This is a genomic window from Nonomuraea monospora, from assembly GCF_039531895.1.
Classification (GTDB): domain Bacteria; phylum Actinomycetota; class Actinomycetes; order Streptosporangiales; family Streptosporangiaceae; genus Nonomuraea; species Nonomuraea monospora.
Genome location: NZ_BAAAQX010000011.1, coordinates 229,752 through 311,142 on the forward strand (window position 1 = coordinate 229,752; position 81,391 = coordinate 311,142).

Sequence of the window (81,391 nt, forward strand, 5' to 3'; positions counted from 1 at the left end):
TCGTCGCGGACGAGCTGCCCGAGCTGCCGGGCGTGCTCGGCACGGAACGCGTGGACGGCCGGGTCAGCCTGATGACCGCCGACCCCGACCGGCTGGTCGTGGAGCTGGTCCGCAGCGGCACGCCGTTCTCCGGCCTGGAGATCAGGCCGACCACCCTGGAGGAGGCCTTCCTCACCCTCACCGCGAAGGAGTCCGCCCATGCCTGACCTGGTCGTCGCACACACCAGGCTCTTCCTGCTGGAGCAGCTCAGGGTGCCCGTCGGGCTGCTGGCGAGCGCGCTGTTCCCTGCCGTGTCGATGGTGGCGTTCGTGGTGCCGTTCGCGGGTGACATCCCGAAGGCGGCGACCATGGCGACGGGGTCCATGATGATCTTCGGCGCGATGGCCGGGTCGCTCATCAACCTGAGCATCACCGTGGCCCAGGACCGCGAGCTGCCGTGGAACCCGTACCTGCGCACGCTCCCGGCGGGCCCGCTCCCCCGCTTCGCCGGGCGGATCCTGGCGATGCTGGCGGGCACGCTGGTGTCGGTGGTGCCGGTGCTGCTGGTCGCGGCGTTCCTGACCGCGGCGACGATCACGCCGGTGGGGCTGCTGCTGGGGCTGGGCGTGCTGGTCGCGGGGGTCGTGCCGTTCATGCTGATGGGCCTGTTCATCGGTTCCGTGCTGTCGGCCAAGGCGGCGATCGCCGCGTCCCAGGTGGTGTTCTTCCCGATGGCGATCGTGGGCGGGCTGCTGCTGCCGCCGGCGATGCTGCCCGGCTTCGTGCAGGCCGTCTCCCCGTACGTGCCGACGCGCGGGGTGGCCGAGCTGCTGTGGGCGGTGACGGCGGGCACCACGCCGGACGTGGTGGCGCTGGTCTCGCTGGCCGCGTGGACCGTGGTGGCGGCCATCGCGGCGGCCTGGGCCTACCGGCGCGACGAGGGCCGGCGCTTCTCATGAGAACAGGCCCCCGCGTTCGGCCGGGGGCCTGAATGGGGGGGTGTGCCGCCGAGTCCGCAGCGATCTCAACGGCACACCCGTCCATGAGGGGGTCCTTGTTACTTGTTCTCCGCGAGAGTGACATCGACCTCGGCCGTCGCGCCATCCCTCATATATGTGATCTTGACCTCTTGGCCCGGTTTGAAACCTCTGACCTGCCCGACAACCGTATCGCCTGCGTCAACCGCCTTGTCGCCGATCTTGGTGATCAGGTCGCCTTCCCGCAGCCCCGCCTTCTCCGCCGGGCTGCCCGCGGTGACCTGCCTGATCAGGGCGCCGGGCACGTCGCCGGTGGCGTCGGTGACGCTCACGCCGAGGAAGGCGTGGGTGACCTTGCCGGTGCTGATGAGCTGGTCGGCCACCTGCTTGGCGGTGTTGACCGGGATGGCGAAGCCGACGCCGCCGCCCTGCGCCTGGGAGGCGATGGCGGTGTTGATGCCGATGAGCTGGCCGGCCGCGTTGACCAGCGCGCCGCCGGAGTTGCCCGGGTTGATCGAGGCGTCGGTCTGGATGGCGCCGCCGATCGTGGTGGGCGCGCTCTGCTGCTGCTGTTGCTGCTGCTGGCCCCAGCCCGGCGGGACCTGCGGCTGCTCGTCGCCGAGGTTGAGCGTGCGGTCCAGGGCGCTGACGATGCCGGCGGTGACGGACCCGTCGAGGCCGAGCGGGCTGCCGATGGCGAGCACCGGGTCGCCGACCTTGAGCTGGTCGCTGTCGCCGAGCGTGGCCTTGGTCAGCCCCGAGACGCCTTCCGCGCGGATGACGCCGAGGTCGGTGGCGGGGTCGGTGCCGACGACGGTGGCCTTGGCCGTCTTGCCGTCGCTGAACTTGACGGTCATCTGGCCGCCCTGCCCCGCGCCGACGACCACGTGGTTGTTGGTGAGGATGAGCCCGTCCTCGGACAGTACGACGCCGGAGCCCTCGCCGCTCTGCCCCTGGATCATCACGACGGAGGGCTGCACCTTGGCGGCGACCTCGGCCACGGTGAGCTGGTCGGCGGCGGACTTGAAGACGGGGCTGGGCGAGCTGGGGCTGCTGCTCGCCACCGGCTCAGGCTGGAACGAGTTGGCGACGACCGCGCCCACGACGCCGCCGCCGACCGCCATCGCGGCCAGGGCGAGCCCCGCCACCGCTTTCTGCGCGACGTTGAGACGGTGCTTGGGCGGCAGAGGAGGGGGCGGCGGAGGCGGGGGCACCTCCATGGCGATCGTGTCCCGCCGGGGGAAGCCCCCGGCGGCCGGCGGGGTGGCGCCGAACTGGCTCCACCCGCCGGTGCCCTGCTCGCGAGGCTCGTTCGCGTTCATCTTCCATCTCCCTCAAATCCCGTTGACCCAAGGGTGTCAACAGGCGCGTAAGCCCTGCTTAAGGGGGAGATTCGAGGGGGTGGCCCGGCCTGACGACGGCCTTATCGATCGAGGTCGGAGCCGGGCCGCTCAGTAAAAAATGTGTCCAAGATTTTACTTTTTCGCCGGCCAGTACTCGTCGCGCAGCAACCGCTTGTAGAGCTTGCCCGTGGGATGCCTGGGCAGCTCCTCACGGAAGTCGACCGATTTGGGGCACTTGTAGTGCGCGAGCTGCTCCCGGCAGTACGCGATCAGCTCCGCCTCCAGCGCGGGCCCCGCCTCGTCCATGGACACCGGCGCGACCACGGCCTTGACCTGCTCGCCCATCTCGTCGTCCGGCACCCCGAAGACGGCCACGTCGGCCACCTTCGGATGCACCGACAGCACGTTCTCGGCCTCCTGCGGGTAGATGTTCACACCGCCCGAGATGATCATGTAGGAGCGCCGGTCGGTGAGGTACAGGAAGCCTTCGTCGTCCAGGTAGCCGATGTCCCCCAGCGTGGTCCAGCCGCGCCCGCGCGGGTCCTGGGACGAGCGGGTCTTGTCGGGGTCGCCGTGGTACTCGAAGCGGCCGCCGTTCTCGAAGTAGATCGTGCCGTGCTCGCCGGGCGGCAGGTCCTCGCCGTCCTCGTCGCAGATGTGCACGACGCCGAGCAGGGAGCGGCCGACGGTGCCCTTGTGCCGCAGCCAGTCGTCGGGGCCGACGTAGAGGAAGCCGTTGCCCTCGGTGCCCGCGTAGTACTCGTGGATGACCGGGCCCCACCAGTCGATCATCTGTTCCTTGACGGGGACGGGGCAGGGGGCGGCGGCGTGGATGGCGTACTTGAGCGAGGAGATGTCGTACTTCGCCCGGGTCTCTTCCGGCAGTTTGAGCATCTTGATGAACATCGTCGGCACGAGCTGCGTGTGCGTCACCTTGTACCGCTCGACCAGCGCCAGGTACTGCTCGGGGTCGAAGCGTTCCATCACCACCACCGTGGCGCCGAGCCGCTGGAAGGTCAGGCAGTAGCGCAGCGGCGCGGCGTGGTAGAGCGGCGCGGGCGAGAGGTAGACGCTGTCGGGCGTGGGCGTGAACAGGCCCTGGATGAGCTTGAACAGCAGGCCGGGCTCGTCGAGGGGGCCGTGCGTGGCGGCCAGCTTGACGCCCTTGGGACGGCCCGTGGTGCCCGAGGAGTAGAGCATGTCGGCGCCGGTGCACTCGTCCTCGACGGGGGTGACCGGCTGCTTGGCCACCGCCTCCTCGTACGGTTCGAAGCCGTCGGCGACGCCGTCCAGCATGAGCCGCAGCTCGACGCCGGGCGTGGCGACGGTGATGGAGGTGGCGACGGCGGCCAGGTCGGCGCTGGAGATGAAGACGCGCGCGCCGCAGTTGTTGACGATGTAGGCCAGCTCGTCGGTCTGCAGCCGCGAGCTGATCGGCGTGTAGTACAGGCCCGAGCGGTGCGCCGCCCAGGCGACGGCCAGGAAGAGAGGGTGGTTGCCGAGCATGAACGCGATGTGGTCGCCCGGCCGCAGTCCCGCCGCGCGGAACAGATGGGCCAGCCGGTTCGACTCCTCGTCCAGTTCGCGGAAGGTGATGATCCGACCGGAGCCCGCCATGATCACAGCGGGCTTGTCGGGGGTGACTGCTGCGATGGCTCCCGGATGCATGAACAGAACAGTATTCGGTTACTTGCCCGCCACGCCAGAACCCGGACGGTGGAGCCGCGGCCCGGCGGGGGCCGCGGCTGCGCGGGTCACTCGGCCGGGATGACCGAGCCCTCGTACTTCTGCTTGATGAAGTCCTTGACCTTCTGGTCCTGCAGCAGCTTGCCGAGCGTGACGATGTTGGCGTCCTTCTCGTGGCCGGCCTGCACGACCAGGCCGTTCACGTACGGGTTGCCCTCGGTCTTCTCCAGCACCAGCGCCTGCGAGGCGGGCTTGAGACCGGCCTCGATGGCGTAGTTGCCGTTAATCACCGCGGCGTCCACGTCCTCCAGCGAACGCGGGAGCTGCGCCGCCTCCAGCGGCTTGAACTGCAGGTTCTTCGGGTTGCCCGTCACGTCGCGCTCGGTCGCGGCGGTGCCGACGCCGTCCTTGAGCGTGACGATGCCGTTGTCGGCGAGCAGCTTGAGCGCGCGGCCGAGGTTGGTGGCGTCGTTCGGCAGGGCCACGGTGGCGCCACTGGCCAGGGCGGAGACGTCCGTGATCTTCTTGGAGTAGAGGCCGAGCGGCTCCAGGTGCACCGGCGTGACGAAGCTCAGCTTGGTGCCCTTGGTGGTGTTGAAGTCGTCCAGGTACGGCTTGTGCTGGAAGAAGTTGGCCGTGAGCTGGCCCTCGTCGAGCTGCACGTTCGGCTGCACGTAGTCGGTGAACTCGACGACCTCCAGCTTGAGGCCGGCGGCCGGGGCCAGGTTGTCCTTGACGAAGTTGAGGATCTCGGCGTGCGGCACGGGGCTGGCGCCGACCTTCAGCACCGCGTCGGCGCCCTCGGCCGCCGCGGTGGCGGACGTGGTGCTCGTCGCGGTCTGCGACGTGCCGCATGCGGCGAGCGACAGAGCCAGCGCGACGGCACCCACAAGGCGGTGAATTTTCATGATTTTTCCTTACTTATGCGATAGGCGCCGAGCGACCCAGTCGCCCAGGCTCTGCAGGAGTTGCACGATCACGAGCAGCAGCACGACCGTCACGATCATGAGGAGCGTCTCGAACCGCTGGTACCCGTACCGGACGGCCAGGTCGCCCAGCCCGCCGCCGCCCAGCGTGCCGGCCATCGCGGAGTAGCCGATCAGCGCGACGACGGTCACGGTGAGGCCCGCCACCAGGCCGGGCAGCGCCTCGGGCAGCAGGACCTTGCGCACGATGGCGGTCCTGCTCGCGCCCATGGCCTGGGCGGCCTGCACCACGTCCGTGCCGACCTCCCTGAGCGCGGTCTCGACCAGCCGGGCGAAGAACGGCACCGCGCCGACCGTCAGCGGCACCACGAACGCGGCGGTCCCGATGGTGGTGCCGACGACGAGCCGGGTGAACGGGATGATCGCGATCATCAGCACGATGAACGGCAGCGACCGCCCGACGTTGACCACGAACCCGAGCCCCGTCTTGAACGCCGGCAGCGGACGCAGCCCGTCCCGGTCGAACACCACGAGCGCCACGCCCAGCGGCAGCCCGAGCAGCACGGTGAACAGCGTCGACCAGCCCACCATCTGCGCGGTCTCCACCGTCGCCGGCCACAGCAGCGGCAGCATCTCTTCCCAGGTCACGGCGCCTCCTCCACGATCAGGCCGGTCTCACGCAGATAGGCGAGCGCCGCGGGCGCCTCGGCGCCGTCCAGCGCCACCCGCAGGCGTCCGACGGACCCGGCCGCCAGGTCCTCGATGGAGCCGCCCAGGATGCTCAGGTCCACGTCGAACTTGCGCACCACCTCCGACACCACGGGCCTGCCCGGCTCGCCGGTGAACGTCAGCGTCACCGAGCCGGCGGGGGCGGGCTCGGGCAGCGGGAAGATCTCCCTGGTCAGGCGGGAACCGGGCGTCCTGATCAGGTCGGCGATGGCGCCGGACTCCTCGATGCGGCCCTGGGACATGATGGCCACCGAGTCGCAGACGCTCTTGACCACGTTCATCTCGTGGGTGATCAGCAGGATCGTCAGGCCCAGCTCCGCGTTCAGCCGCTTGAGCAGGGCGAGGATCGACTGCGTGGTGGCCGGGTCGAGCGCCGAGGTGGCCTCGTCCGACAGCAGCACCGACGGGTTGCCCGCCAGCGCCCTGGCGATGCCGACGCGCTGCTTCTGGCCGCCGGAGAGCTGGTGCGGGCGGTCCTTGCCGCGCCCTGCCAGGCCGACCAGCTCCAGCAGCTCGCCGACGCGGCGCTCGCGCTCGGCCCTGGGCACGCCCATGACCTCCAGCGGGAAGGCCACGTTCCCGGCGACCGTGCGCGAGGAGAGCAGCGCGAAGTGCTGGTGGATCATGCCGATGCGCTGCCTGGCGCGGTTCAGGTCGCGGTCGCCGAGCGCGGTCAGGTCCTGGCCCGCGACGGTGACGGTGCCCGCGGTGGGGCGTTCGAGCAGGTTGACGCAGCGCAGCAGCGTGCTCTTGCCGGCGCCGCTCTGGCCGAGCACGCCGTAGATCTCGCCTTCGCGCACGTGCAGGTCCACGCCGTCCAACGCGACGGTCGTGCCGTACTGCTTGCGCAGGCCTGAAGCCTGGATCACTGGGATTCCCCATGGCTGAGGGCGGCCGGGGCCGCGGGAACGTACATCACCGGTGGAGGAGGGACTGCGGCCCTCAGCGGGTGCCGGGGTGGAAGGGCAGGTGACTCAGCCTGCGCAGCACGAAAACGGGTGCGATCATGACGACCTTCGAGGAGAACGGGCGGACGGGTTGCTCTTAACGGGCCGGCATTCGCCCCATACGCATGCGTCGACACGCGGCCCCCGTCAGGGGAGTGCCGCGACCGGTCGCGTATGCCTCGTTCACGCCGTTGCTAACGACGAGGTGATATCCCGGTATTCCTGATCTGTTTCGTGATCTGCGTCACGACGTGCGAACACCCCGCCGCGCGCCCCTGGGAAGGCCGGGCGCGGCGGGGTGTGTCCTCGGGGATCAGGCCGCCACGGAGGAGGCGACCTTCGCCGGGGTGAGCGCGATGTCCAGGACCTCGCGCACGTCGCTGACGGTGTGGATGGTCAGCTCGTCGCGGACCTCCGCGGGCACGTCGTCCAGGTCCGGCTCGTTGCGGGCCGGGATGAGGACGGTGGTGATGCCCGCCCGGTGCGCCGCCAGCAGCTTCTGCTTGACGCCGCCGATCGGCAGCACCCGCCCGGTCAGCGAGATCTCGCCGGTCATGGCCACGTCGCCGCGCACCTGCCGTCCGGACAGGAGCGAGGCCAGCGCCGTCGTCAGCGTCACACCGGCCGACGGGCCGTCCTTGGGCACCGCGCCCGCCGGGAAGTGCACGTGCACCGAGCGGTCCTTCAGCGCGGTGACCGGCAGCTCCAGCTCCGCGCCGTGCGAGCGCAGGTAGGACAGCGCGATCCGCGCCGACTCCTTCATCACGTCGCCGAGCTGGCCGGTCAGCGTCAGGCCCGTCTCGCCGGTCTCCGGGTCGGCCAGGGACGCCTCGACGTACAGGACGTCGCCGCCGGCTCCGGTGACCGCCAGGCCGGTGGCCACGCCGGGCACCGAGGTGCGCTGCTTGGCCTCGGGCAGCGACGACTCCGGCACGAACCTCGGCCGCCCGATGTAGCCCACCAGGTCGTCCTCGCCCACGGTGACGGGCAGCTCGTCCTTGGCCGCCACCTTGCGCAGGATCCTGGCGACCGAGCGCTCCAGCGAGCGGACGCCGGCCTCGCGGGTGTACTCGGCGGCCAGCTTACGCAGCGCCGCGTCCTCGACCTTGACCTCGTCGGGGGTCAGCCCGGCCAGTTCGAGCTGCCTGGGCAGCAGGTGGTCGCGGGCGATCGCCACCTTCTCGTCCTCGGTGTAGCCGTCGAGCGTGACGATCTCCATGCGGTCCAGCAGCGGCCCCGGGATGGCCTCCAGGACGTTGGCCGTGGCCAGGAACAGCACGTCGGACAGGTCCAGCTCGACCTCGAGGTAGTGGTCGCGGAAGGTGTGGTTCTGCGCCGGGTCGAGCACCTCCAGCAGGGCGGCCGTGGGGTCGCCGCGGTAGTCGGCGCCGACCTTGTCGACCTCGTCGAGCAGGACGACCGGGTTCATCGAGCCGGCCTCGCGGATGGCGCGCACGACCCGGCCGGGCAGCGCGCCGACGTAGGTGCGCCGGTGGCCGCGGATCTCGGCCTCGTCGCGGACGCCGCCGAGCGCCACCCGGACGAACTTGCGGCCCATCGCGCGCGCCACGGACTCGCCCAGCGAGGTCTTGCCGACTCCGGGAGGACCCGCCAGGGCCAGCACGGCGCCGCTGCGCCGGCCGCCCACCACGCCGAGGCCCTTGTCCTGGCGGCGCTTGCGCACGGCCAGGTGCTCGATGATGCGGTCCTTCACGTCGTCGAGGCCGGTGTGGTCGGCGTCGAGCACCGCCCGGGCGCCGGTGATGTCGTAGTTGTCCTCGGTGCGCTCGTTCCACGGGATGTCGAGGACGGTGTCGAGCCAGGTGCGGATCCAGCCGCTCTCCGGCGACTGGTCGGAGGTCCGCTCCAGCTTGTCGACCTCCTTGAGGGCGGCCTCGCGCACCTTCTCCGGCAGGTCGGCGGCCTCCACGCGGGCCCGGTAGTCCTCCTCCTCGGTCTCGGCGGAGTCGCCGTTGAGCTCCTTCAGCTCCTTGCGGACGGCGGCGAGCTGCTGGCGCAGCAGGAACTCCCGCTGCTGCTTCTCCATGCCCTCCTGGACGTCCTTGCGGATCGTCTCGGCGACGTCGAGCTCGGCGAGGTGGTCGCGGGACCACTCGATCAGCTTGGCCAGCCGCCCGGCCGGGTCGGCCTCCTCCAGCAGCTCGACCTTCTGCGCCGTGGTCAGCCACGGGGTGTAGCCGGAGCTGTCGGCCAGCACGGACGGGTCGTCGATCGTGTTGACCTGGTCGACCACCTGCCAGGCGCCGCGCTTCTGCAGGATGGTGGTGGCCAGCGCCTTGTACTCCTTGGCCAGCTCCTGGGCGCGCTCACCGGCGGCGACGGTGTCGATCGTCTCGGCCTCGACCCAGAGTGCGGCGCCGGGGCCGGTCGTGCCGGTGCCCACGCGCACCCGGTTCACGCCGCGCACCACGGCGGCGGGCTCGCCGCCCGGCAGCCTCCCGACCTGCTCGACAACGGCCTGGACGCCGATCGCGCCGTAACGGCCGTCAACGCGGGGAACGAGAAGGACCCGTGGCTTGTTGCCACCGGATGCACGTGCCGCCTCTATGGCGGCGCGCACCTCGGAGTCGGACAGGTCCAGCGGAACCACCATGCCCGGCAGGACGACCTCGTCGTCCAGCGGCAGGACCGGGAGGATCAAGCTCTCACTCATGCGAACTCCAAAGGGTTGAGTTATACCGGCTCAACTCATCGGAGCCCTGCACTGTTCCCTTCCTTGACGATGTTCGCTCACGGCGATCGTAATCTTGTAAGCAGTACCTGAGGGTGACAGGAACGTCAAACCCTGGTGTGACGACCGCCCGCGCTTGCCCTCGTAAGCTTGACCAGGTGATCCGCGTCCCCCGTCTGCGCCCGTTCCGGCGGTCCGAAGCCCCCCGGCGCCCGAGGCCGGGGGTGCGGGAGACCGGCCGCAAGCTCGTGCGGCCGTTCGTGCTGGCGCTGTTCGAGGGCGACGCCGACCCGCCGTTCGCCGCCCGCCGCCTCACGTTCAGGACCCCCCGGTGGCTGGGGTCGCTGGTGCCCGGCAGGTCCTACGACCTCGTCCAGGCCGCCGACCTGCTGCTCGCCTTCGTCCTGTACGGCATCATGATCAGCACCGGCCTCGACTGGAACGACGCCGCGGCCCGCGCCCACATCGCCGACCCACGCGTCCCCGGGCCCGCCCCGCTGATCTTCATGTACCTGATCGCGATCGGCGTCTCGCTGCCCATCGCCCTGCGCGACCGATGGCCGCTGGCGGCCTGGCGGGTCGCCGCCGTGATGCTGCCCCTGATCGTCTACGTGACCATGACGGTCGGCGACGTCGTGCCGCCCTACCCCATCGCGGCCATCCTCATGTACCTGCTCGTGCTCTACTCGGTCGCGGTCAGGTGCGAGCGGCGGATCACGGTGGGCGTCTGGGCACTGACGGTCCTGACCGTCTGGATCGTGCACCCCGACTCCATGTTCCTGGCCACGATCATCGCCTCGGTCGCCGTCCTGTTCGGCTACAACGTGCGCGCCCGGCGCACCGCCACCGCCCGCCTCGTGCGGGAGGAGCAGCGCACGCGGGAGGCGGAGAGCGCGCAGTCGGTGCTGGAGGAGCGCGCCCGCATCGCGCGCGAGCTGCACGACGTGGTCGCGCACCACATGTCGGTGATCGCCATCCAGGCGGAGGCGGTGCCGCTCAAGGCGGCCGGCGACGTGGCGCAGCTCGAAGCCGGGCTGGCCGAGATCCGGGCGCTGTCCCTGGAGGCCATCGCGGACCTGCGCCAGGTGCTCGGCGTGCTGCGCGACCCGCAGGGCCGCACCGACACCGCGCCGCAGCCGGGGCTCGACCGGGTGGACGAGCTGGTCTCCAACGCGCGTGCCGCGGGGCTGACCGTGCTGGTCAAGCGGTCGGGGGCGCTCGACGGGCAGCCGCAGGCGGTGGAGCTGTCGGCGTACCGGATCGTGCAGGAGTCGCTGTCGAACGCGATGCGGCACGCGCCCGGCGCCACCGTCGCGGTGGACATCGCCCGGCTGGGCGACGAACTGCGGCTGCGCATCATCAACGGGCCAGGCGCCGTGACAGACGCCGGGGCGGGAGCTGGGTTTGGGGCTGGGTCCGGGCCTGGGTTCGGGGCTGGGTCCGGTGCCGGGCAGGAGGCCGCGTCCGGGGCCGCGGGCCCGCCGGGGCGTGGGGCCGGGCAGGGGCTCGTGGGAATGCGGGAGCGGGCGGCGCTGCTCGGGGGCACGCTCGACGCCGGGCCCGTCGACGGCGGAGGTTTCGAGGTGGTCGCGACGTTACCCGTCGCGGAAAGGGAGAGCGCTTGATCCGGGTACTGATCGCCGACGACCAGGGCATGGTGCGCACCGGGTTCACGGTGTTCCTGAGCGGCCAGCCGGACATCGAGGTGGTGGGCGAGGCCGCCGACGGGCTCCAGGCCGTCGAGCGGGCCGCCGAGCTGCGGCCCGACGTGGTGCTCATGGACGTGCGCATGCCCGTCATGAACGGCCTGGAGGCCACCAGGGAGCTGACGGCGCGCCAGGACACCGCGAAGGTGCTCGTCCTGACGACGTTCGACCTCGACGACTACGTCTACGAGGCGTTGCGGGCGGGGGCCAGCGGGTTCCTGCTCAAGGACGCCTCAGCCGCGCAGCTCGCCGAGGCCGTCCGGGTGGTGGCGGCCGGGGAGGCGCTCATCGCCCCGGCGATCACCAAGCGGCTGATCACCGAGTTCGCCCGGCTGGGCGGGCCGCGGGCGGTGACGGGGCGGCGGCTCGACGAGCTGACCGAGCGGGAGACCGAGGTGCTCGGGCTGGTGGCGCAGGCGCTGTCCAACCAGGAGATCGCCGAGAAGTTGTTCGTGGCGGAGCAGACGGTCAAGACGCATGTGGGGCGGGTGCTGATGAAGCTGGGGCTGCGTGACCGGGCGCAGGCGATCGTGTTCGCGTACGAGACGGGGCTGGTGCGGCCGGGCGAGTGACAGCGGGTGCGTTTCGCTGTCGCGGCGGGCGTCGTACAGTCGGCGGATGGACCCGGTTGAGCTCTTCCATCAGGTGGCGGCCACCGTGCCCGCCTACGGCAGGTTCCTCACCGAGCACGGCGTCGAACCAGCCGGGATCACCACCCTGGCGGACTTCGCGCGCCTGCCGATGACCACCAAGGAGAACTACACCGGCCGCCACCCCCTCCCCGACCTGTGCAGGAACGGCGTGATCGGCGACATGATCGCCGTCTCCTCGGGCTCCACGGGCGTGCCGTCGTTCTGGCCGCGCTCGGCGGCGGACGAACGGGTGATCGCCGACCGTTTCGAGGAGGTGTTCGCGGATTCCTTCGCCGCCCGCGAGCGCCGTACGCTGGCCGTGGTCTGTTTCGCCCTGGGCACCTGGGTGGGCGGCCTGTTCACCGTCGCCTGCTGCCGCCACCTGGCCGAACGCGGCTACCCGATCACGGTCGTCGCCCCCGGCACCGACCGGCGGGAGATCGCGCGGGTGATCCCCGAGCTGGCGCCGCACTTCGACCAGGTCGTGCTGCTGGGTTACCCGCCGTTCCTGAAGAACGTGATCGACACCGAGGACCTGCCCTGGGCCGGCTGGGACGTCAAGCTGGTGACGGCGGGCGAGGTGTTCAGCGAGGAGTGGCGCACGCTGGTCGCCGAGCGGGCCGGGATCGCCGACCCGGTGCGGGGCATCGCCTCCCTGTACGGCACCGCCGACGCCGGTGTGCTGGGCAACGAGACGCCGCTGTCGGTGGAGATCCGCCGTTTCCTGTCGGATCGTCCAGGCCTGGCCAGGGAGCTGTTCGGCGAGTCGCGGCTGCCGACGCTCGTGCAGTACGACCCCGGGGTGCGCTTCTTCGAGGAGCACGAGGGCACCCTGCTGTTCTCGGGCGACAACGGCGTGCCGCTCATCCGGTACCACATCGCCGACGAGGGCGGCGTCCTCCCGTACCGGAAGCTGATGGAGTTCGTGCGGCGGGACGGCTTCGAGCCGCGGGCGCCAGGCACTGAGCGCCCGTTCGTGTACGTCTTCGGCCGCAGCCACCACACCGTCTCCTACTACGGCGCGAACATCTACCCGGAGAACATCGCGATCGGCCTGGAGCAGCCCGGGGTCAGCGCGTGCGTGACGGGCAAGTTCGTGCTGGAGACGGTCGAGGACGAGGGCTACGACCGGCACCTGACCGTGACGGTGGAGCTGATGCCAGGGGAGAAGCCGTCCGACGAGGTCGCCCAGGCGGTCGGGGCGTCGATCCTGGCCCAGCTCCGGCGGCTGAACAGCGAGTTCGCCGCGTACGTGCCGGTGGCGCGGCAGACGCCGTTCGTCAGGCTGCGGGAGTCGGGCGATCCGGAGTACTTCCCGATGGGGGCCAAGCACCGCTACACCCGGTAGGCCACGGCCCAGAGTTTTCCCTAGCACGATCCCTGGGGCGGGCGCGGGCGGCGCGGCCTACCGTCGGTGGATCGGCGCGGGCTCCGGGCCCGCGAAGCTCAGGGGTCGGCGGGCTCAGGGGTCGGCGGGCTCAGGGGTCGGCGGGCTCAGGGGTCGGCGGGCTCAGGGGTCGGCGGGATGTTGGGGGCAGGTGGCGGCTCATGCTGGATGATCTCGGTCAGATGTTCGCCTGGCTGACGGCGGCGCTCGTCCGTCCCGCGTCCGGCCTGTACGGCGAGCTGGACCTGCGGCCCGGCGACCGGGACCCGGCCGCGGGGCTGCCCGCCCGCTACGCCGGCCAGGACCGGCCGGAGCTGACCGGCACGACACACGTCCGCGACCTGCACCGCGACCTGCGCGAGCTGGGCTTCCTGCTCGCGCCGCCGGACGCGACGACGTTCACGACGGCCACGTGGCTGTCGGTCATGGAGTTCCAGCGCTACGCCTCCCTGTCCGACGCCGCCACCGAACGCGAGCCGCGCTCGACGTCCCTGGTGGACGCGGTGACGCCCGAGGCAAGCCTGTTCCGCGTCGGTGCCGCCTCGGCGTTCCCGGCGCAGGGACCGTTCCGGGTGCTCGTGGACGACGAGATCGTGGAGGTCACGGCCACGTCGGCGGACGCCGGGCTGACCGTGACGCGCGGTGTGGAGGGCACGGCCGCCGCCGCCCACGAGCGAGGCGCCGGGGTAGAGCTGATCCGCTGGTCGGACCGGCTCGTCCCGGTGCACGCCCACTTCTACGAGCGCTACACCGACCCGGTGACCGGGGTCGTGAACGCCTGGACCAGGTTCGTGCTGCGCCGCTGGAAGGACCGGCGGCGGCGCTGCCCCGTCGTGGTGGAGGCGTGGGAGCTGCGGGAGGGCCGTCCGGACCGGCTGCACACGATCCCCGGCGGCGGCCGGGCCGGGAACGTCTGGGGCGCCCGCGAGATCACCTCCACCGCGCCGCGCGTGTTCGTGCGCGACCTGACGCGCACCTGGGAGCGCCCGTCCAGGGAGCCGGTGGCGCCGGCGCATCCCGAGCTGGACGTGAGCGGCGACTACCGGGTGCTCGGCGACTACGCGGGCCCGCGGGCCTGGCCGGAGTTCGGGCACACCTGGCGGCCGGAGGGCGAGATGCTGCCCGAGCACCTGCTGCCCTCCCCCGAGCCGGGCGGGCCCGGGCCCACGCTGGCGCAGCTCGTGCAGGCGGGCGACCGGGCCGTGCTCGGCACGTACCTGGTGGTGCGGGCGGTCAGCGAGGTGGAGGCGATCGGCTACTTCGACAGCCTGAACGCCTACGACCGCGGCTTCGTCTCGCTGGGCCCGTGCCACTGGACGGCCGGCCTGGCCACCGGGCCCGCGCCCGCGTCCGCCGTGGACGAGGGTGAGTTGTGGGGCTTCGTCGCGTATCTGAAGGCGACGGACCGGTACGCGTTCGCCCAGGCGTTCGGCCGTTTCGGCCTGGACGTCGCCACCGAGTGGGGCCAGAGCGGCGCGGAGCTGTTCAACCCGAGCCAGCGCAAGTACACCGGCCGCCCTGCCGTGCCGCGGGAGGGCGGCGGGGCGCAGGCGCTGGGCAGGGTCGAGGAGTACAACCTGTTCCGCGACTGGCACTGGTTCTACCGCCTGCAGATGGCCGGCCGCACCGTGGACGGGCTGCGCCGCGCGATGTGGGACATGGCGCGGATACGCGTCCGCGACGTCGGCGAGACGCCGTGGGACGGCCCGGCGGGGCCGCCCACCTGGACGGTCCCGGACGCCGGCGGCCCGCGTCCCGCCAGGATCAAGGACGTGATCACGTCCGAGCGGGGGATGGCGATCGTGCACCGCTGGCACATCAGGGCCCCTGCCAACATGGTGTCGGCCGGGCCCGCCACCGAGCCGCCCGAGACCAGGCGCGTCGGGCGCGCCGGCCCCGTGCTGCGGGCGGCCTACGACGCGGCCGTCAAGGAGGACCAGGGGTTGTTCGACGGCACGCCCGACACCTGGGGCGACGCCGCCGAGCAGGCGCTCGTGGGGCAGTTGCGGGCGCAGGGCGGGGCGTCGGTCGAGTACGTGCACGAGTGGCCGCGCCAGGTGTCGAAGAACCGGGGGTTCACGCTGGCGTACGAGCTGCTGCCGGATCGCGGGGAGGGGCGGGCGCTCGACCTGGCCAGGAACTCGTTCCAGCTCGACGCCTCAGGCCTCCCCCCTGAGCCCTGACCGCCGGTCAGGCCTCCCGCCGGCGCCCTCGCCGCCGGTCAGGCCTCCCGCTGATTACGCCTCGCGCCGCACGGCCACCAGCGCGACGTCGTCCTCGCGCGCCCCGAACGCGTCCAGCATGCGCTCGGCGAACTCCTCCAGATCCTCCTCCACGGTCTCGGCGAGCTTCCTGGCCTTCTCCAGGCTCTCGTCCAGCGAGATCGCGCGGTCCTCCACCAGCCCGTCGGTGAACAGCAGCAGCGTCCCGCCGGGCGGCAGCTTCAACCGGTCCACCGTGTACGTCTCCGGCAGCGCCCCCAGCAGCAGGTTGCCCAGATGGTGATAGGCGCACCCCGGCCCGGCGAACAGCGGCGGGATGTGGCCGGCGTTGGCCACCTCGACCTCCCCCGTGGCCGGGTCGATGAGCACGAGGCAGAGCGTCGCCGTCATGCGCGGGTGGTAGCGCCGCATCATCTGGTTGAGCAGGTCGAGGGACGCGCTGAGGTCCACCTGCGCGATGAACGAGGCCCGCATCGCGTGCCGCAGCTCCGCCATCACGGTCGCGGCGTGCAGCGAGTGCCCCTCGACGTCGCCGATGGCCACCAGCACCCGGTCGCCGATCGGCAGCACCTCGTAGAAGTCGCCGCCCACCTCGATGTTGTCGGCCGCCGGCTCGTAGCGCATCGCCACCCGCAGGCCCGGCACCTCGGGGATGCGCGTGGGCAGGAAGCTGCGCTGCAGGGTCAGCGCGATCGCGTGCTCCTCGGTGTAGGCGCGCAGCGCGGACACGGCCAGCGCCAGCTCCTGGCCGAGCTGACGCAGCAGGTTCACCTCGTCGGCGTCGAGCGGCGGCTCGTTCTCCACGCCCAGGTAGACGGGGGAGCGGGAGTTCTTCGTCCGGCAGAGCACGCCCGTGCTGCTGCCCGACACCTGCACGTCCGGCACCAGCCCGCGCCACTGCTCCGCTTGCAGGGTGAACACGTGGGCGCGCTGCGCCTCCCGCTGCACCATCCCGCTCAGGCGGTCCAGCAGCTCGGGCCCGGCCGGATGGGCGGTGGCCCGCTCCCCCGGCCGTGCCCGGTAGCGGCGCGTGCGCCCGTCGGGCAGCAGCGCCAGCGTGCCGCAGAAGCGGCCCAGCACGTTCGCCGAGCCCTCGACCGCGACCGACAGCAGCTCGTCGAACGTCTCCGCCTCGTTGATGCGCAGCGTCACGTCCGCCAGCCCCGCCAGGCGCTCGGCCATCAGCTCGGCCCGCCAGCGCGCCCGGTAGTAGCGCAGCATGGCCTCCACCGTCGCGGCGAACTCGGCCGGCTCGATCGGCTCCGCCAGGTACGCGTCGGCGCCCCGCTCCAGCCCCTCCGCCCGGTCGGCCACGGTGATGGCGTTGGCCGACACCTGGATGATGGGGATCGCGGCGGTCGCCGGGTTGGCCTTGATCCGCTCGCACACCTCGTGGCCGGGGATGTCGGGCAGCCGCACGTCCAGGATGACCAGGTCGACGCGCTGCTCGGTGAGCATGCCGAGCGCCTCCTCGCCGCCGTTCACCTCAAGCACGCTGTGCCCCGCGCGGCGCAGCCAGCTCGACAGGATGTACCGCTTGGTCGGCGTGTCGTCCACCACGAGCACGGTCGCCGTCTCGCTCACACCCGCCCCTCTCTCGCGCTGCGGATGGCCTGGAGCAGCTCCTCCCTGCGCAGCCCGTGTTTGTCCAGCACCACCATGTCACCGGGGGCGCGCTGTGGCGCGATGGTCACCACGACCACGGGAATCCGCTGCAGTCTGTCGTCCTCCGCCATGCGCTGCAGCAGCACGTGGCCGTCCACGCGGGGCATGAGCAGGTCCACCAGGATCACGTCCGGCGGGCCCGCCGTCATCAGGTCGAGCGCGGCAGCGCCGTCGGCGGCCTCGTCCACGTGCGCGGCGAAGCCGTGCAGCATGCGGCGGGCGGCGGCGCGGAACACCTCGTCGTCGTCGGCGATCATCACCCGCTGCAGCTCCGGCGGGCCGCTGTAGTGCGGCAGCCGCAGCGTGACGGTGGTGCCCTCGCCCTCCGTGCTGGCCAGCTCCAGGGTGCCGCCGAGCGCCTCGGTGAGCCTGCGCGCGTACGGCAGGCCCAGGCCGGTGCCTCTGGAGCGGACCTGGAGGGAGCCCGGGACCTGGTAGAAGTCCTCGAAGACGCGGGTCAGGTGCTCGGCCGGGATGCCGATGCCGGTGTCGGACACGACGATGACGGCCTCGTCCTTGGCGGTGTCGAGGTGGGCATCGAGGCGCACCTCACCGCGTACCGTGAACTTGACCGCGTTCGAGAGCAGGTTGCGCAGGATGCGCAGCAGCATGACCTCGTCCACGAACAGCTCGGCGACCTCGGGCGCCACCTCGTGGCGCAGCTCGACGCCGACGCTCGCGCTCGTCGGGCGCAGCATCACGTGGAGCTGTTCGGCCATCCGCGCCAGGTCCACCGACGACGGCTGCGGGTCGAGGCGGCCCGACTCGGCCTTGGCCATGTCGAGAAGCTCGCTGACCAGCTCCAGCAGGGTCTCCGTAGAGCTGCCGATCAGCCGCACCTGGTGGTCCTGCTCCTCGGTCATCGGGTCGCCGCCCGGCCCCGTCAGCAGCCTGACCAGGCCGATCACCGAGTTGAGCGGGGTGCGCAGCTCGTGGCTGACCGTGGCCCAGAAGCGGTTCCTCGCCTCGTTGGCCTCCCTGAGCTGGCTGGACTTCTCATCCAGCTCGGCGTACAGGGCCACCACTCCCCTGTTGGTCTCCTCCAGCTCTTCCGAGAGCTGGTTGTACATCGCCATCACGCCCGTGTTGGTCTCCTGCAGCTCGGCGTTGAGCCGCAGGACGTCCTCCAGCGTCTCGGCCAGCTCCCTGTTCTGCTCGCGCAGCTCGTCCATGGCGGACACCGGGGACAGGTCGGCCAGCTTGGCGCGGATCTCCGCCACCGGGGCGGGCGGGCGGCGGGTTTGCAGCCGCTTGGCGAGCGTGACGCCGCCGTCGTTCAGGGTGATCTCGTCGACCAGCCTGCCCGCCAGCTTCAGGCCCTCCAGGTTCTGCAGTTTCGACCGGTCGGCGTGCTTCGGCTCCTGCGAGTGCTCCAGCAGGATGAGCAGGTGGTGGTCGCTGATCGACAGGGTCGCGGTCGAGCCGGTGCCGAACAGCTCGCGGCCGGCCTCGCTGAGCGCCGTCGCGACGCGGATCTGGTCCTGCGGCTCCAGGCCGACCAGCTCGGCGGCGGCGCGGCCCAGGCGGCGCAGCACGAACACGTCCTGGTCGGCGTCCAGGCGGACGCGGATGAGCTCGGCCGCTTCAGCCGTCGCCATGCCGGGACCTCGTGTTCTCGTGCGGCATGCCCTGGTGCGGCGTGCCCTGGTCCGGTGTGCCCTCGTCTGGCGCGCTCACGTGCGGAGCGCTCTCGTGCGGCACGCTCTCATGCAGCGCGCTCTCGCGTGGCGCGCTCTCGCGCCGCGTGCTGTCGTGTAGGGGACTCTCGTGCAGCGCGCTCTTGCGCGGCCTGCTCACCTGCGGCGTGCTCTCGCGTGGCGTGCCGTCGTGCAGCGGGCTCTTCTGGGTCGTGGCGGACCGCTCCAGCCCCTGTGGCGCGGGCGGTGGGCTGTGCCTGGCGCTTCCGTTCGGCGGGCTGAGCCGCAGGCTTCCGTACGGGGAGCCGAGCCGCACCCCCTCACCTGGCTTCGCGTTCTCCTGCTGCTGCCCGAGCCGCGCGCCTTCCTGCCCCTGCCCCGACCGTCCGCCTTCGCCTTCGGCTTCTCTGCCGGGCCTGACCGTCACCACGCAGGCGTCGTCGCGCCGGCTGCCCGCCTCGCGCATCAGCCCGGCGGCGATCACGGCGGGCGTCCGGGAGAACAACCCCGGCAGAAGTGTGGGGTCCCACCGCTCGGTCAGCCCGTCCGAGTGCAGGACGACAGTCGCATACCGGGGCAGATCGTACGTGTACTGGCGCACCCGGCCGCCCTGATGCCCTGCGATCCCCGGCACCGACACCATGCCCTGCCTGCCCTCGGCGTGCGCCACCCAGCCGGACACGTTGCCGAGCCCGGCGAAGAGCACCTGATCCGGCTCCACGCGGGCCACCGCGACCGCGCCTCCCCGGGTGTCGTTCATGCCGGCGTGCAGGCGTTGCACGATGGCCACCGGCTCCTGGTCCCGTACGTCGAAGAACAGCTCGACCGCGCGCTGCGCGGCCTGCGCGGCGATGTGACCGTGACCGAGCCCGTCACAGACCAGCACAATCGTGGACGAGCCCAGCTCGGCGATGGCGAAGCCGTCGCCGCACACCGTCTCCTCGCCGATCGGCCTGGTCAGCCCGCTGGCCCGCAGCGCCGGCGCGGGGGTGCGGCCGGCGGTGAAGTGCATGGCCAGCACCGTGCCCTTGCCAGGCAGCGAGTGCACGTCGTAGCCGGAGGCGATGCGGGAGATCGCGCCCAGGCCGATGCCCAGTGTCCCGGACGTCGAGTAGCCGTCGCGCAGCGCGCGGGCCACGTCGGCCATGCCCGGCCCCCGGTCGACGGTGATCAGCTCCACCGTGGCGGGGGCCTCGGGGTGGGGGCGCACCATGACGGTGCCCTCCGTGGCGTGCTTGACGAGGTTGGAGACCGCTTCGCTCACCGCCACGGCCGTCTGCCCGATGAGCACCTGGTCGAAGCCCGCCGCCTCGGCCAGCTCGACGGCCTTCCTGCGTACCGCGCCGACCGCGCTGGGGTCCTCGGCACGGACCCAGCCGGTCATCGCCGCCACTTCGTCACCGTCACTGTCGTGCCCTTGCCGGGCGCGGAGACCAGGTCGAACTCGTCGACCAGCCGCCGCGAGCCGCCGAGGCCCAGCCCCATGCCGCCGCCCGTGGTCCAGCCGTCCGTGAGGGCCTGCTCGATGTCGGGGATGCCGGGGCCTTCGTCGGTGAAGACTAACTTCAGGCCGCGCCGGGGGCCGTTCTCGACCACCTCGACGCGGACGTCCCCGCCGCCGGCGTACACCAGGGCGTTGCGCGCCAGCTCACTGGCGGCGGTGACGATCTTCGTCTGGTCGACGAGGGACAGCCCCACCTCGACGGCCACGCTCCTGACGAGCTGGCGGACGCCGACGACGTCCGCACTGCCCGCGATGACGACCTCACGTTCGCCGCTCACGGGGTCGCGCTCCTGATGTGATCCAGCAGCGCCACCCCCTTCTCCAGATTGAGTGCCGTACGGACGCCGCCCAGCGAGAGCCCGAGCTCCACCAGCGTGATCGCCACGGCGGGCCGCATGCCGACCACCACGGTCTGGGCGTCGAGCATGCTGCACATGGACGCGATCGTGGCCAGCATCCTGCCGATGAAGGAGTCGACGATCTCCACGGCGGTGATGTCGATGATCACGCCCTTGGCGCCGTTCTTGACGACCGCGTCGGCGAGGTCCTCCTGAAGGGCGAGCACCCCCTGGTCCTCAAGGTCGACCTGGATGGAGACGATGAGGACGTCGCCGAGTTTGAGGATCGGTACGCGCTGCACTAGCGGTTCTCCGCCCGGATCGCGACGCGCATGTCTCGTCCGCCCTTCACCTCGATGCCGGCCCGCTTGAAGGCGTGGGCGAGCGCGTCGGCCAGCGACGCCTTCGTGACGATGTCGCCGAACTCGATGCCGAGCGTGACGATGGTGTGCGCGATCTGCGGCCGGATGCCCGAGATGACGCACTCCGCGCCCATCAGCCGGGCCGCGACGACCGTCTTCAGCAGGTGCTGAGCCACCTGCGTGTCCACGGCGGGCACGCCGGTGATGTCGATGACCGCGTGCTCGGCACCGGAGTCGACCAGCGTCTGCAGCAGCTTCTCCATCACCACCTGCGTCCTGGCCGAGTCGAGCGTGCCGACCAGCGGCACCGCCACGATGCCCTCCCACAGCTTGACCACCGGGGTGGACAGCTCAAGGAGCTGCTCGGCCTGGTCGAGGATGATCCTCTCGCGGGCCTCCGAGAACGTCTCGAACGTGTACAGGCCAAGGTCGTCGATGAGCCTGGAGAACCAGACGAAGCCGCGCGCCGCCTCGACACCTTCGGAGTCGGCCTCGACGAACTCGTACAGCGCCTCCTTCAGACCGAAGACGGCCCTGGCGGTGTCGGCGGGGGCCCACCCGGCGCGGGCGCGCGAGCGAGACAGCTCGGCCAGCAGGCCACGGACGTCGGCGAAGTCGTTCTTGCCCTCGTCCAGTGCGGTGAGCAGCGCCTGGAAAAGCTCGTTGAGCTCCTCGGACGGCGCGTTGGCGATCTGCGCCCAGCGGCGGACGATCTGCTCCTGGTTGTGGCGGAGCAGCTCTTCGATGCGTCGCCTGGCTACATCGGCATGAACGGACAAAGATCACTCCAGAGAGGGCGGCTGGCAGTTGCTCGTATGCTAGTGCGGTTTGGCGAGCACCAGGGACTTCGATCAGCTACGTGGTGCCGTTTCCGGGCGTACACCTGGGCTTCGCTGCGGCGTTTTTTCGCGTTGGGCGGACCGTTCCCGAGCCCGCCCCTCACTCCCCGCCACAACCGCACCCGCCTCCGCCACCCACCACCCGGCCCGACCACAGAGGGGCCGGGCGGGGTGAGGTGCGTCGGTGGAGCCAAGGGGCTGGGCAAGGCGTGCACGTACCGAAGCCGACGGCGCCGTCACTGGCGGGTGGTTGAAGGGGCTGAGCGGGGCGGGTGTGTGGTGAGCCGGAGGGCTTGGCGGGGCGGATGCGTGGTGGAGCCGAAGGGCTGAGCGCGGCGCGTGCGTGGCGGAACCGAAGAGCTGAACGCGACGCGTGCGTGGACGTGACCTGCGTGGCGGAACCGAAGAGCTGAACGCGACGCGTGCGTAGTGGGCCGGGCGGCGGCGGTGAAGTGGTGGACTTGAGGGGTTGGGTGCGGCGGTGGCATGGAGGGGCCCGGGCGGCGGATGGTGGCTGCGGCGCTTCTCCTCTTCCCGCCCGCCCCTACATCCGCCCCATCCAGCGTCCCGCCCTCCCCCACATCCGCCCCATCCAGCGTCCCGCCTTCTCCGCCCAGCGCCTTCGCTCCCCTAGCACCCTTAGTTCCACCTATCGCCCCGCTCCGCCACCACCCCGCTCCGCCACCGCTCACACACCACCCACCGCTCCACGCACCGCCCCGCAGACCACCCCACTCCGCCACCGCTCACACACCACCCACCGCCCCGCGGACCGCCCCACTCCCCGACCGCCCGCCGCCCCACGCACCACTCCACGTACCGCCCCACTCCACCCACCGCCCGCCGCCCCACCCACCGCTCCACGCACCGCCCCGCAGACCACCCCACTCCGCCCACCGCGCCGCGCCGGCCAGCATCCTCGCTCCCGCTCCGCCTCTCGCCGAACACCCTCGCTCCGCGCCCCAGCCCAGCCCCAGCACGCCCACTCAGCGCACTCTCCTTCCTACCGCCATCCACCTGCGGCGGAGATCTCACCCACCCTTCCCCTCGACCTCGCACCCCACCCCCTCGCCGCTTCCCATCCCGCTCGCTCCCCCGCCGCCTCCCCATACCGCTCACTCCCCCGCGCCACTTCCCCAACCCGCGCACCCCCGCGCCGCCTTCCCAACCCGCGCACCACCGCGCCACTTCCCCACCTCGCTCGCTCCCCCAGCCGCCGCCCCGCTCACCCCCCGCGCCACATTCCCCCACCACCCACGCCTACCAGCGCCTTCGCCCTGGTCGAGCCCACTCCATCAACCCTCCGCCATCTCACATCACCCCCTGGTATGACGCCCTTTTTCAAACCCAGCGGTGACGCGCACCACACCCCTTTCTCCATAACGTCGCACCATGCTCAGACCCCTCTCCATCGCAACCAGCCTCGCGGTGATCGGCACCCTCCTGCTGCAGTCCCCGCCCCACCCAGGCGAGCGACTGGTGAGGACCTACGGCGCCGACGTCACCACAGCCGACCGAGTGGCGATCATCGTCCCCGGCGCCGACACCAAGACGGAAACGTTCGACTCCAGCCCCCGACACCCCGGCGGCGCAGCACGCGCCCTGCTCGCGGAGGCCACCCGCCTGGCCCCCAGCCAACGACTGGCGGTGGTGGCATGGCTGGGCTACGACTCACCCCCCACCCTGAGCCTGGCCGCCCTCACCGACGAGGCAGCCATCACCGGCTCCCGCGAGCTCCGCCGCACGATCACGGCCCTGCGCCACCGCACCACGGCTCCGATCACCCTGCTCTGCCACAGCTACGGCTCCTTCACCTGCGCCCAAGCCGCAGCCCCAGGCTTACCGATCACCGACCTCGCCCACATCGGCAGCCCAGGCGTCGGCACGGGCAGCGCCCGGACAACCCCCGCCATCCGCGTCTGGGCCGGCCTCGGCGCCACCGACTGGATCAAACACGTCCCCAAAATGAAGCTGGGCCCCCTCGGCTTCGGCACCGACCCTATGAACCCCACCTACGGCGCCCGCCGCTTCGAAACAGGCACGGGCGGCCACAGCGACTACTACGCTCCAGGCACCCCGTCCCTGCGCAACCTGACCCTGATCGCCCTCGGCCGCCTCCAGGAGGTGACCCCCGAGAACGGCGGCTCTTGACTCCCTCATTCCTGGGTACGTGTCGGGGGAGGCAGGATTTGATGACATGGTGTCGTCATCAGCTTGACGTCGCACGCCGACGTTTGTGACACTTCGTCATGAAACGCCAGCACGAGCAGAGGTGGGCCGTGACCACGCCGTTCTCCGAAATCTTGCGCAACGCCACCTGGGCCGACCACCAGTCGGCCGAGTCAGAGGGCTACCTCTCAGCGCTGATGAGCGGCCAGTTGAGCGAACACGACTACGGCGAAATGGTCGCCCAGCACTACTTCGCCTACACCGCCCTCGACGGCGTCTCCCGCCAGCTCGCCGACCACCCGGTGGCCGGCCGCTTCGTCTTCCCCGAGCTGTACCGCGAACCGGCGCTGGAACGCGACCTCACCACGATCTACGGCCCGAACTGGCAAGACCGGATCACCCCGTCGAAATCCACCCGCACCCTCGTGGCCCGCATCCAGCAGGTCGCCGACTGGCCAGGCGGTTACGTGGCCCACCACTACACCCGCTACCTGGGCGACCTGTCGGGCGGGCAGTTCATCCGGATGGAGCTGCAGAAGATCTACGGCTACGCGAAGGGCGGAGGCGTCGACTTCTACTTCTTCGACGAGCTGGGCAGCCTGCCCCGGTTCAAGAACGAGTACCGCTCGCGGCTGGACGTTCTGGGGCTGGAGCTGGACGAGGGCGAGCAGCAGCGCATGATCGGTGAGGTGCGGCTGGCGTACCAGCTCAACACGGAAGTGCTGACCGAGCTCAGGCAGGTGGTCAAGGCCGCCGCCTAAGCTCCACAGGCGGCTGCCACCCACTTGTACCGGCGACCACCCCCACGTTCGTCGGAGAATCGGAGAAGACGGAAGGCTCTGAGGGCGCATGAAACCCTCCTCGGCGCCAATCTTGATGCCGGGGCTCGTCGCCTCGAATGCCTCGACGTTCTCCTCGAAGACGGCTCCGCTGTGTGTGTCGGTCGCCGTGACCGGGCCGTTGACCGTGACGGTCACGGGCGCCCGCGGTGTCCTGCTCCTCATCCGAGCCTGAACGCGGACAACCAGGATCGCCGGCGGTACGCGCCCCACCGTTCGATCTGAGCGAAGTTGTCCGAGCCCAAGGTGTTGCCCAGACGCCACCGCCTTCTGCGGAACTTGAGGCCCGGCCCGGCCTACCATGGGCATATGCCCCGCATCTCGGCCGCCACCATCGGCGAACACCGCGCCCAGACGCGTGACCGCATCCTTCAGGCCGTCTCGCGGCTGTCCCGGGTGCAGGGCATCGACGCCATCTCCATGACCGACGTCGCCAGCGAGGCCGGAATCACCCGTACGGTCCTGTACAACTACTTTCCCGACAAAGCGACGCTGCTGCTGGCCTTCACCGAGCGAGTGACCAGCTACTTCATCGACAGCTACGAGCGGGAGCTGCCCGCCGGGGCGTCGCCCGCCGACCGGTTGCGCGCGTTCGTCCGGCTGCAACTCACCGGGCTGCTCGCGCACCCGCATCCGGGGGCGGCCGACCTCAGCGCCGCGCTTGGGCCCGACGCCTACCAGCGACTGGCCGAGCATGTCGCGCCGATGCAGCACATCCTGGTGGAAATCCTCGAGAACGGCATCGAGGCCGGTGACTTCCGGGCGCTCGACGTGGACGCGACGGCGCGGATGATCCTCGCCGTCATCGGGGCCGAGCGGGTGCCGTTGATCAGCGGGGACGTGACGGTGGAGGCGGCCGGGGAGCTGGTGTCGGAGTTCGTGCTGCGAGCACTGGGCAACAGCGGCTGAGCCAGTCGCGCCAAGCGGCGGACGGTGAGTGGTCGGGCCCCGCTGGTGAAGGCGGCGGATGGCGAGTGAGCCGAAGGTTCCGCTGGTCAGCGGTAGCGGGTGAGCGGAGGATTCGCTGGTCGAGGTGGGTGAGCCGGAGGGCCGCTGGTTGAGGCGGGGGTGAGGGAGGACCCGCGGCGGGGTTGTCGGTGCCCGGTGACAGGATGGCCACATGACCGACAACCCGGCCCTCCTGCACGGCGAACACATCCAGCTCAAGTCCGCGCGCGGCCGCTGGATCCTGTTCGCGACCGTGCTCGGCTCCGGGCTGGCGATGCTCGACAGCACGGTGGTCAACGTGGCGCTGCCGTTCCTGGGGAGGGAGCTTGACGCGGGCATGGCCGGCCTGCAGTGGACGATCAACGCCTACACCCTGACCCTGGCCGGGCTGATCCTGCTGGGCGGCTCGCTCGGCGACCGTTACGGGCGCCGCACGCTCTTCCTGGTCGGGACGGTCTGGTTCGCGGTCGCGTCGGCGTTGTGCGGGCTGTCGCCGAACATCGAGTTCCTCATCGGCGCCCGCGCATTGCAGGGCATCGGCGGCGCGCTGCTGACGCCCGGCTCGCTGGCGATCATCCAGGCGTCCTTCGTGCGGCACGACCGGCCCAGGGCGGTGGGCGTGTGGTCCGGGCTGGGCGGTGTGGCCAGCGCCATCGGGCCGCTGCTGGGCGGCTGGCTGGTGCAGACGGCCGGATGGCGGTGGGCGTTCCTGATCAACCTGCCGTTCGCGGCGCTCGTCGTGTTCGTCGCACTGCGGCACGTACCGGAGAGCAAGGACGAGACGGCGGCGGGCCGGTTCGACGTGCTCGGCGCGGTGCTGGCCGCGCTCGCGCTGGCCGGCATCACGTACGGGCTGATCCAGAAGGGCGTCTCGGTGCCGCTGGTGGTCGGGCTGGCGCTGGCTGCGGCGTTCGTGGCGCTGGAGATCCGCAGGTCACCGGACGCGCTGGTGCCGGTCGGCATGTTCCGCGACCGCGTGTTCACGGCCGTGAACGTGGTGACGCTGATCATGTACGCGGCCATGGGCGTGGTGTTCTTCCTGCTGGTGGTGCAGCTCCAGGTGGTGTCCGGGTTCTCGCCCGTCGTGGCCGGGCTGGCGATGCTGCCGACCACGATCCTGATGCTGCTGCTGTCGGCGCGGGCCGGGGAGCTGGCCAAGCGGGTGGGGCCGCGCTGGCCCATGACGATCGGGATCCTGGTGGCGGGGTGCGGGTTCGTGCTGATGAGCACCATCGGGTTCGGCGCGTCGTACCCGCTGCAGGTGCTGCCCGCGGTGACCGTGTTCGGGCTGGGGCTGTCGGCGGCGGTCGCGCCGCTGACGGCGACCGTGCTGGCTTCGGCGCAGGAGCGGTACGCGGGGACGGCCAGCGGGGTGAACAACGCGGTGGCCCGCACCGGGAGCCTGCTGGCCGTGGCCGCTGTGCCGCCGTTGGTGGGGCTGGTGGGTGATGCGTTCGAGCAGCCTCGGGTGTTTGATGCGGGGTTCCGGGCGGCCATGTTGATCAGTGCGGGGATGATGGTGGTGGCGGCGCTGATCACGTTCTTCACGATCAGGACGAACGTGCTGGCCGTCGACGACGATTGACCCGCCGGGCTGGCCAGAGCCGGAACGGGTCGAACGTCCGGGCCGCTGACGACCACTGACTTGCCTGCTCGGGCGGGGGTTCGCGCGTGAAGGAACCGGCGGGGTTGACGGGACCAGCGGGACTGCCGGGGTAACACGACAGGCGGGTGGGGGTGTTGCGGAAGACCGGCGGGGCTTGCGGGGTGTGCGGGTCCCCTCACCTCGTCGGTCCGGTGAAATCCCGCCCGTCCTGCCTGTCTCGACGCTTCCGCCAACCCTGCTGTCCCGTCTATCCCGCGTCCGTCCGGCAAGCCCGTCCGTCCCGCGAGTCCGGTCCTTGTCCATCCCGCTCACCCCGCGAGTCACGTCACCCGCTCCGCAGGCCCACCATTCCCGCAGGCCCCACCCAGCCAATCCCGCGGGCCCCAGCGATCCCGCAGTCCCCGCCGCCTCCCGCAAGTCCCTGCGTCCCCCCACCGTGTAAGTCCCCTGGCCCCGTCACCCTCGCTGGTCCTCTGCACTCCGCGCGCGTCCCACTGGCGGGACTCGCGAGACAGGCAGGGTGGGCGGGGTGGGGTTAGAAGGTGAAGGGCTGGCTGCGGACGCTGTTGTCGAAGTTCGACAGCAACAATTCGGGCTCCCCCACCGACCGGATACCCGGCAGCCGTGTCAACAACTCCCGGAACATCGTCCGCATCTCCTGCCTGGCCAGGTTGGCGCCGAGGCAGAAGTGCGGGCCCGGGCCGCCGAAGCCGACGTGCGGTTTGGTGTCGCGGGTGATGTCGAAGGTGTCGGCGTTGGGGAAGACGGACTCGTCGCGGTTGGCGGAGCCGTAGAAGAGCACCACCTTGTCGCCCTGCTTCAGCTCCAGCCCGCGCAGCGAGTAGTCCTCGGTGACGGTGCGGCGGAACTGCATGATGGGCGAGACGTACCGGACCATCTCCTCGATGGCGCCGTTGACGTGCGTGTCGAAGTCGGAGGTCAGCAGCTCGCGCTGGGCCGGGTTCTCGGTGAGCAGCCGGATGCCGTGCGCCATCGTGTTGCGGGCCGTCTCGTTTCCGGCGACGAGCAGCAGGGCGAAGAACGAGCCGAGCTCCTTGTCGGTCAGCTTCTCGCCGTCGACGTTGGCGTTGACCAGGAGGGAGACGAGGTCGCCTCTGGGGTTGGCGACGCGTTCGTGGCCGAGTTTGATGACCATGCGCTGCAGGGCGAGCAGCGCCAGCATGTTCTGCCCGGCCATCTGGACGCTGCGGGCCAGGCTGGGCCGTACGCCGGTGTAGGCGGTGGAGATGTCGACGTGCTGGTGCACCTTCTCCCGCAGCTCCTGCGGGATGTCGAGCATGTCGCAGATGACGTGGATGGGCAGCCGGGCGGCCACCTGGGTGACGAAGTCGCGCGGCCCGTCCTTGACGACGTCGTCGACGATGCGGGCGCACGCGGCCTCGATGTCGTTCTGCAGCCCGGCCAGCATCTTGGGGCTGAACGAGCGCGTCACGATGCGGCGCAGGCGGGCGTGGCGCGGGTCGTCCATGTTGACCATCGACTCGCCGAACACCTGCTTCACCCAGCTCGGCGGCTCGGGGTTGGTGACGGCGGGCTCGCTGGAGAAGATCTTGGCGTTGCGGCTGGCCTCGACGACGTCGGCGTGGCGGACGAGGGCGTAGAAGCCCTTGCCGGAGCGGAGGAACGGCACTTTCTTCTCGGGGAAGAACACCGGGTGCTCCAATTGCCGGAGCCGGGCGAACGCCTCGTTTCGCTCTTTGAGGGGTTTGCGCCAGAAATCCAGATCAGCGAGGTCGATGTCCACCTGTCTATGGTGGCACGTTCCCGTGCTACTGGAGCCCTTCGAGCTCGGGGAGGGTCAGCGCGAAAAGGCGTGCGTAGCGGGCCAGGCGGTCGCGGACCTGGGCGGGGGTTTCTTCGAGCTGCCAGGCGGCCTTGGCCAGGTGGTCCTGGGTGACCGGTCCGGTGATGGCCGGGGGCTGGCCGTCGAGGTGGACGGTCAGGGCGAGGAGGTCCTGCCAGTGGACTATGTCGTCGGGGCAGGCGTCGTTGGGGTAGGCGAGGGTCAAACCCAGAGGGGCGAAGCGGAGAAGGCGGTGGTGGGTTTCGGTGACTTTGCGGCCGTATTTGCCTGCGGTTCGTACGAGGTGGAGGGCGTCCACCGTCGAGGTGTAGGTGTCTTCCTCGATGCCATGGACGCGTAGCAGCCCGGTGTCCTCCTCCGTGAGTCTTGTCTCATCAAGGTCGGCATCGCGAATCTCCCGCAGGGGCACGCCTGGCGGCAGGTACGGTCGCAGGCGCCGGACGTAGGCGCCAAGGGTCAGATTGGCATCGTGGGCCGCGGAGATGAGCGCCCCTGGAGAGAGATCCCACTGCAGCGGCTGGGACCGGTAATCATTCGAAAGCAGACTTCTGAGGTGGGATGACGGCGGCAGCGAGATCGTGTCACCGGAGATCGGCTCGGCACTGGCTCCGGGGAAGGTGCGCAGGAGATGCTCGCGTGCTTCCCGGATCCCGGACTCGAAGGTAGCGGCCAGGTAGACGAAGTCCGTCATGGTGAAGGGCTCGTCGGGCGTGGCGAAAGGGGCCAGCACGCCGGCGCACGCCTGCTCACGGCCGGACAACCGGCTGCCGCGGCCCAGCAAACCGGCGATCCGCCGGGCCGCGGCGCGAGGCGGCAAGACATATCTCATTCCGCAGTCATAGAACGATAGAAAAGTGTCGATGAATTCGTCCTCGTCCTGCCCGAGCGGATAGTCCTTGGGCAGGCCGGAGATGTCAGGCCGCTTCAGCAGACGACACCGCTCCAGTCCTCCTAATCTGTCGTACACCTGAAGAACGGACAGCGACCACTTGGCGGCGATCGATACCAGTTCCAGCGGAGTCAAGCACCTCCCCATCTCCTTGACGTGTCGGAGCGCCTCACGCTCCAAGTTGTCGATGGCGTCCGGGTAGCGCTCGCGCCCGACGACTCGCACGCCGAAAGGCGCGAGCCGGTCGCATCGCTCCAGCACCTCTTCGAGGCTGCGGTCAAGCCTTTGACTGGCTCTGGCCACCTGGGACGGGCCCAGCTCGTCCACGGTCCACGGCCAACGCCCGTCCAGGCGCCTGGACATCAGCACCACGTCCGCTGAGGTGCAGACCTCGCCGGCCAGTTCTCCGAGCTGAAGGTCCGGCGCGACCCACTCGCGCGGCGCGAGCTCGGCGGCGCGCCTGAGCACCTCGCCGACGGGAAGGTCGAGCTCCTGGGAGGCACGGACGAGAAATCCCGAGGATGCCTTTTCGCGAGGCGGGTTTCCCGAGCGGGACCACGCCAGGAGGGCCGCGAGCAGTGGCCCAAGCTCCTCCTTGACAGGCCCCGCCACTGGTGGAAGATCACGTGCGCACGAAACGTCGAGTCCCGTGATCGCGTATCGGCGCAGCCTTCTGAGCCGGTCGACCACGCCCTCCTCCTGATCGGTCAACCCGTCGATCAGGTCCTCGATGTGAACCACGGGACCTGTGTCGAGGATTCTGAGCCGGGTCAGCAGCGCGGCGTCCACCGGGCCGACAAGCGGATGCCCCGCACTGGTTCCCGGTCCCGTCTCGTCCCAGCCTCTGAAGAGCATTTCGCCTGTCGCTTCGTGCCACTGCATCGCTCTCCAAACGCGAACCCAGTGGACACGCGTGTAACCCTTCCATAGAAGGACCCTTTCATCTTCCGGCAGACAACCGAGGAGACCGACCCGGACCGGCTTGTTCGGATCCCAGGGCGTCCCGGCCGGAATCCGCTTGTCGACCCGTGCCAGATGCCGGAAGACCTGCTCAGCCACCTCTGGTGACTGATTTGCCATCTGCCAGAGCCAGGACAGGGTCAGTCCTTCCCATTCCTCCAGCTCAGGCAGATAGCGATCGATCTCCGCCGTAACCCACTTCTTGTCCCAGTTCCGCAGCTTCTTACGGTCGACCGTGAGTTGCGGGCGGCGTGTGTCTCGCAGATTGACGACCAGGCCGAACATGTCCTCGCTCGTACGGATCCCGTCCGCCAGCAAACCTCCCTTGCCGGACACCCACCACAGGTTCTCCCCGCACTTCTTCGCCTTGTCCTGGAACCGCAGGTCTCCCGCCCGCCACACATCGCCTTCCGGCGCATCCACGTCGTACTCGCTCACCCACAACACGTCTCGCAGGGCGCGCAGCACGGAACCGTCCACATCGCCCGACAGGTAGAGCCGGACACGGGTTCCGCCCTTCCGCATGCCTTCGACCGGGGTGATCCGCAGAACGCTGCCGCTGCTGGTGATGTGCGCCTCATAGGCCTGCGGGTCGACAACGCCCGTCCTGAGGAAGCGGCGGGTGACGACCGTCATCTCGTCAGCCAGCATGAAGTAGCTGAATACTCCGACGCCGAACTGGCTGTTGGGCACCATGCGGAGTGGTGGTGTCCGCGCCTCCCAGTCCGCCTGCTCTTTCCGGAATTCCTGTTGGTAGACGAACCGCTCCCCGGCGCTCGCGAAGACGTGCTCCAGTATGTCCGCGTCCATGCCGATGCCGTTGTCCACGCACTCGATGTATGCCCGCCCGCCCTGCTCACCCGTCCTGAAGATGATCTTCCCGGTCCACTCATCGGTGGTCCCGCTGTATGCATGTCGGACGCCACGCCATTTACAGGCGTCCAAGGCGTTCTGGTACAGCTCCCGGAGGGCCAGGGACGGTTCGTCGTAGAGCTGGCGGCCCATGAGAAGATCGCGCACCTTGTCCTCGGCCAGCCGGAACGTCACGACCGGAGCCTTGTACGCGAGCGTTTCCGCGTCCCGGTGCGCGGGGCGCAGCTCGTCGCTCGTCACTCTGCCGGGAAGCTTCTCGACCAGGGATCTCGCCAGGGTCCGATCCTCGATCGCAGCGGTGAGCAAGGCGTTGCCGCGCTGCGCGACGTGCTGCAGGGCAAGGTGCAGTGCCGGGTGTTCGCAGCGGCGGTCGAGGTCGTATGAGTTGTTCTCACGGTGCCACTGCACTCGCTCGGCCGTCAGGAGGACCGTGCTGAGCGGCAACTCCAGCTGGGTGCCGAGGTGATCGGCGATGACGGGAGGCAGCCGTCGGACGTCGATCGCGAGTGTCCCGGCCAGGGCCAGCACGTGTGTCAGCGTCCGCCACCGTTCGCCGAGGCCCGGCGGCAACCCGTCCAGCTCGGCGCCCACGCCGCCGACGAAGGTCCGTAACGGGAGGATCCGCTCGGCCAGCACGTCCCCGGGGCCGAACTTCAGCTTCGTGACGGCTTCCCAGTAGACAGGCCCGGTCTGGTTTCCCTGCCACAGGGAAAACCGGGTCGCCTGCCATTGATGCACCAGCCACATCGCGAGAGCATGCGCTGACGCCTCGTCCCCTCTGGCGGCCAGCCCTTCGGCCCGTTGCACCACGTGCCGGTACGACTCGTGCGTGATCTCCAGGTCGTTGCGGGGGCCCGCGTCGTACGTGCGCCTGAAGTCGTCGAGGTGGAGTCCGGCCGCCTGATGGATGCCCTCCGCGAGCAACCGCTCGCGCAGGAAGGGGGCCACGATGAGCAGTGTCACCTCCTCCGGGGAGAGATCCGTGAAGTCGCCGAGCAGGTCGTACACGCGGTCGAGGATCCGGTTCGGATAGTCCTGGTCGTGCCAGGGGTCCTCGATCCCGGACTTTCTCAGCTCCGCGAGGGCGCTGTTGCGATGCGCGGCGCAGGTTTCCACCACCTCGTGCACGGCTTCCCACGCCTTGTCCGGAACCTGCGGCGCCTTCTCCTTCGCTTTGTTCACCGACCTGCGCCAGGCCAGGGCCAGTTCGTTCCCCTCGCAGATCTCCACATCTCGCACCAGCGACCGCTCAGGGAAGAGGTGCGGAGGCCGAGCCCCGGGCATCTTCTTGGTGACCTCGTCGAACACCTGCAGCACCGTGCGGGCGGGGTTGCGCTGGCCGAGCACCTGAGCGAGCACCTGGGTGAACAGGCTGCCCTCCTCGCCGTACCGGTACTGCCGGCCGGGCCCGCATCCGGTGATCAGGACGAACGGCCCGTGGTCCAGCTCGATCCGCACCGGGTCCTCGTCTGGGCGGTCTCTGCAAGCGTCCACGAAGAAGACCACGAGCCGGGCCTTGCCGCGTCTGACGGAGTCGGGAATGAGCGGGATCAGGTGTCTGGCGGCGGACGTCCCGGCCCGGCTGGCGTCGCCGGGGACCAGATAGTCCTCGCCCTCGACGGTGACGCCGTGGCCGGAGAAGTACAGCAACAGGACGCCGCCTTCGGGCACCGTCTTGCAGTGCTCCTCGATGGTCTGGTCGATGCGGCCGACGCCCGGCTCCGGCCCATCCGGACCGCCGAGGGTAGCGACCTGGTAGCCCGACTGTTCGAGCGCCTGTTGCATGAGGCGCACGTTCTCACGCACGGCGCCCTCAATGTTCCGCAAGTCCTGGTTGTCGCATTTCGGGACGCCGATCAGCAGGGCATGGCGCGCGGTCATCAGTCCACCTCACCTCGGGCCAGGTGGCGAAATCCTCCCACGCCGGAGACCGGTACGGGGGTTGGATGTGCATCCCGTCCTTCAGGCCCGTTCTCGCGCCGTTAAGACCCGGTTCGACCTGTCTGGTCATTACTTCCGGTATGAATGCGCTGCTCGCCGCCTGCCTGATCCTCCCGCTGACCTCAGGAGCGACTCCGGCCGCCGCCCGCGCGTGCGGCGGTCACCCGCTCGACTTCGACGCCGACGGCCGCCCCGACCTGGCCGTGGCCGCCCCGTACGACGCCACCAGGGCCGGTTCCGTCACCGTCATGTATGGGACGGGCGAGAAGGTGAAGCTCACCCAGCGGGGCGCGGAGCCGGGCGACTCGTTCGGGTCGGCGCTGGCCGTGGGGGACTTCAACGGTGACCGGTGCGCCGATCTGGCCGTCGGGGTGTCGGAGGAGTTCGTGGGTGAGCGGGTGCCCGGCGGGGACGGGAACGGGGTGGTGCAGCTCTTCGACGGGTCACCGGAAGGGCTCGTGGCCGGGAGGGAGCTGAGGCTGGGCAAGCCGTCCAGCGACCGGTTCGGGGCGTCGCTGGCGGCCGGGGATCTCGACGGGGACGGCAGGGACGAGCTGGCCGTGGGGGCGCCGAGTCACCGGTCGGGCGGGGCGGTGACCGTGTACTGGATGAAGGGCCGCAAGCCGTACCAGATCACGCAGAAGACCCCGTGGGTGCGGCAGGCCGCGAACGTCACCGACCAGTGGGGGGCGTCGCTGGCGACCGGCGACTTCGACGGGGACGGGCGGGACGAGCTGGTCGTGGGGGCGCCCGCCGACAGCGTGAAGGTGGACGGGCAGGGCTCGGTCACCGTGATCGACGTGCGCGGGAAGCGGGCCCGGCTGCTCACCCAGAGCACGCCAGGGATCAAGGGCGCCGCCGAGAAGTGGGACAACTTCGGCGCCGCGCTGACGACCGGCGACTTCAACGGCGACGGCAAGGCCGACCTGGCGATCGGGGTGCCAGGCGAGGGGCTCAGCGCCAACCAGCGGGCCATGGACTACGGCGACGGGACGGTGGACGTCCTGTACGGCTCACGCGCCGGGCTGCGTACCGACAGGACAGAGGCGTGGTCGCAGAACACGCTCGACGGCAAGCCCCGCTACTACGACCGGTTCGGCACCTCGCTGGCCGCCGGGGACTTCAACGGCGACGGCAACGACGAGCTGGCCGTCGGGGTGCCCGGCGAGAAGGCCGTGCAGGTGCTGGCGGGGCGCTCGTCCGGCGGGCTGACGCGGGCGGGGAACCTGCTGGTCAAGGGCGAGGGACAGGATTTCGGGGCGTCGGTGACCGCGCTGCCCGGCTGGGAGCGGTACCGGGCGCTGGCCAAGCGGCCCCCGGTGTACGGGCTGGTGGTGGCCGCGCCGGACCAGGGGCTGATCATGTACGCGCCGGGGAAGCGGGAGGCGGGGCGGGTGGAGCTGGGCAAGGTGCGGCAGCTCGACAAGGGGACCGGGCTGTACGGCTACACCTTCGGGTGAAGGGCTGGGCCCCCCGCGAAGAGGCTAGTGCTCCGGGTCGGGCTGGTTCACCGGCAGGACGACGCGGAACAGGGCGCCCTTGCCCGGCTCGCTCTCCGCCATCACGACCCCGCCGTGCGCCTCCACCAGCGTCGCCGCGATCGACAGCCCCAGCCCCGACCCTCCGGCGCTGCGGGCGGGGTCGGCCCGGTAGAAGCGCTCGAACACCCGCTCCGCCACGTCCGCCGCGAACCCCGGCCCCTCGTCGGCCACCTCGACCACGGCCTGCTCGCCGTTCAGTCCGACGCGCACCTGGAACGGGGTGCCGGGCGGGGTGTGGGTGAGCGCGTTGGTGACCAAGTTGTTGATCACTTGGCCGAGGCGCGGCTCGTCGCCGATCACGGTCACGTCGCCCTCGCCGCCGAACAGCCGGACCAGCTCGATCTTCCTGTCGGGCGCCAGCGTCTGCGCGTCGATGACGGCGGTGGCGGCCAGGCTGAGCAGGTCCACGGGCCGCATGGCCAGCTCGCGCCGCTGGTCGAGGCGGGCCAGCAGGAGCATGTCCTCCACGAGCAGCCCCATGCGGGCGGCCTGCCCCTCGATGCGGCTCAGCAGCCGTACGGCCTCGGCCAGGTCCTTCTCCTCCCCCAGCCGGTACAGCTCGGCGAAGCCCCTGATCGAGGTCAGCGGCGTGCGCAGCTCGTGGGAGGCGTCGGCCATGAAGCGCCGCATCAGCTCCTCCGAGCGCCTGGCGGCGGTGGCGGACTCGCGGGCGGCGGTGGCGGACTCGCGGGCGGACTCGGCGGCCTCCTCGCGCTCGCGGACGGCCACCTCGATCTGGGCGAGCATGGTGTTGAGCGAGCGGCCCAGCTTGCCGACCTCGGTGCTGCCGGCCCAGAGGGGCACGCGGCGCGACAGGTCGCCGTCGGCGATGTCGTTGGCGGTGCTCGCGATCTGGCGCAGGGGCCGCAGGCTGCGGCGGACCAGCCCGTAGCAGACGAAGCCGAGCACGACGAGCGTGCTGCCGCCGCCGGCGGCCACGATGAGGATGAGCTGGGAGACGGTGGCGTCCACGTCGGCGGTGCTGATGGCCATCATGCGGCTCTGGCCGCCGCGCGTGGGCACGGCGACGACCCGCCAGCTCGGGCCGCCCGCGTCGAGGGACTCCACGGTGAAGGGCCGCCCCTTGAGCTCGATGACCTCGGCGAGGGTCAGCCGGGGCAGGTCGGGCGTGTGCTCCTCGGTGGACTCGCTGATGGTCCGCAGGATCGCGCCGTTCGGGTCCAGGACGACGCCGTGGAAGAGGCCGAAGTAGCGTTGCGGCCGTCCGTCGGGGCGGGGCTCCTCCGGCGGCGGGGGCGGGTCGCGCGGCGCGGTGGCGACGCGGAGCTGCCCGTCCACCCGCTCGACGAGGTAGCTGCGCAGCAGCCGCACGGCGAACAGGCCGGTCGCCGTGATGGCGACCGTGACGAGCAGGAGGGTGGCCGAGACCAGGCGCAGCCAGAGCGGCGCCCTGGCGAGCTGCTTCCTGAGCCCGCTCGCGGCCGTGGACAGGCGCCCGCTCATACTCTCGGCGGGCGCAGGATGTAGCCGACTCCGCGCAGGGTGTGCAGGTACTTGCGTTCGCCGGTGTCGACCTTGCGGCGCAGGTAGGAGACGTACGACTCGACGAGGCCGACGTCGGTGCGCCAGTCGCCGTTCCAGACGTGGTCGAGGATCTGCGTCTTGGACAGGACGCGGCCCACGTTCAGCATGAAGTACTGCAGCAGCCGGAACTCGGTCGGCGACAGCCGCACGGGCACGCCGTCGCGCCAGACCTCGTGGCTCTCCTCGTCCAGCTCCAGGTCGGCGACGCGCAGGCGGTTCGGCGGCGGGGCGCCGCGCCTGGTCCTGCGCAGCACCGCCCTGATGCGGGCGATGACCTCCTCCAGGCTGAACGGCTTCGTCACGTAGTCCTCGCCGAGGCCGAGCCCGGCGATGCGGTCCTCCGGCGTGTCCTTGGCGGTCACGAACAGCACGGGGACCCGGCGGCCGCGGGACCGCAGCCTGCCCGCGACCGCCAGGCCGTCCAGATCGGGCAGCATCACGTCGAGCATCACCAGGTCGGGCGTGCTCTCCTCGGCCACCCGCAGGGCCTCCATGCCGTCGGCCGCCGTCAGCACCTCGAACCCGGCCATGCGCAGGCTGGCGGAGAACAGCTCCCTGATGTTGGGCTCGTCATCGACGACCAGCAGCTTGGCCTCGGGCTCGCTCATCGTGGGCCTCCTCCCTGGAATCCCTGGCTCCCCTGGCTGATCGAGGTGGCCGCGACCGCGCCGTCGGCGCCCTGCTGGCCGCGCACCACGATGGTGGTGCCGGCCTCCAGGTCGGAGACCTTACCCGGCTTGGAGATCTGCACGGTGGTCTGGTCGGTGGTGGTGACCGTGACGGTGGAGCCGTCCATGGTCTTGACGTACACCTTGCCGTCCTCGATCTTCTCGACCGTGCCGACGGTGCCGCCGCCGCCCATCCGCTGCCCGCCGCCCGGCTGCTGCCCCTGGCCTGGCTGCTGGCCCCCGCCGGGCTGCTGCTGACCGCCGCCGGGGAACTGGCCGCGCTGGCCGCCGAAGCCGCCCTGCTGCTGGCCGTACCCGCCGCCGGGGCGCTGCGCGCCCGCGGCCTGCGCGGGCGTGTCGGCGGAGCCGAACCAGGTCTCCGCCTGGATGCCGATCAGGATCCCGGCCACCAGGACGACGCCGGCGGCCAGCGCCAGCGTGACCTTCGAGGCGCCCTTGGCGGGCTGGACGGCGAGCTCCTCCCGCAGGTCGTCGGGGAACGGCGAGGAGCCCAGCTTGTCCATGCTGTCGGCGCTGTCGGCCATGTCCTTGTCTCCTTACTCGTGGCGCAAGGCCTGGATCGGCCTGAGCTTGGCCGCCCTGTTGGCGGGATAACTGCCGAAGAACAGCCCGATCCCCAGCGACACGCCCAGCGCAAGCACCACCGATGACGGCACGAGGACCGGTTCGATGCCGGCGATGGTGAACCTGGTCCCCACAAACGCCACCAGCACCCCCGACAGCCCACCGATCAGGCTCAGCAGCGTCGCCTCCATCAGGAACTGGCCGAGGATGGCGCTCCTGGGCGCGCCGATGGCCTTGCGGATGCCGATCTCGCGCGTGCGCTCGGTGACCGTCACCAGCATGATGTTGGTGATGCCGATACCGCCCACCAGCAGCGAGATCGCGGCGACGGCGCCCAGCAGCACGGTGAAGGTGCCGGTCGCCTCACTGACGGTCTCCTGCAGAGTGGCCTGGTTGAGAATGCGGTAGTCGGGATTGTTGTCGGTGATGCCGTGTCGTTGGTTGAGGATAGCCGTGACCTCGGCCTGCGCTGACGTGGTGGTCTGCGCCGAGGTGGCCTGCACCACGATCTGGCCGAGCGAGCCGAACCCGCTCAGGCTCTGCTGCACGGCCGGCAGCGGCGCGATGGCCACGTCGTCGGCGTCCTGCATGCCGGTCGACCCGGCCTCCTTCAGCACGCCCACCACCGTGAACGGCACCCCTGACACGCTGATCTGCTTGCCGATCGGGTCCACGGCGCCGAACAGCTCCTCCACCACGGTCTGGCCCAGCACCACGACCTTCCTGGCGGCCAGCACGTCGTCGTTGAAGAAGTAGGTGCCCTTGGCGACGGGCTTGTTGACGGCCTCGAAATAGCTGGGGTAGGTGCCGACGAACTGCGAGACGGCGTGGCTGGCGGCGCCGTACGTGGCGGTGGCGGAGGAGGCGTTGACCACCGGCGAGACGCTCTGCACCGACGGGGCGAGCGTCCTGTCGGTCAGCGCCTTGGCGTCGGCCAGGCTGAGCTGCCTGGCCTGGGTGCGCGGGCCGGTGTTCCCGCCACCGCCGCCGGGACCGCGCATCGCGCCGCCCCCGCCGCCGCCCCCGCCTCCGGAGAAGGACGGGGAGATGGTCAGCGTGTTCGCGCCGAGGCGCTGGATGTTCTGCGTGATGCTCTGCGAGGAGCCCTCGCCGACCGCGACCAGCATGATGACCGCGGCCACGCCGATGAGGATGCCGAGCGTGGTCAGCGCGCTGCGCATCTTGTTGGCCAGCAGGCCGCGCAGCGCGAAGCGGAGGATCTCGATCTGGTTCACTGGACGACCGCTCCGTCGTTCTCCCGCAGGCGCGGCGGCGGCCCGTCCACCGGCGCCTGGCGGCGGTCCTCCACGATCTGGCCGTCCACCAGCCTGATCACCCGCTTGGCGTGCGCGGCCACGTCGTCCTCGTGCGTGATGATCACGATCGTCCGGCCGGACGCGCTGAGCCTGTCCATGATCTCCAGGACGTCGTTGGTGGAGGCGGTGTCGAGGTTGCCGGTCGGCTCGTCGGCCAGCAGCAGGGCGGGCTCGTTGGCCAGCGCCCTGGCCACGGCCACCCGCTGCTGCTGGCCGCCGGAGAGCTGGTTCGGCTCGTGGTGCACGCGGTCGGTCAGGCCGACCTGCTCCAGCGCGGCCAGCGCCCGCTCGCGCCGCTCCGCCTGGCCGACGCCGCCGTACACGAGCGGCAGCTCCACGTTGGCCAGCGCGCTCATGCGCGGGATGAGGTTGAACGACTGGAAGACGAACCCGACCCGGCGGTTGCGCAGGATGGCGAGCTGGTGCTCGTTCAGCAGGCCGACGTCGGCGCCGTCGATGAGGTACGAGCCGGACGTCGGGACGTCGAGGCAGCCGAGGATGTTCATGAGCGTCGACTTGCCGGAGCCGGAGGCCCCCATGATGGCCACGTAGTCGCCCCGCTGGACGTCCAGGCTGATGCCGCGCAGGGCGCGCACCCTGGCGTCGCCCTCGCCGTACTCCTTGACCAGGCTCTGCACGCGCAGGACCGGGACGGGCTCCACGACGCGCAGGCCCGCGGCCGTCATCGCCCGCCGCCCGGCATGCCGCCGCCTCCGGGGAAGCCACCGGTGCCGCCGACGCCGCGCATCCCGCCGCCGCCGTTGCCCCCGTTGCCGCTCGTGCCGGTGGTCGTGGCCGGGGGCACGAGCTGGTCGCCCTCCGACACACCCGACTTGACCTCGGTCAGCGTGGCGCCCTGCACGCCCACCTCGATGGGCGTCCTGGTCTGCCGGCCGTCCTTCAGGACGGTGACCGTGGTCTGGCCGCCGCTGGTGGAGATCGCGGTGGACGGGACGGTGACGACGTTCTCCGCCTGGCCCACCACCACCTCGACGGTCGCGGTCTGGCCCAGCCTGACCTGGCTCGGCACCTTGGTGAAGGTGATCGTGACCGGGTACTGCACCACGTTGTTGCTGGTGGCGGCGACCGGCTCGATCTGCGTGACCTCACCGGTGGCCGTGACGCCCGGCAGCGCGTCGAACGTGATCGTGGCCTCCTGGCCCTGCTTCAGCTTGCCGACGTCCGACTCGGTGAAGGTGCCCACGAGCTGGAGTTTGGCGGTGTCGGCCAGCTCGACGAAGCCGGACGACGCCGAGGACGACCCCGTTCCGCCCGTCGCGGCCGTGGAGCTCTGGCCGCTGCCGGACCCGGAGCCTCCCGAGGCCGAGCCGCCCGCGGAGCCACCCGCCGATCCGCCCACGGAGCCGTTCACCGCCGTGACCGTGCCCTTGAACGGCGCCTTCAGCACGGTGCCCGCGACCGTGCGCTGGGCCTCCCTGTAGGCGTTGCGCGCCTTGATGTAGGCGGCGTAGAGCTGCGCCGTGTCCGTCCCGTCGTCCAGGGCGCTCTGGTACGTGGCCTTCGCGGCCGACAGGCTCTCCTGGGAGGCGGCGTCGTCCAGCCTGGCCAGGATGTCGCCCTTGGCCACCTTGTCCCCGGCCTTGACGTAGATCTTCTCCACGGTCCCGCTCGTCCCGAACGAGAGCGCCCTGGCCTGCGAGCTCTCGACCGCTCCCGACGCGGACACCGAGGCGGTCACGGACCCCCGGCCCGCGGTCACCGTCCGCACGGCGGTCTCACCCGCGGCCTGTCCCGTGCCGAGCTGAGCGTAGGCGAGCCCGGCACCGCCCAGCAGGAGCAGCGCGAGCGCTCCGTTGGTAATCAGCGCTCTGCGCCTGATCGACACCTTCACGAGCGAGGACCCTTGCACACGATGCTGCGCCGTAGCCGTGGGCAAGCTGAACGTCCGCTGGGAACGCAGGGCTCCGCGCGGGCCTCCAGGTAACTCTGAGGGTGCTCGCAGGCTGGCGCGATCCTGCTCGGACATGATGTGCCGTCATGAGACCGACTTTCGCGCTGGGCGGCCTCGCCCTCGCCGTGCTCGTGGCCGGCTCCGGCCTCGTGCTGGCGCTGCGCGACGACACCCCGCCCACCGTCCAGGTACGGCTGGCCTCCGCCCAGCGCGGCCTGGTCACGGCCTCGGTGAGCGCGGCGGGGAGCACCGTGGACGGCTCGCGCAGGGACCTGGCGTTCGGCTCCTCGGGGACGCTGACCAAGGTGTACGTCAAGGTCGGGACCAAGGTGAAGAAGGGCCAGGTCCTGGCCAGGATCGACGGGCGGGCGGCGCGCGAGGCGTACGCGGCGGCCAAGGCCGATCTGGCGGCTGCGGAGGAGGCGCTGGAGCAGGCGTCCTCCGGGACGGCGGCGTCCTCCGGGACGGCCGCGGGCAGCTCGACGGGCGCCGGCGGGACCTCCTCGGCCTCCGGAACCTCCGCCACCACCGGCGCTACCGGGACCTCCGCGACCGGCACCGGCGGTGGGGCTTCCGCCGCGTCCTCGGCCGGTACCGGCGGGCGGGCCTCCACGCCTGGTGGCGGCGGCCGTACCGGCACGACCTGCGCGCCCGCCGCGACCACGCCCGCGAAGGGCGCCACCCCGGCCCCCTCCGGCAAGGCGACCGGCACTCCCGCCCCGACCGGCGGCGCCGCCCCCTCGGGCCCGGCCGCCACCGGCGGCGTCGTGAGCGGCGTACCCGCGCCCCAGGCGACCGGCGGTGGCAACCCAGGCGCGCAAGGCAGCGGCACCCCGACGACGCAGGGCGCCAACCCGACGGCGAGCAGCGGCGACCAGGCAGCGCAGGGCGGCGGCCAGGCAGCGCAGGCCAGTAGCGCGGCAACGCGAAGCGGCGGCCAGGCAGCGCAGGGCGGTGGCTCGGCCGCGCGGGGCGGCGGTGTGTTCGGGCCGTCCGCACCGTCCGGCGACGGCACGAGCACCAGCCCCACGCCCGACCCTTCACCGCACCCCACGACCACCCCCACCCCCGGCCCTTCGGACCCCGAGCCCCAGCCCACGGTGACGGTCACCGTGACGGCCACGGCCACCGTCACCACGACGGTCACCGCCACCCCGACGTCCGGCGGCGGCGGAACGGGCACCGGCCACCCGGAGGGCCAGCCGACCTCCACCGGCTCCCCCACCACGTCCGCCCGCCCGTCCACCACCGCCAAGCCCCCGACCACCGCCAAGCCATCGACCACCGCCAAGCCCTCCACCAGCCGGAAGCCGACCGTCAAGCCCACGACGAGCGGAAAGGCCAGAACCAGCCCGCAACCGTCACAGGGCTCCTGCGCCACCCCGGGCGGCACCGGGAACACCGGCAACCCGGCGGGCACCCCGGGCACGGGCCAGGCCGCCAGGGGCGGGGCGAGCGAGGAGCAGGCCACCGCGAACGTGGACCGCGCCGAGGCCGCCCTGGAGCAGGCCGCCGACGTGGTGCACGGCACCCGCATCGTGGCTCCGGCGTCCGGCACGATCCTGTCGATCGGCGGCAAGACGGGCGACACGGCGGGCACCGGCACGTTCATCAGCCTCGGCGACCTGAACGAGCTGCAGATCTCGGCCATGGTCACCGAGTCCGACGTGAACCGCCTCAAACTCGGCCAGAAGGCGCAGATCACGCTGGCCACCAGGAACGGCGAGAAGTACCAGGGAACGGTCACGGCTATCGCGCCGACCGCGACCGTGGACGGCCAGCTCGTCCGCTACTCGGTCACCCTCGCCTTCGACGAGCCGCCCGCCGGGCTGATGCTCGGCCAGACCGCCTCGGTGACGATCACCACGGACGAGTCAGCGGACGCCGTCTACGTGCCTGCCGCGGCGGTGCGTACCAGGTCGGACGGGACCCAGGTGGTCACCGTGCGCTCCGGCGGCCGGGACTCGGCGAAGGTGGTGCGCACCGGGGTGCGCGGGGACCAGTACGTGGAGGTCGTGTCCGGGCTGACCGAGGCCGACCAGGTGGTCATGTCGGGCACCACGTCGGGCGAGTTCCCTGACGGAAGCTGGCCGGACGCATGACCCGCCGCACGCCCCTTCGCCGCGCCGGACGCGTCCCGCCGCCGTGCGGGACCGGCCCCGGCCCCTGAACGACCGGTCCGGACGGAAACCACCCGCCCGCCCGGCCCGGTCCACCCGGCCGGACTCCACACCTGCCACTCGGAGTCCGGCCGGGTCCCATCATGCGGACAAAATGGTTGAGCGGATCCTCAGCGGGCTCCCAGCGGACGTTCAGCAAACGCGCGCCCCTGAAAGCGCACCCCTCAGCCCGCGTTCCCCAGGCTCTGAGCCGGCCTCCAGCGACTCGGCCCGCGCCTCACCCGACGCGCGGCGCCGCGGCCTGACCGGCTGCGGCGGCCCCGGTGACGGCCGGGATGGTGAGCCGGTGGGCGGTCTTGGCCCGCGCACCCCTGCGGGAGATGTAATCCAACGTCCGGAAATCCACCGACAACTCATCCCGGGTCAGCCGCGCCATCAAGTACCCCCGCCGCTGATCGATGTAGGAGATGTGCGGATTCTCCTGCAACGCCTCCGAGATCCACGTCCGGTCCCGGTACCCGTCCCCATCGCTGGCGATCGACGACGCCACCAGCTCCCTGGCCACCACCGGCGAGTCGGGATCGTCGAAGTCGGTCTTCAGCTCGGCCAGGTGGTGCATGTGCGCGTCACCGGTCAGCACCACGGGGTTGGCCGTCCGCGCCAGGGACCCGAGCAGCCGCGTCCGCTCGGCCGCGTACCCGTCCCACGAGTCGAGGTTCACCTCGCGTCCCGGCCCGATCTTGTAGTCGCGGTGGGCCACCATGATCTGCTGGCCGAGCAGGTTCCAGCGGGTGGCGGAGTCGTTCAGGCCGCTCTCCAGCCAGCGCCACTGGTCGTCGCCGAGCAGCGTGCGCCGGTCCGCGAGCCGCTCGTCGCAGCCCGCCCGCACCCCGTCCAGGCAGGCCTGGTCGTCGCGGAACTGCCGGGTGTCGAGCAGGTGGAAGCGCGCCAGCGTGCCCCAGGAGACGCGGCGGTTGACCCGGAGCACGGCGCCCTGGAGGCTGGCGCGGCGCAGCGGCATGTTCTCGTAGTAGGCCCTGAACGCCTGCGCGCGCCGCTGCTCGAAGCCCGGCGCGCCGGTGCTGGAGACGTGGCCGGCCCAGTTGTTCTCCACCTCGTGGTCGTCGAACGACATCAGCCACGGCGCGACGGCGTGCGCGGCCTGGAGGTCGGGGTCGCTCTTGTACTGGGCGTGCCTGAGCCGGTAGTCGGCGAGCGTCTGGCACTTGCCCGGCGTGTGGGTGCGTACGCGGCCGGCGAGGGCGGTGTAGCCGCTGGGGCCGTACTCGTACATGTAGTCGCCGAGGAAGACGACCAGGTCGGGCTCCTGCTCGGCGAGGCGGCGGTAGGCGGTGTAGTAGCCGTGCTCGTAGTGGGCGCAGGCGGCCACCGCGAAGTTGAGGGGGGTCTCCCCGGCGGGCGACGTCCTGGTGCGGCCGGCCGGGGAGAGGCGGCCCTGGCTCTTGAACCGGTAGAAGTAGTCGCGTCCCGGTTCGAGGCCTTTCAGCTCGACGTGCACGCTGTGGGCGTCGCGTGCCCTCGCGGTGGCCGTTCCGGACTTGACCACCTTGGCGAAGCGCTCGTCCGTGGCGACCTGCCAGCCGACCTCGACGTCGCGGGAGGGCATGCCGCCGCGGCCGTCGCCGCCGAGCGGGTCGGCGGCCAGCCTGGTCCACAGGACGAAGCCGTCGCCGGAGGGGTCGCCGGAGGCCACGCCGAGGGTGAACGGGTCGGATCTGAGTGTCCTGGAGGAGGACACGGCCGCCGCCGGGGCGGCGGGCTGCGGGAGGAGAAGGCCGGCTGTCGCCGCTGTCAGGAAGGCTCTGCGGTCCACGTCCCAGGTATGTCCACCTGCGCTGACTCCGCCGTGACCGCGGAGTCAAGCGCGGGTGAACAGCGTCGGTCGGTCAGCGGGCGTCCCGGGTCTAACGGAGCGCCGCCCTGAGCGTGTCAGCGTCGGTGAAGGGCACCCCGGTCATGCCCGCCCGCCGGGCCCCCTCGACGTTCTCGGGCCGGTCGTCGATGAAGACGATCTCGGCCGGGTCGGCGCCGAGCCCGCGCGCCAGCTCGTCGTAGATCTCCCGGTCCGGCTTCACCAGCCCCATCCTCCCGCTGTAGAAGCGCCGTCCGATGGCGGAGATCCAGGGAAGCTGGTCCAGGCCGTCTCCGACGCACACAGGCGCGTTGGACAGCAGCGCCACGTCGCGGCCGGACTCCAGCAGCTCGCCGAGCAGGGTGACGGTGCCGCGGTTGGGGTAGGCCCAGCTCGCCACGTCCATGGCGACCAGCCGCGCGACCTCGCGCTGGGCGGCGGGCCTGCCCAGGACGGCCGACCAGTACGCGTGCGGGCTCAGGCTCGCCCGGTCGAAGTCGAGCCGGTGCTCCCAGTAGCCGCGCTTGAAGGACTCAGGCTCGGCCCCCACGGCCAGCGCCATGGCCTCGGCGTCGGACTCGGGCTGCGGCAGGGAGAGGACACCGCCGTAGTCGAAGACTATCCACGTCATGCCAGGAATGGTCGCAGATGCGGGTCGAGCGCCGGGCAGCCCAGATACTTCGCGGCGGTGTGGAAGTCGATCCAGTCGAGGTTGACGAGCTGCTCGACGTCCACGCCGGTGAAGCTGGCGGCCAGCGCGGGCGGGATGGCGGCGATGTCGTCCTTGTCGGCGATGTTCACCCAGCGCTTGACGCCCTTGGGCCGCTCGCCGCGGCCGTTGACGGGGGCGGGCAGGAGGCGTTCGAAGATGACGTTGCGCATGCCGAGGGGGCTGCCGAGCGTCATCAGCAGGTCCACCTCCAGGTCGGGGTTGGCCCACAGCGCCTCGTAGGCGACCACGCTGCCGAGCGAGTGGGCGATGACCACCTTCGGCCGGTTCTTCCTGATGCACTCGGCCACGGCCTGCCGCGACTTCTCCCGCCTGGCCTGGTCGGTGAGGTAGGCGGCCACCTCGGGCGCGAACAGCTTGGCGAACGCCGCCGACCTGCCGTCCAGCCGCTGCAGCAGCCAGCCGGTGAACGACTTGAGCGCCCCCGTGACGTGCTCGCCCACGCCGATCTGCCGCGCCCAGTCGACGAGGATCTGCTGGGCCTGCAGCTCCATCGCCCGCCTGGGGGCCGCCGGGTCGTACTCGCCGTCGCCGTCGTTGAGGAGGTGGGAGAAGTAGGCGATCTCGGCGAAGTACGCGCGCGGCTCGCCGCCGAGCCCCGTATGCAGGTAACGGTCCCATTTGCGGCGCATGGCCTCGGCCGCCCCCGTCGCGGACTTGCCTGCTTCGAGGTAGTAGTTGTACTTGCCGATCCCGTGCACGCCGACGATGACGGCCACCCGCGCCTCCCCGTGATCTTTTTCGCGGAATGCTGCCACACGCCGCTTGCAATCGGCCGTACAGGGTCGGCGGGCGCGAAAAAATGCCATTGCGGACGGCATATGGCAGCCAGATACGGTGACATGTCATCACAGACGCTCTCCTTGGAGAACAGGAGCTCCGCGCATGCCCGGCCCGCTGGTCGTCAACGACTCGATCGTCATCCCCGACATCGAGCTCGTCTGGCGTTTCTCCCGCTCCTCAGGCCCGGGGGGTCAGGGCGTCAACACGACGGACAGCCGGGTGGAGCTCACGTTCGACGTGGCAGGCAGCACGGCGCTGCCGCCGGCGCTGAAGGCGCGCGCCCTCGAGCGGCTCGGGTCGGACACCATCACGATCGCCGCGTCCGAGTACCGCTCGCAGCTCCGCAACCGGGAGGCCGCCGCGCACCGGCTCGCGCAGCGCCTGCGCGAGGCGATCGCCGCGCCGCCCAAGCGGCGGCGGCCGACCAAGCCGAGCCGCGGGTCCGTGGAGCGGCGGATCGCCGCCAAGAAGCACCGCTCGGACGTCAAGCGCCTGCGCCGCGACCCCTGACCCGCCGTTCTCAGCATCCGGCGTCTTCAGCATCCGGCGTTTTCAGCATCCGGCACATAAGCGGTAGGCCCTCCAACTACCCTGCTGTCACGATAAGCATCTCCCTCATCACCCTTTGTGAGGACCTTCGTGCGCCGGTCGATCCGAGCCAGCAGAAGTCTGGCGCGCCCGTACCGTGACCTGGTCTGGCTCGCCTACCTGACCCTCCCTCCCGCCATCGGCGAGGAGCGCCGGCTGGTGCTGGCGCACCGGCTGGCCGCCGCCGTGCTCGCCCGGCACTCCGCGCGCGACCAGCTCGCGCTGCGCAGGGCGCTGCTGCGCGGGGCGCTGCACCGGCTGATCCTGCCCTGGTCGGGACGGCTGGCGCGGATGGAGGCGGTGCCCGCGGTGACCCGTGGCGCCGACGTCGCCTTCACCGAGGAGCTGAACGCGTTGCGTCCGGCGGCCCGCGCGGCGTACGCGCTGCTGCGGCTGGAAGGGCGGCCCGAGGCGGAGGTGCGGGCGATCCTGGACGGCGCGCGGGTGCCGAACCCGCGAGCCGCCCTGGACGCGGTCGCCGACCTGGAGGCCAGGTTCGGCGAGGGGGCGGCCACGATGTTCCGGCCCGCCACCGACCCGACCCTGGCCCGCTGCTACGCCCGGCCGCTGGACCGGCGGGTACGGATCGGCGTCCCGGTGGTCGCGCTCTCCTGCGTGCTGACCGCGGCGGCGCTGCTGCCGCTGCTCGGCGACACCCCCAGGGCCGCCGAGGCCGCGCGCCCGCCCGCCGGGCCGCGCGCCGTCTCCGCGCCGCCCGGCGCCTGGCGCGCGGGCACCGACCTGGACCTGGCCACCTGGGAGGCCCGGGGCTCGCTCACCGGCGACCGCGCGCTGATCACGCGAGCGCTGCGGGCGTGGGGACGCGACGACGGCCAGATCCTGTACGCCGGCCGCCTCGACGGCACCACGGTCGTACTGATCCGCCACGGCGAGCAGGTCGCCCGCTACACCGAGACGGGCGGGCCCGGCGCCCTCACCGCGTTCCCCGCCCCGCGCGCCAAACCCGACGGCGCCAGCCCGCTCAAGCTCGTCACCACCGCCCAGGGCAGCCGCTACCTGCTGCCGCCGTGGGTGCGGGAGGTCTCCGCCGCGCCGCTCACCGGCGCGACCCCGAGCTGGCGGCGGGTCGGCGCCCAGGACGGCGTGACGGCGCCCGTCAAGGCGCTGCGGGGCAAGACCTGCTGGCAGGGGCCCGTGCTGCGGCTGCGGGCGCCGGAGATCGCGCACGGCATGCCGTACACGATGCTGGACTTCGGGCGGCTGTCCCTGGCCAACGCCTACTACCAGCCGCCGCCGCCCGCCGAGATCAACCGGTACGGCCCGCACGAGCTCGACACCCTGCCCGGCGGCTTCACCGTGTGGAAGGCGCTGGCGTGCGCGGTCGAGCTGCCGCAGGGCGAGCTGGAGGCGGCGACCGCGTGGGAGTTCTGGAGCGGCGGTCTGCCCGAGGGCGCGCGGGGGCGCTGGGTCTGCCTCCGGACGACCGAGGCGACCGGCGGCAGCACGGTGCGGGGCGTGCTGTTCAGCACCGCCGGCGGACGCACCTCCGCCACCCCCACCGGCACCAGGGCGAACTCGTGGGACTGCAGCCGGCTGCGCCGCGACGTGGTGTCGGGGGTCTGGTGGCGGGCGCCGTCCGGGAAGGGGTACTACGTGGCCGCCGGGAGCCGGCGGGTCGTCCAGATCACCATGGACGGGCGGGCGGTGGGCGGCACGTACGCGGTCTCCAGGAAGCGCAAGCCGGCGCTGGCGGCGGTCAACGAGCTGGGCGAGAAGGTCGAGGTGCTGCGCTGACCCCGGCGCGCACGGCGGTCAGTGCACGCCGCGGACGGTGCCGCCGTCCACCCGCAGCGTGGTGCCCGTGACGTAGCCGGCGTGCGGCCCGCTGAGGTAGAGGACCGCGGCGGCGATCTCCTCGGGCCGACCCATCCGGCCGACGTCGTTGGGCACCAGCTCCTCGATCGCGTTGCGCTCGATCAACTCCCACGTCTCACCCCACCCCCGGGCGGGCGCGAGGTCGGTCAGGAACCGCTGGACGCTGTCGACCAGGATGGCGCCCGGGGCGACGGTGTTGGCGGTGATGCCGGTGCCCTTGAGCTGACGGGCCAGGGAGACCGTCAGGTTGTGGCGGGCGGCCAGGGTGGCGTTGTAGTGCGGCAGGTCGGCGCCGGGCTGGACGGCGAGCCCGCCCCCGATCTGGATGACCCGGCCCCAGGCGCGCTCGTGCATGCGGGGCACCACGCGCAGGATCATGCGGACGGCGGAGACGACGTTGACCTCGTAGGTCCGGCTCCAGTCCGCGGGGGTGGCGTCCTTCCAGCCGCGGTGGGGGTAGGCGCCGGCGTTGTTGACCAGGATGTCGATCGGCCCGCCGGCCAGTGCGGTCTCAGCCACGGCGTCGGCTCCCTCGTCGGTGGCCAGGTCTCCGATGGCGACGCGGGCGCTGCCGCCCGCCTCCTGGATGGCCTGGGCGACGGCTTCGGTACGGGCGCGGTCGCGGCCGTGGACGACCACGTCGGCGCCCTCGGCGGCCAGCGCCTTGGCGATCGCCTCGCCCAGCCCGGAGCTGGAGCCGGTGACCAGCGCGCGCTTGCCTGTCAGTTCGAGGTCCATGGTGTGCTCGCTTCGTGTCGCAGCTATGTCTACATCTGTAGACTTCGAAACAAGTATACACTCGTAGACATGACTGACGCCGCCACCCCGCAGACCGGCAAGCGACGCCGCGACGCCGCCGCCACCCGGCAGGCCATCCTGGACGCGGCGGTCACCGCCTTCACCCGGTTCGGCTACGACGGCGTGGGGGTGCGGGACATCGCCCAGGACGCGGGCGTGACCGCGATGCTCATCAACCGCTACTTCGGCTCGAAGGAGCAGCTCTTCGCCGAGGCCGTGGACGTCTCCTTCGCACCCCGCACGGTGATCGCGGGCACGGGCGCGGACCTGCCCGCCGAGACGGCGCGGGCGCTGGTGCGGCGGACGGAGCCGGGGGCCGAGGAGCTGGGGCCGTTCCTGCTCATGCTGAGGTCGGCGGCCAGCCCGCAGGCGGCGCGGATCATGCGCGAGGCGATCGGGCGGCACGCCGGGCGGCATCTGAACGAGGAGCTGTCCGGGGCGGGGGCGGGGGTGCGGGCCGAGCTGATGCTGTCGGTGCAGGCGGGGGTGTGGCTGATGCGCAGCGTCCTGGGGACGGCGGCACTGACCGACGCGCCGCCGGACGAGCTGGCCGGGCGACTCACGGCCCTCTTCGACGTGCTGGCGAACCCGGGCGAGGCACCGGCCGACCCCGGCGAGCGCTGACAGCCTCCGGCGAGGCAATGGCCGACCCCGCATCCGGGCGTTGGCCGACCCCGGCGGCGCACCGAGCGACCCCGGCGGGCACTGAGGGCCTCTGGTGAGGCGGCAGCCGGCAGGCTGCGGCGAAGACCGTCAGCCGATGAGGCGGGGCAGGGCCGTGATGTTGGCGGAGAGGTAACCGGCCACCGCCTGCGGGATCAGGTTGCGCGAGAAGATCTCCGACCGCTCCAGCGGAACCCGCTCCACCTCGTACAGCCCACGCGAAGGATCCTCGAACTCGGGCCCGTACCGCAGCTCCAGGTCCATGGACACCAACCGGCACCCGAAGACATGTTGCGTCTTGACTTCGCCGCGCCACGGATATGAGACGCTGACCAGGAACGTCACGTCGGAGACCGTCGCACCCAGCTCCTCGAGCAGCTCGCGGTGCAGGGTGTCCTCCAGGGAGCCGTCCTCCGGCTCCACGTGGCCGCCCGGTACAGACCAGTAGCGGGCGCGGCCGGGCACTGTGCGACGGAAGAGGACCAGACGTTCGTCGTGGTCGAGTAGGACACCACGGACACTAGGTCGCATACGTACACCCTATTTGACCGGTATGTCCTTCGGGTAGCCTAACCTACGGTACCGTAACCTGAAGGAGAAGATCTTTTATGGCGATGACTCAGACGGAGCTCCTCCACGCCCTCGAGCCGGTTGTGGAGGTGGAGCTCAACCGCCACGAGAAGGTGGCGAAGGAGTGGTTCCCGCACGAGTACATCCCGTGGAGCGAAGGCCGCAACTTCGACGGCATCTACGGGGGCGAGGCGTGGGAGGAAGGGCACTCCAGAATCCCGGAAGCGGCGCGCGTATCGCTCATCGTCAACCTCCTGACCGAGGACAACCTGCCCAGCTACCACCACGAGATCGCCACCACGTTCGGCCGCGACGGCGCCTGGGGCACCTGGGTGCACCGCTGGACCGCCGAGGAGGACCGGCACGGCACCGCCCTGCGCGACTACCTCACCGTCACCCGCGCCGTGGACCCGGTGGCGCTGGAGCGCGCCCGCATGGCGCACATGGAGAGCGGCTTCATGACGGAGTACGACACGATGCTCCAGCAGCTCGCGTACGTCTCCTTCCAGGAGCTCGCCACCCGCATCGCGCACCGCAACACCGGCAGGGCGTCCGGCGAGGAGGGCTGCGAGCGGCTGCTGGCCAGGATCGCCGCCGACGAGAACCTGCACATGCTCTTCTACCGCAACCTGCTCAAGGCGGCGTTCGAGCTCGACCCGAACCAGACCATGCGCGCGGTGACCGACGTGGTGACCACCTTCCAGATGCCCGGCCAGGGCATGGACGGCTTCGCCCGCAAGGCGATGATCATCGCCAACGAGGGCATCTACGACCTGCGCCTGCACCTGGACGACGTGCTCATGCCGGTGCTGCGTCAGTGGTCGGTGTTCGACAAGACCGGGCTGGACGCCGAGGGCGAGAAGGCGCGTCTGGAGCTGTCGGAGTTCCTGGAGCGGACGGACGCCACGGCCGCCAGGTTCGTGGAGCGCCGCGAGGAGCGCCGCGCCCGCGCCGCCGCCCGCCAGTAACCGCACCAGGCACCCCACCCGTCAGCCCGTAAACCGGCACCCGGCGCAGCAGGAAGCCCCCCAGCGCCGGTGGTCCCCCCGCCTCGCGCCGGCGGGGCGCCGTGATGGGAGGGGGCGGCAAGGTCTGTGCGCCTCTTGACCCGGAGATGGTCTTGGACATCCAAGACATCGGGCAGGTTCCCGGTAACACCGGAACCCCTGGGGAGCAGAGGGTGAAAATCATCGGGATCGCCGCCAGCCTCCACGCGGGGTCATTCATCACCAGATTGCTGGACGCGGCGGGCGGCGAGTTGCCGCCCGGCGTCGGCTTCGAGGTGTGGCGGGGAATGGGCGAGATCCCGGCCTACCGCCCGGGACCCGTCCCGGCGCCGGCGAGGGACCTGGTCACGCTGGTCGCGGGCGGTGACGCGGTCCTGCTGACCGCGCCCGAGCACAGCCTGCTGCCGCTGGAGCTGATGCACGCGCTGGACTGGATGGCCGCCAGGGACGGCCTGTCGGGCAAGCACGTGGCGGTGATGAGCGCGAGCGCGCGGGCCTGCGGGGCCATGTGGGCGCAGGCGGAGCTGTACAAGCAGCTGCTGGGCGCGGGCGCGGTCGTGATGGGCGCCGAGCTGGTGATCTCACCGATCTGGCCGCACTTCGATGAGGACGGCCGTTTGGCCGCCCCCGCCCTGCGCGCCCAGGTACGCGACGTGGTCCGCCAGTTGTGCCCGGCCGAGGTGATGGAGCCCGCGCTCTCCCTCTGAAAGCCACCTCCGGCCCTTCGCGAGATTCAGGCGGTCACTCCTTCGTGAGACGAAGCCGGTCACTCCTTCGCGGGGTTGAGCCGGTCGAGCTTGATGGCCAGGTCCATGACCTCCGAGCGCAAGAAGTTGAACTCGTGCTCGATCTCCGACCGGATGACCGAGAACTCGGCGGCGATCTCCTCCCCCACCTTGCCTTCCTCGCCGTGCACGCCCCGGGCGACCCGGGGCGCTGACACCGCTCTCCTGACCCCCTCGACCTCGGTGCCGACCGCCGCCACCTCCTCCCCGAGCCCGCTGCGGGCCTCGGCGAGCTCGGCTCTCAGGGCGGCCATCTCCGCATGCAGCTTCTTCGACCGGTCGATGACCTCGCGCAGGAGCTCCTCCTGCTGGCGCGACTCCCTGACCTGCTCGGTCGTCGCCTCAAGGTCCTCGACACGGAGTTTCAGATCGAGGATCTCCGCCCTTATGTCCACGCGCTCCTGCCTTTTCTTGCTGTACGGACTCGCGTCAGAACATCGTCGCAGGCCGTCAAGGTCCTTGTGGGGCAGGAGGAGAAACGCGGGTGTGGTTCTTTCCACCTGACCGCCCGGCCCCGGTAAACAGGCATACGCGGGGGAGAATCCTCTACCCCTGGCGGCGGTCCTCGATCTCCCACAGGTGGTCGGCGACGTGCCAGACGATGCGGCGCAGCGCGTAGCGGGGCGGCCAGCCGGTGCTCGGCGGCGGCTCCCAGGGGCGCGACAGGACCTGTGCCAGCTCGGCCCGCATCGCGTCGCGGTCCTCGACCGACTTGTACGGCTTGTGCCGCACGCCGGCCTTCCTGGCGAAGGCGCGCTCGGCGTCCGTCACGTGATCGACGATCTTCGTCCGGTCCCGTCCACCGCCGCGCGGCCCCTTGCGCAGGTCCTCCGGCGAGCCGGCGGCGACCTCGTCGAACAGCTCCCAGGCGGCGCGCATCAGGGCGACCGAGCGCTCGGCCTCGGCGGCCGTCAGCGGCTCCAGGTCGAGGCCGGGCACCTCGTACGGCACGCCGAAGTCGGTCGTCGAGGTGCCCCGCACCCGGGCCACGACCTCGGGCTCGCCGGGCTCGAACGGCAGGCCGGCCCGTTCGGCGATCACGCGGTAGCGGGGCACGTAGTCGGCGAGCCGGTCGAGCGCGGGTTCCTCGCCCTTGTCGATCCGGCACCAGCCGGGCCAGTCGAGCGAGCAGGCGAACACCTTCTTGGGGCCGATCTCCAGGTAGACACGGGTCATGGAACCGAGCCTGCCAGACGTACCTGTCAGCGGCCGTCAGGTACGCGGCGAGGTCAGATGAGGTCGATGAGGTCCGCCACGGAGTCGACGACCAGGGAGGGCCGGTAGGGGAAGCGGTCGATCTCGTGACGCTGGGTGACGCCCGTGAGCACGAGGATCGTGAACAGCCCCGCCTCCATGCCCGAGACGATGTCGGTGTCCATCCGGTCGCCGATCATGGCCGTGGTCTCGCTGTGCGCCTCGATCTCGTTCAGCGCGCTGCGCATCATGCGCGGGTTGGGCTTGCCCACGAAGTACGGCTCGACCCCGGTGGCCTTGGTGATCATGGCGGCCACGGCGCCGCAGGCGGGCAGGGAGCCCTCGGTGGAGGGGCCGATCGGGTCGGGGTTGGTGGCGATGAAGCGGGCGCCGCCCTCGATGAGCCGGATGGCGCGGGTGATCTGGGTGAAGCTGTAGGTGCGGGTCTCGCCGAGCACCACGTAGTCGGGGTCGAGGTCGGTGAGCACGTAGCCGACCTCGTGCAGCGCCGTGGTCAGGCCGGCCTCGCCGATCACGTACGCCGAGCCGCCGGCGCGCTGGTCGTCCAGGAACTGGGCGGTGGCCAGGGCGGAGGTCCAGATGGACTCGGGCGGCACGGCGAGGCCCGCGCCCGCCAGGCGGACCGACAGATCGCGCTGGGTGTAGATCGAGTTGTTGGTCAGCACCCGGAACCTCTTGCCGGAGTCGCTGAGCCGCTTGATGAATTCGTCCGCACCTGGGACCGGCCGTCCCTCGTGGACGAGGACGCCGTCCATGTCGGACAACCAGGAGTCGATCCGCTTACGCTGAGTCACGCGGCCCATCGTACCGAGCGCGCCTTATCGACTTCCCGCCCGGCACATGAACAATGTTCCTCATGTCGTTCACTGAATCCGCCCAGGACATGCGGGACGAGCTGGTCCAGCTCCGGCACTCGCTGCACACCACCCCCGAGCTGGGGCTCCACCTGCCGCGCACCCAGGAGAAGGTGCTCGCGGCGCTGGAGGGGCTCCCCCTGGAGATCAAGACGGGCACCGCGCTGAGCTCCGTCACCGCCGTGCTGAGGGGCGGCAGGCCCGGCCCCGCCGTGCTGTTGCGGGGCGACATGGACGCCCTGCCCGTGACCGAGAAGAACGACCTCTCCTACGTCTCCCAGCTTCCCGGCCAGATGCACGCCTGCGGCCACGACCTGCACACCGCGATGCTGGCGGGGGCGGCGCACCTGCTGAGCGCGCGGCGCGAGGAGCTGGCCGGCGATGTGATCTTCATGTTCCAGCCGGGCGAGGAGGGGCATGAGGGCGCCAAGTACATGATCGAGGAGGGCGTGCTGGACGCCGCCGGCGCGCGGCCGGTGGCGGCGTACGGCATGCACGTGGTGTCGGCGATGTTGCCGCCTGGGCTGTTCGCGTCGCGGCCGGGGCCGATCATGGCGGCGGCCGACACGTTCAGGGTGACGGTGAAGGGGCGGGGCGGCCACGGTTCGAGCCCGCACCGCTCGCTGGACCCGATCCAGGCGGGCTGCGAGATGGTGGCGGCGCTGCAGACGATGGTGACCAGGACGTTCGACGTGTTCGACCCGGTCGTGGTGACGGTGGGCAGCTTCCACGGCGGGTCGGCGGACAACGTGATCCCCGACGAGGCCAAGTTCGAGGCCACGGTGCGCACGTTCAGCAAGGAGAACAGGACGCTGGTCAAGCGGCGGCTGGTGGAGGTCGTGCAGGGTATCGCGGCGGCGCACGGGCTGCAGGTGGAGCCGTCGTTCGGGATGGGCTACCCGGTGACGGTGAACGACGGGGACGAGGCGGGGTTCGTCGGCAGGACGGCCGACGAGCTGTTCGGGCCAGGGCGGTACTTCGTCTCGCCGCAGCCGGTGATGGGGTCTGAGGACTTCTCGTACGTGCTGGAGAACGTGCCAGGCGCGTTCGTGTTCCTGGGGGCGTGCCCGTCGGACCGGGATCCGGCGACGGCCCCGTACAACCACTCCCCCGAGGCGATCTTCGACGACTCGGTGCTGCCCGACGGGGCGGCGCTGTACGCCCAGCTCGCGTACGCGCGGCTGTCGGCCTGACGTGCGCGCCTGGGTGGTCGGGCGGCCGGGCTCGATGGCGTCGGGGCCTCTGGAGCTCGTCGAGCGGGAGGCGCCCGAGCCGGGGCCCGGCGAGGTGCTGGTGAAGGTGGAGGCGTGCGGCGTGTGCCGTACGGACCTGCACCTGGCGGAGGGCGACCTGGAGCCGCGCCGCCCCCGCACCACGCCCGGCCACCAGGTGGTCGGCAGGGTGGTGGCGACCGGCGAGCGGGTGGGCGTGGCGTGGCTGCGCTCCACCTGCGGCACGTGCCGGTACTGCCTGCGGGGTATGGAGAACCTGTGCCCCCAGTCGACCTACACGGGGTGGGACGCGGACGGCGGGTACGCCGAGTACGTCGCCGCGCCCGCCGACTATGTCTATCCCCTGCCCGGCGACCGGCCGGCCGAGGAGCTGGCGCCGCTGCTGTGCGCCGGGATCATCGGCTACCGGGCGCTGGCCAGGTGCGACCTGCCGCCGGGCGGCAGGCTGGGCATCTACGGCTTCGGGGCGTCGGCGCACCTGACGGCGCAGGCGGCGATCGCCCAGGGCGCCGTGGTGCACGCGGTCAGCAGGTCGGCGGCGTCGCGGGAGCTGGCCCTGGAGCTGGGGGCGGCCTCGGCGGGCGACAGGCCGCCGGAGCCGCTGGACGCGGCCATCCTGTTCGCGCCGGTGGGCGACCTGGTGCCGCCGGCGCTGGAGGCCCTCGACAGGGGCGGGACGCTCGCCGTGGCGGGCATCCACCTCACCGACATCCCGGCGCTGAACTACGAGCGGCACCTGTTCCAGGAGCGCACGCTGCGCAGCGTGACGGCCAACACCAGGGCCGACGGGCGGGCCTACCTGGAGCTGGCCCTGGCGCATCCGCCGCGCGTGACGACGGCGCCGTACCCGTTCGAGGAGGCCGGCCGGGCGCTGAGCGATCTGGCCGCCGACCGGGTGAACGGGGCAGCCGTCCTGATCATGGGCTGAACAGGCACTTGATGGAGATAAGCACCAGTCCATACACTCATGAAGGAAAGTTACATTAGCCTCACAACCTCTGGAGATTATTGACGCTGATCGGACGCGATCGTAATGTCCGGTCAATCCCTAGAGACATCCCCCGGAGCGGCAAATGAAGCGACTGGCAGCGGTAGTGGCGTTGCTGGGCCTTGCCTCCGCGACTGCGGCGTGCAGCGGCGGTGGTACGACCAACACATCCGGCTCGGGCGGCGGTGGCGGCGGCGGGCTCTTCACCACGATCGACGTGACCAGGCCGGGCCTCGACGCATCGGGCCCCGCCAACCCCTGGGCCCCGAAGGGCAACTCCTTCCTGGGCTACAACGCGATGAAGCTGGGCTGGGTCAAGAACCACCTGACCGATCCCAACCAGTTCTACCCGGGTATCGCGGCCAAGTGGGAGATCGCGCCCGACAACTCCTCGATCACCATCCACCTGCAGCCGAACGGCAAGTGGTCCGACGGCAAGCCCGTCGTCGCCGAGGACGTGCGCACCTCCATCGGCCTGGCCTACACCACCGGCAGCACCGCCTTCGCGATCACGCCGGGCGCCGCGGGCGCGGCGGCCGAGGTCACCGTCGTGGACGACAAGACGGTCAAGGTCACCCAGGACATGTCGAACCCGAGCATGAAGTTCGCCCGGGGCGTCATGGACACCTGGGTCGTGCCGGCGCACGTCTGGGGCAGCATCCTGCCCGCCAACTTCTGGGACACGCTCAAGACCTCCAGGGGCGACGGCGCCGACGCCGAGAAGGCCCGCGAGGAGGTCCTCGCCCTCGGCCAGAAGGTGCTCGCCTTCGCGCCGCCCAAGGACGTCTCCGCCGGCCCGTTCGTGCTGGAGCGGGTCAACCCGGGCGAGGCGCTGCTGCTGAAGAACAAGAACTTCTACAACGCCGCGAACGTGGCGCCCGACCAGGTCAAGTTCCTCAACTACAGCGGCAACGAGCAGATCTGGAACTACCTGAGCGCCGGCAAGCTCGACCACTCCGGCTTCGTGGCGGCCCCGGCCGACGTGATGAACCGGATCAAGCAGGCGCCCGGCTCCAACACCATCAAGGGCTTCTCGCCCGTCGCCGTCGGCATGGCGTTCAACCAGTCCAAGAAGCCGTACGACAACGTGCACGTGCGCCGCGGCCTGGCCTACCTCATCGACCGCGACCAGGTCACCAAGGTCGCCTCGCCCGAGGGCGGCACGCCGGCCGTGACGACCTCCGGCATCCACCAGAAGCCCGCGCAGGAGTGGATCGGCGCCGAGCTGAACAACCTGGAGCCGTACAAGCACGACGCGGCCAAGGCCGAGGCGGAGTTCAAGGAGGCCGGCCTGCAGAAGAAGGACGGCAAGTGGGCGCTGGCCGACGGCTCGCCGTGGAAGGTCACGATGACCGCGCCGTCCGGCTTCTCCGACTGGATCTCCGCGCAGGAGAACATCAAGAGCCAGCTCGTCGAGAACGGCGTGGACGCCGAGGTCGTCACCGTCGCCGACTACCCCGTCTACCTGGAGGAGATCGCCGCCGGCAAGTACGACGTGGGCTTCTGGCTGATGGCGCTCGGCCCCGCGCCGTACGACATCTACCAGCGCCTCTACGGCGTCTCCAACGGCTGGTCCAACGTCGCCGGCAAGGTCAAGCACAGTGAGCCCGGCAAGGCCGGCAACTGGATGGGCGGCGCCGAGGAGATCGACGTCGAGGGCGTCGGCAAGGTCAACCCCGGTGAGCTGACCGCCAAGCTGAACGCCGCCTCCGCCGAGGACGCCAAGCCGATCATGACGCAGCTCGCCAAGACCGCCAACCAGGATCTGCCGGTCATCCAGCTCTGGGACTACGTGAACACCCAGTTCACCAACACCGCCCGCTTCACCGGCTGGCCCGAGCAGGACAGCGACCTGCTGCGCCTGACGGCCGGAGTCTGGATCCAGCTCGGCATGATCAAGGCCAAGCAGTAAGAAAGAACGTATGACGATCATCGCACGGCGACTCGCGGGCCACCTGGCCCGCGGTGTCGTCATGATCCTCGTCGTCGCCACGATCACCTTCTTCATCGTCAGGAGCATCCCCGGCGACCCCGTGGCGGCGAACGTGCAGAAGCTCATCGAGCAGGGCATGTCGCCCGAGGCGGCCGAGCAGGCCACCCGCGTGCTGTACGGCTTCCAGCCCAAGGGCTCGCTGTGGGAGCAGTACACCGACTACCTCGGCGGCCTGTTCACCTTCGACCTGGGCCAGTCCGTCACCCACGCCGGCGCGCCGGTCACCGACGTGCTGGCCGAGGCGGCCAAGTGGACCGTTCTACCGGTGCTGGCGGGGACGCTGCTGAGCTTCCTGGTGGGCATCATCCTGGGCGTCTACGCGGCCATCAAGCGCACCGGCAAGCTGGGCGACGTGCTGGCGATCTCCGGGTCGCTGCTGCACGGCGTGCCGCAGTACGTCCTCGGGCTGCTGCTCGGCGCCATCTTCGCGACGCTGATCCCGATCCTGCCCGAGGGCGGCCCGGTGGACATCCTGTACGAGCCGGGGTTCAACGCCGGTTACCTGGCCTCGCTGTTCGACCACGCGGTGCTGCCGGTGGCGACGTACGCGCTGGCCGCGTACGGCGGGTGGATCCTGGCGATGAAGTCGAGCGTCGTCACGGTGCTCGGCGACGACTTCATCCTGGCGGCCGAGCTGCGCGGGATGAAGCGCTCGATCATCTTCAGGTACATCGCGCGCAACGCGATCCTGCCGCTGTTCACGATCCTGGCGCTCTCGCTCGGCCTGCTGCTGGGAGGCGCCGTGTTCATCGAGCGCATCTTCAACTATCCCGGGCTCGGGCTGCTGCTCATCGAGAGCATCACGATGCGCGACTACGCGCTGATGGGCGGCGCGTTCCTGATCATCACGGTGGCCATCATCGTCGCGAACATCGTCGCCGACCTGTTCTACAGCGTCATCGACCCGCGGGTCCGCAGCGGGGAGGAGGTGTCGGCATGAGCGTGCTCCTGGAGAGCTCCTCGACGAGCGCCGCCATGCGCCGCAACTTCTGGGCGGGCGTGTGGCGGGTGATGAAGCGCAAGCCCAGCCGCCTGGTGGGCGCGGTGCTCATGGCGGGCTTCGCGTTCATGGGCGTGTTCGGGCCGATGTTCTACCCGGACCCGCTGCCCCGCGACCCGAACATGATCATCAAGCCGCCGAGCTGGGAGCACTGGCTGGGCACCGACGACCAGGGCCGCGACGTGATCGCGCTGGTGGTCACCGGCTCCCGGTACGTGCTGCTGGCCGCCCTCGTGACGGCCGTCATCACCGTGGTGGTGGGCACCGGCATCGGGCTGTTCTCCGGCTTCAAGCGGGGCCGCTGGGACACCGTCCTGATGCGGCTCACCGACATGAAGCTGACCATCCCCGGCCTGCCGCTGCTGCTGGTGCTGTCCACGGTGTGGAAGTTCAACAGCGCCGTGCAGATGGGATCGGTCCTGGGGCTGCTGAGCTGGGGCGGCGTGGCCAGGGCCGTGCGGTCGCAGACATTGTCCCTGCGCGAGCGGGGGTTCATCGAGGCGGCGCGCGGGCTGGGCCTGTCCACCAGGCACATCGTGGGCAAGGAGCTGCTGCCGAGCATGGCGCCGTACATCGCGATGAACATGCTCATCGCGATCACCGCCGGTGTGTACGCGCAGGTGGGGCTCTTCTTCCTGGGCGTCCTGCCGTACGAGTCGAACAACTGGGGCCAGATGCTGAACACGGCCGTGTTCCGCTCCGGCGCCCTGACCGTCCCCAGCGCGCTGGGGTACCTGCTGGGGCCGCTGCTGGCGATCCTGCTGCTGACGCTGGCCATCGTGCTCGTGGTGGACGCGATGGACGAGATCTTCAACCCCCGGCTGCGCGAGGAGTAGGCAGTGGTCAAGCAAGCGCCGGGAGTGCGCATCGGCGGCCTCACGGTCGTCTACAAGACCCCGGCGGGCGAGCTGCCCGCCGTCCGCGACGTCAGCCTGACGCTGGAGCCAGGGACGATCACCGGCATCGTCGGCGAGTCCGGCTCCGGCAAGTCGACGCTGGCGCTGTCGCTGCTCAACGCCGTCCAGCCGCCCGGCAGGATCGCGGCGGGCAGCGTGGAGATCGACGGGCTCGGCGACGTGGCCGGGCTGCGCGGCGAGGAGCTGCGCAAGGCCAGGGGCAAGCACATCGGGTACGTCTTCCAGGCCGCCCAGAACTCCCTGAACCCGCTCAAGACGGTCGGCAAGCAGTTGCTGGACCTGGGCCGCTCGCACGGCGTGGACGACCTGCGCGGCCTGGTGCGCGAGGCCAGGGAGCTGCTGGGCAGGATGGGCCTGGACGGCGCCCGGGTGCTGGACTCGCACCAGCACGAGCTGTCCGGCGGCATGCGCCAGCGCGTCGGCATCATGCTGGCCCTGGTGCTCAACGCGCACCTGGTGGTGCTGGACGAGCCGACGACCGCGCTCGACATGATCACCCAGGCGAACATCTTGAAGATCGTCCGCGAGGTGCACGCGGAGCGCGGCCTGACGACGCTGGTCATCACGCACGACATCGGCGTGGTCGCCGAGGTGGCCGACCGGCTGGCCGTCATGTACGGCGGCCGCCTGGTCGAGCAGGGCCCCACCAGGCAGGTGCTCGGCCGGCCCCGGCACCCGTACACGCAGGGCCTGATCAGGGCCATCCCCCGCCTCGTCGGCGACATCGACGAGGCGCGGGCGCTGCCCGGCCGGCCGCCGACGCTGGCGACCGTGCCGAAGCAGGGCTGCGTGTTCAGGGAGCGCTGCCCGCTGCGCATGGACGTGTGCGACACCGTGGACCCCGAGGCCGTCGCCGACGGGCCCAGGACCGTGGCCTGCCACGCCGTGACCGTGAAGGAGCATGCATGATCACCGGAACCGGGGTCGTCAAGACCTTCAAGCAGCGGGGCAAGCTGCTCGGGGCCCGCGAGGTGCGGGCGCTGCGGGGCGTGGACTTCGCCATCCCCAAGGGCGGCGCGGCCTCGTTCATCGGCGAGTCCGGATGCGGGAAGACGACGCTGGGGCGGATCATCGCGGGGCTGGAGTCGTACGACGAGGGGGAGATCGCCATCGACGGCGTCTCCCTGTCGGAGCTGAAGCCCAAGCAGCGCCAGCCGCACTTCCGCAAGATCCAGATGATCCACCAGGACCCGTACTCGGCGCTCAACCCGACCAGGACCATCCACCAGACGCTGCACGCGCCGCTGACCCTGCGCGCCAGGCAGACGGGGCGCTCGCGGCAGTGGATCGACGAGCGGGCGGCCGAGGTGCTGTCGCTGGTCGGCCTGGACCCGGGCACGGTGCTGTCGCGCTACCCGCACCAGCTCTCGGGCGGCATGCGGCAGCGCGTGGTCATCGCCCGCGCGCTGACCGTCGACCCGGAGATGCTGGTCGCCGACGAGGCCGTCTCGATGATCGACGTCTCGCTCCGGCTGGGCATCCTGGCGCTGCTGAAGGACCTGCGCGAGCGGCTGGGCGTCAGCGTGCTGTTCATCACGCACGACGTGGCCACCGCCCGCTACATCGGCGGCGACGGCGAGCTCTACGTGATCTACCGGGGCCAGGTCGTCGAGCGCGGCCCGGTGGACACGATCATCGCCGACCCCGTGCACCCGTACACGCAGTCGCTGTTGTCGGCCATCCCGGTGCTGCACGGCCTTGAGCAGCCGGGCGAGCAGCCCGTGGTGCCGCTGGAGTCGCTGGACGAGAGCCAGTCGGACGAGGGCTGCCTGTTCGCCCGCCGCTGCCCGTTCCAGGGCGAGCGGTGCGCGGACGAGCGTCCGCTGCTGCAGATCACCGACGGCGTCCCGCAGGAGCACGCGTGCTTCTACCCCGAGCGGCGCAGCGTGATCGCCCGCCCGATGAGCGAGGTCTGATGTCCCGCGTCCGGGCGGCGGAGCTCGCCGGAGCGGCCGGGATCGCCGAGGCCGCGCTGACGCTCGACGCCGGGGAGGGGGCCGCCCTGGTCGGGCACCTGTCGCGCCCGCCCGCCGGGCGGCGGTGGACGGCGCTGGCCGTGGACGGCGGCGTGGTGATGGCCTCCGTGTCGGAGCAGGATCCGGAGATCGGGCACCTCGACCTGCTCGCCGTGCACCCGGACGCCAGAGGCGAGGGGCGCGGCAGGACGCTGGTGCGCGCGGCCGAGGAGTGGCTGCGCGAGCAGGGGGCGCGCCAGGCCCGCTTCGCCGGGAACCCGCCCTGCTACGCCTGGCCCGGCATCGACGTGCGCTACACCGCCGCCGCCTGCCTGGCCGAGAGCCTCGGCTACGAGCGCTACCACGTGGCCTGGAACATGACGGCCGACCTGGGCGTGGACCTGTCCACCGAGGACGAGGTGGCGCGGCTGGAGAAGGCGGGCGTCACCGTGCGCGCCGCCGGCGAGGACCGTGAGCGGGTGGCCGCGTTCGTCGGGGAGCACTGGAACGAGCGGTGGGCCTGGGAGGCCTCCACCGGGGCCGGGCTGCACTACGCCGAGCGCGACGGCGAGATCCTCGGCTTCGCCGCCTGGGGCTCGCGGCCCGCCTGGTTCGGGCCGATGGGCACCGCCCCCGGCGCGCGCGGGCTCGGCCTGGGCCGGGTGCTGCTGCGCAGGTGCCTGGCCGAGCAGCGGGCCGCCGGGCAGGACAGCGCCCAGATCGGATGGGTGGGGCCGTTGCGGTTCTACTCGCGCGCCGTGGGCGCGCGAGCGGAACGCGTCTTCTGGCTCTACCGGCGCGATCTGGCGTGATGGCCTCAGCGGTAGAGCGGCGATCCCACGGGACGGCCTCAGCGGTAGAGCAGCGGCCCTTCTGGACGGCCGGGCGGCGGGCACAGTTCGCGCGGGTCGGCCCCCGCGTCCAGGCACCTGATCAGGGTGTCGGACCCCCACAGGTGGTGCAGGAACAGGTCAGGGCCTTCCCAGCGCAGGTCGTCCGGATAGAGGGTGCGGGCCACGTGCAGGAGCGACAGGCCCGTCAGCACCGGCCTGAACGCGTCACGGTCGTGCACGTGGAGCTGCACCCCGCGCACGGGGACGCCGGCGTGCTTGTGGAACGTCGGCGTGAACCACGCCTCCCTGAACCGCACCCCCGGCAGGCCCAGCCCGTTCAGCGCGGGGGCGAGCCGCGCGTCGGCGTACGGCGCCCCGATCAGCTCGAACGGCCTGGTCGTGCCGCGCCCCTCGGAGAAGTTCGTGCCCTCGACGAGGCCGGTGCCCGGATAGACCAGCGCGGTGTCCGGGGTCGGCATGTTGACCGAGGGCATCACCCAGGGCAGCCCCGTCGCGGCGTACGTCATGTCACGCCGCCAGCCCTCCATCGTGACGACCGTCAGGTCCACGCCGAGCCCGAACAGCCCGGCCAGCTCCCCCGCCGTCCTGCCGTGCCTGATCGGCAGCGGGAAGCGGCCCACGAAGCTGGCGAACGCCGGGTCGAGCGGCGGCCCCTCCACGACCGTCCCGCCCAGTGGGTTCGGCCGGTCCAGCACCACGAAGCGCAGGCCGAGCCGGGCGGCCGACTCCATCAGGTCGTACATCGTCCAGACGTAGGTGTAGAAGCGGGCGCCCACGTCGGCGATGTCGAAGACCAGCGTGTCCACGCCGGCGGACGCCACCACGCGGTCCAGCTCCTCCCCGGACAGCTCGTAGGTGTCGTGCACCGGCAGCCCCGTCCGCTCGTCCACGGCGTCGCCCTCGGACCCGGCCGCCTGCGCGGTGCCGCGCATGCCGTGCTCGGGGCCGAACAACGCGGTCAGTTTCACCCCCGCGGCCAGCAGGGCGTCGGCTGTGGGGGTCAGGTCGGGCAGGACTCCGGTGGGGTTGGTGACCAGGCCGAGGCGGGTGCCCCCCGCGAGGGCGGGATCCCTGGCCAGCCGTTCTGCTCCGGTTCTTACGTGTGGCATGGAACCCATTGTCTGAAAGATATTTACAAGAGAGAAGTTGAGGGTGGAAATTAGCAACATGATTGATCCGCTCCCCGAGCCGTCCACCGAGCAGAGCGATCCCCGCTACAGCCAGATCGACCGGCTGCCGACCGACCGGATCGCCCGCCTGATGAACCAGGCCGACGCCGCCGTGCCCGCCGCCGTGGCGGTGGCCATCCCGGCGATCTCGGCCGCCATCGACGCCATCGCCGAACGGATGGCCGCCGGAGGGCGGCTCTTCTACGTCGGCGCCGGCACGTCGGGGCGGCTGGCCGTGCTCGACGCCAGCGAGTGCCCGCCCACCTTCGGCACCGACCCGTCGCTGGTGCAAGGCGTGATCGCGGGCGGGCTCGACGCGCTCACCCGATCCGTCGAGGGGGCCGAGGACGACGCCGAGGCCGGCGCCGCCGCACTGAAGGACCTGGAGGTGGGACCGCTCGACTCGGTGGTGGGCGTGTCCGCCAGCGGGCGGGCCCCTTTCGTGCTGGGCGCGCTGGCGGAGGCCACGGCCCGCGGCGCGCTCACCGTCGGCCTGTCGTGCAATGACGACGCGCCGCTGTCGGCCGCTGCCGAGCACGCCATCGAGGTGGTCGTCGGGCCCGAGCTGGTGACCGGCTCCACCCGGCTGAAGGCCGGCACGGCGCAGAAGCTCGTGCTGAACATGATCTCCACCATCTCGATGGTCAAGCTGGGCCGCACGTACGGGAACAAGATGATCGAGATGTCGGCCATGAACAGCAAGCTCGCCGGGCGGGCCATGCGCATCGTCGCCGACATCACCGGGGCCGACCGCGAGACGGCGGGCGCGGCGCTGGACGCGGCAGGAGGGCAGGCCAAGGTCGCGGTGCTGATGATCCAGCACGGGCTCGACGCCGACGGCGCCCGGGCGCTGCTGGAGTCGCACGGCGAACGCCTCAGCGACGCGCTCAGCGGCTGACCGCTCGGGGTGCGGGGTCGGGGTACGGGATGGGGCGACGGGGTGAGGGGGACGGGCTGGAGACCATCGGCGAGGGCGACGGGCTGGACGCCATCGCGGCCGGCGAGGCGGTGAGCGGCCCGCTGGGGGCTGTGAGCGGCCCGCTGCAGGCGAAGGGCGGCCCGCTGGGGGCGATCCTGGCGGACGCGGTGCCGCGGGTGTGCGCCGCCGCGGTCGCGTCGATCGCCGTGGACGGGGCCGTGGTGGCCACGGCCGCCGCCGGGGAGCTCGTCCGCTACGCCGACGCCCACGGGAACCTCGCGCCCGAACGCCCGTCCGCGAACGCCTGCTCCATCTTCGACCTGGCCTCGATCAGCAAGCTCTTCACCACGGTCGTGCTGCTGTCGCTGGCCGAGGAGGGGCGGCTGGGCCTCGACGAGCCGGTCGCCCGCTGGATCGGCGGGACCGACCCGCGCATCACGCCGCGCCGCCTGCTCACCCACACGGCTGGCCTGCCCCCGACCCGCCGGATCGACAGGGAACTGCCCGGCGCGGACGCCGCGACCCGGATGGCGGCCATGGTGCGCACGCCGATCACCCACCCGGTCGGCGGGCCGTACCTGTACAGCGACGTCGGCATGGTGATGGCGGGCCGGCTGGCCGAGCTGGCAGGCGACGCGCCGCTGGACGAACTCGTCCGCGCCAGGATCACCGACGTGCTCGGGCTCGCGGACACGTGCTACCGTCCCGCCGCCGTGGATCGCGTCGCGGCAGCCGAGTTCACGTCTGACCGGCCCGCCGTCGTGGATCGCGTCGCGGCAGCCGAGTCCACGCCTGACCGGCCCGCCGTCGTGGATCGTGTCGCGGCGACCGAGTGGAAGGCCGACCGGCCCGGCGCCGGGCAGGGCTGTGTGCGGGGCGAGGTGCACGACGAGACCGCGTACGCGCTGGGCGGCGTCGCCGGTCACGCCGGGGTGTTCGCCACCGCCGCGGACCTCCTGACGTTCGGCGAGACGCTGCGGCGCGGCGGCGAGCCCGTGCTGAGCCCGGCCGGCGTGGCCGAGATGACCCGCGATCAGGGGGCGAAGGGCGCGCCCTTCCGGCACGGGCTGGGCGTGCGCATCGGCGACCCCGGCCTCGTCGGCCCGCTGCGCGACGCGTACGGCCACTCGGGCTTCACCGGCACGTCCCTGGTGATCGACCCCGCCCATCGCCTCACCGTCGTGCTGCTGACGAACGCGGTGCATCCCGTACGGGGCCGCGACGGCATCAGGGAGCTGCGGCACGCGGTGGCTTCCGAGGCGCTGCGGCTGGTTGACCTCACCCGTTGACGGCTGGTAATTGGCGCACCACAAATAGCTTATTGCTCGCGCTCGAAACTGTGTGTGAAGGTAAAAGTGAGGCGGCCGTGAGAAACGGGGCGTCGTCTCGCAGGTTCCTTTCACTCAGAAGGGCCTCGGACACCTATGGGCGAACCTTCAGCGTCCCAGAAAACGGGCTTCTTCCAGCGGTTCGCTGGAATGGGCAGATTCGGCTTGGTGTGGTGCGGCCAGGTCGTCACGCTGATCGGTAATTCCGTTCTCCGCTTTTCCCTCGTCATTCAGGCGTGGACCGTCGATCATCAGGCCACGCAGGTGGTCGCGCTCTCGCTGTGCGCGCTGCTCCCGCAGATGTTGCTGAGCCCCACGGCGGGCGCCCTCGTGGACCGCTGCCGCAAGCGCACCGCGCTGCAACTGGCCGACCTGGGCGGGCTGGTGGCCGTGGCCGCGATGGCGGCCGTGTACTTCCTCGGCGACCTGCACCTGTGGCAGGTGTACGTGACGGTCGCGCTGCTCGGGGCGTGCGCCGCCTTCCAGTTCCCCGCGCTGTCGTCGGCGGTGCCACTGCTGGTCGGCAAGGAGCAGTTGCAGCGGGCCAACGGGCTGCTGGCCACCGCCAAGAGCGTGGCCGACGTGGGCGGGCCCGCCCTGGCGGGGCTGCTCGTGGTGACCGGCGGGCTCGGCGCGGTGCTCTGGATCGACCTGGTCAGCTTCGCCTTCGCGCTGGCCACCGTACGGCTCGTGCGCCTGCCGGGCGACCGGCCGGGCGAGGCGGGCACGCGCAAACGGCTCGGCGCCGACTCCCTGGAGGGCCTGCGGTACCTGTTCGCCCAGCCCAGCCTGCGCGGCCTGATCCTGGTGTTCTTCACGGTCAACCTGGTGATGGTGTTCGGGTTCGCCGTCGTGCAGCCCATGATCCTGGCCAGGACGGGCAGCGACGTCTCCGCCCTGGCCGCCGTGAACGCCGGGATCGGCGCCGGCGGCATCGCGGGCGGGCTGCTCCTGGCGGCCTGGGGCGGCCCCGAGAACCGGGTGCGTGGCATGATGCTCGGCGTCGTCGGCATGTGCGTGAGCGCGCAGATCGTCATGTCCGTGGTGCACGGCGTGGTCGCGTGGACCGCCGCCATCCTCGCCGGGGCGCTGATCATGCCGATCGTGAACGGCTCGATGCAGTCGATCATCCAGACCAAGGTGCCGGAGGAGCGGCAGGGGCGGGTGTTCGGGGCCGTCATGTTCGTCTCGCAGATCTCCTCACCGGTCGCGATGGCCTTCTCCGGGCCGCTCGCCGACCACGTCTTCGAGCCCCAGGCGGCGGCCGGCACCGGCCTGCCCGGCCTGCTGCGTCCCCTCGTGGGGGCGGGGCCCGGCAGCGGCATGGCCACCATGCTGCTGCTCGCCGGCCTGCTCGGCGCCGGCGCCGCCCTGTGGGGGCTGGCCCGCCGCACCGTACGCCACCTCGACGTGCTCACGCCCGACCTCGAGAGACAACCCGCGGGAGGCTGACATGACGACCAACCCCTTCGAGGACGAGAACGGCGCCTACCTGGTGCTCGTGAACGACGAGAACCAGCACTCGCTCTGGCCGTCGGACCTCGGCGTGCCCGCAGGCTGGCGGGTGGCGCTGGAGGCCTCGCCGCGGGCCGTGTGCCTGGAACACATCGAGACCCATTGGACGGACCTGCGCCCGGCGAGCCTCTCCCGGCGGTGAGCATGACCGGAGGCACAGCCGGGGGCGATGATCGCGTACACGAGGCCTTCGCCGCCCAGGCGGCCCGCACCCCCCACAGAACGGCACTCGTCTGCGGCGCCGACCGCCTCACCTACGCCGACCTGGACGCGCGCGCCCGCGAACGGGCGGCCGAACTCGGCGACGTAACCGGTCGGCTCGTCGGCGTCCGCATGGAACGCGGCGCAGACCTGGTGATCGCACTACTGGCGGTCCTCAAGGCGGGCGCGGGCTACCTGGTGCTCGACCCGGCCTTCCCCGCCGAACGACTGCGCACCATGGTCGCCGACACCGGCGCCACCGCCGTCCTCTCCCCCACCGGCCTGGAACACCCGCCAGGCGTCGCGGCCCGGCGGCACGACGGGATCGCGTGCGTGATGTTCACCTCAGGCTCCACCGGCACCCCCAAGGGCGTCGCCGCCCCGCACCGGGCGATCACCGCCACGGTCACCGGACAGCAGTACGCACCGTTCGACACGGTATGGCTCCAGACCTCCCCCACTTCCTGGGACGCGTTCGCCCTGGAGCTGTGGGGCCCGCTGCTGTCCGGCGGAACCTGCGTCCTCTACCCGGGGCCACGCCCCGACCCCGTCGTCCTCGCACGCCTGGTCACCGAGCACCACGTGAAGGCCATGTACCTCTCGGCCGGCCTCTTCAACGTCATCGTGGACGAGTACCCGGACGCGCTGTCCGGGCTCCACCACCTGGTCGTCGGCGGCGAGGCCCTGTCACCCGCGCACGTCCGCCGCGCCCTCGACCGGCATCCCGGGCTACGCCTGCGCAACGGCTACGGGCCCGTCGAAGGCATGATCTTCCTGACCACCCACCCGGTGACCCGCGCGGACGGGCCCGTCCCCATCGGCACGCCGCTGCGAGGCAAGCGCGTGCACGTCCTGGACGCCCGCCTGCGGCCCGTCGCCGACGGCGAGACCGGCGAACTGTACGCGGCCGGCGACGGTCTGGCCCTCTACTACGCCGGCCGCCCGGGGCTCACGGCCGAACGCTTCGTGGCCGACCCCTTCGGCGCGCCGGGCGAGCGCATGTACCGGACCGGGGACCTGGTGCGGCGAGGTCCGGGCGGGGTGCTGGAGTTCGTGGGACGGGCCGACGAGCAGGTGAAGGTCCGCGGGTTCAGGATCGAACCCGCCGAGGTCGAGGCCGTGCTGGCGCGGCACCCCGGGGTCGCGCAGGCGTGCGTGGTCGCCAGGGAGGACGTGGCCGGGGAGCGGCGGCTCGTCGCGTACGTGGTGGCTCGCTCCGGGGGCGGCGTCGAGCCTGAGGCGTTGCGGGGGCAGGTGGCCGCTGTGCTGCCCGAGTTCATGGTGCCGTCGGTGGTCGTGTTGCTGGACTCCCTGCCGCTCACCGGCACGGGGAAGCTCGACCGGGCCGCGCTGCCCGCGCCCTCGCCCGGGCGGGGCGGGGCGGGTGAGCCGCGTTCGCCGGTGGAGGAGGTGTTGTGCGGGCTGTTCGCGGAGGTGCTGGGGGTGGCCGGGGTGGGGGTGCGTGACGACTTCTTCGCTCTGGGCGGGGATTCGCTGCGGGTGGCGCGGCTGATCAGCCGGATCCAGGTCGAGATGGGGGTGGAGGTGGGGGTCAGGACGTTGTTCGAGACGCCGACCGTGGCAGGCATCGCCACCCACCTCCAACAGTCCTCGGCGCCCTTGGTGGCCTCAGCGGTTCAAACCCTCCCGGCAGAGGCGGGCGACGGCGCGCCCCTGTCGGCGGCGCAGCGCAGGCTGTGGTTCCTCGATCAGGTGGACGCGGGCGTGGCCTACAACATGCCCATGCTCGTACGACTACGCGGCCCCGTGGACGTACCCGCGCTGCGCGGTGCGCTGGAGGACGTGGTGGCCCGGCACGAGCCCCTGCGAACGGTCTTCACCATGCACGACGGCGAGCCCTCCCAACGCGTGCTGCCCGCCCCCACCTCCGCGCCCACCTCCGCGCCTACCTGTGTGCCCACCTCCGCGCCCGCCTTCACGGCCGTCAACGTGCCTGCCACCGAACTGGACGAGCGGGTCGCCGAAGCGGCGCGGCACCGCTTCGACCTGAGTGCGGAGCTGCCCATCCACTCCGTGCTGTTCACGACGGCCCCGCACGAGCACGCGCTGCTCCTGGTCATGCACCACATCGCCACCGACGGCTGGTCACTGCCCCCGTTCATGCGCGACCTCTCCCTGGCCTACCGCGCACGCCTCAACGGCACACCCCCCGCCTGGCCGCCCCTCCCCCTCCAGTACACCGAGTACGCCGCCCGCCACCGGGAACGGGTGAACACGATCGCCGACGCGGAGCTGACATACTGGCGCAAAGCCTTGAAGGGCATGCCAGAACGCCTGGCACTTCCCCGCTCCTCCCGCCCACCCTCGGGCGCCGCCGCCGGCACCGTGATCCGGCACATCGGCGCCGAGCTGCACGGGCGGCTGGTGGAGCTGGGCAGGCGGCGCGGGGCCACGCTGTTCATGGTGCTGCACGCGGCGCTCGCCGTCGTCCTCGAACGAGCGGGCGCAGGCACCGACGTGACCATCGGAGCACCCGTCGCCGGCCGGTCCGTGGCGTTCACGCCGGGCGGCTCCACACCCGGCAGCCCCGCGTCCGGCAGCCCCGCGTCCGGCAGCCCCGCGTCCGGTGGCCCCGCGTCCGGTGGCTCGGTGGACGACCTCGTGGGGTTCTTCGTCAACCTGCTCGTGCTCCGTACCGACCTGTCAGGAGACCCGGCGGCCGGGGAGCTGGTGGAGCGGGTGCGGGAGGCCGACCTGGAGGCGTTCTCCCATCAGGAGGTGCCGTTCGAGCGGGTCGTGCACGAGCTGAACCCGGCCCGGCACCCGGGGCGGCATCCGCTGGTGGACGTGGTGCTGGCGCTGCAGAACAACCTGCGGGCCGAGCTGGCGCTGCCGGGGGTCGAGTCGCGGGTGGAGGTGGTCAGGACCGGGGCCGCGCGGTTCGAGCTGCTGGTGGACGTGACCGACGACCACCTGCCCGGCGGGGTGCCGGGCGGGGTCGTGGTGACGCTGGAGTACCGGGTGGACGCCTTCGAGCGGGCGGTGGTGGAGTGGCTGGGCGACGCGCTGGTGCGGGTGCTGGAAGCCATGACGACATCGCCCGACACGCCCGTCTCCCGTATCCCGATACCACCCCCACCCGTCACCGCCCCACCCGACACCGCCCCACCCGACACCGCCCCACCCGACACCGCCGTGCCCGACACCGCCGTGCCCGACAGCGCCCCGCCCAACACCTCGCCGCCCGAGGCTGGAGTACCGCCTCTGCCCGGCACTGCGCGATCCCCACACGAGGCCGCCCCGTTCGCGGCCGAGGCGCCGTCCCCGAACGCCGAGCTCGAACGGCGGATCGCCGCTGTCTGGGCCGACGTGCTCGGTGTGGCTCAGGTGAGGCTGGACGACGGCTTCTTCGCGCTGGGCGGCAACTCACTGAGCGCCGTACGGGTCGCGGCCCGCCTGTCCGCCCAGGGCCTCCCCGCCACGGCCACCCACCTCTTCGCCTCCCCCACCGTCGCCACACTGGCCGCCACACTCGCCACCGACCAATGCACAGAACCCACCCAGTCTGTCCAACCCGGGCAGCCCGGCCAGCCCACCCAACCCGAGCAGCCCACCAAGCCCCCACGACCCGTCGCACAGCCGTCCATCACCCGCCTGCCCAGAACCCCGCGCGCCCACCCCCGGTGAGGAGCACGTCCATGGACCTCAGCGTGATGTTCTTCGGCGCCGACGACGCCAGCGCCGGACACGCCGCGAAATATGGCGACATCCTGGCCATCGCCAAAGCCGCCGACCAGCTCGGCTTCACCGCCGTCTGGACCCCGGAACGCCACTTCCAGCAGGTAGGCCAGCTCTTCCCGAACCCGGCCCTGCTCAGCGCCGCCCTGGCCACCGCCACCGAACGCATCCACCTGCGCGCGGGCAGCCTGGTGCTCCCCCTGCACCACCCGCTGCGGATCGCCGAGGACTGGGCCGTCGTGGACAACCTGTCGCGCGGCCGGATCGGCGTGTCGGTGGCCACCGGCTGGCATTCCAGGGACTTCGTGCTCGCCCCCGCCGCGTACGAGGACCGCAGGGAACGCGCGTCCCGCGACCTGGCGCTGCTGCGGCGGCTGTGGGCGGGCGAGGCCGTGGAGTTCACCGACGGCGCCGGCGGGCGGGTCGCGGTGACGTCCCAGCCAAGGCCGTACTCCGCCGCCCTGCCCCTGTGGACCACCACCTCCGGCAGCCCCCGGACGTGGGAGGCGGCGGGACGCATGCGCACGCACATCCTCGGCGCCACCATCGGGCAGACCCGTGACGAGCTGGCCGCGAAGATCCGCCTCTACCGCGACGCCTACGCCGCCGCCCCTAACCAGCCCGGCGCCCCGCCCGAAGGCACGGTCACGCTCATGGCCCACACATTCGTGGCCGCGACCGATGAGCTGGCCAGGGAGCAGGCCGGTGGGCCGCTCAAGGCGTATCTGAGGTCGTACGTGGCGCAGACCGCCGCGAACAAGCAGGGCGTCGCGGGCAGCCAGGGGGCGCGTGTGGACGCGCTGAGCGAGGAGCAGCTTGGCGCGCTCACCGCGTTCGCCTTCCAGCGTTACCTGAGCTGGGGCAGTCTGATCGGCTCGCCCGAGACGTGCCGCAAGAGCCTGGCGGACCTTGCCGACCTGGGTTGCGACGAGGTGGCCTGCTTCGTCGACTTCGGGCTCGGCGCCGACGACGTCCTGACGAGCCTGACACGACTGGCCGACCTGAGCCGGGAGGCCCGATGAGCACCACTGACCGCCCGGATCGCCGCACCGAGCCGGCAGGGCCGATGAGCGCCACTGACCGCGCGGATCGCCGCGCCGAGCCCGGAGGGGCGGGGAGCGCCACTGACCGACCGGTCGGCCGCGTCGAGGCAGGAGGGTCCATGAGCGCCGCTGACCGGTTCGCCGCGCTGAGTGCCGGGCGGCGGGTGGAGTTGTTGCGCCGGCTGGTCGAGGCGGGGCGGTTGGCGGCCATTCCCGACATCGTGCCCCCGCGCGACCCCGCCGTCCCGGTGCGGCTCAGCCCCGCACAGGAGGACCTGTGGGTGTACGAGTCGCTTTATCCGGACACCGCCGCCCTGAACCTGTGCTGCTCCTACCACTTCGACACCCCGGTGGACCCGGCCGACCTGGAGGCGGCGCTGACCATCGTCCAGGGGCACCATGACAGCCTGCGCATGCGCATCACGGGTGAGGTGGGCGGGCTGCGGGTGGAGTGCGCGCCGGCGGAGCCGTTCAAGCTGGAGCGTCTGGACCTGCGCGGCACCGGCGTCGGCCTGCGCGAGGCGCTGCACGCCTTCAGCCGCCGCACGTTCGAGCTGGACGGCGGGCCGCTGATCAGGGGCCAGTACATCACCGTGGACGGCACGCGGGCCACGCTCGTGCTGGCGCTGCACCACATCGCGACGGACTGGTGGTCGTTCGACGTGCTGCACGGCGAGCTGACCGAGGCCTACCGGGCGGTGCGCGACGGGGTCCCGCCGCGTCTGCGCAGGCCTGCCATTCAGTACGCCGACTTCGCGGGCTGGCAGCGGGAGCTGGAGGCGGCCGGGGTGTTCGACGCCCAGTTGGGCTGGTGGCGCGACTACCTGGCGAACCCGCCCCGCCCCCTCACGGTCGGCCCCTCCACCACCGCCAGCCCCTCTGCCAGCCCTTCCGTCGGACCTTCTGTCGGCGCCACGGCACCGGGCCCTGCGACGGCAGGCTCCGCCGCGCCGGGCTTCGGGGTCGGGCAGGTCGCCTTCCGGGTCGGCGCCCGCGTCGAAGCCGCCGTGCGCGCGCTCGCCAAGGAGCGCGGGGCCACCGTGTACGGGGTGCTGATGACGGCGTTCGCGGTGTTCGCGCACCGTCTGTCCGGCGAGCCCGACCTGATCACCGGCACACCGGTCGCCAACAGGTCCGCCAGGGGCCTGGACCGGGTCATCGGGTACGTGATGAACTCCGTGCCGGTCCGCTGGCGTTTCGACGGCCGCACCACGTTCGCCGAGTCGCTGGCCCGCTTCACCGCCGACTTCCCGCAGGTGCTCGCGCACGCCGACGTGCCCGTGGGACGGATCGTGCGGGCGGTGGACCCGGAGCGGGTGGCGGGGCGGTCGCCGCTGTTCCAGTGGGTGTTCATGCATCTGCCGCGCCAGGAGAGCGTGGCCAGGCTGCGCGAGATCGCCGATCCCGAACGGGTGCACACCGGCGGGGAGCACGACCTGATCGGGATCGTGCGTGACGCGGACGACGGGTTCGAGGCGAGCCTGGAGTTCCGTACCGACGTGTACGAGCCCGAGGTGGTGCGGGCGTGGGCCGACGCCTTCACGACGCTGCTCGGCTCGCTGGTCGCCGAGCCGGACGTGCCCGTGTCCCGGGCCTTGCTGCTGCCCGAGGAGCCGCCGGTGTCGCGGGGCTCCTCGGCCGGGGTGCCCGCGACCACGCTGTACGGGCTGGTGGCGCGGCAGGCCGGGCGCAGGCCCGGGGCGGTGGCCGTGGAGGCCGAGGACGGGCGGCTCACGTACGGGGAGTTGCTGGAGCGGGCCGACGCGCTGGCCGGGGTGCTGGTGGAGCGCGGGGTGGGGCCTGAGCGGGTGGTGGCGCTGGGGCTGGGGCGGTCCATGGCCATGGTGGTGGCGATGCTGGCGGTGCAGCGGGCCGGTGGGGCGTACCTGCCGGTGGATCCGGACGATCCGGTGGAGAGGGTGGCATACTTGATCCGGGACGCCGGAGCCAGCCTGCTCGTCGCGGAACGAGGCGCGCTGCCGGGCCTCGGCGTGGAGCCCGGCAGGCTGCCGAGGCTCGACGCGGAGCCGAGCGCCCTGCCGGGGCACGTGGCAGAGCCCGCTCCGCTGCCGGAGCCGAGCGCCCTGCCAGGGCTCGGTGTGGAGCGCGTTGCGCCCGATGCCGTCCCAACCTCCATCACGAAATTTCCGGACATCGACCCGCTCAGCGCGGCATGGGTGATCTACACCTCAGGCTCCAGCGGACGTCCCAAAGGCGTGGTGGTGAGCCACACGGGCGTCGCCTGCCTCGCGCACTCCCTGGTGACGTCGTTCGGCCTGGCCGAGGACAGCCGCGTCCTGCAGCTCGGCGCGCCCACGTTCGACATCTCGGTGGGCGAGCTGTGCCTGGCTTTCGGCTCCGGCGGCACCCTGATCATCCCGCCCACCGGCCCCCTCGCCGGGGACGAGCTGGGGCGGGTGCTGCGGGAGCGGCGGGTCACGTTCGGGCTGATCCCGCCGGCGATTCTGGCCACCGTGCCGCCCGGCGACTACCCCGATCTGCGCGGCGTCTGCGCCGGAGCCGACGTGTGCCCGCCGGAACTGGCCGCCCGGTGGGCGGGCAGGGGCTTCTGGAACGCGTACGGCCCGACCGAGACCACCGTCGGCTCCAGCGTCAGCGACCCGCTCCCCCCGGACGGCGCCCTTCCCCCGATCGGCCGTGCGATCACCGGCACCCGCCTGTACGTCCTGGACGCCCGCCTGCGCCCGGTGCCCGTGGGGGTGCCCGGGGAGCTGTACGTGGGTGGCGCGGGCGTGGCGCGCGGTTACCTCGGCCGGCCGGGGCTGACGGCGGAGCGGTTCGTGGCGGATCCGTTCGCGGCGGGTGAGCGGATGTATCGGACGGGCGATCTCGTCCATCGGCGGCCCGACGGCCAGTTGCAGTTCCTCGGCCGGGCCGACGACCAGGTCAAGGTGCGCGGGTTCCGCATCGAGCCGGGCGAGGTGGAGGCGGTGCTGGCGGGGCATCGGGCGGTCGCTCGGGCGGCGGTCGCGAAGCGCGGCGACCGTCTCGTCGCCTACCTCGTGCCGCATCCGGCCAACACGATGGACGCGCCTGACGCCGACGCCGCTGACGCCGACGCCGCTGACGCCGACGCCGCCAAGGCCGACTCCGCTGACGCCTGCGCCGCTGAGGCCGACACCGTGGAGGCCGACACCGCTGTGATCGACACCGCTGTGATCGACACCGCCGTGGTCGACACCGCCGTGGTCGACACCGCCGTGGTCGACACCGCCGTGGTCGACACCGCCGTGGTCGACACCGCCGTGGTCGACACCGCCGTGGTCGACACCGCCGTGGTCGACACCGCCGTGATCGACACCGCCGACGTGCTGGCGCACGCGATGGCCCGGTTGCCGGTGCACATGGTGCCGACCGAGTACGTGGTGCTGGACGCGCTGCCGCTCACGCCGCGCGGCAAGCTGGACCGCGCCGCGCTGCCCGCTCCCCACACACCCACCGGGATGTCGCGGAAGCCGGTCACCGAACGGGAGTCCGCCCTGTGCTCGCTCTTCGCCGAGCTGCTAGGCCTGCAAGAGGTGGGCGCCGAGGACGACTTCTTCCGGCTGGGCGGCGACAGCGTGGCGGCGATCCGGCTCGTCAGCCGGGCCAGGGAGCTGGGGATCGGGCTCACGCCGCGCGAGGTGTTCGTCGCCCGGACCCCGGCGGCGCTGGCCGTGCTGGCTCGCGTGGCGTCGCGTGCCGTCACCGACGTCCCGGCCGGGCGGTTCCCGCTGACGCCGATCATGCACTGGTGGCGGGAGCGCGGCGGCCCGTTGCGGGACTTCACCCAGTCGCTGGTGGTGACCGTCCCCGAGGGGTGCGATGAGGGGCGTGTCAGGGCGGCGCTGCGCACGCTGACGGCCCGGCACGCCGCCCTGCGCATGCGCCTGCTGCGGCACTCGGAGGACGACTGGGAGCTGGAGGTGCTGGAGAACGCGGCGGAGGTCCCGTTCAGCGAAGCTCAGGAGCCCGACCCGGAGCGCGGCCACATGCTCACCGCCACCTGGACCTCTCCCGACCGGCTGCTGCTCACCGCCCACCACCTCGCCGTGGACACCGTCTCCTGGCGCATCCTCGCCCCCGAACTGACCGCCCTCCTCAACGCCCCCGCCCCCGCTCCACCCCAGGGCACGTCGTTCGCCCGATGGTCCCGCCTCCTGACCGCCGAGGCGCACCGCCCGGAACGGGTGGCGGCGGAGCTGCCGCTGTGGGAACGCATGGCGACACAAGGCCAGCCTCTCCTCCCCCCGACCCCAGGACACAAGAGCTACGGCAAGCGCGCCGTCCTCACCAGAACCCTCAACCCAGACCTCACCGACCAGGCCCTCACCCACCTCCCCGCCGCCTTCCACTGCGGCCCGAACGAGGTGCTGCTCACCGCGCTGGCCATCGCCGTGACGAGGTGGCGCGGCGGCACGACCATCCTCATGGAGGTCGAGGGCCACGGCCGCGAGCCGTTCACGGACGACATCGACATCTCCGACACGGTCGGCTGGTTCACCACGCACTACCCCGTGAGCCTCGACGCCTCAGGCACCCCCGCCGCCGCACTCAACCGCACCAAGGACACCCTCCGTTCCCTCCCCGGCTCAGGCCTCGGCCACGGCCTCCTCCGCTACCTCAACCGGGAGACGGCCGCCAAGCTCGCCGAACTCCCCACCCCCGACCTGCGCTTCAACTACCTGGGCAGGTTCGAGGGCGACCTGGTCGGCAGGCCGGACGCCCCGATGGCGTACGCGCTGGAGCTCGACGCCGTAGCCCTGCCGGGCCCCCGCCTGACGGCGAGCTGGTCGCACGCCGCGAACCTCCTCGCACCCCACCACGTCACAGAACTGGCCGACCACTGGGAGGCGGCGCTGACCGAGCTGGCCGCCCAGCACCACCAGGGCGGCGCGACCAGCTCGGACTTCCCCCTGGTCGACCTCACCCAGGCGCAGATCGAGGCGCTCGAAGCGGACCTGGACGGCGACTGGTGACCGGCAGGCTGGCCGACGTGCTGCCGCTCTCCCCCGCCCAGGAGGGCCTGCTCTTCCACGCCCTGTACGGCGGTGGCGACGCCTACGTGGTGCAGGCCAGGTTCACCGTCGAAGGCGAGGCGGACCCGGCGAGGCTGCGCACGGCCGTGGAGCGCCTGCTCGAACGCCACCCCAACCTGCGCGCCTGCTTCCGCCACAAGGGCCTCGACCACCCGGTGCAGCTCGTCCCGCATCAGGTCCGCCTGCCCTGGACGGAGGCGGAGCCGCCGACGGACGCCGACCTGGAGCGGATGCTGGAGGCGGACCTGCTGCGCCCGTTCGACGTGACGAGGCCGCCGCTGGTGCGCGCCACACTGGTGCGGCGCCGCGAGCTGGTGCTGACGATGCACCATCTGCTGGTGGACGGCTGGTCGATGCCGATCCTGGCCCGCGAGCTGGCCACCCTGTACGCGGGCGGCCCCGCCCTGCCTCCCGCGCCCCCGTTCCGCGACTACCTGGCGTGGCTGCGCGCCCAGGACGGCACACAGGCCCTGGACGCGTGGCGCGAGTCCCTCGCGGACCTGCCGGGCCCGACGCTGCTCAGGCCGGGCGCCGGCGTGGCGAGCCCTCGGCAGGAGGCGGTGGAGCGCGAGCTGCCGCCGGAGGCGAGCGAGGCCGTGCGGCGGCGTGCGCGGGCCGCCGGGGTGACGGTCAACACCGTGGTGCAGGCGGCGTGGGGGCTGGTGCTGGCGCGGATGACCGGGCGGGACGACGTGGTGTTCGGGGCGGTGGTGTCGGGGCGTCCGCCGGAGGTGGCGGGCGTGGAGTCGATGGTGGGGCTGTTCATCAACACCCTTCCCGTACGCGTCCGCACCGGCTCGCCCGAGCTGCTGCGGCGGTTGCAGGACGAGCAGGCGCGGCTGTCGCCCTACCACCAGGTACGGCTGGCGGACGTGCGGCGCGACGCCGGGGAGCTGTTCGACACCCTGGTCGCCTTCGAGAACTATCCGCGCGACGGGCTCGACGCCGAGGGCGGGCTGCGGCTGACCGGCGTGCACGACGCCACCCACTACCCGGTGACGGTGACGGTGGTGGCGGGCGAGCGGCTCTGGCTGCGGCTCGGTCACCGTCCCGACCTGGTGAGCCGCGCCGAGGCCGAGGCGATCACCGGCCGGTTCGTGCGGGCGCTGGAGGGGGCCGACGTTCTGCCGTCCGAGGAGCACAGGCTGCTGACGGGCTGGGGCGGGTCGCGGAGGGCGGGGGGCTGCGGGTCGGTGCCGGAGCGGTTCGCGGCGCAGGCGGCGCGGGCGCCGGACGCGGTGGCGGTCGAGCACGGCGGGCACACGCTCACCTACGCCGAACTGGACGCCCGCTCCGACAGGGTGGCCGCGCGATTACGCCTGGCCCCGGAGACGCGGGTCGCGCTGCTCATGGAGCGCTCGCCCGACCTGGTGGTGGCGCAGCTCGCGGTGCTCAAGGCGGGCGGCTGCTACGTGCCGCTGGACCCGGGCCTGCCTCGGGCCCGGCTGGCGTGGCTGCTGGAGGACAGCGGCGCTCAGCTCGTCCTCACGAAGCTGGACCAGAGCGAGCCGGACGAGAACGAGCCGGACGAGAGCGAGCCGGACGAGAGCGAGCCGGACGGCGGCCCGGCCGCGGCCGTGCACCCGCACGCCGCCGCGTACGTCATGTACACCTCCGGCTCCACCGGCGCGCCCAAGGGCGTCGTCGTCACCCACGCCAACATCCTCGATCTGGCCACCGACCGGCGTTTCTCCGAGCACCGCCGGGTCCTGCTGCACAGCCCGCACACGTTCGACGCGGCCACGTACGAGCTGTGGGCCCCGCTGCTCAACGGCGGCACCGTCGTCATCGCCCCGCCCGGCCCCCTCCGCCCGGACACCGTCGAGCGGTCCCGGCTGAGCGCGATGTGGCTGACGGCCGAGCTGTTCCGCACGCTGGCCGACCTCGCGCCGGACGCGCTCGCCCGCGTCCCGGAGATCTGGGCGGGAGGCGACGTGCTCGCGCCGGAAGCGGTGCGGCGGCTGGCGCGGCGCGGGGTGCGGGTCGTCAACGGGTACGGGCCCACGGAGACCACGACGTTCGCCACCAGCCACCTCGCCGGCCCGGAGCCGGGGAGCGGGCCGGTGCCGATCGGCCGCCCGCTGGACGGCACGCGCGTGTACGTCCTGGACGCCCGCCTGCGCCTGGCCCCGATCGGCACCGTGGGCGAGCTGTACATCGCCGGGGACGGGCTGGCGCGCGGCTACCTCGGGCGGGCGGGGCTGACGGCGGAGCGGTTCGTGGCGGACCCGTTCGCGGCGGGTGAGCGGATGTACCGGACCGGGGATCTGGCGCGATGGACGTTCGGCGGGGAGCTGGAGTTCGCGGGGCGGGCGGACGGCCAGGTGAAGATCCGCGGGTATCGCGTGGAGCCGGGCGAGGTCGAGAGCGCCCTGGAGTCCTGCCCGGACGTGGCACGCGCCGTGGTCAGCAGCGTGGTCGGCGTGGTCAGCAGCGCGGTCGGCGGCACGGTCCGCGGCGTGGTCGGTGGGGGGGGGGGGGGGGGGGGGGGGGGGGGGGGGGGGGGGGGGGGGGGGGGGGGGGGGGGG

Annotated in this window: 62 protein-coding genes (1 of these 62 running past the window's edge); 33 read left to right on the top strand and 29 right to left on the bottom strand. The window is 71.7% G+C overall.

Annotated elements, in window-relative coordinates; all coding sequences use genetic code 11:
* Nucleotides 1-206 carry the 3' end of an ABC transporter ATP-binding protein gene (locus ABD331_RS23295; RefSeq protein WP_344478164.1) on the top strand. 676 nt of this gene lie to the left of the window's left edge, so the window shows 206 of its 882 coding nt (coding positions 677-882); its start codon lies off the left edge, out of view; its stop codon occupies nt 204-206.
* A complete protein-coding gene (locus tag ABD331_RS23300; RefSeq protein WP_344478166.1) occupies nt 199-939 on the top strand; it encodes an ABC transporter permease in 741 nt (246 codons plus the stop codon). Before ABD331_RS23295 ends, ABD331_RS23300 begins: the two co-directional genes overlap by 8 nt.
* A gap of 98 nt (nt 940-1,037) precedes the next feature.
* On the opposite strand, the gene ABD331_RS23305 is transcribed toward ABD331_RS23300, so the two are convergent.
* The 6 genes from ABD331_RS23305 to lon form a co-directional block, all read right to left on the bottom strand.
* Nucleotides 1,038-2,279 carry a S1C family serine protease gene (locus ABD331_RS23305; protein WP_344478168.1) on the bottom strand — a complete coding sequence of 414 codons (1,242 nt, stop codon included), beginning with the start codon at nt 2,277-2,279 and terminating at the stop codon, nt 1,038-1,040.
* A gap of 153 nt (nt 2,280-2,432) precedes the next feature.
* Nucleotides 2,433-3,968 carry an AMP-binding protein gene (locus ABD331_RS23310; protein WP_344478170.1) on the bottom strand — a complete coding sequence of 512 codons (1,536 nt, stop codon included), beginning with the start codon at nt 3,966-3,968 and terminating at the stop codon, nt 2,433-2,435.
* Nucleotides 3,969-4,054: 86 nt separating this feature from the next.
* Entirely contained in the window at nt 4,055-4,894 is an 840-nt protein-coding gene (locus ABD331_RS23315) for a MetQ/NlpA family ABC transporter substrate-binding protein (RefSeq protein ID WP_344478172.1), read from the bottom strand.
* 9 nt (nt 4,895-4,903) lie between these two features.
* Nucleotides 4,904-5,560 (bottom strand): methionine ABC transporter permease, encoded by a 657-nt coding sequence (locus ABD331_RS23320; protein ID WP_187414703.1) that lies wholly within the window; start codon nt 5,558-5,560, stop codon nt 4,904-4,906.
* Entirely contained in the window at nt 5,557-6,510 is a 954-nt protein-coding gene (locus ABD331_RS23325; protein WP_344478175.1) for a methionine ABC transporter ATP-binding protein, read from the bottom strand. The genes ABD331_RS23320 and ABD331_RS23325 overlap by 4 nt, the downstream gene beginning before the upstream one ends.
* 391 nt (nt 6,511-6,901) lie before the next feature.
* Complete coding sequence (lon, locus tag ABD331_RS23330) at nt 6,902-9,262, bottom strand: endopeptidase La (protein ID WP_344478177.1); 2,361 nt, start codon at nt 9,260-9,262, stop codon at nt 6,902-6,904.
* Nucleotides 9,263-9,438: 176 nt separating this feature from the next.
* Between lon and ABD331_RS23335 the strand changes: the two genes are divergently transcribed.
* The 4 genes from ABD331_RS23335 to ABD331_RS23350 all read left to right on the top strand — a co-directional run bounded on the left by ABD331_RS23335 (nt 9,439) and on the right by ABD331_RS23350 (nt 15,188).
* A complete protein-coding gene (locus tag ABD331_RS23335) occupies nt 9,439-10,905 on the top strand; it encodes a sensor histidine kinase (protein WP_344478179.1) in 1,467 nt (488 codons plus the stop codon).
* Nucleotides 10,902-11,558 carry a response regulator gene (locus ABD331_RS23340; RefSeq protein ID WP_344478181.1) on the top strand — a complete coding sequence of 219 codons (657 nt, stop codon included), beginning with the start codon at nt 10,902-10,904 and terminating at the stop codon, nt 11,556-11,558. The genes ABD331_RS23335 and ABD331_RS23340 overlap by 4 nt, the downstream gene beginning before the upstream one ends.
* Before the next feature lie 46 nt (nt 11,559-11,604).
* Nucleotides 11,605-12,966, top strand: a complete 1,362-nt coding sequence (locus tag ABD331_RS23345) for a phenylacetate--CoA ligase family protein (RefSeq protein ID WP_344478183.1) — start codon at nt 11,605-11,607, stop codon at nt 12,964-12,966.
* Nucleotides 12,967-13,166: 200 nt separating this feature from the next.
* Nucleotides 13,167-15,188: a hypothetical protein gene (locus ABD331_RS23350; protein WP_344478185.1), complete on the top strand. Its 2,022-nt coding sequence runs from the start codon at nt 13,167-13,169 to the stop codon at nt 15,186-15,188.
* 54 nt (nt 15,189-15,242) lie between these two features.
* On the opposite strand, the gene ABD331_RS23355 is transcribed toward ABD331_RS23350, so the two are convergent.
* Genes ABD331_RS23355 through ABD331_RS23380 form a run of 6 tightly spaced genes read right to left on the bottom strand, consistent with a single transcriptional unit; the run spans nt 15,243 to nt 21,512 of the window.
* Nucleotides 15,243-16,811 (bottom strand): SpoIIE family protein phosphatase, encoded by a 1,569-nt coding sequence (locus tag ABD331_RS23355; protein ID WP_344478187.1) that lies wholly within the window; start codon nt 16,809-16,811, stop codon nt 15,243-15,245.
* Nucleotides 16,808-18,490, bottom strand: coding sequence for an ATP-binding response regulator (locus ABD331_RS23360; RefSeq protein WP_344478189.1), 1,683 nt, complete (start codon nt 18,488-18,490; stop codon nt 16,808-16,810). The genes ABD331_RS23355 and ABD331_RS23360 overlap by 4 nt, the downstream gene beginning before the upstream one ends.
* Complete coding sequence (locus ABD331_RS23365) at nt 18,477-19,913, bottom strand: ATP-binding protein (protein ID WP_344478191.1); 1,437 nt, start codon at nt 19,911-19,913, stop codon at nt 18,477-18,479. Before ABD331_RS23365 ends, ABD331_RS23360 begins: the two co-directional genes overlap by 14 nt.
* Nucleotides 19,910-20,311 (bottom strand): anti-sigma regulatory factor, encoded by a 402-nt coding sequence (locus ABD331_RS23370; RefSeq protein ID WP_344478194.1) that lies wholly within the window; start codon nt 20,309-20,311, stop codon nt 19,910-19,912. Before ABD331_RS23370 ends, ABD331_RS23365 begins: the two co-directional genes overlap by 4 nt.
* Nucleotides 20,308-20,673 carry an STAS domain-containing protein gene (locus ABD331_RS23375; protein ID WP_148438715.1) on the bottom strand — a complete coding sequence of 122 codons (366 nt, stop codon included), beginning with the start codon at nt 20,671-20,673 and terminating at the stop codon, nt 20,308-20,310. The genes ABD331_RS23370 and ABD331_RS23375 overlap by 4 nt, the downstream gene beginning before the upstream one ends.
* Nucleotides 20,673-21,512 (bottom strand): STAS domain-containing protein, encoded by an 840-nt coding sequence (locus ABD331_RS23380; RefSeq protein ID WP_344478198.1) that lies wholly within the window; start codon nt 21,510-21,512, stop codon nt 20,673-20,675. Before ABD331_RS23380 ends, ABD331_RS23375 begins: the two co-directional genes overlap by 1 nt.
* A 1,452-nt stretch (nt 21,513-22,964) precedes the next feature.
* Here ABD331_RS23380 and ABD331_RS23385 point away from each other — a divergent pair.
* The 4 genes from ABD331_RS23385 (at nt 22,965) to ABD331_RS23400 (ending at nt 27,113) form a co-directional block, all read left to right on the top strand.
* Complete coding sequence (locus ABD331_RS23385) at nt 22,965-23,723, top strand: alpha/beta hydrolase (RefSeq protein ID WP_344478200.1); 759 nt, start codon at nt 22,965-22,967, stop codon at nt 23,721-23,723.
* A gap of 98 nt (nt 23,724-23,821) precedes the next feature.
* Nucleotides 23,822-24,502: a biliverdin-producing heme oxygenase gene (locus tag ABD331_RS23390; protein ID WP_344478202.1), complete on the top strand. Its 681-nt coding sequence runs from the start codon at nt 23,822-23,824 to the stop codon at nt 24,500-24,502.
* A gap of 387 nt (nt 24,503-24,889) precedes the next feature.
* Nucleotides 24,890-25,489, top strand: a complete 600-nt coding sequence (locus ABD331_RS23395) for a TetR/AcrR family transcriptional regulator (RefSeq protein ID WP_344478205.1) — start codon at nt 24,890-24,892, stop codon at nt 25,487-25,489.
* Nucleotides 25,490-25,700: 211 nt separating this feature from the next.
* The gene (locus ABD331_RS23400; RefSeq protein ID WP_344478207.1) at nt 25,701-27,113 is read left to right on the top strand and encodes an MFS transporter; all 1,413 of its coding nucleotides are present in this window, start codon (nt 25,701-25,703) and stop codon (nt 27,111-27,113) included.
* A 556-nt stretch (nt 27,114-27,669) separates the two neighbouring features.
* On the opposite strand, the gene ABD331_RS23405 is transcribed toward ABD331_RS23400, so the two are convergent.
* Complete coding sequence (locus ABD331_RS23405; RefSeq protein ID WP_344478209.1) at nt 27,670-28,899, bottom strand: cytochrome P450; 1,230 nt, start codon at nt 28,897-28,899, stop codon at nt 27,670-27,672.
* 25 nt (nt 28,900-28,924) lie between these two features.
* Nucleotides 28,925-33,562, bottom strand: a complete 4,638-nt coding sequence (locus ABD331_RS23410) for a wHTH domain-containing protein (RefSeq protein ID WP_344478211.1) — start codon at nt 33,560-33,562, stop codon at nt 28,925-28,927.
* 140 nt (nt 33,563-33,702) lie between these two features.
* On the opposite strand from ABD331_RS23410, the gene ABD331_RS23415 reads away from it, so the two are divergent.
* The gene (locus ABD331_RS23415; protein ID WP_344478214.1) at nt 33,703-35,082 is read left to right on the top strand and encodes an FG-GAP-like repeat-containing protein; all 1,380 of its coding nucleotides are present in this window, start codon (nt 33,703-33,705) and stop codon (nt 35,080-35,082) included.
* A 24-nt stretch (nt 35,083-35,106) separates the two neighbouring features.
* On the opposite strand, the gene ABD331_RS23420 is transcribed toward ABD331_RS23415, so the two are convergent.
* The 6 genes from ABD331_RS23420 to ABD331_RS23445 are packed head-to-tail and all read right to left on the bottom strand — an operon-like array spanning nt 35,107 to nt 41,129.
* On the bottom strand, nt 35,107-36,627 hold the full coding sequence (locus ABD331_RS23420) for a sensor histidine kinase (protein ID WP_344478216.1): 1,521 nt from the start codon (nt 36,625-36,627) through the stop codon (nt 35,107-35,109).
* The gene (locus tag ABD331_RS23425; protein WP_344478218.1) at nt 36,624-37,316 is read right to left on the bottom strand and encodes a response regulator transcription factor; all 693 of its coding nucleotides are present in this window, start codon (nt 37,314-37,316) and stop codon (nt 36,624-36,626) included. Before ABD331_RS23425 ends, ABD331_RS23420 begins: the two co-directional genes overlap by 4 nt.
* The gene (locus ABD331_RS23430) at nt 37,313-37,921 is read right to left on the bottom strand and encodes a hypothetical protein (protein WP_344478220.1); all 609 of its coding nucleotides are present in this window, start codon (nt 37,919-37,921) and stop codon (nt 37,313-37,315) included. Before ABD331_RS23430 ends, ABD331_RS23425 begins: the two co-directional genes overlap by 4 nt.
* A 12-nt stretch (nt 37,922-37,933) precedes the next feature.
* Complete coding sequence (locus tag ABD331_RS23435) at nt 37,934-39,196, bottom strand: ABC transporter permease (RefSeq protein WP_344478223.1); 1,263 nt, start codon at nt 39,194-39,196, stop codon at nt 37,934-37,936.
* Nucleotides 39,193-39,963: an ABC transporter ATP-binding protein gene (locus ABD331_RS23440; protein ID WP_344478226.1), complete on the bottom strand. Its 771-nt coding sequence runs from the start codon at nt 39,961-39,963 to the stop codon at nt 39,193-39,195. Before ABD331_RS23440 ends, ABD331_RS23435 begins: the two co-directional genes overlap by 4 nt.
* Entirely contained in the window at nt 39,960-41,129 is a 1,170-nt protein-coding gene (locus tag ABD331_RS23445; protein ID WP_344478228.1) for an efflux RND transporter periplasmic adaptor subunit, read from the bottom strand. Before ABD331_RS23445 ends, ABD331_RS23440 begins: the two co-directional genes overlap by 4 nt.
* Nucleotides 41,130-41,275: 146 nt before the next feature.
* On the opposite strand from ABD331_RS23445, the gene ABD331_RS23450 reads away from it, so the two are divergent.
* Nucleotides 41,276-43,291: an efflux RND transporter periplasmic adaptor subunit gene (locus ABD331_RS23450; protein WP_344478230.1), complete on the top strand. Its 2,016-nt coding sequence runs from the start codon at nt 41,276-41,278 to the stop codon at nt 43,289-43,291.
* Between the two features lie 295 nt (nt 43,292-43,586).
* Here the strand turns inward: ABD331_RS23450 and ABD331_RS23455 are convergent, their stop codons facing one another.
* From ABD331_RS23455 to ABD331_RS23465, 3 genes are all read right to left on the bottom strand, one after another.
* Nucleotides 43,587-45,143: an alkaline phosphatase D family protein gene (locus ABD331_RS23455; protein WP_344478232.1), complete on the bottom strand. Its 1,557-nt coding sequence runs from the start codon at nt 45,141-45,143 to the stop codon at nt 43,587-43,589.
* A gap of 91 nt (nt 45,144-45,234) precedes the next feature.
* Nucleotides 45,235-45,813, bottom strand: a complete 579-nt coding sequence (locus ABD331_RS23460) for an HAD family hydrolase (protein ID WP_344478234.1) — start codon at nt 45,811-45,813, stop codon at nt 45,235-45,237.
* Nucleotides 45,810-46,631: a hypothetical protein gene (locus tag ABD331_RS23465; RefSeq protein ID WP_344478237.1), complete on the bottom strand. Its 822-nt coding sequence runs from the start codon at nt 46,629-46,631 to the stop codon at nt 45,810-45,812. The genes ABD331_RS23460 and ABD331_RS23465 overlap by 4 nt, the downstream gene beginning before the upstream one ends.
* Nucleotides 46,632-46,797: 166 nt before the next feature.
* Between ABD331_RS23465 and arfB the strand changes: the two genes are divergently transcribed.
* Both arfB and ABD331_RS23475 read left to right on the top strand, forming a co-directional pair.
* Nucleotides 46,798-47,205 carry an alternative ribosome rescue aminoacyl-tRNA hydrolase ArfB gene (gene arfB / locus ABD331_RS23470; RefSeq protein WP_148438731.1) on the top strand — a complete coding sequence of 136 codons (408 nt, stop codon included), beginning with the start codon at nt 46,798-46,800 and terminating at the stop codon, nt 47,203-47,205.
* A gap of 129 nt (nt 47,206-47,334) precedes the next feature.
* A complete protein-coding gene (locus ABD331_RS23475; protein ID WP_344478241.1) occupies nt 47,335-49,038 on the top strand; it encodes a hypothetical protein in 1,704 nt (567 codons plus the stop codon).
* An 18-nt stretch (nt 49,039-49,056) separates the two neighbouring features.
* Here ABD331_RS23475 and ABD331_RS23480 read toward each other — a convergent pair whose 3' ends face one another.
* Nucleotides 49,057-49,857: an SDR family NAD(P)-dependent oxidoreductase gene (locus tag ABD331_RS23480; RefSeq protein ID WP_344478244.1), complete on the bottom strand. Its 801-nt coding sequence runs from the start codon at nt 49,855-49,857 to the stop codon at nt 49,057-49,059.
* A 69-nt stretch (nt 49,858-49,926) separates the two neighbouring features.
* Here ABD331_RS23480 and ABD331_RS23485 point away from each other — a divergent pair, with 69 nt between their 5' ends.
* On the top strand, nt 49,927-50,541 hold the full coding sequence (locus tag ABD331_RS23485) for a TetR/AcrR family transcriptional regulator (protein ID WP_344478246.1): 615 nt from the start codon (nt 49,927-49,929) through the stop codon (nt 50,539-50,541).
* Nucleotides 50,542-50,670: 129 nt separating this feature from the next.
* Here the strand turns inward: ABD331_RS23485 and ABD331_RS23490 are convergent, their stop codons facing one another.
* Nucleotides 50,671-51,111 carry an NUDIX domain-containing protein gene (locus tag ABD331_RS23490; RefSeq protein WP_344478248.1) on the bottom strand — a complete coding sequence of 147 codons (441 nt, stop codon included), beginning with the start codon at nt 51,109-51,111 and terminating at the stop codon, nt 50,671-50,673.
* Nucleotides 51,112-51,188: 77 nt separating this feature from the next.
* Here ABD331_RS23490 and ABD331_RS23495 point away from each other — a divergent pair, with 77 nt between their 5' ends.
* On the top strand, nt 51,189-52,118 hold the full coding sequence (locus ABD331_RS23495; protein WP_148438736.1) for an acyl-ACP desaturase: 930 nt from the start codon (nt 51,189-51,191) through the stop codon (nt 52,116-52,118).
* A 212-nt stretch (nt 52,119-52,330) separates the two neighbouring features.
* The gene (locus tag ABD331_RS23500; RefSeq protein WP_344478253.1) at nt 52,331-52,864 is read left to right on the top strand and encodes an NADPH-dependent FMN reductase; all 534 of its coding nucleotides are present in this window, start codon (nt 52,331-52,333) and stop codon (nt 52,862-52,864) included.
* A 59-nt stretch (nt 52,865-52,923) separates the two neighbouring features.
* On the opposite strand, the gene ABD331_RS23505 is transcribed toward ABD331_RS23500, so the two are convergent.
* The 3 genes from ABD331_RS23505 to ABD331_RS23515 form a co-directional block, all read right to left on the bottom strand.
* Entirely contained in the window at nt 52,924-53,337 is a 414-nt protein-coding gene (locus ABD331_RS23505) for a hypothetical protein (protein WP_344478255.1), read from the bottom strand.
* A 151-nt stretch (nt 53,338-53,488) separates the two neighbouring features.
* Nucleotides 53,489-54,118, bottom strand: coding sequence for a hypothetical protein (locus ABD331_RS23510; protein ID WP_344478257.1), 630 nt, complete (start codon nt 54,116-54,118; stop codon nt 53,489-53,491).
* Between the two features lie 53 nt (nt 54,119-54,171).
* The gene (locus tag ABD331_RS23515; protein ID WP_344478260.1) at nt 54,172-54,960 is read right to left on the bottom strand and encodes an HAD-IIA family hydrolase; all 789 of its coding nucleotides are present in this window, start codon (nt 54,958-54,960) and stop codon (nt 54,172-54,174) included.
* Between the two features lie 53 nt (nt 54,961-55,013).
* Between ABD331_RS23515 and ABD331_RS23520 the strand changes: the two genes are divergently transcribed.
* The 8 genes from ABD331_RS23520 (at nt 55,014) to ABD331_RS23555 (ending at nt 63,908) form a co-directional block, all read left to right on the top strand.
* Nucleotides 55,014-56,204, top strand: coding sequence for a M20 metallopeptidase family protein (locus tag ABD331_RS23520; protein ID WP_344478262.1), 1,191 nt, complete (start codon nt 55,014-55,016; stop codon nt 56,202-56,204).
* 1 nt (nt 56,205) lies between these two features.
* Nucleotides 56,206-57,171: a zinc-dependent alcohol dehydrogenase family protein gene (locus ABD331_RS23525; protein WP_344478265.1), complete on the top strand. Its 966-nt coding sequence runs from the start codon at nt 56,206-56,208 to the stop codon at nt 57,169-57,171.
* A gap of 145 nt (nt 57,172-57,316) precedes the next feature.
* Nucleotides 57,317-59,143 (top strand): ABC transporter substrate-binding protein, encoded by a 1,827-nt coding sequence (locus ABD331_RS23530; protein WP_344478267.1) that lies wholly within the window; start codon nt 57,317-57,319, stop codon nt 59,141-59,143.
* Nucleotides 59,144-59,153: 10 nt separating this feature from the next.
* Nucleotides 59,154-60,164 (top strand): ABC transporter permease, encoded by a 1,011-nt coding sequence (locus tag ABD331_RS23535; protein ID WP_344478270.1) that lies wholly within the window; start codon nt 59,154-59,156, stop codon nt 60,162-60,164.
* Nucleotides 60,161-61,060 (top strand): ABC transporter permease, encoded by a 900-nt coding sequence (locus ABD331_RS23540; protein ID WP_344478272.1) that lies wholly within the window; start codon nt 60,161-60,163, stop codon nt 61,058-61,060. The genes ABD331_RS23535 and ABD331_RS23540 overlap by 4 nt, the downstream gene beginning before the upstream one ends.
* A gap of 3 nt (nt 61,061-61,063) precedes the next feature.
* Nucleotides 61,064-62,050 carry an ABC transporter ATP-binding protein gene (locus ABD331_RS23545; RefSeq protein ID WP_344478274.1) on the top strand — a complete coding sequence of 329 codons (987 nt, stop codon included), beginning with the start codon at nt 61,064-61,066 and terminating at the stop codon, nt 62,048-62,050.
* Entirely contained in the window at nt 62,047-63,057 is a 1,011-nt protein-coding gene (locus tag ABD331_RS23550; protein WP_344478276.1) for an ABC transporter ATP-binding protein, read from the top strand. The genes ABD331_RS23545 and ABD331_RS23550 overlap by 4 nt, the downstream gene beginning before the upstream one ends.
* A complete protein-coding gene (locus tag ABD331_RS23555; RefSeq protein ID WP_344478279.1) occupies nt 63,057-63,908 on the top strand; it encodes a GNAT family N-acetyltransferase in 852 nt (283 codons plus the stop codon). Before ABD331_RS23550 ends, ABD331_RS23555 begins: the two co-directional genes overlap by 1 nt.
* Nucleotides 63,909-63,946: 38 nt before the next feature.
* Here ABD331_RS23555 and ABD331_RS23560 read toward each other — a convergent pair whose 3' ends face one another.
* Nucleotides 63,947-65,059 carry an exo-beta-N-acetylmuramidase NamZ family protein gene (locus ABD331_RS23560; RefSeq protein ID WP_344478281.1) on the bottom strand — a complete coding sequence of 371 codons (1,113 nt, stop codon included), beginning with the start codon at nt 65,057-65,059 and terminating at the stop codon, nt 63,947-63,949.
* A 58-nt stretch (nt 65,060-65,117) separates the two neighbouring features.
* On the opposite strand from ABD331_RS23560, the gene murQ reads away from it, so the two are divergent.
* The 8 genes from murQ to ABD331_RS23600 form a co-directional block, all read left to right on the top strand.
* Nucleotides 65,118-66,017: an N-acetylmuramic acid 6-phosphate etherase gene (murQ, locus tag ABD331_RS23565; RefSeq protein WP_148438749.1), complete on the top strand. Its 900-nt coding sequence runs from the start codon at nt 65,118-65,120 to the stop codon at nt 66,015-66,017.
* 29 nt (nt 66,018-66,046) lie between these two features.
* Nucleotides 66,047-67,327 (top strand): serine hydrolase domain-containing protein, encoded by a 1,281-nt coding sequence (locus ABD331_RS23570; protein WP_344478286.1) that lies wholly within the window; start codon nt 66,047-66,049, stop codon nt 67,325-67,327.
* A gap of 189 nt (nt 67,328-67,516) precedes the next feature.
* Nucleotides 67,517-68,818, top strand: a complete 1,302-nt coding sequence (locus ABD331_RS23575; RefSeq protein WP_344478289.1) for an MFS transporter — start codon at nt 67,517-67,519, stop codon at nt 68,816-68,818.
* Nucleotide 68,819: 1 nt separating this feature from the next.
* Nucleotides 68,820-69,023: an MbtH family protein gene (locus ABD331_RS23580; protein WP_344478292.1), complete on the top strand. Its 204-nt coding sequence runs from the start codon at nt 68,820-68,822 to the stop codon at nt 69,021-69,023.
* 2 nt (nt 69,024-69,025) lie between these two features.
* Entirely contained in the window at nt 69,026-72,730 is a 3,705-nt protein-coding gene (locus ABD331_RS23585) for a condensation domain-containing protein (RefSeq protein WP_344478295.1), read from the top strand.
* Nucleotides 72,731-72,741: 11 nt separating this feature from the next.
* Nucleotides 72,742-73,803, top strand: coding sequence for a MupA/Atu3671 family FMN-dependent luciferase-like monooxygenase (locus tag ABD331_RS23590; protein ID WP_344478297.1), 1,062 nt, complete (start codon nt 72,742-72,744; stop codon nt 73,801-73,803).
* Nucleotides 73,804-73,943: 140 nt separating this feature from the next.
* Nucleotides 73,944-78,803, top strand: coding sequence for an amino acid adenylation domain-containing protein (locus ABD331_RS23595; RefSeq protein WP_344478300.1), 4,860 nt, complete (start codon nt 73,944-73,946; stop codon nt 78,801-78,803).
* Nucleotides 78,800-81,391 (top strand): non-ribosomal peptide synthetase (locus ABD331_RS23600; protein ID WP_344478303.1); only part of this gene is annotated, 2,592 nt, incomplete at its 3' end. The genes ABD331_RS23595 and ABD331_RS23600, both read left to right, overlap by 4 nt.

Bases quoted from the DNA above. Each gene is read 5' to 3' on its own strand.
- ABD331_RS23400 (WP_344478207.1), top strand. From the start codon at position 25,701: ATGACCGACAACCCGGCCCTCCTGCACGGCGAACACATCCAGCTCAAG.
- ABD331_RS23590 (WP_344478297.1), top strand. From the start codon at position 72,742: ATGGACCTCAGCGTGATGTTCTTCGGCGCCGACGACGCCAGCGCCGGA.
- lon (WP_344478177.1), bottom strand. From the start codon at position 9,262: ATGAGTGAGAGCTTGATCCTCCCGGTCCTGCCGCTGGACGACGAGGTC.
- ABD331_RS23300 (WP_344478166.1), top strand. From the start codon at position 199: ATGCCTGACCTGGTCGTCGCACACACCAGGCTCTTCCTGCTGGAGCAG.
- ABD331_RS23575 (WP_344478289.1), top strand. From the start codon at position 67,517: ATGGGCAGATTCGGCTTGGTGTGGTGCGGCCAGGTCGTCACGCTGATC.
- ABD331_RS23540 (WP_344478272.1), top strand. From the start codon at position 60,161: ATGAGCGTGCTCCTGGAGAGCTCCTCGACGAGCGCCGCCATGCGCCGC.
- ABD331_RS23555 (WP_344478279.1), top strand. From the start codon at position 63,057: ATGTCCCGCGTCCGGGCGGCGGAGCTCGCCGGAGCGGCCGGGATCGCC.
- ABD331_RS23510 (WP_344478257.1), bottom strand. From the start codon at position 54,118: ATGACCCGTGTCTACCTGGAGATCGGCCCCAAGAAGGTGTTCGCCTGC.
- murQ (WP_148438749.1), top strand. From the start codon at position 65,118: ATGATTGATCCGCTCCCCGAGCCGTCCACCGAGCAGAGCGATCCCCGC.
- ABD331_RS23430 (WP_344478220.1), bottom strand. From the start codon at position 37,921: ATGGCCGACAGCGCCGACAGCATGGACAAGCTGGGCTCCTCGCCGTTC.
- ABD331_RS23560 (WP_344478281.1), bottom strand. From the start codon at position 65,059: ATGCCACACGTAAGAACCGGAGCAGAACGGCTGGCCAGGGATCCCGCC.
- ABD331_RS23415 (WP_344478214.1), top strand. From the start codon at position 33,703: ATGAATGCGCTGCTCGCCGCCTGCCTGATCCTCCCGCTGACCTCAGGA.
- ABD331_RS23485 (WP_344478246.1), top strand. From the start codon at position 49,927: ATGACTGACGCCGCCACCCCGCAGACCGGCAAGCGACGCCGCGACGCC.
- ABD331_RS23480 (WP_344478244.1), bottom strand. From the start codon at position 49,857: ATGGACCTCGAACTGACAGGCAAGCGCGCGCTGGTCACCGGCTCCAGC.
- ABD331_RS23530 (WP_344478267.1), top strand. From the start codon at position 57,317: ATGAAGCGACTGGCAGCGGTAGTGGCGTTGCTGGGCCTTGCCTCCGCG.
- ABD331_RS23570 (WP_344478286.1), top strand. From the start codon at position 66,047: ATGGGGCGACGGGGTGAGGGGGACGGGCTGGAGACCATCGGCGAGGGC.
- ABD331_RS23450 (WP_344478230.1), top strand. From the start codon at position 41,276: ATGAGACCGACTTTCGCGCTGGGCGGCCTCGCCCTCGCCGTGCTCGTG.
- ABD331_RS23345 (WP_344478183.1), top strand. From the start codon at position 11,605: ATGGACCCGGTTGAGCTCTTCCATCAGGTGGCGGCCACCGTGCCCGCC.
- ABD331_RS23580 (WP_344478292.1), top strand. From the start codon at position 68,820: ATGACGACCAACCCCTTCGAGGACGAGAACGGCGCCTACCTGGTGCTC.
- ABD331_RS23440 (WP_344478226.1), bottom strand. From the start codon at position 39,963: ATGACGGCCGCGGGCCTGCGCGTCGTGGAGCCCGTCCCGGTCCTGCGC.
- ABD331_RS23315 (WP_344478172.1), bottom strand. From the start codon at position 4,894: ATGAAAATTCACCGCCTTGTGGGTGCCGTCGCGCTGGCTCTGTCGCTC.
- ABD331_RS23425 (WP_344478218.1), bottom strand. From the start codon at position 37,316: ATGAGCGAGCCCGAGGCCAAGCTGCTGGTCGTCGATGACGAGCCCAAC.
- ABD331_RS23385 (WP_344478200.1), top strand. From the start codon at position 22,965: ATGCTCAGACCCCTCTCCATCGCAACCAGCCTCGCGGTGATCGGCACC.
- ABD331_RS23310 (WP_344478170.1), bottom strand. From the start codon at position 3,968: ATGCATCCGGGAGCCATCGCAGCAGTCACCCCCGACAAGCCCGCTGTG.
- ABD331_RS23305 (WP_344478168.1), bottom strand. From the start codon at position 2,279: ATGAACGCGAACGAGCCTCGCGAGCAGGGCACCGGCGGGTGGAGCCAG.
- ABD331_RS23365 (WP_344478191.1), bottom strand. From the start codon at position 19,913: ATGACCGGCTGGGTCCGTGCCGAGGACCCCAGCGCGGTCGGCGCGGTA.
- arfB (WP_148438731.1), top strand. From the start codon at position 46,798: ATGCCCGGCCCGCTGGTCGTCAACGACTCGATCGTCATCCCCGACATC.
- ABD331_RS23585 (WP_344478295.1), top strand. From the start codon at position 69,026: ATGACCGGAGGCACAGCCGGGGGCGATGATCGCGTACACGAGGCCTTC.
- ABD331_RS23515 (WP_344478260.1), bottom strand. From the start codon at position 54,960: ATGGGCCGCGTGACTCAGCGTAAGCGGATCGACTCCTGGTTGTCCGAC.
- ABD331_RS23495 (WP_148438736.1), top strand. From the start codon at position 51,189: ATGGCGATGACTCAGACGGAGCTCCTCCACGCCCTCGAGCCGGTTGTG.
- ABD331_RS23595 (WP_344478300.1), top strand. From the start codon at position 73,944: ATGAGCGCCGCTGACCGGTTCGCCGCGCTGAGTGCCGGGCGGCGGGTG.
- ABD331_RS23535 (WP_344478270.1), top strand. From the start codon at position 59,154: ATGACGATCATCGCACGGCGACTCGCGGGCCACCTGGCCCGCGGTGTC.
- ABD331_RS23395 (WP_344478205.1), top strand. From the start codon at position 24,890: ATGCCCCGCATCTCGGCCGCCACCATCGGCGAACACCGCGCCCAGACG.
- ABD331_RS23410 (WP_344478211.1), bottom strand. From the start codon at position 33,562: ATGACCGCGCGCCATGCCCTGCTGATCGGCGTCCCGAAATGCGACAAC.
- ABD331_RS23420 (WP_344478216.1), bottom strand. From the start codon at position 36,627: ATGAGCGGGCGCCTGTCCACGGCCGCGAGCGGGCTCAGGAAGCAGCTC.
- ABD331_RS23490 (WP_344478248.1), bottom strand. From the start codon at position 51,111: ATGCGACCTAGTGTCCGTGGTGTCCTACTCGACCACGACGAACGTCTG.
- ABD331_RS23520 (WP_344478262.1), top strand. From the start codon at position 55,014: ATGTCGTTCACTGAATCCGCCCAGGACATGCGGGACGAGCTGGTCCAG.
- ABD331_RS23360 (WP_344478189.1), bottom strand. From the start codon at position 18,490: ATGGCGACGGCTGAAGCGGCCGAGCTCATCCGCGTCCGCCTGGACGCC.
- ABD331_RS23460 (WP_344478234.1), bottom strand. From the start codon at position 45,813: ATGACGTGGATAGTCTTCGACTACGGCGGTGTCCTCTCCCTGCCGCAG.
- ABD331_RS23550 (WP_344478276.1), top strand. From the start codon at position 62,047: ATGATCACCGGAACCGGGGTCGTCAAGACCTTCAAGCAGCGGGGCAAG.
- ABD331_RS23350 (WP_344478185.1), top strand. From the start codon at position 13,167: ATGCTGGATGATCTCGGTCAGATGTTCGCCTGGCTGACGGCGGCGCTC.
- ABD331_RS23390 (WP_344478202.1), top strand. From the start codon at position 23,822: ATGAAACGCCAGCACGAGCAGAGGTGGGCCGTGACCACGCCGTTCTCC.